The organism is Kitasatospora sp. NPDC001603 (assembly GCF_040298365.1).
Classification (GTDB): domain Bacteria; phylum Actinomycetota; class Actinomycetes; order Streptomycetales; family Streptomycetaceae; genus Kitasatospora.
This window is the reverse complement of sequence record NZ_JBEPAA010000028.1, coordinates 1-102,835: the sequence shown is the minus strand read 5'-3', so window position 1 is coordinate 102,835 and position 102,835 is coordinate 1. Positions and strand designations below refer to the sequence as shown.

At 73.6% G+C, this 102,835-nt stretch carries 91 protein-coding genes and 6 pseudogenes; 46 read left to right on the top strand and 51 right to left on the bottom strand.

The window, feature by feature from the left end:
- Positions 1-108: 108 nt before the first annotated feature.
- On the bottom strand, positions 109-504 hold the full coding sequence (locus tag ABT263_RS19390) for a GvpU-like protein (protein WP_329491749.1): 396 nt from the start codon (positions 502-504) through the stop codon (positions 109-111).
- Positions 505-698: 194 nt separating this feature from the next.
- Here ABT263_RS19390 and ABT263_RS19385 point away from each other — a divergent pair, with 194 nt between their 5' ends.
- From ABT263_RS19385 to ABT263_RS19375, 3 genes are all read left to right on the top strand, one after another.
- Complete coding sequence (locus ABT263_RS19385; protein WP_329491748.1) at positions 699-890, top strand: hypothetical protein; 192 nt, start codon at positions 699-701, stop codon at positions 888-890.
- Positions 891-1,017: 127 nt separating this feature from the next.
- The gene (locus tag ABT263_RS19380) at positions 1,018-1,218 is read left to right on the top strand and encodes a hypothetical protein (RefSeq protein WP_352291599.1); all 201 of its coding nucleotides are present in this window, start codon (positions 1,018-1,020) and stop codon (positions 1,216-1,218) included.
- Between the two features lie 829 nt (positions 1,219-2,047).
- Positions 2,048-2,500: an MMPL family transporter gene (locus ABT263_RS19375; RefSeq protein WP_352291597.1), complete on the top strand. Its 453-nt coding sequence runs from the start codon at positions 2,048-2,050 to the stop codon at positions 2,498-2,500.
- 306 nt (positions 2,501-2,806) lie between these two features.
- Here the strand turns inward: ABT263_RS19375 and ABT263_RS19370 are convergent, their stop codons facing one another.
- From ABT263_RS19370 to ABT263_RS19360, 3 genes and pseudogenes are all read right to left on the bottom strand, one after another.
- Positions 2,807-5,083 carry a catalase gene (locus tag ABT263_RS19370; RefSeq protein ID WP_352291595.1) on the bottom strand — a complete coding sequence of 759 codons (2,277 nt, stop codon included), beginning with the start codon at positions 5,081-5,083 and terminating at the stop codon, positions 2,807-2,809.
- A 330-nt stretch (positions 5,084-5,413) separates the two neighbouring features.
- Positions 5,414-7,332, bottom strand: a pseudogene (locus ABT263_RS19365) (molybdopterin oxidoreductase family protein).
- Between the two features lie 188 nt (positions 7,333-7,520).
- Positions 7,521-7,844, bottom strand: a complete 324-nt coding sequence (locus ABT263_RS19360; RefSeq protein ID WP_352291593.1) for a plasmid stabilization protein — start codon at positions 7,842-7,844, stop codon at positions 7,521-7,523.
- A 301-nt stretch (positions 7,845-8,145) separates the two neighbouring features.
- Between ABT263_RS19360 and ABT263_RS19355 the strand changes: the two genes are divergently transcribed.
- Positions 8,146-8,706 (top strand): hemerythrin domain-containing protein, encoded by a 561-nt coding sequence (locus tag ABT263_RS19355; protein ID WP_352291591.1) that lies wholly within the window; start codon positions 8,146-8,148, stop codon positions 8,704-8,706.
- 225 nt (positions 8,707-8,931) lie between these two features.
- Positions 8,932-9,441, top strand: a complete 510-nt coding sequence (locus ABT263_RS19350; RefSeq protein ID WP_352291589.1) for a hypothetical protein — start codon at positions 8,932-8,934, stop codon at positions 9,439-9,441.
- Between the two features lie 163 nt (positions 9,442-9,604).
- On the opposite strand, the gene ABT263_RS19345 is transcribed toward ABT263_RS19350, so the two are convergent.
- The gene (locus tag ABT263_RS19345) at positions 9,605-9,853 is read right to left on the bottom strand and encodes a hypothetical protein (protein WP_352291587.1); all 249 of its coding nucleotides are present in this window, start codon (positions 9,851-9,853) and stop codon (positions 9,605-9,607) included.
- Positions 9,828-10,517 (bottom strand): hypothetical protein, encoded by a 690-nt coding sequence (locus tag ABT263_RS19340; protein ID WP_352291585.1) that lies wholly within the window; start codon positions 10,515-10,517, stop codon positions 9,828-9,830. The genes ABT263_RS19345 and ABT263_RS19340 overlap by 26 nt, the downstream gene beginning before the upstream one ends.
- Positions 10,518-10,627: 110 nt before the next feature.
- On the opposite strand from ABT263_RS19340, the gene ABT263_RS19335 reads away from it, so the two are divergent.
- Both ABT263_RS19335 and ABT263_RS19330 read left to right on the top strand, forming a co-directional pair.
- Positions 10,628-11,062 (top strand): Hsp20/alpha crystallin family protein, encoded by a 435-nt coding sequence (locus ABT263_RS19335; RefSeq protein ID WP_352291583.1) that lies wholly within the window; start codon positions 10,628-10,630, stop codon positions 11,060-11,062.
- A 126-nt stretch (positions 11,063-11,188) separates the two neighbouring features.
- Positions 11,189-11,482: an STAS domain-containing protein gene (locus ABT263_RS19330; protein WP_352291581.1), complete on the top strand. Its 294-nt coding sequence runs from the start codon at positions 11,189-11,191 to the stop codon at positions 11,480-11,482.
- A gap of 157 nt (positions 11,483-11,639) precedes the next feature.
- On the opposite strand, the gene ABT263_RS19325 is transcribed toward ABT263_RS19330, so the two are convergent.
- Entirely contained in the window at positions 11,640-12,059 is a 420-nt protein-coding gene (locus ABT263_RS19325; RefSeq protein WP_352291579.1) for a hypothetical protein, read from the bottom strand.
- Positions 12,060-12,362: 303 nt separating this feature from the next.
- Positions 12,363-13,331 carry an LLM class F420-dependent oxidoreductase gene (locus ABT263_RS19320; protein WP_352291577.1) on the bottom strand — a complete coding sequence of 323 codons (969 nt, stop codon included), beginning with the start codon at positions 13,329-13,331 and terminating at the stop codon, positions 12,363-12,365.
- A gap of 758 nt (positions 13,332-14,089) precedes the next feature.
- Between ABT263_RS19320 and ABT263_RS19315 the strand changes: the two are divergent.
- A pseudogene (locus tag ABT263_RS19315) lies at positions 14,090-14,731 on the top strand (APC family permease); the annotation flags it as partial.
- Positions 14,732-14,804: 73 nt separating this feature from the next.
- Here ABT263_RS19315 and ABT263_RS19310 read toward each other — a convergent pair.
- The gene (locus ABT263_RS19310) at positions 14,805-16,310 is read right to left on the bottom strand and encodes a sensor histidine kinase (protein ID WP_502885821.1); all 1,506 of its coding nucleotides are present in this window, start codon (positions 16,308-16,310) and stop codon (positions 14,805-14,807) included.
- Positions 16,311-16,366: 56 nt separating this feature from the next.
- Positions 16,367-17,077, bottom strand: a complete 711-nt coding sequence (locus ABT263_RS19305) for a response regulator transcription factor (RefSeq protein ID WP_352291573.1) — start codon at positions 17,075-17,077, stop codon at positions 16,367-16,369.
- A gap of 275 nt (positions 17,078-17,352) precedes the next feature.
- Between ABT263_RS19305 and ABT263_RS19300 the strand changes: the two genes are divergently transcribed.
- From ABT263_RS19300 to ABT263_RS19280, 5 genes are all read left to right on the top strand, one after another.
- Positions 17,353-18,747, top strand: coding sequence for a ferredoxin reductase family protein (locus tag ABT263_RS19300; protein WP_352291571.1), 1,395 nt, complete (start codon positions 17,353-17,355; stop codon positions 18,745-18,747).
- 11 nt (positions 18,748-18,758) lie between these two features.
- Positions 18,759-19,262 carry an FMN-binding protein gene (locus ABT263_RS19295; RefSeq protein ID WP_352291569.1) on the top strand — a complete coding sequence of 168 codons (504 nt, stop codon included), beginning with the start codon at positions 18,759-18,761 and terminating at the stop codon, positions 19,260-19,262.
- Positions 19,262-20,008: an FAD:protein FMN transferase gene (locus ABT263_RS19290; protein WP_352291567.1), complete on the top strand. Its 747-nt coding sequence runs from the start codon at positions 19,262-19,264 to the stop codon at positions 20,006-20,008. Before ABT263_RS19295 ends, ABT263_RS19290 begins: the two co-directional genes overlap by 1 nt.
- 308 nt (positions 20,009-20,316) lie before the next feature.
- Positions 20,317-20,958 (top strand): dihydrofolate reductase family protein, encoded by a 642-nt coding sequence (locus ABT263_RS19285; protein WP_352291565.1) that lies wholly within the window; start codon positions 20,317-20,319, stop codon positions 20,956-20,958.
- Positions 20,959-20,970: 12 nt separating this feature from the next.
- Positions 20,971-21,882 carry an alpha/beta fold hydrolase gene (locus tag ABT263_RS19280; RefSeq protein ID WP_352291563.1) on the top strand — a complete coding sequence of 304 codons (912 nt, stop codon included), beginning with the start codon at positions 20,971-20,973 and terminating at the stop codon, positions 21,880-21,882.
- Between the two features lie 144 nt (positions 21,883-22,026).
- Here the strand turns inward: ABT263_RS19280 and ABT263_RS19275 are convergent, their stop codons facing one another.
- Complete coding sequence (locus ABT263_RS19275; RefSeq protein WP_352291605.1) at positions 22,027-23,193, bottom strand: GDSL-type esterase/lipase family protein; 1,167 nt, start codon at positions 23,191-23,193, stop codon at positions 22,027-22,029.
- A 202-nt stretch (positions 23,194-23,395) separates the two neighbouring features.
- A complete protein-coding gene (locus ABT263_RS19270; RefSeq protein ID WP_352291561.1) occupies positions 23,396-24,040 on the bottom strand; it encodes a hypothetical protein in 645 nt (214 codons plus the stop codon).
- Positions 24,041-24,439: 399 nt separating this feature from the next.
- On the opposite strand from ABT263_RS19270, the gene ABT263_RS19265 reads away from it, so the two are divergent.
- Positions 24,440-32,497 (top strand): DNRLRE domain-containing protein, encoded by an 8,058-nt coding sequence (locus tag ABT263_RS19265; protein WP_352291559.1) that lies wholly within the window; start codon positions 24,440-24,442, stop codon positions 32,495-32,497.
- Positions 32,498-32,608: 111 nt separating this feature from the next.
- Positions 32,609-33,070, top strand: a complete 462-nt coding sequence (locus tag ABT263_RS19260; protein WP_352291557.1) for a hypothetical protein — start codon at positions 32,609-32,611, stop codon at positions 33,068-33,070.
- A gap of 280 nt (positions 33,071-33,350) precedes the next feature.
- On the opposite strand, the gene ABT263_RS19255 is transcribed toward ABT263_RS19260, so the two are convergent.
- Both ABT263_RS19255 and ABT263_RS19250 read right to left on the bottom strand, forming a co-directional pair.
- A complete protein-coding gene (locus ABT263_RS19255) occupies positions 33,351-33,842 on the bottom strand; it encodes a heme-degrading domain-containing protein (protein WP_352291555.1) in 492 nt (163 codons plus the stop codon).
- Positions 33,839-34,933: a Gfo/Idh/MocA family oxidoreductase gene (locus tag ABT263_RS19250; protein ID WP_352291553.1), complete on the bottom strand. Its 1,095-nt coding sequence runs from the start codon at positions 34,931-34,933 to the stop codon at positions 33,839-33,841. Before ABT263_RS19250 ends, ABT263_RS19255 begins: the two co-directional genes overlap by 4 nt.
- A 70-nt stretch (positions 34,934-35,003) precedes the next feature.
- Between ABT263_RS19250 and ABT263_RS19245 the strand changes: the two genes are divergently transcribed.
- A complete protein-coding gene (locus ABT263_RS19245) occupies positions 35,004-36,140 on the top strand; it encodes an ROK family protein (RefSeq protein WP_352291552.1) in 1,137 nt (378 codons plus the stop codon).
- Positions 36,141-36,182: 42 nt separating this feature from the next.
- A complete protein-coding gene (locus tag ABT263_RS19240) occupies positions 36,183-36,611 on the top strand; it encodes an RICIN domain-containing protein (RefSeq protein WP_352291550.1) in 429 nt (142 codons plus the stop codon).
- Positions 36,612-36,892: 281 nt separating this feature from the next.
- Here ABT263_RS19240 and ABT263_RS19235 read toward each other — a convergent pair whose 3' ends face one another.
- The 3 genes from ABT263_RS19235 to ABT263_RS19225 form a co-directional block, all read right to left on the bottom strand.
- Entirely contained in the window at positions 36,893-37,834 is a 942-nt protein-coding gene (locus ABT263_RS19235) for an ADP-ribosylglycohydrolase family protein (RefSeq protein ID WP_352291548.1), read from the bottom strand.
- Positions 37,835-38,065: 231 nt separating this feature from the next.
- The gene (locus tag ABT263_RS19230) at positions 38,066-38,596 is read right to left on the bottom strand and encodes an HAD domain-containing protein (RefSeq protein WP_352291546.1); all 531 of its coding nucleotides are present in this window, start codon (positions 38,594-38,596) and stop codon (positions 38,066-38,068) included.
- Between the two features lie 163 nt (positions 38,597-38,759).
- On the bottom strand, positions 38,760-39,677 hold the full coding sequence (locus tag ABT263_RS19225; protein WP_352291544.1) for an alpha/beta fold hydrolase: 918 nt from the start codon (positions 39,675-39,677) through the stop codon (positions 38,760-38,762).
- 78 nt (positions 39,678-39,755) lie between these two features.
- Here ABT263_RS19225 and ABT263_RS19220 point away from each other — a divergent pair, with 78 nt between their 5' ends.
- The 3 genes and pseudogenes from ABT263_RS19220 to ABT263_RS19210 form a co-directional block, all read left to right on the top strand.
- The gene (locus ABT263_RS19220; RefSeq protein WP_502885818.1) at positions 39,756-40,478 is read left to right on the top strand and encodes a TetR/AcrR family transcriptional regulator; all 723 of its coding nucleotides are present in this window, start codon (positions 39,756-39,758) and stop codon (positions 40,476-40,478) included.
- Between the two features lie 189 nt (positions 40,479-40,667).
- Positions 40,668-41,225: a hypothetical protein gene (locus ABT263_RS19215; protein WP_352291540.1), complete on the top strand. Its 558-nt coding sequence runs from the start codon at positions 40,668-40,670 to the stop codon at positions 41,223-41,225.
- A gap of 516 nt (positions 41,226-41,741) precedes the next feature.
- Positions 41,742-42,086: pseudogene (locus ABT263_RS19210) on the top strand (DUF5959 family protein); the annotation flags it as partial.
- Between the two features lie 239 nt (positions 42,087-42,325).
- Here the strand turns inward: ABT263_RS19210 and ABT263_RS19205 are convergent.
- The 5 genes from ABT263_RS19205 to ABT263_RS19185 all read right to left on the bottom strand — a co-directional run bounded on the left by ABT263_RS19205 (position 42,326) and on the right by ABT263_RS19185 (position 46,962).
- Positions 42,326-43,612, bottom strand: coding sequence for an MFS transporter (locus tag ABT263_RS19205; RefSeq protein ID WP_352291538.1), 1,287 nt, complete (start codon positions 43,610-43,612; stop codon positions 42,326-42,328).
- Positions 43,609-44,148 (bottom strand): ArsR/SmtB family transcription factor, encoded by a 540-nt coding sequence (locus ABT263_RS19200; protein ID WP_352291537.1) that lies wholly within the window; start codon positions 44,146-44,148, stop codon positions 43,609-43,611. Before ABT263_RS19200 ends, ABT263_RS19205 begins: the two co-directional genes overlap by 4 nt.
- A gap of 571 nt (positions 44,149-44,719) precedes the next feature.
- On the bottom strand, positions 44,720-45,262 hold the full coding sequence (locus ABT263_RS19195; protein ID WP_352291535.1) for a Pycsar system effector family protein: 543 nt from the start codon (positions 45,260-45,262) through the stop codon (positions 44,720-44,722).
- A gap of 162 nt (positions 45,263-45,424) precedes the next feature.
- The gene (locus ABT263_RS19190; protein WP_352291533.1) at positions 45,425-46,021 is read right to left on the bottom strand and encodes an NADPH-dependent F420 reductase; all 597 of its coding nucleotides are present in this window, start codon (positions 46,019-46,021) and stop codon (positions 45,425-45,427) included.
- 119 nt (positions 46,022-46,140) lie between these two features.
- A complete protein-coding gene (locus ABT263_RS19185; RefSeq protein WP_352291532.1) occupies positions 46,141-46,962 on the bottom strand; it encodes a 3'(2'),5'-bisphosphate nucleotidase CysQ in 822 nt (273 codons plus the stop codon).
- 139 nt (positions 46,963-47,101) lie between these two features.
- Between ABT263_RS19185 and ABT263_RS19180 the strand changes: the two genes are divergently transcribed.
- From ABT263_RS19180 to ABT263_RS19170, 3 genes are all read left to right on the top strand, one after another.
- Positions 47,102-48,007: a LysR family transcriptional regulator gene (locus ABT263_RS19180; protein ID WP_352291531.1), complete on the top strand. Its 906-nt coding sequence runs from the start codon at positions 47,102-47,104 to the stop codon at positions 48,005-48,007.
- Between the two features lie 122 nt (positions 48,008-48,129).
- Complete coding sequence (locus ABT263_RS19175; protein WP_352291603.1) at positions 48,130-48,945, top strand: class I SAM-dependent methyltransferase; 816 nt, start codon at positions 48,130-48,132, stop codon at positions 48,943-48,945.
- A 366-nt stretch (positions 48,946-49,311) separates the two neighbouring features.
- On the top strand, positions 49,312-51,054 hold the full coding sequence (locus ABT263_RS19170) for an RICIN domain-containing protein (protein ID WP_352291530.1): 1,743 nt from the start codon (positions 49,312-49,314) through the stop codon (positions 51,052-51,054).
- Between the two features lie 340 nt (positions 51,055-51,394).
- Here the strand turns inward: ABT263_RS19170 and ABT263_RS19165 are convergent, their stop codons facing one another.
- The gene (locus ABT263_RS19165; protein WP_352291529.1) at positions 51,395-51,979 is read right to left on the bottom strand and encodes a TetR/AcrR family transcriptional regulator; all 585 of its coding nucleotides are present in this window, start codon (positions 51,977-51,979) and stop codon (positions 51,395-51,397) included.
- A 121-nt stretch (positions 51,980-52,100) separates the two neighbouring features.
- On the opposite strand from ABT263_RS19165, the gene ABT263_RS19160 reads away from it, so the two are divergent.
- The 7 genes from ABT263_RS19160 (at position 52,101) to ABT263_RS19130 (ending at position 58,351) form a co-directional block, all read left to right on the top strand.
- Positions 52,101-52,889, top strand: a complete 789-nt coding sequence (locus ABT263_RS19160) for an SDR family NAD(P)-dependent oxidoreductase (RefSeq protein WP_352291528.1) — start codon at positions 52,101-52,103, stop codon at positions 52,887-52,889.
- A 216-nt stretch (positions 52,890-53,105) separates the two neighbouring features.
- Entirely contained in the window at positions 53,106-53,339 is a 234-nt protein-coding gene (locus ABT263_RS19155; protein WP_352291527.1) for a hypothetical protein, read from the top strand.
- Between the two features lie 388 nt (positions 53,340-53,727).
- Positions 53,728-53,940, top strand: coding sequence for a hypothetical protein (locus ABT263_RS19150; RefSeq protein ID WP_352291526.1), 213 nt, complete (start codon positions 53,728-53,730; stop codon positions 53,938-53,940).
- Between the two features lie 125 nt (positions 53,941-54,065).
- A complete protein-coding gene (locus ABT263_RS19145) occupies positions 54,066-55,325 on the top strand; it encodes an MFS transporter (protein ID WP_352291525.1) in 1,260 nt (419 codons plus the stop codon).
- A gap of 251 nt (positions 55,326-55,576) precedes the next feature.
- Positions 55,577-56,185, top strand: a complete 609-nt coding sequence (locus ABT263_RS19140; protein WP_352291524.1) for a hypothetical protein — start codon at positions 55,577-55,579, stop codon at positions 56,183-56,185.
- Between the two features lie 810 nt (positions 56,186-56,995).
- Positions 56,996-57,187 (top strand): hypothetical protein, encoded by a 192-nt coding sequence (locus ABT263_RS19135; protein WP_352291523.1) that lies wholly within the window; start codon positions 56,996-56,998, stop codon positions 57,185-57,187.
- Between the two features lie 450 nt (positions 57,188-57,637).
- Complete coding sequence (locus ABT263_RS19130; protein WP_352291522.1) at positions 57,638-58,351, top strand: alpha/beta fold hydrolase; 714 nt, start codon at positions 57,638-57,640, stop codon at positions 58,349-58,351.
- A gap of 154 nt (positions 58,352-58,505) precedes the next feature.
- On the opposite strand, the gene ABT263_RS19125 is transcribed toward ABT263_RS19130, so the two are convergent.
- The 4 genes from ABT263_RS19125 to ABT263_RS19110 all read right to left on the bottom strand — a co-directional run bounded on the left by ABT263_RS19125 (position 58,506) and on the right by ABT263_RS19110 (position 62,123).
- Positions 58,506-59,243 carry an alpha/beta hydrolase gene (locus ABT263_RS19125; RefSeq protein WP_352291521.1) on the bottom strand — a complete coding sequence of 246 codons (738 nt, stop codon included), beginning with the start codon at positions 59,241-59,243 and terminating at the stop codon, positions 58,506-58,508.
- 359 nt (positions 59,244-59,602) lie between these two features.
- Positions 59,603-60,067 (bottom strand): hypothetical protein, encoded by a 465-nt coding sequence (locus ABT263_RS19120; RefSeq protein WP_352291520.1) that lies wholly within the window; start codon positions 60,065-60,067, stop codon positions 59,603-59,605.
- A 107-nt stretch (positions 60,068-60,174) separates the two neighbouring features.
- Positions 60,175-61,818 carry an alpha/beta hydrolase gene (locus ABT263_RS19115; protein ID WP_352291519.1) on the bottom strand — a complete coding sequence of 548 codons (1,644 nt, stop codon included), beginning with the start codon at positions 61,816-61,818 and terminating at the stop codon, positions 60,175-60,177.
- Positions 61,815-62,123, bottom strand: a complete 309-nt coding sequence (locus tag ABT263_RS19110; RefSeq protein ID WP_352291518.1) for a hypothetical protein — start codon at positions 62,121-62,123, stop codon at positions 61,815-61,817. The genes ABT263_RS19115 and ABT263_RS19110 overlap by 4 nt, the downstream gene beginning before the upstream one ends.
- 1,001 nt (positions 62,124-63,124) lie before the next feature.
- On the opposite strand from ABT263_RS19110, the gene ABT263_RS19105 reads away from it, so the two are divergent.
- Positions 63,125-63,907 (top strand): MEDS domain-containing protein, encoded by a 783-nt coding sequence (locus tag ABT263_RS19105; RefSeq protein WP_352291517.1) that lies wholly within the window; start codon positions 63,125-63,127, stop codon positions 63,905-63,907.
- Positions 63,904-64,869, top strand: coding sequence for an anti-sigma factor RsbA family regulatory protein (locus tag ABT263_RS19100; protein ID WP_352291516.1), 966 nt, complete (start codon positions 63,904-63,906; stop codon positions 64,867-64,869). The genes ABT263_RS19105 and ABT263_RS19100 overlap by 4 nt, the downstream gene beginning before the upstream one ends.
- Positions 64,870-64,974: 105 nt before the next feature.
- Here the strand turns inward: ABT263_RS19100 and ABT263_RS19095 are convergent, their stop codons facing one another.
- The 3 genes from ABT263_RS19095 to ABT263_RS19085 all read right to left on the bottom strand — a co-directional run bounded on the left by ABT263_RS19095 (position 64,975) and on the right by ABT263_RS19085 (position 66,327).
- Positions 64,975-65,427 carry an AraC family transcriptional regulator gene (locus tag ABT263_RS19095; RefSeq protein ID WP_352291515.1) on the bottom strand — a complete coding sequence of 151 codons (453 nt, stop codon included), beginning with the start codon at positions 65,425-65,427 and terminating at the stop codon, positions 64,975-64,977.
- A 115-nt stretch (positions 65,428-65,542) separates the two neighbouring features.
- Positions 65,543-65,815 (bottom strand): hypothetical protein, encoded by a 273-nt coding sequence (locus ABT263_RS19090; RefSeq protein WP_352291514.1) that lies wholly within the window; start codon positions 65,813-65,815, stop codon positions 65,543-65,545.
- A 140-nt stretch (positions 65,816-65,955) separates the two neighbouring features.
- A complete protein-coding gene (locus ABT263_RS19085; RefSeq protein ID WP_352291513.1) occupies positions 65,956-66,327 on the bottom strand; it encodes a winged helix-turn-helix transcriptional regulator in 372 nt (123 codons plus the stop codon).
- 92 nt (positions 66,328-66,419) lie between these two features.
- Between ABT263_RS19085 and ABT263_RS19080 the strand changes: the two genes are divergently transcribed.
- Positions 66,420-67,259, top strand: coding sequence for an SDR family oxidoreductase (locus tag ABT263_RS19080; RefSeq protein ID WP_352291512.1), 840 nt, complete (start codon positions 66,420-66,422; stop codon positions 67,257-67,259).
- A 96-nt stretch (positions 67,260-67,355) separates the two neighbouring features.
- Here ABT263_RS19080 and ABT263_RS19075 read toward each other — a convergent pair.
- The 3 genes and pseudogenes from ABT263_RS19075 to ABT263_RS19065 all read right to left on the bottom strand — a co-directional run.
- Positions 67,356-67,730 (bottom strand): annotated as a pseudogene (locus ABT263_RS19075) (sigma factor); the annotation flags it as partial.
- Between the two features lie 108 nt (positions 67,731-67,838).
- The gene (locus ABT263_RS19070) at positions 67,839-68,444 is read right to left on the bottom strand and encodes a DUF6461 domain-containing protein (RefSeq protein WP_352291511.1); all 606 of its coding nucleotides are present in this window, start codon (positions 68,442-68,444) and stop codon (positions 67,839-67,841) included.
- Between the two features lie 237 nt (positions 68,445-68,681).
- Complete coding sequence (locus ABT263_RS19065; RefSeq protein WP_352291510.1) at positions 68,682-69,407, bottom strand: TetR/AcrR family transcriptional regulator; 726 nt, start codon at positions 69,405-69,407, stop codon at positions 68,682-68,684.
- Positions 69,408-69,547: 140 nt separating this feature from the next.
- On the opposite strand from ABT263_RS19065, the gene ABT263_RS19060 reads away from it, so the two are divergent.
- The 3 genes from ABT263_RS19060 to ABT263_RS19050 all read left to right on the top strand — a co-directional run bounded on the left by ABT263_RS19060 (position 69,548) and on the right by ABT263_RS19050 (position 72,095).
- The gene (locus ABT263_RS19060; RefSeq protein WP_352291509.1) at positions 69,548-70,645 is read left to right on the top strand and encodes an alpha/beta fold hydrolase; all 1,098 of its coding nucleotides are present in this window, start codon (positions 69,548-69,550) and stop codon (positions 70,643-70,645) included.
- 70 nt (positions 70,646-70,715) lie between these two features.
- Positions 70,716-71,453, top strand: coding sequence for a VOC family protein (locus tag ABT263_RS19055; RefSeq protein ID WP_352291508.1), 738 nt, complete (start codon positions 70,716-70,718; stop codon positions 71,451-71,453).
- Positions 71,454-71,654: 201 nt separating this feature from the next.
- Positions 71,655-72,095, top strand: a complete 441-nt coding sequence (locus tag ABT263_RS19050) for a hypothetical protein (protein ID WP_329491668.1) — start codon at positions 71,655-71,657, stop codon at positions 72,093-72,095.
- Between the two features lie 278 nt (positions 72,096-72,373).
- Here ABT263_RS19050 and ABT263_RS19045 read toward each other — a convergent pair whose 3' ends face one another.
- Positions 72,374-73,324: an SDR family NAD(P)-dependent oxidoreductase gene (locus ABT263_RS19045; RefSeq protein ID WP_352291507.1), complete on the bottom strand. Its 951-nt coding sequence runs from the start codon at positions 73,322-73,324 to the stop codon at positions 72,374-72,376.
- A 234-nt stretch (positions 73,325-73,558) separates the two neighbouring features.
- Positions 73,559-74,173, bottom strand: a complete 615-nt coding sequence (gene thpR / locus ABT263_RS19040) for an RNA 2',3'-cyclic phosphodiesterase (protein ID WP_352291506.1) — start codon at positions 74,171-74,173, stop codon at positions 73,559-73,561.
- Positions 74,174-74,234: 61 nt separating this feature from the next.
- Between thpR and ABT263_RS19035 the strand changes: the two are divergent.
- From ABT263_RS19035 to gap, 3 genes and pseudogenes are all read left to right on the top strand, one after another.
- A pseudogene (locus ABT263_RS19035) lies at positions 74,235-74,402 on the top strand (DUF4232 domain-containing protein); the annotation flags it as partial.
- Between the two features lie 102 nt (positions 74,403-74,504).
- Complete coding sequence (locus ABT263_RS19030; RefSeq protein WP_329491663.1) at positions 74,505-75,464, top strand: GlxA family transcriptional regulator; 960 nt, start codon at positions 74,505-74,507, stop codon at positions 75,462-75,464.
- A gap of 453 nt (positions 75,465-75,917) precedes the next feature.
- A complete protein-coding gene (gap, locus tag ABT263_RS19025) occupies positions 75,918-76,916 on the top strand; it encodes a type I glyceraldehyde-3-phosphate dehydrogenase (RefSeq protein ID WP_329491662.1) in 999 nt (332 codons plus the stop codon).
- A gap of 187 nt (positions 76,917-77,103) precedes the next feature.
- Here gap and ABT263_RS19020 read toward each other — a convergent pair whose 3' ends face one another.
- Positions 77,104-77,883, bottom strand: coding sequence for an SDR family NAD(P)-dependent oxidoreductase (locus tag ABT263_RS19020; protein WP_352291505.1), 780 nt, complete (start codon positions 77,881-77,883; stop codon positions 77,104-77,106).
- Between the two features lie 687 nt (positions 77,884-78,570).
- Here ABT263_RS19020 and ABT263_RS19015 point away from each other — a divergent pair.
- Positions 78,571-79,425: a PRC and DUF2382 domain-containing protein gene (locus ABT263_RS19015; RefSeq protein WP_352291504.1), complete on the top strand. Its 855-nt coding sequence runs from the start codon at positions 78,571-78,573 to the stop codon at positions 79,423-79,425.
- A gap of 266 nt (positions 79,426-79,691) precedes the next feature.
- Here ABT263_RS19015 and ABT263_RS19010 read toward each other — a convergent pair whose 3' ends face one another.
- The 5 genes and pseudogenes from ABT263_RS19010 to ABT263_RS18990 all read right to left on the bottom strand — a co-directional run bounded on the left by ABT263_RS19010 (position 79,692) and on the right by ABT263_RS18990 (position 85,810).
- Positions 79,692-80,444 carry a DUF4232 domain-containing protein gene (locus ABT263_RS19010; RefSeq protein WP_352291503.1) on the bottom strand — a complete coding sequence of 251 codons (753 nt, stop codon included), beginning with the start codon at positions 80,442-80,444 and terminating at the stop codon, positions 79,692-79,694.
- Positions 80,445-80,709: 265 nt separating this feature from the next.
- Positions 80,710-82,287, bottom strand: a complete 1,578-nt coding sequence (locus tag ABT263_RS19005) for a TolB-like translocation protein (RefSeq protein WP_352291502.1) — start codon at positions 82,285-82,287, stop codon at positions 80,710-80,712.
- 265 nt (positions 82,288-82,552) lie between these two features.
- Positions 82,553-83,646 (bottom strand): annotated as a pseudogene (locus ABT263_RS19000) (NAD(P)-dependent alcohol dehydrogenase).
- Positions 83,643-85,046 carry an aldehyde dehydrogenase family protein gene (locus ABT263_RS18995; protein ID WP_502885820.1) on the bottom strand — a complete coding sequence of 468 codons (1,404 nt, stop codon included), beginning with the start codon at positions 85,044-85,046 and terminating at the stop codon, positions 83,643-83,645. The pseudogene ABT263_RS19000 and the gene ABT263_RS18995 overlap by 4 nt, the downstream one beginning before the upstream one ends.
- 11 nt (positions 85,047-85,057) lie before the next feature.
- On the bottom strand, positions 85,058-85,810 hold the full coding sequence (locus ABT263_RS18990) for a (5-formylfuran-3-yl)methyl phosphate synthase (protein ID WP_352291500.1): 753 nt from the start codon (positions 85,808-85,810) through the stop codon (positions 85,058-85,060).
- 603 nt (positions 85,811-86,413) lie between these two features.
- Between ABT263_RS18990 and ABT263_RS18985 the strand changes: the two genes are divergently transcribed.
- Entirely contained in the window at positions 86,414-86,713 is a 300-nt protein-coding gene (locus ABT263_RS18985) for a DUF4193 domain-containing protein (protein WP_329491654.1), read from the top strand.
- A 121-nt stretch (positions 86,714-86,834) separates the two neighbouring features.
- Here ABT263_RS18985 and ABT263_RS18980 read toward each other — a convergent pair whose 3' ends face one another.
- Together ABT263_RS18980 and ABT263_RS18975 are read right to left on the bottom strand one after the other, a co-directional pair.
- Entirely contained in the window at positions 86,835-87,236 is a 402-nt protein-coding gene (locus ABT263_RS18980) for a cytochrome P450 (RefSeq protein ID WP_502885819.1), read from the bottom strand.
- 150 nt (positions 87,237-87,386) lie between these two features.
- Entirely contained in the window at positions 87,387-88,706 is a 1,320-nt protein-coding gene (locus ABT263_RS18975; protein WP_352291499.1) for a M23 family metallopeptidase, read from the bottom strand.
- A gap of 458 nt (positions 88,707-89,164) precedes the next feature.
- On the opposite strand from ABT263_RS18975, the gene ABT263_RS18970 reads away from it, so the two are divergent.
- Positions 89,165-89,956 carry a hypothetical protein gene (locus ABT263_RS18970; protein ID WP_352291498.1) on the top strand — a complete coding sequence of 264 codons (792 nt, stop codon included), beginning with the start codon at positions 89,165-89,167 and terminating at the stop codon, positions 89,954-89,956.
- Positions 89,957-89,993: 37 nt separating this feature from the next.
- Here ABT263_RS18970 and ABT263_RS18965 read toward each other — a convergent pair whose 3' ends face one another.
- The 6 genes from ABT263_RS18965 to ABT263_RS18940 form a co-directional block, all read right to left on the bottom strand.
- On the bottom strand, positions 89,994-91,085 hold the full coding sequence (locus tag ABT263_RS18965) for a vWA domain-containing protein (RefSeq protein ID WP_352291497.1): 1,092 nt from the start codon (positions 91,083-91,085) through the stop codon (positions 89,994-89,996).
- 387 nt (positions 91,086-91,472) lie between these two features.
- Entirely contained in the window at positions 91,473-91,919 is a 447-nt protein-coding gene (locus tag ABT263_RS18960) for an anthrone oxygenase family protein (RefSeq protein WP_352291496.1), read from the bottom strand.
- Positions 91,920-92,193: 274 nt separating this feature from the next.
- The gene (locus ABT263_RS18955) at positions 92,194-92,934 is read right to left on the bottom strand and encodes a class I SAM-dependent methyltransferase (RefSeq protein ID WP_352291495.1); all 741 of its coding nucleotides are present in this window, start codon (positions 92,932-92,934) and stop codon (positions 92,194-92,196) included.
- Positions 92,935-93,222: 288 nt separating this feature from the next.
- Complete coding sequence (locus ABT263_RS18950; RefSeq protein ID WP_352291494.1) at positions 93,223-93,540, bottom strand: hypothetical protein; 318 nt, start codon at positions 93,538-93,540, stop codon at positions 93,223-93,225.
- 266 nt (positions 93,541-93,806) lie between these two features.
- Entirely contained in the window at positions 93,807-95,288 is a 1,482-nt protein-coding gene (locus tag ABT263_RS18945; protein WP_352291493.1) for a HAMP domain-containing sensor histidine kinase, read from the bottom strand.
- Positions 95,281-95,958, bottom strand: a complete 678-nt coding sequence (locus tag ABT263_RS18940) for a response regulator transcription factor (protein ID WP_329491643.1) — start codon at positions 95,956-95,958, stop codon at positions 95,281-95,283. Before ABT263_RS18940 ends, ABT263_RS18945 begins: the two co-directional genes overlap by 8 nt.
- Before the next feature lie 252 nt (positions 95,959-96,210).
- On the opposite strand from ABT263_RS18940, the gene ABT263_RS18935 reads away from it, so the two are divergent.
- The 4 genes from ABT263_RS18935 to ABT263_RS18920 all read left to right on the top strand — a co-directional run bounded on the left by ABT263_RS18935 (position 96,211) and on the right by ABT263_RS18920 (position 98,639).
- Positions 96,211-96,603: a hypothetical protein gene (locus tag ABT263_RS18935; protein ID WP_352291492.1), complete on the top strand. Its 393-nt coding sequence runs from the start codon at positions 96,211-96,213 to the stop codon at positions 96,601-96,603.
- 109 nt (positions 96,604-96,712) lie between these two features.
- On the top strand, positions 96,713-97,360 hold the full coding sequence (locus ABT263_RS18930) for a DedA family protein (protein WP_352291601.1): 648 nt from the start codon (positions 96,713-96,715) through the stop codon (positions 97,358-97,360).
- Positions 97,357-97,974 (top strand): phosphatase PAP2 family protein, encoded by a 618-nt coding sequence (locus tag ABT263_RS18925; protein WP_352291491.1) that lies wholly within the window; start codon positions 97,357-97,359, stop codon positions 97,972-97,974. The genes ABT263_RS18930 and ABT263_RS18925 overlap by 4 nt, the downstream gene beginning before the upstream one ends.
- A complete protein-coding gene (locus ABT263_RS18920; protein WP_352291490.1) occupies positions 97,971-98,639 on the top strand; it encodes a phosphatase PAP2 family protein in 669 nt (222 codons plus the stop codon). The genes ABT263_RS18925 and ABT263_RS18920 overlap by 4 nt, the downstream gene beginning before the upstream one ends.
- A gap of 363 nt (positions 98,640-99,002) precedes the next feature.
- On the opposite strand, the gene ABT263_RS18915 is transcribed toward ABT263_RS18920, so the two are convergent.
- Together ABT263_RS18915 and ABT263_RS18910 are read right to left on the bottom strand one after the other, a co-directional pair.
- Positions 99,003-100,241 (bottom strand): glycoside hydrolase family 16 protein, encoded by a 1,239-nt coding sequence (locus tag ABT263_RS18915; protein ID WP_352291489.1) that lies wholly within the window; start codon positions 100,239-100,241, stop codon positions 99,003-99,005.
- 379 nt (positions 100,242-100,620) lie between these two features.
- Positions 100,621-102,468, bottom strand: coding sequence for a phospholipid carrier-dependent glycosyltransferase (locus ABT263_RS18910; protein WP_352291488.1), 1,848 nt, complete (start codon positions 102,466-102,468; stop codon positions 100,621-100,623).
- Positions 102,469-102,835: the final 367 nt, after the last annotated feature.

The following is a 102,835-nucleotide window of genomic DNA, read 5'->3' as shown; positions in this document are numbered from 1 at the left end:
CGCGCACGCCCCCCGCGAGCTGCACCGCCCCGCCGACGCGCCCCCGCCCCCGGCCGGCGCCCCCGCCGCCCCCCCCCCCCCCCCCGCCGCGCCCGCCCCGGCCTGGTGTCACTGGTCGGAGTAGCTGAGGTCTCCCACCGTCCAACTGCTGATGTCGGCGATGGCGATGCGGTACATGCCGCCCGTGTGCGGCAGCCCGTAGCTGCCCTGCAGGATGCGGGCGACGTGCAGGTGCAGATGCGTCGGCCGCACCGCCGGCACCGCCGTGCCTTCGCCGGCCGCGTCACCAGCGCCGGCCGCAGGCGCCGCGAAGAGTGCGGCGAACGGCTTGAGGTGCTCCGAGCCGGCGAGGACTTCCGCCACCCGCTCGTTCCACAGGCTCTGCGGCGCGAGCCGGCCGGTGATGACCGCCCCAGGCACGACGACGGTCAGGGGCATTTGGTTGCTGTGCTCGGACTCCACCATCGCGGCGATGTCGACGAGCAGCCCATCAGGGTTCGACATGCCACCAGAGGATAGTGCCCGCCGCAGCGCGGCCGTGCGGGCACCCCCGGCCCGCCGTCCGCCGGCACCTCCACCGGGCGCGCCGGGTGCAGGGAGATTCCACTGCCTGTGATCGAAGCGTGGAAAAATGTGGTGCAGCCAGGGCAGATATCGGCGGCGGCCTGGCGCCTCCGCCGGACTACGGAGGGAGAAGCATGATCCTCAACTTGTCGGCCGTCGTGTTCTTCGGCGCGGTCCTCGCCGTGCTGATCCGTCAGCGCCGCGCGACCCCGGCCGCAGCGTGCGTCGCCGTCGCCTTCGGCTTCCTGCTCGCCTCCAGCTCGGCCGCGCCCGCCGTTCACGGCGCCCTGGCCGCCGCGCTCACCGCACTCGCGCCCGCTGGCTGAACGAGCCGCCCAACCCGGTACCCCGCAGCTCCGGGCCGCCGTGCGGCCGGTAGCCTCCCGCCCTGTCCGAGATGTCCCGGGCCCCCGAGAGGGCCTACGCCCCTGAGGGGCGCGAAGGAGGGTGGAAATGCAGCAGCCCGCACCGACCGTGGACGGTTCCGTCCTGAGCGGAATCGTGGAGGCGGTCCGCGACGGCGACGACCGGGTCCTGCGCCGACTGCTGGCGCGCCTGGCCGAGCAGGCGACCGCCGCCGACCTCTACGCCCTGCGAGACGCCCTCGAACCGAGCTCCGACGACTCCGCCCCCGGCCGGACGAGGCCGCAATAAGGTCCGGCCTCCAGACACGGAAACCTGTGCTGGTGAGAGTAGACATTGCACGGCAGTCTGTGTAGTGTTCCTGGCGTTGGGAGAGCAGGACAGCAGAACGGGCAGACACGAACTGCCCGGGCAGTACCGCAGTTCGCAGTACCAGCAGTGATGCAGGAGGCGTGCAGGTCGTCAGTACGCGGGACCCGGTCATGACAGAAGGGGTTCGCGGCGGAAGGCGGGTGACCTGCCAGGCGTCACGGGCCCGGTTGTGCGTGGGGCCCGCGGCGGTGGCGGTCGCGCACGCGCAGGACGCAACATCCAGCAGTTCGCAGTACCGGCAGTACGCACGATGCACACCAGAGGAGAAGGGAAGGGTTCACCCCGTCGGATCGCCCGCCACGGCACGCAATCGGAGCCAGGCGGTCACCGCAGTAGCCATCGTCATGGAACGTCATGGAAGAGGTGGTCTTCGGTCACGCATACGCGATCCCCGCGCAATGCCCCTCCCCCGGGCAACGCGGACACCGCAAGCCGGCCCGACAGCCGGCAGCAGTAGTGCAGTAGATGGAGCAGTGAATCCTCATATCCCTGGGCCCCGGCGCACACAGCGCCGGGGCCCTCGACCCGTTCACGGGACGGCAGGTGCCGGCGGAACGGGCCGCCCTCGCCACCGACCGGAGCACGGCGGACCACCTGAGCGCCGAGACCAGGCCTGACGACAACTACCCCACCCCGCGCTGCGGAGATCCTGGCCCCCCGCCGGGCTTCCCGATCAGCCTCGACGACGCCGCACTCGTCCCGCGGCCCGAGCCGAAACCGGTTCGGAGGGAGCGCACCGCTGCCCCTGTTGCTCACCATGGCCGGACTTGCCGCCTCGGCCGGCTCGCTGGTGCTGATCAGCCATCTGTTCCCGGTCTCCATCTGGGCGATGAACTTCGCCATGATGTTCGCCCTCGCCCTCGGCATCGACTACACCGTCTTCCTGCTCGCCTCCGCCAAGGAGCACTACGAGCGCACCGGCGACCCCAAGGAGGCGATGGTCGGCGCACTCGCCCACTCCGGCCGGGTGATCTTCGCGGCCGCCGGCGTCATGGTCGCGGTGTTCTTCACCTTCGCCCTGTCCGGCCCGCTCCCGCCCAAGGAGATGGGCATCGTCCTCGGCGTCGCCGTGCTGCTCGACGCGGCGCTGGTCCGGCTGGTGCTGCTGCCGGTGATCCTGCGGCTGACCGGCCGCGCTGCCTGGCACACCCCGGCCTGGCTTGACCGCGTGCTGCCGCAGATCTCCTTCTCCCACGGCTGACCAGTCCCGAGCGCCGGTGGCGGGAGCGCGGTTCACCGCTCCCGCCACCGGCGCACACCGCTGCGTCGGGCGGGCTCGCTCACACCGCCGGCGCGCCGCCTCCGGGGCGCCACGGCGCGGACGGAGCCGCTGGACCGCACCGCACGTCCCACCGAAGAGCCGGCGCCGGCCTTCCGCCGTGCTCACCCACCTCGGCCGACCACGTCGTTCTCGGGAGGGTACGGCGCCCCCGAAGTCCCCAGGCCGCGGTCGGCCGGAGTGATCGCTCCGGCCGGCCGCGGCCGGGGGGCCACGTGCGGGGCTGGCTCAGTGGGCGGAGGCCGGGAAGCGTTCCCAGACCCGGTGCGTTTCGAGTTGCTCCGCCAGGGCCGAGATCGCCTGCCCGCCGTCGGTCTCGCTGAACACGCCCGGCGCCTGCGGGTCGATGCCCGCCGCCGCCCACAGGGCGCGCGCGTCCGCGAGGCCGGCGATCGGCTTGGCGTGCCGGTAGGCCTCGTTGACCAGCAGGACGATGCGGGAGTCGATCGCCGGCTGCCCGCCCGCCACGGCGCCGGACTTGGCGTCACGTGCCCCGCGGTCGTCGGCGCCGGGCGGGGGTGCGTCCGCGACCAGGAGCGCGTCGAACTCGACGGACCGGGCGGCGGCGAAGGTCCGCTGCACGGGGAGGTCGTCGGCCAGCGGCGCTCCGGTCGGGGCGATGACCAGCGGCAGCAGTCCCGCGGCGGACGCGTCGTCCCGGAGCCGCCGCACCACGCCGGGGTCACTGCCGGAGCCGGTGACGATCCCGAGCACGCGGCCGGTCGCCGGCCAGCGCCGCCCCAGCTGGGACAGGGCCGGACTGGGGGCGATCTCGGCGTTGGCCGTGTCAGTGGTCGCCGGCACGGGCAGGCCGAGGCCGGCGGCCACCTCCCGGCACAGCTGCTCGTCGATCCGGGCCAGGACGGTCAGGACCCGTTCCTTGATCGCCTGCTCGTACACCTTCGACAGCTCGAAGGTGTAGGCCGCGATCACGTGCTCGCGCTCCACCGGGCTCAGGCTGAGCCAGAACAACCGGGGCTGGCTGAAGTGGTCGGCGAACGACGCGGGCGCCTCACGCACCTTGGTCGCGGCGGAGATCGGGGTCGGGTACTCGACGAACGCGTGCTCGCCCGCGCCGGCGAAGAACGGGCAGCCGCCGTCGAGCGAGTTCGGCTTGTACGGTGCGACGCCGCTGTGCACCGCGTCCTGGTGGAAGCCGTCGCGCAGCATGTCGTTGACCGGGGCGTGGGTGCGGTTGACCGGGATCTGCGCGAAGTTCGGTCCGCCGAGGCGGGTGATCTGCGTGTCGAGGTAGGAGAAGAGGCGGCCGGCGAGCAGCGCATCGTCGGTGAGGTCGATGCCGGGCACCAGGTGCCCGGGGTGGAAGGCGACCTGCTCGGTCTCGGCGAAGAAGTTCGTCGGGTTCGCGTGGAGGGTGAGCAGCCCGATCGGCTGCACCGGGGCGAGCTCCTCCGGGACGATCTTGGTGGGGTCGAGCAGGTCGATGCCGGCGAACGTCTGCTCGGGGGTGTCGGGGAAGGTCTGGATGCCGAGCTCCCACTGCGGGTGGTTGCCGGACTCGATGGCGTCGGCGAGGTCGCGGCGGTGGAAGTCCGGGTCCATGCCGCTGATCAGCTGGGCCTCCTCCCAGACCAGGGAGTGCACGCCGGCCATGGGCTTCCAGTGGAACTTCACCAGGGTGCTGGCGCCCTCGGCGTTGACGAGGCGGAAGGTGTGGACTCCGAAGCCCTCCATCGTCCGGTAGGAGCGCGGGATGCCGCGGTCGGACATGTTCCAGATGGTGTGGTGGGTGGCCTCGGTGTGCAGCGAGACGAAGTCCCAGAACGTGTCGTGGGCGCTCTGTGCCTGCGGGATCTCCCGGTCCGGGTGCGGCTTGGCGGCGTGCACCACGTCCGGGAACTTGATGGCGTCCTGGATGAAGAAGACGGGGATGTTGTTGCCGACCAGGTCGAAGACGCCCTGGCCGGTGTAGAACTTGGTCGCGAAGCCGCGGGTGTCGCGCACGGTGTCCGCCGACCCGCGCGAGCCCAGCACGGTGGAGAACCGTACGAACACCGGCGTCTCCACGCCTTCCGCCAGGAACGCGGCCCTGGTGACCGCGGCCGCTGTCCCGTAGCCCCGGAAGGTGCCGTGGGCTGCGGCGCCGCGGGCGTGCACCACCCGCTCGGGGATCCGCTCGTGGTCGAAGTGCATGATCTTCTCGCGCAGGTGATGGTCCTGCAGCAGCACCGGGCCGCGCGGCCCGGCCTTCAGCGAATGGTCGCCGTCCGGCAGTCGCACCCCCTGCGCGGTCGTCAGGTACCCGCCGTTCTGCGACAGGGCGTCTGCCGGCAGGCCGGTGTCGCGGCCGGTGGGCGACACCGGCAGGGGCCCCTGCTGGTCCCGCTTCGCGGGCAGCGGAGCCCTCGGTTCGAGCGGCTCCGCCACCTGAGGCGGTGTGCTGCCCGGCGCTCCGGGCACACCGCCCGGCGGCCGGCCGTCCTCGCGCACGGCCTCGGCTACGGCGTCGACGATCCTCTTCACGGGTCCCGGCTTGTCGTCCATCATGTCCTCCGGCATCGGGTCAGGTCCGGCACCCGCGGGCACGATCGCCGGACCGGCGCCACGCCCACGAGTGCTGTACGAACGACTATCCCGACCGGCGCCGACCCGCCCGGCACGACACACCCGCTCCCCCGAGGAACGGCCACCCCGCCGCCTCCGCTGTCGCTCCTCCTCGCGCCGGTCAGCGGTCTCCCGGGTGGTGGCGGGCTGTGCGGCCGGCACTCGTTCCCTCCCGTCGACCTCGTCCTGGAGGTGCGCCGGGCCCTCGGCCTTCCGGTAGGCGCCCGTCATCCTGACTTCACGGATGCCGGGGGCGTTCGGGGTGCAGGGTCAGCGGTGGTGTTCGGAGCGGGCCAGGCGGGCGGTGGCCGTCTTGAAGACCGGCTGCTTCGACGAGGGGTCGAGGCGGGTGGCGATGAGCTCGTTCGCGGCGCGGTCGCGGCGCGGCGGACTGTCGGCGTGGTCGGGGCCGTGGTCCCAGTAGCCGTAGTGGAACGGCAGGAAGAGCGGCCCCTCGCGGATCCCGGTGATCCGGACCCGGGCGGTGACGGAGCCACGGGCGGTGGTCAGGACGGCCCTGTCCCCGTCGGTGAGGCCGTGTCGGCAGGCGTCGGCCCGGGAGCATTCGACCCATATCTCGGGCGCGGCGCGCTGGAGTTCGGGAACACGGCCGGTCTTGGTGCGGATGTGGAAGTGGTAGATGGTGCGGCCGGTGGTCAGCCACAGCGGATAGGCGTCGTCGGGCGGTTCCGGGGGCGGCTCGTAGTCGGCGGCCCGGAGAAGTGCTTGGCCGTGCGGGTTCAGGGCCCGGTACTGGGCCTCGGTCGCGGGCTCGCCGGTGTCGAGGTCGCGGCCGTAGGTCTCACAGGTCTCCGGATGGGCCCAGAAGCGGCCCTCGGCGTAGAGCCTCGGCGTGCCGAAGGGGAGGGCGGGTGTCGCGGGCCACTGGGTGCCGCCGTGTTCGCGCAGCAGTTGGTAGCTGAGCCCGGTGTAGTCGCAGGGGCGGCCCTTGCTGCACTGCTGCCATGCGGCGAACGCCGACGGGGCGTCCTGCCAGGTGATCAGTGGACGGCCGGAGCGGGTGCGCAGGTCCATTCGGTGGGCGAAGCCGAGGAAGATGTCGAGGTCGGACCTGGCGAGGCCGGGTGGGTCGACGGCCTTCTCCGAGAGGTGGACGGTGCGGTCGGCGTTGGTGAAGGTGCCGGTCTTCTCGCCCCAGGTCGCGGCCGGCAGGACCACGTCGGCGAACTCGCCGGTCTCGGTGGGGAAGATGTCCTGCACCACGACGAACAGGTCGGGCCGGGCGAGGATCCGGCGGATCCTGGCGAGGTCGGGCAGGGACACCGCGGGGTTGGTGGCGCTGATCCACAGGAACTTCAGGGCGCCGGTCTCGGCGAGGCGGAACATCTCCAGCGCATGGGTGGGCGGGCCGCCGTGGTCCAGCACCGCGGGGTCGATGTTCCACAGCTCGGCGAGTTCGGCGACGTGGCGCGGATTCGCCCAGTTGCGGAAACCCGGCAGGTCGCCGTTGGCGCCGCACTCGCGGGTGTTCTCGGCGGTGGGCTGGCCGTTCATCGGAAGGGCGCCGGCGCCGGGGCGTCCGAGTTGTCCGCGCAGCAGGTGCAGGTTGTTGACCTGGACGGCGCTTGCCGTGGCCTGGTGCGATTGGTAGACGCCCTGGAGCACGGTAGAGACGAGCCGGTCGGTGCCCGCGATCAGCTCGGCGGCGCGGCGGATCTCGCCCGCGGGCAGTCCGCAGATGCCGGCCGCCCAATCGGTTTGCCGTCGCAGCCGAAGGACTCCTTGAGGGCCTCGCCCGCTGTGGCGGTGCACAGGCGGGTGTTGCCGTCCAGGTGGTTGGTGCCGATCCCGGCGCGGGCGAGGACGGTCAGCGTGTAGTACTCCTCCAGGAACAGCTGCCCCGAGGTGTAGAAGCCGACCGCGTCCGGCCCGTGGTCCTTCAGCACGGACCGGCAGCGCCCCGCGACGGTGTCCAGGGCGGTGTCCCAGTCCGTGGCGACGAGTCGGCCGCCGCGGCGGACCTGCGGCGCGGTGAGCCGGTCGGGCGAGGCGCTGGCCTGCCACCCGAACAGGTCCTTGATGTCGAGGCGGCCGTGGTTGACCCGGTCCCCGGCCCGGCCGCGGACACCGACGATCCTCCCGTCACGGACCGCGATGTCCATGGCGTCGCCGTTGGAGTGCAGAAGCGACGCGGAAGGCACCCAGCGCTGCACGTCGGCCTCGCTCAGCCCGGGGGCCAGTTGGAGGTCGACCCGGGCGGGCCACGGCGTGCCGGGGGCGTACGGGGTGCGGGGCCCCCAGGGATCGGCGGTCCGGTCCACGGTCGTGCTGCTTCCGTCGCCGACCCCGGTGGTCGGGAGGCGACTTCTGCGCGGTGGCGCTGGGGACCCTCAGGGGGCGCGCGGGTGGCGGTCGGTCAGTGGCCGAGAGCGCTGGCGAGTTCCTTCTTGGTCATCTTCGAGCGGCCGTGGATGTTGCGCTGCTTGGCCTCGTTGTACAGCTGTTCCTTCGTCGGCCCCTGGGAGCCGGAGTGCGAACGCTGGCCGCCGCGCCGGGAGGAGGAGGTGTCGTGGGTGGAGGAGCGGCTGGCCGTCTTCGACTCGCCGTGCCGGGCCCGTTCCTTGTTCACGGTCCGGGCCGCGATCTCCTCGGCCCGCTTCTTGCTCTCGCCGCGGTCCAGGGCACTGTCCTTGATGTGCTCGTACTGGCGTTCACGCTTCTTGCTCGATCCGGCAGGCATGACTCCTCCTTCTGACGGTGCTCCGCAGCGGCGTCTACCCCGAACGTAAGGGCCGACTCGCGGGCCCGCCCGTGCCCGTCCCGGCGGTGCGCCGTGCCGCGCTGCCCCCCGCGCCGGGCCCGGCCACGTGCCGGGGCCCCTCTCCGGCCTCGGGGACCGGGACCGGGGACCTGGCCGCGGTCGGCCCCCGTTCGGGTGAGGTGGCGTCGCCGTCGCCCACCGCACGCACCCGCCGGGGAACGACTGCCAGGTGGCCGGGACCAGCCCGGCCCGGACGGAACGAACGAGAGGCAGGCGTTTCATGGGACACGGCGGAAACGTGATCGACGAACTGATGGCCGACCACCGGGAGGTGGAGGAGATGTTCGCCCGGATCCAGGCGATGACGGGCGGCGGCCAGCAGCTGCGGGACGTGGTCGACGAGGTCACCATCGAGCTGGTGCGGCACTCCGTCGCCGAGGAGCAGTACCTCTACCCGGCGGTGCGCGAGCACGTCCAGGGCGGCGACCGGCTCGCGGACAAGGAGATCGCCGACCACGGCCGGGTCGAGGAACTCCTCAAGAAGCTGGAGGACACGAAGACGGACGACCCGCAGATGAGCCCCCTGCTGCGGCGGCTCATGGACGAGGTCGCGGCACACGTCCAGGACGAGGAGCACAACCTCTTCCCCATGCTGCGCCAAGCGTGTACGCCGGAGCAGCTGAACGACCTCGGTGACAAGATCCGCCGGGCCAAGTCCATGGCGCCGACCCGCCCCCACCCCGCCGCGCCCGACAGCCCCGCGGCCAGCAAGCTGCTCGCTCCCGGTGTCGGCCTGGTCGACCGGGCCCGCGACTTCGTCACCGGCCGCGGCAAGTCCTGATCCACCCCCGCGACCGGCCGGCGGTCCTGGCGTCGGGGCGGGGCCGTCGCACGGCCAGCCCTGCCCCGACGCCAGGATCGGGCCGGCGTGATGCCCGTCATGCCGCCCCCCTCAAAGAAGCGGCCTACACTGGGCGGCCACGAGCGGGGCAGCGCGGCTCCGCACCGGACGGCTCGCACCACCGGCACCGGACCAGGCGAGCACCTCCCCGAGGGACCGATCCCCGTGCCCGACCTGTCACCCGTCATAGCCTCCTGCACCCGCTGGCTCCTGAACGCCTACCCTCCCCCGGCCGGCGCCTTCAGCCGCGCACTCGCAGAGAGCCAGGCCCGGCAGGCGACCGCCCTGGCAGCCGCCCTGCGCTACCCCACCCCGATGGACGTCCAGCTCCTGGACCTGCTCGGCCCCGGCGGCGCCGACCGGCTCGACCGGCTCACTGGCCACGACCCCCGTCCGGACGACGCCGCGTGGCGGACCTGGGTGGACGAGACCGTGGTCAGCTGGGCCGCCTGCTTCCTCGCCGACCCCGCACTCGCCTCGCACGCCCACCAGACCCTCGCCACGACCGAGCACCACACCGGGGCGGGAGCCCTGCGACGCCTCACCGAGCCCGGCATCCGCGACACCGAGGCGGCCGTCCTGCTGCGCCACCCCGACCTCCTGGAGCCCGTCGCCGCCCTGCACCGGAGCCGGCTCGGGGAGCGGCTGAACGTCGAGGGCGCCCCGACGGCGTGATGCCGCCGGCCGGCCGAGCGTCCGACATCGGGGCCGCCTGGAGCTGGAGGCCACTGGCGCTGACCGCCGCCGGAGCGCGCCCGGCGGGACACGGACGCGGACCGTACGGCGGTCGCGGGCCGCGGACGGCTCCCGGCCGGGTCAGGCCTGCTGGCTGGCCGGGTCAGGCCTGCTGGTTGCTCGCCGGCGGCGTGGCCCGGGGGCTGCCTGCATCGGGGGCGGGCAGTGGCCAGTCGGGTCGGGCGAGCTGGTGGCGCAGGGTGTCGAGCCGGGCCAGGTGGGAGTCGAGGGCGGTGGTGACGGCGACCGTGGTGGCGGCCACTCGTGCTTCGAGGTCGTGAATCCGGTCCAGGAGCTCCTGCCAGCGCTCCTCGCCGGCGACGGGATCAGGCGCGGCGTTGGTCGCTGTCATCGCGGAGCTGGGCGGTGTGGTGGGTGAGGGCGTCGAGGCGGGTGGCGAGGTCGTCCTGGCCGGCGCCGAGGTGGGGGCGGACGGCGGCGAGGGGCTCGATGAGGTCGGCTGGGTCGGTGGCGCCGAGGGCGGCGGTCAGGGCGGCCTGGGCGGGGCGAGCGCCGGGGGCGAGCGCGGTCGCGGTGATCCGGGCGGCGAGGACCCGCAGCTCGGCGGCGTTGTCACGGGCCCAGGCGGTGACGGTGCGGTCGGCGGCTCGGCGGTCACGAACGGCCTTGACGCGTTCCGCGCCGGTACCGGCCTGCGTCGTGCGACCTGCGGCGGGCTTGAGGCGCAGGTAGCGGTTCTCGGCCGCCTGGCGGCTGGCGACGCCCATGGGGTGGGCGAGGTCGGCCCAGGTGGCACCGGCCTCCCGGGCGGTCCGCACCAGTCCGGCCTCCCAGCCGGCGAGCTCGGTACGCAGCTCCCGCAGCAGGACGAGTGCGGCCAGAGCGGGCTCGGGGCCGTCCTGCGCGTCAGGGGCGCCCGGGGGCTGCGGCCCGGGGTCGCGGGCGGTGCGGACGGCGTCGTCGATCGCGGCCAGCGCCGCCGCGGCCGCCAGGAACGAGGCGGGTCCGACCGGCCGGGGGCCGTCGGGGGCGGGTCTGCGGGGCTTCTCATTCATGACAGTCACTCTATAGGCGACGCGGAGACTTGTCATCGGATGGATGACGCGCTACAACGGTCTCAGAAGAAGCGCACTGGCACCCGTTCGATCAGTGGAGGTGTTTCGCGATGCTGCTGCGCACTGATCCGTTCCGCGAGCTGGACCGGCTGACCCAGCAGTTCCTGGGCAACACGGGAACCTGGTCGCGGCCGGCATCGATGCCGTTGGACGCCTACCGGGCCGGGGACGAGTACGTGATCTGCTTCGACCTGCCCGGGGTGGACCCGGAAGCCATCGACATCGACGTCGAACGGAACATGGTGACCGTCAAGGCCGAGCGTCGCCCCCGCCGCGAGAGCGAGGGCGTGAAGTGGGAGCTGTCCGAGCGCCCGCTCGGAGTGTTCTCCCGCCAGGTCATGCTGTCCGACACCCTCGACCCCGCCGGGATCACCGCCGACTACGACGCCGGCGTGCTGACCCTGAAGATCCCGGTCGCCGAGAGGGCCAAGCCCCGCAAGGTCTCGATCAGCCACAGCGGAAGCCGCACGCAGATCCAGGCCTGACCCGCCCCGATGCCGTTCCGCGCCGCCCCCGATCTCTCCCCCCTCGATCGACGGGGCGGCCGGAACACCCCCGACCGCAGGCCGGCCCCGCCCGGACCGGCCCGCCCGCAGCGACGCGGAAACGCCATGAACAGCCGGAGCAGCGAACCCTTCATCGTACGGGCGAACGGCGAGATCGACCTCGACACCGCCCCGGCCCTGCGCCATGCCCTGGCCACCGCGCTCGAGTCGCACCGGGAGGTCGTCCTCGACCTGTCGGAGGTGACGTTCATGGACTGCGCGGGCCTGGGCGCCCTCGTCCAGGCTTGCAACCAGGCCGACCGCGACGGCAGGCGCCTGATCGTGCGCGAGGCCGGGCGCTGCGTCGTCCGCCTGCTGAAGCTCACCGGTCTGCACCGGCGCCTGGCCGCGCTGCCCTGACCGCGCACCGGCTTTGGGGGTGGAGGGAGAACCGCGGTGGCTCTTCCCCGGGAGGCGTTCCTGGCGGAATCCGGGAACGCGGTGGTGACGACACCCCCCAGGAGGCCGAGCGGGCCGCCCGGATCGTCCTGACCCTGCTCGGCGCCCAGCCGGCCGGTCAGGTGGTAAGGCTGCCGCGGGTGAGCATGGCGGCGAGGAGGCGGGTGGCGGCCTCGGCGTCGGCGAGTTCGTCGCCGGTGGGGAGGACGGCGCCGAAGGCGCGGTTGCCGGGGGCGTCCAGGGCGCGCCAGTGAAGGACCGGTGCGAGGTGGCTGCTGGCGTCGGCGAGGAACCAGGCGAGGTGGCCATGGGTGCGGGCGATGGTCAGTGCCAGGGCCGCGAGAGCTTCGCGCAGTGCGGCGAGCCGCTCGATCCTCGACAGCGCCTGGTGGGTGTCGGCGGGGCCGATCGCGGCATCGAGGGCTGCGGCGGTCTTGCGGGCCAGAGCGGAGTCGGTCGCGGTGAGTTCCCAGGTCCCGTCGGTGAGCTGGAGTTCCGCCTCGTGGATGACGCGCTCGACCGCCGTGACCATGCTCATGACGGGAAGTGTATCGGCTGGGCCCGGCGCGCCGGTCGGCGGTGTCAGCGGAGGCGGGCTGGGCGTGCGGGCAGGTGGGCCGGCCTGGTCCGACCGGTCCTGCGAGCGGGCGGGCCGCCTCCCCGACGGTCTCCCTCCGGAAGGTGTCGGTTCTGTCCGTGTGCGCCGGCGCCTCCCCCGGGCCACGGCACGCCCGTCAGATCGACGATCGGCCCGGGAGGGCGGTCCGCGAGGGCGTCGTCGAGCCTGCTCCGACCGTCCTGTGCCCGGCGGAGCCCGCGGCGTGGCCGAGCCGACCAGGTTTCAGAACGCCTCACGCAAGGCCGGCAGCAGGGTGCCCTCGGCCCAGTCGAGGAACGCGGGCTGGCTGTCGCCGCCGACCTGTATGAGGGCCACCTCGTCGAACCCGGCGTCGACGAACGGCCGCACCGCCTCGACGAAGTCGTCGACCCGGTCACCGCACGGAACGGATTCGGCGACGTCCTCGGGGCGGACGAAGCGGCTCGCGGCGGCGAACCCCGCCGTCCCGGGCAGCTCGGCGTTGACCTTCCAACCGCCGCCGAACCAGCGGAACTGCTCGTGGGCCCGCCGGACGGCGGTGTCCCGGTCGGTGTCCCAGCACACCGGAAGCTGACCCACGGCCGGCTTTCCGGCCCCGCCGTGCTCGGCGAACCCGCTGATCAGCGCCTGGTCCGGCTCCACGGCGATCACCAGATCGGCCAGCCGGCCGGCAAGGTCGCAGGAGTCCGGCCCTGATACCGCCACCCCGATCGGCGGGGGCCGGTCGGGCAGATCCCACAGCTTGGCGCCCTCGACGTCGAAGTACCGGCCTCGCCGGGTGACGTACCCGCCGTCGAACAGTGCCCGGATGATCTGTACCGCCTCGTCGAGCATCGCCTGGCGCACCGGTACCGCAGGCCAGCCCCGCCCGATCACGTGCTCGTTGAGGTTCTCGCCGCTGCCCAGCCCGAGCCGGAAGCGGCCCTCGGACAGCAACTGCAACGTGGCGGCCTTCTGCGCCACCACCACGGGGTGGTAGCGGAACGTCGGGCACGTCACGTAGGTCATGAGCGGGATCCGGGAGGTGGCCTGCGCGGCGGCACCGAGCACCGCCCACGCGTACGGAGCGTGACCCTGCTCGTCCAGCCAGGGGAAGGAGTGGTCCGAGATCACCGAAAAGTCGAACCCGGACTGCTCGGCGCGCACCACGTCCGCGACCAGGTCACGCGGGCCGCGCTGCTCGGTCATCATCGTGTATCCGATTCTCACCATGACCCCGCGCCTGCCCGATCACCGTCATCCTCACACCGAGCTGCCCCATCCCATCCGGGGCCCCGGATGCCGGCAGCGGCAGCGGCCACCTGGCGGCGCCCGCCCGACGCGGGCCGTGGCTGCGCCGCTTCCGGGCGGACGCGAGGGAGGCACTCAAGGCGAATGCCAACCCGAGCTCTGGGCGCAGCGTGCGCCACGCCCAGCGCTCGGACGGCCGGGCTCCTCTCCTGGAGCACCCGGCAGGCACGGCGCGGCGCGGGACGGCCGGCGCAGTCCCGTCGGACGGAACTTGCCGGGCCGGGCCGGGCCGGGTGACGGTCGCGGAGGCGGCGCGGTACTGGCACAGCCGAGCCTGGCCCACACATCACCTTCACCTTCCGTGCTGTCACATTCGATGGTCGGCATCCGTCGGAGGTATGCAGGGAGCGACGATCCCGCCCCTGCCGAAGTACTCGAACCATCCACGGAGGAAACAGTCATGAGTATTCGTCAGACCGCTGCCCGAGTCGGCCTGGTGGCCGCCGGCCTCGCCGTCGTCGCCGGTGGCGCGGGCGTCGCCCACGCCGACATGGACCGCTACGCCCCGGGCTCGCACTCGTGGCGGACCGGCAGTGGCGCCGGCGCCCCCAACGCGATGGCCGCGGTGATGGACACCAGGGCGGACGGCAACCCCGTCTACACCCGGTACAACCGCAACTACCCGAGCACCGAGCTCTACTCGCTCTGGAACAAGTCCGGCGAGGGCACCACCAGCTACAGCCACGCTCGGGGAGGAGGTGCGCGATCCGCGACGGACCATCCCCCTGGCGGTCTCGCTCGCCCTCGGCATCACCCTGGTGGTGTACGCCCTCGTCGCGCTCGCCGTCCTCGCCGTCCTCGGCCCGGCCGGTCTGGCCCGCTCGGCGGCGCCGCTGGTCGACGCCGTCCGGGCCGCCGGCGCCCCGGGCCTGGCCCCGGTGGTGCGCGCGGGTGCGGCCGTGGCGGCGCTCGGCTCGCTGCTCGCGCTGATCCTCGGGGTCTCGCGCACCACCCTGGCGATGGCCCGCGACCACCACCTGCCGCACCGGCTGTCCGCCGTCCACCCGCGTTTCGGCGTGCCGCACCGCGCGGAGCTGGCCGTCGGCGCGGTGGTCGCCGTCCTGGCGGCCACCGCGGACGTGCGCGGCGCGATCGGCTTCTACTCCTTCGGCGTGCTCGCCTACTACGCCGTCGCCAACGCCTGCGCCTGGACCCTCACGCCCGCGGAGGGACGCCCACCCCGGGTCGTGCCGGTGGTCGGCGCGACGGGCTGCCTCGTCCTGGCCGCCGCCCTGCCGGCCGCCTCGGTGCTGTGGGGCGCCGCCGTGATCGCGCTGGGCGCCACCGTCTACGGCGCGCGCAGGCTGCTTCGCCGGGGCTGAACACGCCTCGGTGGCCGACCGCTGCACCGACGGCCGTGACGCGCGGGCCAGCCGGGCGCCGGCCGGCCGGGAGTCATGGTGACGACGATGCCGCCGCCCGGGCATCGGGGCAGCCGAGAGTCACCGTGACGACGGTGCCGCCGCCCGGGCGTGGGGACAGGGTCACCGTGCCGCCGTGGGCGGTGGCGACCGCCTCGGCGATGGCGAGGCCGAGTCCGGTGCCGCCGCTCGTGCGCGAGCGCGAGCTGTCGCCCCGGACGAACCGTTCGAAGACGTGCGGGGCGAGCTCGGGAGGGATTCCCGGGCCGTCGTCGGAGACGGTAATGCGGCGGGCTTCGACCCGCAGGACGACGGTGGTGCCTTCGGGGGTGTGGCGGTGGGCGTTCGAGAGCAGGTTCGTGACGACCTGGCGCAGCCGGTGCTCGTCCCCCGTCACGACGACCGGCTCGGGCGGCAGTTCGAGCCGCCAGTGGTGGCCGGGCGCCGCGACGCGCGCGTCCTGGGTGCAGTCGAGGGCGATGCGGGTGAGGTCGACCTCCTCCCGGGCGAGCGGCCGCCCCGCGTCGAGCCGGGCGAGCAGCAGCAGGTCCTCGACGATGGCTCCCATCCGGACGGACTCGGCATCGATGCGGCGCAGCGAGTGCGTCACCTCGGCCGGAGCGCTTCCCGGGTGGCCGAGGGCGAGTTCGGCGTGGCCCCGGATGGTGGCGAGCGGCGTCCGCAGTTCGTGGCCCGCGTCGGCGGCGAAGGCCCGCAGCCGGTTCTCGGACGCGTGGCGCTGGGCGAGGGAGTTTTCGACGTGGCCCAGCATCCGGTTGAAGGCGAGGGCGACCCGGCCGGTCTCGGTCCTCGGATCCGCCCCCGGTACCCGGTCGTCGAGGACGACCTCGCCCGCCGCGAGCGGGAGGGCGCTGATCCGCTCCGCCGTGTCGGCGATGCGGTTCATCGGGCGCAGCGAGAGCCTCACCCAGAGGGCGCCGGCCACGCCGGTGATGCCGAGGGCGATCGCGAAGGAGACCAGCTCCAGTGCGACGACGCGGTTCTCGGTCTCGTGCACCTGGTGCAGGGGGAGCCCGGTGATCAGGACGTCGCCGTCGCGCCCGGCGACGGCGCGGAGGCGGTAGGGGCCCGGGCCGGAGAGGCGCACCGAGCCGGGTGTTCCGCCCACCGGGAGCCGGGCGAGGTTCTGCCGGTCCCGCTGGGTGAGGGCGACGGTGTCGTCGGTGTCGGCCGGGGTGGTGCCCTCGGCGACCCCTTCGTCGTCGGCGTCGCCGTCGACCACGCCCGCGTTGGTGACCCGGCCGTTCACCAGGCGGGCGCCGAAGGTGCCGGGGCTCTGGGCGCGGGTGTCACCGCGTGGTTCCGGGCCGGCGCCGCCGTGTTCCAGGCTGGCGGCGTACCGTCCGCCCGCGTCGGCGAGGCGCTGGTCGAGCTGGTTCACCAGGTAGTGGTCGAGCGCGGTGGTGACGGCGAGGCCGACACCGGCGAAGGTGACGGCCAGCAGGGCCAGCAGGCCTGCGACCAGCCTGCTGCGGATGGTGCGCGGCACGAGGCGGCTCTCCACCAGCCGGCCCTTCACGGAGCGGCTCTCCGCCGAGCGATCCTTCAGGGAGCGGCCCTTCACCGAGCGGCCCTTCACGCGACCGGTGCTTTGATCAGGTAGCCGGCGCCCCGGACGGTGTGGATCATCGCCGGCCGGCCCGCGTCGACCTTCTTGCGCAGGTAGCTGATGTAGAGCTCCACGACGTGGGCCTGCCCGCCGAAGTCGTAGGACCAGACGGCATCCAGGATCTGGGCCTTGCTCAGCACCTGGCGCGGATGCTGCATCAGGTAGCGGAGCAGCTGGAACTCGGTCGGGGACAGCTCGACCGGGGTGCCGCCCCGGAGCACCTCCCTGGACTGCTCCACCAGGACGAGGTCACCCAGCACGAGGGCGCCCGCCGGCACCGCGGCCGCGGAGGTGTCCGCCGCCCGGGCCCGCCGCAGCAGCCGCCGCAGCCTGACCACGACCTCCTGCAGGCTGAAGGGCTTGGTGACGTAGTCGTCGCCGCCGGCTTCGATCCCCGCGATCCGGTCCTCGACGGCGTCGCGGGCGGTCAGGAACAGCACCCGTACCTGGGGCTGCTCGGCGTGGATGCGTGCCAGCACCGCCATGCCGTCCAGGCCGGGGAGCATCATGTCCAGCACGACGGCGTCGGGCTCCCAGCCGCGGCACTCCAGCACTGCCTCCTCCCCCGAGGCCGCCCCGCGCGACTCCCAGCCCTCGTGGCGCAGCGCGGCGCACAGCACCTCGACCAGGTCGGGTTCGTCGTCGACGACCAGGACACGCGGGGTGGGCACGGGCATGGCATCCAATCCGGTCGGCGCTCCCGGTCGCCGGGGGCGTGCGGTAGCTCTCCGCGCCATTGTGCCGTGCCAGGGTGAGAATCCGCTGAGACCGCGAACCGTCGATCATGGCCCTGAACTGGCAGAACTCTCTGCGGGAGGGTCGGTGGCGGCGGAACTCAGAGGGAACTGAGAGATACGGCTGACACGGTGGACCGGTCTCCGGATCACGGTCGTCCGCGCACCCTCCCGGGCCGCGCGCAGGACGTCGGAGCCGCGCAGAGAGGAACAGGACCATGGGTACCGCAGTCCAGCGACCGCGTCGCGCCGCGCCTGCCGGCCACCGTCGGCTCCAGCACACCTCACAGCGGCCGGTGCTCCCGCCGTGGCTGCTCGCCCGGCTCGTCCCGCCGGCCGTGGCCACCGGAGCGGGCGCCGTGCTCGCCCTGTGGTGGCAGGACACCTACGCGGTGACCGGTGCCGACCAGTGGCTCACCGGCGCGGGCCGGATCACCGGCCTGCTCGCCGGGTACGCCGCGCCGGTGCTGCTCCTGCTGATGGCCCGGATACCCGCCCTGGAGCGGGACGTCGGTGCGGACCGGCTGGCGCGCTGGCACGCGATCGGCGGGCGCTACCTGGTCGGTCTGGTCGCCGTCCACGTCCTCACCGTCGTCTGGGGGTCCGCGCTCACCGCGCACCGGGCCGTCGTCGGCGAAACCGTGCGGATGGTGCTCCACGACCCGGACATGCTCAAAGCCACCGCGGCCACCCTGCTCCTCCTCGGCACCGGCGCCGTCTCGGCCCGGGCGGCCCGCCGCAGGCTGGGCTACGAGACCTGGTACTACCTGCACCTGGCGACCTATCTCTCGGTCGCCCTCGGCTTCGCCCACCAGCTCACCAACGGCGCCGACCTCGGCCGGGGGCCCGCCCGCGCCGGCTGGTACGTGCTCTACGTCGCCACCTTCGCCGTGCTGGGCTGGTACCGGCTCGCCGTCCCGTTCCTCCGCGACCGCCGCCACCGGCTGCACGTCGCGGAGGTCCGTCCCGAGGGTCCCGGGGTGGTGTCCGTCTTCCTGACCGGTGAGCGGCTGGCCGAACTGCGCGCCGAACCGGGCCAGTTCTTCCGGCTCCAGTTCCTCGCCCCGGGACTGCGGTGGGCCGCGAACCCGTACTCGCTCTCCGCGCCGCCCACCGACCGGTTCCTGCGCTTCACCGTCAAGGGACTCGGCGGCCACAGCGCCGCCCTCGCCGGCCTCCGCCCGGGGACCCGGGTGCGCGCCGAGGGCCCGTACGGGGCCTTCACCGCCCGCCGGCGGACCCAGCGGCGTGTCCTGCTGATCGCCGGCGGCGTCGGCATCACCCCGCTGCGGACCCTGTTCGAGACCCTGCCGGCCGGGCCCGGTGAGCTGACCCTGCTCTACCGGGCCCGGGACTGCGAGGACCTGCTGTTCCGGCAGGAACTGGAGCGGATCGCCGGGACGCGCTCGGCCCGCCTGTCCTACCTCGTCGGCCGTGGTGACGAGACGGGCGACCCGCTCTCCGCGGCCGCGCTCGGCCGGCTGGTGCCGGGCCTGGCGCAGCACGACGTGTTCCTGTGCGGGCCGGCGGCCATGACCGGGGCGGTCACGCGCGAGCTGCGTGCCGCCGGTGTCCCCGCCCACCGCATCCACCACGAGTCGTTCGACCTCTGAAGGAGCCCGCCATGCGCCGCGCCGTTCTGGCCAGCACCGTCACCGCAGCCGGCGTCGTCCTGCTGCTCTCCCTCAAGCCGCACGGCTCCGCCTCCCCCGGGGCCGCCCCCGTCATCGGTTCCGATCCGGGCGGCACCGCGTCCGCCGCCCCGGTGACGCCCGGGGCGTCGTCGTCCGGGGGGTCGTCGTCCGGGGGGTCGTCGCCCTCGGCCGCCGCAGGAGCGGGTAACGCTTCCGGCACCCGGGTCGTCACCGGCAACGCCGTCGACACCCGCTACGGACCGGTCCAGGTGCGGATCACCCTCAGCGGTGGCCGGATCACCAAGGCCGAGGTGGTGCAGTACCCGTCGGAGAGCAGGCGCGACCTGGAGATCAACCAGTTCGCGCTGCCCCGGCTCAATCAGGAGGCCGTCTCCGCGCAGAGCGCGCGCGTCGACGCCGTCGCCGGCGCCACCTACACCAGCGAGGGCTACCAGCGGTCGTTGCAGAGCGCCCTCGACCAGGCGGGCGTCTGATGCTCAGACACGCCGAGCACGCCATGGGGACGGTCTTCTCCTTCGCCGTCCGCGACGCCGCGCCCGCCGACCTCGCCCCGGCCCTCGCCGAACTCCACCGGCTCGACCGGCTCTTCTCCCCCTACCGTCCGCTGAGCCAGATCAGCCGTCTCGCCCGCGGCGAGCTGACCCTCGCCCAGTGCGATCCGCTGGTGGCCGAGGCCCTCGACCACTGCGCCGCCGTGGCACGGGAGACCGCCGGCTACTTCTCGGCGCGGGCCGGCGGCTCCCTCGACCCGTCGGGCTGGGTCAAGGGCTGGGCGATCGAACGCGCCTCCCACCTGCTCACGGCCGCCGGGTTCCCGCACCACAGCGTGACCGGTGGCGGAGACGTCCAGACGGCCGGAGCCCCCGCGCCCGGCCGCTCGTGGCGCGTCGGCATCGCCGACCCGGCGGCCCCCGGCCGGCTGGCCGCCGTCGTCGAGGCGCGCGACCGCCTCGCGGTCGCCGGATCCGGTACGGCCGAGCGCGGCCAGCACATCCTGGATCCGCACACCGGGCGCCCGCCGCACGGCGCGCTGTCGGTCACCCTGATCGGCCAGGACATCGCGCTCACCGACGCGTTGGCGACGGCCGCCTTCGCCATGGGGCCAGCCGCCGCCCTGCACTGGGCCGAGCGACGCAGCGGCATCGAGGCCCTCGTGATCCTGTCCGACGGCACCCGCCTGGGCACCTCCGGCCTGACCACCCTGCTCGCCCCGGCCTGACCCGGGACGAGGCTTCGGCACGCCGCGTCGAACCGGGTGGCGGTGGCGCGGCGTTCCAGGGCTTCGGGCTCGACGGGTTCGACCCGCGGTGCGTCGTCCGCGCCGTCGAGCCGGCCGACCAGCAGTCGCGTCGCCAGGCTCGCCACCGCGTGCGGCCGAGGCGGGACGTCGGTGACCGGCCGTGCGAACGACACAGCGGCCCGGACCACCGGCGGATACGGAAACCGGGTTCCGGCGCGGCGATGAGTTTTCCGGCCCCGGCAGGTCTATATCTCGACCGGGATCACCGACTCATCGGGAGTACAGACATGGGACTCATCCACATCGAGCTGTTCGCGACCCTCGACCTCGTCGCGCAGGCGCCAGGCGGACCCGACGAGGACCCGGCGGGGTTCCCGTTCGGCGGCTGGCAGGCGCCCCTGCTGAACGAGGCCACCGGCGCGCAGATCGTCGCCGCGTACGAGGGCACCGACGCCCTGCTGCTCGGCCGGCGCACGTACGACATCTTCGCCTCCTACTGGCCGCACCAGAAGGACGGCGAGATCGCCGAGCTCTTCAACCGCGTCCCGAAGTACGTGGCCTCCCGGGGCACGCCCGACCTCCCGTGGGCCGGGTCCACCCGGCTCGGCCCGGACCTGGCCGGCGCGGTGCGCGAGATCCGCGAGCGGCACGAGCACGTGAAGGTCGTCGGGAGCCTGGACCTGGTGCAGACCCTCCTGCGGGAGAAGCTCTTCGACCGTCTCGACCTCTGGGTGCACCCGATCACGCTCGGCGTCGGGAAGAAGGTGTTCGACGGCGGCGCGGTGCCCACGAACCTCACCCTCCTCGAACCGCCGGTCGCCGGTCCGGAAGGCACCGTCTACCTGCGCTACGGGCTCGCCGACGGCACGCCCGCGACGGGCGACATGAGCGCGCCCGACCGCGGTCTCGGCCGCGACGAGTCCCGCTGACCCGATGACCCGATGACCATCGTCCATACCCACGGGATCGCCCTGGGCATCGAGTCGTTCGGCCGCGAGGACGCGCCACTCGTCCTGCTCGCGGGCGGAACGACGATGCTCTCCTGGCCCGACGCGCTGTGCGAACGCCTCGCCGCCGGCGGACGCCGCGTGGTGCGCTACGACCTGCGTGACAGCGGGGAGTCGACGACCGCGGATCCGCAGGCGCCCGGCTACACCCTGCGCGACCTCGCCGCCGACGCGGCGGCCCTCGCCGAGACGCTCGGCGGGGGCCCCGCCCACCTCGCGGGCATCGGCGTCAGCGGCATGGTCGCCCAGGTCGCCGTGCTCGACCACCCGGACAGTTTCTCGGCGCTCACGCTCGTCGGCACCCGTCCCGTCGCCCCCGGCCCGCCCGACGACGACCTCCCCGACCACGACCCCGCGACCATGCGCCGGCTGTTCGCACGCCCGATGCCCGACTGGACCGACCGCCGGGCCGTCGCCGAGTTCGCCGCCACCGGCGCCGAGATCCTCGGCGACGACCCCGCCGCCGCCCGCGCGACCGCCGCGCGCATCTGGGACCGCACCCCCGGCACCGCGCCCCCGGTCCAGACGGCCAACCAGTTGCGCATGACGTTCTCCAAGCTCGACTGCCGGCCCCGCTGGCGCGAGCGCCTGCCCGAGATCAGGATCCCCACCCTCGTCGTCCACGGCCGCCGCGACCCGTTCTTCCCCGTCGGCAACGGCGAGGCGATCGCGCGCGCGATCCCCCGGGCACGACTGCTCGTTCTCGAAGACGCCGCCACCGCGATGCCGGACGCGGCCCTCGGCGAGGTCAGCGAGGCGATGCTCGCGCTCGGACCGTGGACGGCCGGTGCTACGCGGCTCCCGCCTCCGGACGGGTCCGCGCCGCGCGGCGGCCGTCCAGGGTGAACGCCCCCAGCCACCACCGGTCCACCGCGCACCCGCCAGCCTCGGCGGCTCCGGCGCCACCGGGGTCGGCGGCTGCCCGGGAACGGCTCGAACGGCCCCGGGCTCCACGGGAACGGCTCCTCGGACGCCGCACCCCCGGCCGCCTCACTCGGCCGGCCGCGTGCGGGGGCGGGCGCGGAACGGGCCGTCGGCGGCGAAGGCGAGGGCGGCGAAGCGTTCGCCCATGCGGCGGTAGGCGGCGGCGGACGGGTGCAGCCCGTCGGGGAGGTCGTCCACGTCGGCCGGGCCGAGGAGGTCGCGTCCGTCGAGGTGGTGCAGGTGAGGGTCATGGGCCTGCCGGGCCGCGACGATCCTCGCCAGCTCGTCACGGACCACCCGCAGCGACAACGCTCCCCCGGCCAGGTCGGCCGGGTCCCCGAGCGCGGTGATCCTTCCGTCCGGGCCCACCGTGGTCGGGCCGGGACGATCCTCCAGCGCGGGGCAGCTCACCGGGGAGATCACCAACAGCGGAGTGTCGGGGTGGCCGTCCCGGATGGTGTCCAGGAATCCGTGCACCGCCGGGCCGAAGGTCCGCAGGCGGAAGGTGGCCAGGCCCACGATGTTGACGCCGGTCTTGAGGCTGATCAGGTCGGCTGGCAGGTCGCGGATCGTCCGGGCGACGTAGGGGTCCAGCATGGCGTTGCCCGGCTCGCTGAGGTTGGTCACCTCCACGCCCCCGATGGACGCCGCGACCACGGGCCAGGTGCCGGTGGGACCGTCGGCTTCGAGGCAGTGGCTGATGGAACTCCCGTGGTGCACCCACCGGGGCCGGCCGTCGGGAAGGGGTGCCAGGACCTCGCCGTCGGCGCGGAGCGCCACCAGTTCCGTGGGGGTCTGCTGCGGCAGCCACAGCTCGACGTCCTTCATCCCGGCCGGCAGTCCGGCGAAGCGCGCCGTCCCCGGCTTCCCCGGTATCAGCCGCTGCTCGGCCCCGGGGCCCGCCATCCGCATGACGTTGCCCAAGGGCGCCCGCTGCCGCCCGACCAGGACGCCGTCCACCGTCAGGTCCAGCATCCCGGTCGGCCGGGGCTCCGGGTAGCCGTCGAGCTGTCCCGTGGACGTGAGCACCTCGAACTCGAGCACCCGCGCCTCGGTGCGGAACACCAGCCGCACACCCGAGGGCATCACCGTTCCCCCGTAGACCGTCGGGTTCTGGTACTGCTCCTTGGTCCACGCCGGCAGCCGGCGCGGCATCACCCCGGCCGGCGTCCGTTCCAGGTCCAGCGCCCCCCGTACCTCGACCGGACCGCCCACCAGCGGATACTCCCGCATCGTCACTGTCACCGCTCCTCGACTCCGGCCCGTCCGGCCGGGCGGGTGCCCGGCCGGAGGCATCGGGCCCCACCACGAACCTAGTCACCGGAGCGGTGATGTGGTGTCGGCCGGGTGCGGGTCGTGCCGGTCCGCCGGTCGGATCCCGAGGGGGTACGTACCTGGATCGGCGCCGAGGACGGGGCGGGGCTGCGACGGGGGATCAGCCCGGCGGCGTCCCGCGGCACGCCGAGGTCGGGCGGGAGACGCTCGCCGCGAAGGGCAGCCCGGAGTGGTCCGGCACCGGGAAGGCGTTCGGCGTGCCGGTGCTGTCCTGGGCCGCCCAAGGCGTGCCGTGCGACCGGCGCGGGTACTGCCGGAACGGACGCTCCTCGGCGAAGAAAGGAAGTTGACCTCGTCCGGATCCGGTTGCGGATCGTACCTGCCGGAATTGACCAGCCGGCCGCCTGGCGATTCGATCCGGGGCGTCGAGGAATGCCGTTCGTTTCTCCGCCGCCGTAGCGGGCGGGATATTCGGCGGGTCAATCCGGATGTCGTCGTCACGATGATTCCGGAGCATGACCCGACCGCTCCCGGCCGACCCGTGATGACCGGACGGGGGTTTCCCGGCGAATCGTGCGCCGCCGAGGTGGTCCACGGTGTCGGCCGGATCGAACGGACGCGGGGGCGAGGGGACGTCGCCACCCCGGAACGCGACCCAGTGCGCGAGCCGGACCTCGCCCCGGTGCCCGACGACCTGCGGGAAGGACGTCCCGCCGGCCGCGGTCTGCCCGCCTTCGGCGCAGGTGGCCGCCGCCGGGACGACCGCGATGCCGCCGAAGGCGCCGTCCCCACGGCCTTCGGACATCGCATCCCGCCCCCGTGCTCGTCGCGTCCGAGCGGGAGTCGGCATCGCCCCCGGTCGGCCCGGAAATGACTATCCACAACATGATCGTCTGCCGTCAAATCATGATCGCCGACCCCCGCCGATCTGCGGGGGTGCGGGTCGGGCGTCGGCGAGCAAAGCGTCTCCTTTCCCGGCCAACTGACATGCAGTCAGCATTTCACGTAATATCGGGGCAAAGTGGGCATCGGTCGGCCAATCTTTGCCGATTCGATATCCGGATCCGCGGATTCCCGGTCAGCCGCTCTGCGATCTTGGTGTGGCACGACTTCTTTGCCATCACTATTCGTGGAGAAAACTCTCTTGCCATCGAGGAAGCAGGCCCCGCCCGTTTTTGGGGGCGGGGCCTTCACTACGCGCCGAATGCGGCGGACAGCCGTTCTGGCGGCGCTCGCGCTACTGGTGGAGACGGGGGTCGCGCTCGATGCGCTGACCGCCGACTCCGCCTACGCCGCACCCGCGACCGACCCCAAGGCCACGGCCACCGCACCCGTCAACGAGGCCCCCGACGCGGCCTCCGCCCTGCTCGCCGCCCGGCTGAACGGTCACCGGGTCGAGGTGACCGGCGCCCGGACCGCCACCACCACGCTCTGGGCCGACCCCGCGGGGACGCTGACCCAGGACACCGCGACCGGACCGGTCCGGGTCAAGGTCGGCGACGCCTGGGTCCCGGTCGACACCACGCTGGTGGAGACCCCGGACGGCAAGGTCGCGCCGAAGGTCCACCCGGAGGGCCTGACCTTCACCGGTGGCGACCCCGGCGTGCGCACCGGTGACGCCGTCGCCCCGCCCGCCGGCACGCCCGGGACCGGTATACCCGCCGCCGGCACGCCCGCCGCCGAAGCCCCCGCCACCGGCGCCCCCGCGCACGCGGCCGCGGCCGACGCCCGGGCCGGCCGCGACGAGGCCCGGCCGCAGCTGCCCACCGCGCCCGGCCCCGGCTCCGCCTTCGCCAAGCCCGCCGACTCGGCCCCCGCCGCTGCCGCCGCGCCCAACCCCGCCGCCGAGAAGCCCGCCGAGCGCGAGCTGGTCAAGATCGGCGCCGGCGAGCAGCAGGTGCAGCTCGGCTGGCTCGGCCGCCTGCCCAAGCCCAGGCTCGACGGCAGCCGGGCCACCTACGTCGACGCCCGCCCCGGAGTGGACCTCGTCCTGGAGGCCACCCGGACCGGCTTCGAGCAGTACCTGATCGTCAAGGACCGCTCGGCCGTCTCCCAGGCCGGCACCGTCGTGCTGCCGATCGACACCAGCGGCCTGGACGTCGACCGCAAGGACGACGGCTCGATCGAGCTGACCGAGCGTCCGTCCGGCAAGGTGCAGGCGAAGATCCCCGCCCCCGTGATGTGGGACGCGGCGGTCGACCCGCAGTCGCTGGAGCACAACCGCCGCGCGCCCGTCGCGATGGAGCTGCGCGGTGCCGGCGCGGAGGCCGAGCTGGTCTTCACCCCGGACGCCGGCTTCCTCGGCGACCCGGCGACCAGCTACCCGGTGACGATCGACCCGGCGCTCACCGTCGGCGCCTCCTTCGACACCTTCGTCCAGCAGGGCTGGACCACCGACCAGTCGTCCGCCACCGAGCTGAAGCTCGGCAACAACGGCAGCGGCCAGGTCGCCCGCTCCTTCCTGCACTTCCCCGAGGGTCCGTACCACGGCAAGCACATCCTCTCGGCGAAGCTGAACCTGTACAACACCCACTCGTGGTCCTGCGAGCCCTGGTCCTGGGAGGTCTGGGACACCGGCCTCGCCTCCACCGGCTCCCGGTGGACCAACCAGCCCAACTGGAACAAGCAGTGGGCGGTCAGCAACGCCACCAAGGGCAACGAGAACGCCGGCTGCGGCGACGCCTGGGTCGCCCAGGACGTCACCTCGCTGGTCACCGCCTGGTCCGACAACGGCTACACCAACAACGCCCTCGGCCTGCGCGCCTCCACCGAGACCAGCCCGTACTCGTGGAAGCGCTTCGACTCCTCCCAGGGCGGCCACCCGCCGTTCCTGTCGGTGACCTACAACACCGTCCCCGCGGCGCCGCCGGCGGTCGACGTGTTCCCGGCCCGCCAGGGCAACCCCCGCTTCACCTCCTCGGCCACCCCGACCTTCCAGGTCCTGGCCAGTGACCCGGACAGCGGCGGCAAGGTCGGCGCCGACTTCGACCTCTACCGCGCCGGCGTCCTCGTCAAGCGCGTCTACAAGGAGGTCCCGAACGGCAGCTACGCCCAGGTGAAGCCGGCCGACTTCGGCCTCGCCAAGCTCGACGAGGGCGTGCAGTACTCGATGGGCGCCCGGCTCTGGGACGGCACCGACAACTCGCCGTGGGCCCCGCAGGACGTGGTCGTCGTCGCCGACACCACCCGGCCGGGCGCGCCGTTCGTCACCTCCGCCGACTACCCCGCCGACGAGGTGTGGCACGGCGCCGCCGGCCAGACCGGACGGTTCACCCTCACCCCGCCGGCCGGCACCGACGACGTGGTCGGCTACGTCTACACCCTGGACGGCAAGGCACCGGTGACGGTCGACGCGACCGGTGCGACCACCGCGTCGATCACCCCGCCCACCGACGGCACGCACACCCTCAAGGTGCAGACCAAGGACCGGGCGGACAACCTCTCCGACCCGGCCGTCCACACCTTCCGGGTCGGCCGGGCCGGCGTCAGCTCCCCGGTCGACGGCTCCGAGACCGCCAAGCGCGTCAAGCTCGCGGTCGACGCCCAGACCCAGTACACCCGGGTCACCTGGCAGTACCGCCGCGGCCCCGGCGCCACCGAGTACGACATCCCGGCGGCCCACCTCACCAAGGCCGACAACACCCCGACCGCCGGCACCCGGCCGCGGCTCGCCGAACTCGGCGGCCACGCCAACTGGTCGGTGCTGGAGTCGCTGGGGCAGATCGGCGGCGTCGTACAGGTCCGCGCGCTGCTCTACACGGACAAGGACAGCGACCCGGCCTACCCGACGGCCTGGTCCACCTTCACCGCCGACGCCAACGCCGACGGCGCCACCGGCGTCGAGGTCGGCCCCGGCTCGGTCAACCTGCTCACCGGTGACTACTCGGTGGACGTCACCGACACCGACGAGTTCGGCATGACCACCACGCGTTCCTCCTCCTCCCGCGGCGCGACCCGCGGCTGGCAGGAACAGGGCGAGCGGCTGACCGCCAACCAGCAGCAGGTCTCCACCGACACCACCGGCTTCCTGGCCACCCCGGGCACCGCCCTGCGGGTCACCGACCGGGGGCAGGGCGGCTCGACCGAATCGCTGAAGGTCCTGCCGGACGCCAACCGCAGCGGTGACACCTACGCGCTGCTCGGCGGCTCGGGCGGCCTCCAGCTGGGCATGAAGCCCGGCCACACCTACCGGGTCAAGGCCTGGGTGTACGTGCCCTCCTCGACCGGGCTGACCGCGGGCCTCGACGACCGCGGCATGCGGATCGTGGCCGTCCACGGCAAGGCCGGCGCGCTGACCACGACCGTCTCCCGCAAGGCGCCGTACACCGACGCCTGGGCCGAGCTGACCACCGACGTCACGCTCGCCGCGGACGCCACCGAGGCGCAGATCCGGCTCTACAACGGGCACTCGGACAACGCCGACAAGCCGGTCTACTTCGACGGCATGTCGGTGCGCGAACTGGTCGCGCCGTTCGGCCCGCAGTGGGCCGGCGGGGCGCACGGCGAGTCCGCCGACTACGTGTCGCTGGCCTTCCCGAGCGCGGACGCCGCCGTCCTCAAGGGCGTCGACGACACCTCGCTCACCTTCGCGCGGGCGCAGGACGGCACGCTCTTCCCCGAACCGGGCGCCGAGCACCTCGTCCTGAAGGCGACCGGCGACACCTACACGCTGTCCGAACTGGACGGTTCCGCCACGGTGTTCGCCCGGCAGGCCGGCTCGGACGTGTACAGCGTCCAGTCCTCCACCGGGCCGGACGCCGGGTCCACCGCCCGCTACGTCTACGACTCCACCGACCGGCGCTCGCTCGTCAAGCGGGTGATCGCCCCGGTCGAGCCCGGTGTCGACGACGCGAACGGCTGCACCGTCGACCCGTTGCCGCGCGGCTGCGAGGTCACCGACTACGACTACGCGTCCGCCACCACCGCGACGGCCGGGGCCCCGGGCGACTTCACCGACCGGATCCGGTCCGTGAAGGTCTGGTCCTGGAACCCGGTGACCGCCAAGCAGGAGGCGGTCGAGGTCGCGCACTACGTCTACGACGAGCGCGGCCGCCTGGCCCAGGTCTGGGACCCGCGCCTGGCCCAGCCGCTGAAGACCGCCTACGACTACGACGACGCGGGGCGGGTCACCCGGATCACCCCCGCGGGCGAGCTGCCGTGGAACCTCGACTACGGCAGGGCCGCCGCGGACCAGGACCCGGGACGCCTGCTGAAGGTCCGTCGCGCGGCCCTGGCCAGGGGCAGCAAGGACCAGGTCAGCGGTGAGACCGCGAGCAAGGTCGTCTACGACGTGCCGCTGACGCGCGCCACGGGCGGTCCGTACGACCTCGGCGGCCCGGACGTGGCCGCCTGGGCCCAGACCGACGCGCCGACCGACGCCACCGCCGTCTACGGCCCCGAGGACGACCCGGGCACCGGCACCGCCACCGCGGCCAGGCCCGGACCGGACGGCTACCGGCCGGCCGTCGTCCACTACCTGAACGCCTCCGGCAACGAGGTCAACACGGCGACGCCGTCGACCACCCCCGGCGGCGACATCGACACCACCGAGTACGACCGCTACGGCCACGCCGTCCGCACCCTGGAGGCCACCAACCGCGCCATCGCGCTCGGCACCCACCCGGACACCGAACGCCTCGCGGCCGAACTGAACCTGCCCGCCGACTCCGCGTCCCGGGCCCGTCTGCTGGACTCCCGGACCCTCTACACGCCGGACGGCCTCGACGTCACCGAGACGCTCGGACCGGTCTACCGCGCCTCGCTCGCCGAGCAGGTCGACGGCCAGACCGTACCCGTCACCGTCACGGCCGAGGGCGAGAGCCTGGTCCAGCTGGGCGCCACCGACCCGGTGCGCGTCCAGACCCTGGCCACCTGCTGCGCCGGGGCCGGCTGGTCCGGCGGCGGCCAGGTGTTCCTCGCCGCCGACGCGGTCGGGGACAACGCCTCCTTCCGGATCTCGGTCCCCGAGGAGGGCACGTACCAGCTCGGCGCGCTGCTCACCAAGGCGGCCGACTACGGCATCGTCCAGCTGTCGATCGACGGCCAGAACGTCGGTGCCCCCTTCGACGGCTACAGCGCGGCGGTCACCACCACCCCGTTCGCCGCCGGTCCGACCGGCCGGCTCGCCCGCGGCGACCACGAGCTGCGGCTCACCGTCACCGGGAAGAACCCGGCGGCCGTCGCGCCCTCCTACCAGGCGGGTCTGGACCGGGTCACCCTGACCAAGACCACGCTCAACCCCACGCTCGCCGCCGGCACGCCGGTCGTGGCGCGGGACCACAACACCAACACCTACGACGAGGGCAAGCCCGACGGCAAGGCCTACCACCTGGTCACCACCAGCACCGACGGCGCCCGGATCGACGGCTACGCCGACGACGTCGAGCTGCGGGTCACCAGGACGGGCTACGACGCCCCGATCGGCGGCACCGCCGGCTGGACGCTGAAGGCGGCCACCTCGGTGACCACCGACGCGCTCGGCGCCAAGCTGACGGCGACCATCCGGTACGACGCCGCCGGCCGCGCCGTGGAGTCGCGCAAGCCGGGTTCGACGGGCGGCGACGCCGGGACGGTCAGGTCGGTGTTCTACACCGCCGGTGCCAACCCGGATGACCCCGCCTGCGCCAACCGCCCCGAGTGGGCGGGCAGCCCGTGCGCCACGCTGCCCGGCGGCGCGGTCACCGATGCCGACGGCACCCGGATGCCGACCACGCTGCCCGTCAAGCGGGTCACCCGGTACTCGCCGTTCGGCGAGCCCGAGGAGACCACCGAGACCAACGCGGGCAAGTCGCGCAGGACGGTCGTCGGTTACGACGGCGCCGACCGGATCACCTCGACCGAGATCACCTCGGACGAGGGCGTGGCGATGCCGAAGGTCACCACCGAGTACGACCCGGCCACGGGTGACGCGGTGCGGACCACGGCCGACGGCAAGTCGCTGACCCGGGTCATGGACCAGTTGGGCCGGCTGGTCTCCTACACGGACGCCGACGGCGGCACCACCACCACGGAGTTCGACGCCTTCGGCAAGCCGGTGAAGGTCGCCGACCCGACCGGGTCCACCACCTACACCTACGACCGCGCGAAGGAGCCGCGCGGCCTGGTCACCTCGGTCAACGACAGCACGGCCGGCGAGTTCACCGCCGCCTACGGTCCGGACGGCCAGCTGGTCGAACAGACCTACCCCGGCGGGATCGTCCGCAGGGACACCTTCAACGCGGTCGGCGAGGCCACCGGCCGCACCTACACCCGCTCCTCCGACAACGCCGTGGTCTGGGCCCAGACCAGCGACGTCTCCACCCAGGGCCAGGTGGCCAGGGACACCAGCTCCACCGCCACCCGCACCTACCGCTACGACCGGCTCGGCCGACTGGTGAAGGCCCAGCAGTCGACCACCACGACCGGCTGCGTGACCCGGCAGTACGCCTTCGACGCCCACTCCAACCGGCTGTCGAAGACCACCCTGCCCTCGGCCCTCGACGGCACCTGCGGCACGACCGGGGCCACCGTCGAGAACCACGGCTACGACTCCGCCGACCGGCTCACCGACCCCGGCTTCGGGTACGACGCCTTCGGGCGGACGGTGCGGACCGCGACCGGCGCGACCAACACCTACTGGGCCAACGACAAGGTCGCCGCCCAGGAGAAGGGGGACACCAGGCAGCAGTGGGCCCAGGACGCCGCCCACCGCCTCACCGCGTTCACCACGGCCAAGAAGCAGACCGACGGCTCGTGGGCCAACGCCACGTCCAAGCTCAACCACTACGGCGACGACTCCGACGAGGTCCGCTGGGTCGTCGAGGACACCACCCAGGGCACCGTGACCCGCAACGTCTCGGGCCCGGACACCGACCTGGTGGCCACCACGAGCCGGACCGGCGACGTCCAGCTCCAGCTGACCGACCTGTTCGGCTCCGTCGTGCTGACGACCGACCCGGCGCTCACCAAGCCGGTCGTGCTGGACTTCGACGAGTTCGGCATCCCGCAGGACGGCCAGGCCGCCGCGCGGTACGGCTGGCTGGGCGGCAAGCAGCGCTCCGCCGAGGCCCAGGACGGCGACATCCTCATGGGTGCCCGCCTCTACAGCCCGGCGCTCGGCCGCTTCCTCCAGGTCGACCCGGAGCCCGGCGGCAACGCCGGCGCGTACGACTACTGCACCGGCGACCCGGTCAACTGCACGGACCTCGACGGCCACTGGGGCATGCCCAAGTGGCTGAAGAAGACCGTGCACGTGGTGGCCAAGGTCGCCGAGGTCGCGTCGTACATCCCGGGCCCGATCGGCTCCGCCGCGGCCGCCGTCTCCGCCGTCTCGTACGCGGCGACCGGCAACTGGCGCAAGGCCGCCGAGATGAGCATCACCGCGGCGGCCGGCCTGGTCGGCGGCAACACGGCGGTCCGGGCCGGCTTCGCGGCCGCCCGCTACTCGCGGGGCGCGGCGCGCGTGCGGCGCGTCTCCTCCCGGGTCCGCTCGGTGTTCCGGCGGACCGGCTGCAATTCCTTCGACCCGGGCACCCCGGTGCTGATGGGCGACGGCGGGCAGCTGCCGATCGGTGAGGTCCAGGTCGGCGACCTGGTGCTCTCCACCGACCCGGCGACCGGTCAGACCCGGCCGGAGCCGGTGCTGTCGGTGATCTACGGGTACGGCACCAAGCACCTGGTCGACATCGAGACCGCGACGGCGGATCCGGCGACGGTGACGGCGAGCGCGACCGGGGACCCGGACACCGCGGCCGCGCTGCGGGTCACCGCCGAGCACCCGGTCTGGGTGAGCGGCAAGGGCTGGACCGACGCCGCGCAGGTGCGGGTCGGCGACTCCCTGGTGACGCCGGCCGGCACCCCGGTCCCGGTCACCCGGGTCACCGACCGGGGCGAGATCGCCGACCAGCTGGTCGTCAACCTCACCATCGGCGACCAGCACACCTACAGCGTGCGGGTCGGCGACGACTGGGTCGTCGCGCACAACAAGAACGCGTGCCACATCGACCTGCCGCACATCCTCGGCGGGCACGGCGCGAAGTCCCGCGTGGCGGGCAAGAGCCGGTTCCGCTCGCGCAACGTCCGCGAGGTCAAGTACCTGATCCACACCACGATCAAGAAGGGCAAGAGCCGGGCCAACACCGGTGGCCGCGACGGCCGGATCTACGAGCACGACTTCGGCCGAATCATCGGCCGGGACGGCAACGGCCGGCACACCACGCGGCTGCGCGTCGTCGTGAAGCAGCACAAGGGACGGAGGACGGCCAGGACGGCGCACCCGTACTGACCGGGGTCGCACCGACCGAACGGTCCCGACCGTGAGACCCGGATCGCCGGGGGCTGGAGCATCAGCCCCCGGCGATCCGCCGTCCCGCCCACCTGCGAGAATGCGAGCATCATGATCGAACTGTCCTTCTCCGCCGCCGACACCGGCGGCGCCGACCGCGGGCCCCGCGGCACCATGGACTTCGCCGCGGCGGACCTCTACGACCTCACCTGCGAGGCGTTTTGGGGCCCCTACACGTTCCGGGTCGAGGGCGCCGACTTCAGCGGCACCGGGCCCGTCCTGGACCTCGCGCTCGGCCTGTTCACCGCGGCCGGGGAGCTGGCGGGCGCCGGGCGCGCCCGCTACTCGGCCGCCGGGGGCGCCGGCGAGTACCGCTTCGAACGCCGGGGCGGCAAGGAGACCGTACGGATCCACCGGGAGCGGGACGGCAAGGGCAGCGCGGAGTACGCCGAGTTCGAGGCCGCCACCCGGGCCTTCCTCGGCGAGGTGGTGCGCGGCCTCTGCGACCGCTTCCCCGACCTGCGCCGCAACCCCGAGATCCGCCGCCTCCGGGAGGCCGCCGCCGGCGGGTGACGGGACGCCGGCGGGTGACGGGACGGGACGTCGGCGGGTGACGGGACGCCGGCGGGTGACGGGACGCCGGCCGGGCGCCTTACGGGCCGTGGTGCCGCGACGATCGCCGGAAACCGCCACCGGCACGCCGGGTCCTCCCCGCGCGGCACCACGATCAACGGCCTCAGGCCTCGGACTCGGTCGCCGGGTGAGCAGGCCGGCGGGGGCCGGATCCCCTCCAGGTCCAGGCAGGCCCCCGCCGCCCGCCGCCTCGCCGGGGCGATAGGCGTCCGGAGGCGGGTCAGACGGTTTCGAGGCGCCGGTCCAGGTGCCGTTCGAGGGCGGTGACGACCAGGCGGTGGTCCTCGGCCTGGGGGAGGCCGGAGACGGCCACCGTGCCGACCACCCCGACGCCCTGCACGTGGATCGGGAAGGCGCCGCCGTGGGCGGCGTAGGTGTCGGGGTCGAGCCGGGAGTCCTCCTCGAAGGTCCGGCCCTTGGCCGCGAAGCGCAGGCCGACCAGGTAGGAGGAGCAGCCGTAGCGGTCCACCGTGCGGGCCTTGCGCAGGATCCAGGCGTCGTTGTCGGCCGAACTGCCCGGCAGCGCGTAGTGGAAGAGCTGCTGGCCGTTGCGCCGGATGTCCACCACCACGGGCGCCTCCTCGGCGCGCGCCAGGCCGACCAGCAGGGTGCCGAGCAACCAGGCGTCGTCGTTGTCGAAGCGCGGCAGGCGCAGCCGCCGCTCCTCGTCCTCGACCCGCTGGATCAGGGCGGTGGCCTCGTCGGGGGTCATCGGGCGACCCTCTCGGTCAGGGTGACGGTGCGGCCCTCGGCGGCCGAGCGGCGGGCGGCCTCCAGGACGGTCAGCGCCGCGACGGCGTCGCGCGGGTCGACCGGCGCGGGCGCGCCCTCGCGCAGCGAGCGGACCCCCCCGGCGTAGAAGGCGGGGTAGTCGCCGGGGAGCGAGGGGTACCCGGCGGCGCCGTCGGGGGTACCGAGCAGGCCGTACCCCGAGGCGGGCACCTCGCCCCAGCCCGGGCCCGGGCGCTGTCCGGCGCGCAGCGCGTCCTCCTGCGGGTCCATGCCCTCCACGGTGTACGCGGAGCGGTCGCCCAGGACGCGCAGGCGCGGTCCGGGCCGGCCGGCCAGCGCGCTCATCCACAGGTGGGAGCGGACCCCGCCGGCGTGGGTCAGCGCCACGAAGGCGTCGTCGTCCACGGCGGCGCCGGCGCGGCGGACGTCCACCTCGGCGTACACCTGGACGGCCGGGCCGAAGAGGGTGAGCGCCTGGTCGATCAGGTGGCTGCCCAGGTCGTAGAGGATGCCGCCGGCGTCGACCGGGTCGGCGGACTCGCGCCAGCCCTCCTTCAGCTCCGGCCGCCAGCGCTCGAAGCGGGACTCGTAGCGGTGCACGGTGCCGAGCGCGCCGGTGTCGACCAGCTGCCGGACGGTGCGGAAGTCGGTGTCCCAGCGGCGGTTCTGGAAGACGGTGAGCAGCAGGCCGCGGGCCTCGGCGAGCTCGACCAGGCCGGCCGCCTCGGCCGCGGTGGCGGCGAGCGGCTTGTCCACCACGACGGGCAGCCCGGCCTCCAGGGCGGCCCGGGCGAGCGGCACGTGGCTGCGGTTGGGGGAGGCGACGACCAGCAGGTCGAGGGCGCCGGGAGCGGCCAGCAGCTGCTCGGCGCTGTCCACGACGCGGGCCTGCGGGTGGTCCTGGCGCAGCTGCTCGCGCCGCTCGGGCGCGGACGTGACCACGGCGTCCAGGCGGAGCCCGGGCGTGGCGGCGATCAGCGGGGCGTGGAAGGCCGCTCCGGCCAGGCCGTAGCCGACCAGTCCGACGCGGACGGCGGGGTGCCCGGGACCGGGGGTGCTCTCGAAGGTCATGCGAACCAGTTAAACAACGGTGTTTCCTAAGTGCAAGCCCCGCCCGCCCGGCCCCAGGCAGAATGAGCCCATGACGACGCCGCCCCCCGGCCCGGCCGGCCACCACCGACCGGCCGGCACCAACCTGGCCGGACTGCGCGACCACAACGCCGCCCTGGTCCTCGGCCTGCTCCGGGCCGCCCCGCAGGGCGGCAGCCGCGTCGAACTCGCCGCCCGGACCGGCCTCACCCCGCAGGCCATCGGCAAGATCACCGCCCGGCTGCTCGCCGAAGGCATGATCGTCGAAGCCGGCCAGGCGGCCTCCACCGGCGGCAAGCCCCGCACCCTGCTCCGGCTGCGCGCCGAAGCCGCCTGCGCCGTCGGCGTCCACCTGGAGCGCGACGAGCTCACCGTCCTGCTGGTCGACCTCGCGGGCCGCCACCACCACGTCCGCACCGAACCCGTCGAGCGCGGCCTCACCCCCGCCGACGCCGTCCGACTCGTCACCGCGCGGATCCACCGGGCCGCCGCCGACCTGCCGCCGGGCGCCCGCCTGCTCGGGGCCGGCATCGGCTGCCGCGGACCGCTCGACCACGCCGCCGGCGTCCTGCACTGGTTCACCCCGCTCGACGCCCGGGACTCCCCGGGCTGGGACCGCTACCCGCTGCGCGACGAACTCGCCGCCCGGCTGGACGGCCTGCCCGTCGTCGTCGACAAGGACACCAACACCGCCGCCCTGGCCGAGGCCCCGACCACCCCGCGACCCGGTGGCGGCCTCGCCTACGTCCACCTCTCCGCCGGCCTCGGCGCGGGCCTGCTCCTCGACGGGACCCTGCACCGCGGCACCCGCACCAACGCCGGCGAGTTCGGCCACCAGACCGTCCAGCTCGACGGACCGCCCTGCGACTGCGGCAACCGCGGCTGCCTGGAGGTGCTCTGCCTCGCCGAGCTGCGCCGCGGCGACCACGCCGCCGCGGCGCGACTGCTCGGCGTGGGCGTCGCCAACCTCGTCCGGCTGCTCGACATCGACCGGGTGGTGATCGGCGGGCGGGCCGTGCTGTCCGCCCCCGACGTCTACCTCGCCGGTGTCACCGCACAGCTCGAGTCCCGGATCCCGGACCCCGACTGGCAGCCCGTCCCGGTCTCCGTCAGCACCGCCGGCCGCCTGGCCGTCGCCGCCGGCGCCGCCGAACTCGTCCTCGGCCCCCTCTTCGGCCGCCGCACCTGACGGCCGGGTTCTGCGGCAGGAGGGATCGGGCAGGCGCCGGCGGTGAACACACCGACCTCACCTCCAGCCGGAGTTCGAGAACCTCACGTCGCCCGGCCAGTGGATGTACGAGACCGACCCCGCGTTCGACCCCGCCGGTGCCGTGCCGCCGTGGGGAATCAAGGGCGGCTGGGAGGTCGACCAGCGAGGCGACCTCGTTCGCTGGATGCCCAACCCCAACTACCGGCCCTCCCCCCCGAACCCTCGGCATGTACCAGCCCGAGAACGCCGCCGAAACCGCGCTGCAGCACCGCGACCTCGCAGCAGTGGAAGACCCGGAAGGTCACCGGCTCCACCTCGGTGAAGCTGGTCGCACGGCACAGCGGCAAGTGCCTCGACGTGACCAACCAGTCGACGGCGGACGGTACTTCGTTGGAGCAGTGGACCTGCAACACCGGTGACAACCAGCAGTGGCAGCGCACCACCGTCTGACCGCCTGCCCCGGTCGGCGCCGCCCGCCGGACACACCGTGGCCGGCGGACGCGGCAAAGCGATCCGGCGGGCCGCACGTCCTCCTGGTTCGGCGGCGCCGCCGCCCGGAAGCCGGATGGTCCTGGTGCGCGAAGGCTCCAGGGCCGTGCGGACGGCGTTGCCCCGGGGCGCGGCGGTGCCGACGTTCGACGGGTTCGGCGGTATCCGGGTGCCAGTCGTCCTCCGGCGCTCCTGGGCCCGGTCCCGGCGATCGCCGGGACCGGGCCCGAACCCACGCAGGGTCAGGCCCGGTCCTCCGACTCCGGCTCCGCCTCGGCGACCCAGGCGGGCAGCGGCTCGCGGCAGGCCAGCCAGGCCTGCGGCACGTCCGCCAGGCCGGTGCGGGCGGCGACGACGCCGCCGGTGATGGCGCAGGTGGTGTCCACGTCGCCCAGGCCCTCCGCCGTGGTCCAGAGGGCGTCGGCCAGGCTGTCCAGGTGATGCGCGGCGGACCACAGGGCGAACGGGACGGTGTCGCTCGCCCGGACCCGCTGCCCGTTGCCGAGCAGGTCGGCAGCGCGCCAGGGCTCGGTGACGGCGGGCAGCCCGGCGGCCCGGCGCAGCCCGTCGCGGACGGCGCCGGCCGGGGTGCGGTCCGCGACCTCGGCCAGCAGGTCCGCGCCGGCGGGCGCCGTCCCGGAGCGGCCGCGCGCGGCGAGGGCCGCTCCCACGGCCACGGCCACCGCGCCGGCCACGCCCTCCGGGTGCGCGTGGGTGACCTCGGCGGACAGCGCCGCCTGCTCGGCCGCCTCGTCCAGGTCGGCGCAGAACCAGGCGCCCAGCGGAGCCACCCGCATCGCCGCGCCGTTGCCGAGGCTGCCCTGGCCGTCGAACAGCGCCCGTGCGGCGGTACGCCAACTCGCCGGGTCCGCGCCGAGTTCGGGCAGCAGCACGTGCATGCCGTACCCGTACCCGCGCCCCTGGTCGGCCCGGTAGGTGGCCGCGAAGGCCTGGGCGAGCCGCTCCTGGTGGACCGCGTCGAAGGCGGTCAGGATCCCGTAGACCGACAGCGCCATCGCGGTGTCGTCGGTCCAGTGCCAGGGCCCCTCCTCCGGGGTGCGCCGGGCCCGGATCTGTTCGAACGCCTCCTCGGGCGAGCGGAAGAGGGGGAACCAGCGCTCCCCGAATCCGTCCCCCAGAGCCAAACCTTCCAACGAGTCGCGAGCAGCGGAGATGGTCGTCATCCCGGCATCCTGACAGCCTCCTCGGTCCTGCCGCAGCCGGTTTCCGAGCGGCGGCACCGCCGGCCGGTGCCTGCCGGGCCAAACCCGTCGCCGTCGCCGACGCGGTCCCGGCAGCACCGCGGCCTCGCCGCCTCGCCGCCTCGTGCCGACTTGACGGCCCAGTGGCCGAGCGACGCCCTGTCCCGTCCACGAGGGCCCGGACAGCACCGGCCGCCCGGCCGGGGGTCTGCCTCAGGTCTGGCGAAGCCAGTGGTCGAGCACGGCGTAGTCGACGTCGGTCAGGCCCCGACGGGGGTCGACGCGATGGAGAAGGGCCCGACCGCCGTGGTGCGCCGACATCCAGGCCCGATCGATGTCCGTGATCTCGTCGTCGACCCAGGCGAAGGGGCGACCGGCCGCCCAGTCGAGCAGGGCGCGGGTCTTCCAGTGCAGGCCGTCCCGCTCGTCCTGCTCGTCCTGGTCGGTCGGCTCGGGCCAGGTCACCACCGGCAGTTCCGGCAGGCCGATCAGCGGTGCGACGTACTCGTTCGCCTCGGCCATCCAGGTCGTGGCCCACACCAGATCGCACGGCAGCGCCGCCAAGCGGCGCCCGTGCGCGGGATCGATCCTGGCCAGGAGCGGATTCGCGTCGGCCCCCCGCAGTCCGGCAGCCGTCCGAAACGTCGGATAACCGTCCGGAAGCTCCTGCGCGGTGGCCCCGAACGGGATCAGCGGTCCGTCGACATCCAGGAAGAGCAGCGGACGCTGTGCAGAACTGGTCATCGCTGCACGGTAGCCCTGTGGCGCAGCGACCCGGTGGTCAGTCCGGGGCGCCGCCGACGGTGTCGCGGGCGGCGACCCGGCGCAGGTGCTCGTCGAAGACGCGGCGGGCCGACCGTTCGAGGCCTCCGCGGTGGCCGATGGCCGGACCTTCGTCGAAGCTCCCTCAGCTGCGCGCCGCCAGGTCGGCCAGGGCGCGGATCTCGCCGACGATGGTGCGCCAGACCGGTTCGGGCAGTTCGTGACCGACCTCCAGCAGCAGCAGCTTGCGAGCGTTCGGGATCCGGGAGGCGATCGCCGTCGCGGCGGCGGGCTTGATCAAGGGGTCGTCCGCGCCGTGCAGGACCAGTGTCGGCCGCTGGATGCGGCTGATCGGGCCGCCGTGCCACTGGGCGCCGATCTGGCGGCTCTGCGCCTGCTGGTCGTGGACGCCCGCGTCGGCGGTGCGCTCGGCGGCTTCCCTCGCGGCGTGCTCGTCGAAGGGGCGGGCCGGCGAAGCGAGCAGCCGGGAGACCTCGACACTGGCGGCGATCGCGCCCTCCCGGGTAGCGGGGAACTTCAGCTTGGCGAACTTCGCGAGGGTGCCCATCCGGATGAACCGCATGGTCCTCAGGCCCGCGACATCGCCGGGAACGGCGGACATGGTCGTCAGGGTCCGCACCCGGTCCGGGTGCCGCAGGGCCACGCGCTGGGCGATGGCGCCGCCGAGGGAGACGCCCAGCAGATGCGCGGATTCCCAGCCCAGCGCGTCCATGACGGCGATTGCGTCGTCCGCCATGTCCTCGGCCGCATAGGCCTCGCCGCGCTTGCGGAACAGCGCGGAGACGGGGTTCCTGGTGGCGGCGGGCGGCAGGTGGGTCGATTCGCCGCCGTCGCGCTGGTCGTAGCGGGCGACGGCGAAGCCCGCGTCGGCGAGCAGGTGGCACAGGCCGTCCGGGATCCAGAGCCGGTTGACGCCGAGGCCGGTCATCAGCAGCAGCGGCTCCCCGCCGGTCCCCTCGGTGAGCCGGTCGTACGCGAGCTTGACCGGCCCGTTCTCGGCGAAGCGGACCGGGGTCCACGGGTGCGCGGTGGACTCGGACATGGCGGCCTCCCAATAAAGTGCGATCGATGTTCGCAGTTTTAGTATAGGGGGCGCTCGCAGGCAGCAGTACGACAACGGATGAGAGCAGGTGCACGAGTGGCCCAGGAGCCCGTCATCGTCTGGACCCGGCCGGAGCGCGGCACACGCGGGCCCGCCGCCGTGCACACCCGTGCGGAGTTGGCCGAGGTTGCCGTCCGGCTGGCGGACCGCGGCGGCCTCGCGGCCGTGTCCATGCGCCAGGTCGGCGCGGAACTGGGCACCGGCCAGGCGTCGCTGTACCGCTACCTCGGCTCCCGCGACGACCTCCTCGACCTGATGACGGACGCGGTCGCGGGCGAGATCGACCTGAACGTCCCGCTGACCGGTGACCCGGCCGAGGACCTGGTCGCCCTCGCGGTCCGGGCGAAGGACGCGCGGCTGCGGCACCCCTGGCTCGTCGACGTCCCCCCGGAGCCGCTCCGGATCGGCCCGAACGGGATGGACTTCCTGGAGTACGCGCTCCAGGCGCTCGCCCCCGCCGGGCTGCCCGGCCGGACCAGTATGGAGATCGTCGCCCTGCTGAACGCCCTGACCGAGCAGTTCTCCCGCGCCGAGTTGCAGACCGACCGCGGACTCACAAGCCGCCAGGGGGCGCAGGCCGCGTACATCGGCGAGACGGCGGCCCGCGGCGGGTACCCGCACGTCGCAGCGGCCCTGGCTCAGCAGTCGGAAGCGGACCCGGCGGAGGACGGGCAACCGCGGTTCGAACGCATCATGCGGCGGGCACTCACCGGCCTCATCACGCAGGCGGCCGACTCCTGAGCTTGTCCTACCTTTCCGCCCAGGGACCCCGTCGGGCAGTCAGGAGCCCATGAGGCCACGGCGTTCGAGCGCACGGGCCGCTTGCGGAGCCGTCGCCGTGCCTGCCCCGCGCTTCCGAACGTTCGGCGACGCCACCGATCGGTCCCGGCGTAGGCTCTCCGATGATCACAGCAGTCACGAGAGGTGGACATGGGCCAGAAGATCATTCGGTTCTCGGACCTGACCGGCAAGCACGTCGAGAACGACGGCGACCTGGTGCGCGTCGTGGTGCGCCAGCACCCCGACCTGGAGGGCGGGCCAGTCGAGATCGAGGCGCTGGCTGAAGAGCTGGCCCCAGTGGAAGAGCTGGCGCTCGACCTGGTGACGATCGAGCTGCACTTCCCGGACGCCGAGGAGCCGGAGACGGTGGTCCTGGAGGCCGAAGCGTTCAACCGGCTTGCCTCGGCCGCTCCGATGGCCGACGTGCTGCGCGGCGCCAAGCGGGTGGCCCGGACCGTCCCGAGCCAGGCCGCGGTGCCGACGGGCGCCAGGGAGCGGGTCAACTACGCCAGCCTGGAGCACGCCGGTAGGCCGCACAAGGGCCGCACCACCGACGCCGAGAAGCAGCTCGTCCAGCAGCACCTGGACGAGATCAACGCGCGGCTGGTCGCCGAGGGCACCCGGACGATCGACCTGAGCAACGCCGAGCACGTGGCACGGTACGGCCTGGAGGCGCTGGCCCACGAGCGCGGCACAACGCTCGGCTGACCGGGGACCAACCCGCCGCCGGGGCCGGCACAACACCGGGTCTGTATCCGGTCCTGCTCGACCCCGTGGTGACCGGGCTCGGCCGCCGACGCAGCTCGCGCCCGCCTCGTCGGCGGCCGGGTCCGGACCGCTGGTCGGGCCGGCCCCGGCGGCCGTGCGGGTCGCGCAGTGCGACGCCGCGTCGTCGGCCCGGCCGGCAGCGCGCTCGGTCCGCGGGCGCGAGCGCCTCGCGAGTTCTGGGGCCACCCGGCCCGGGGGGCTTGTCGGCGGGGCGGACGGCTGGGCGGATCACCGTCGAAAGCGGTTGCCGGTGGTTTGGGAGAGCATCGGGCGATCAGATGCCTGCCGGTGGCGTGTTGGCAGGCGAGAGCGACTTCGGGTGTGTCGGTGCCATCCGGAATGATGCCCTTGTTCGAGCTCGAGTGAGAGGGCCGCAATGGGCGACGACAAACTGGACGATCTGATCCACCTTGCCGACCCGCCGGGGACGAGCGGTCATGTCGTCGCGTTGCGGGTGCTGAAGCGATCGGATCCGGGGGGGGTGAGCTCCTGGATTGTGAGTTCGTCGTGTCGACGGAGACCGTCACCGGCAGGTTCCCGGTGGGAGTCTCCTCCTTCGACCTGGACCGCTGGGAGGAGGCGCTCATCAGTCTCGCCGGGCACCGGTTCGTCTCGTGGCTGAACTCCGGCCGAACGGTCGAGCTGAGGATCAAGCCGCTCAGTCCCAGCGCGATCGGGGTGTCGATCAGCGACGCCCCGTCCTCGCAGGTGACGGTCAGCCTGCCAATGTCCCCTCCGGCCGGCTGGATCGCGGACCACCAAGCGCGCCTGGTGAAGGCCCGACAGGTCCTCGCGGGCTGACTGGCTCCTGGCCGGCCGTCAGCGGGCGGCGCGGCCTGCTGTTCGGCTCGGGTCCTGATGGCGGCCAGGCGGAAGGAATCTACGTCACCCCCGTACCGGGACCCGACCGGACGCTCACCCTCACCCTGTCCATCCGCGGCGACGGCGTCGGGTACGCCCCGATCTCCGCCCGGCCCACGGCTCAAGGCGGGCAGCAGCGCCGTCGTGCGCCCGACTGGCTCGACGGCCTCCGCGGCGTCCTACACGGCACCCTCGTGAACGAGCTGCCGGGATCCCGGGTGGGCCGGATCTTCGGCCGGGGCGGCGGCGCGCAGTGCCGCCTCGACCTGGCGGTTGCTGGTCAGGGTCGCGGTGACGGCGGTCATGGTGAGGAGGAGACCGGCGGCGGTGTAGAGCGGGGTGCGTACGTCGTAGGTGGTGGCCAGCCAGCCGCCGAGGAAGGCGCCGAACGGGGCGGCGCACATGGAGAGCATGCGGGAGGTCGAGGCGACCCGGCCCATCAGGTGGGCGGGGACGATCGTCTGCCGGAGGGAGGGGGCCAGCACCATCGTGGCGCCCATGCCCGCACCGCAGACGGCGAGCGCGAGGCCGGCGACGTACGGGTTCGGGGCGGCGGCGAGGGCCAGGACGGCAAGCCCTTCGAGGGCGGCCGTGCAGGTCAGCGCGGTGCCGGTGCCGAGCCGTCGGCCGAGGAAGGAGGCGATGCCCGCGCCGAGCAGACCGCCGGTGGCCTCCGCGGTGAGGAGCAGGCCGAAGCCGAAGGCGCCGATGCCGAGGCGGTCGTGCGCGAAGAGGGCGAGCACGGTCTCCACGGCGAGGAAGGCGATGTTCCCGACCGCCGGACGCAGCGCGAGCCCGAGCAGCAGCTGGTTCCGGAAGACGTACGAGGCGCCGTCCCGTGCCTGCCGCAGCAGCGACTCCCGGGCCTGCGGCACGGGCCGCGGCGCGGCGGGCAGCGAGCGTACGAGTAGGGCGGACAACGCGAACGACACCGCGTCGGCGAGCAGCGGAACCGCCCGTCCGAGCGCGAGCAGGGCGCTTCCCGCGGGCGGTCCCGCGAAGCCGGACGCGGCGGTCTGGGCGCCGCGCAGGCGGGAGTTGGCGCGCTCCAGGAGTGCGGGGTCGCGGCCGAGCAGGTCCGGCAGATAGGCGGTGGCGGCCGTGTCGAAGAAGAGTCCGCCGAGGCCGAGCAGGAAGGCGACCGCCGCGAGCAGGGGAACGCTGAGCAGGTCGAGCGCGGCCGCTGCCGCCGGTATCGTCAGGAGCACCGCACGCGCGGCGTCCGTCACCCACATCGTGCGCCGACGGTCCCAGCGGTCCACCAGCGCACCGCCGAGCACCCCGAACAGCAGCCACGGCAGCGTTCCGGCGGCAGTGACGACGGCGAGCGCCATCGGATCCCGCGTCAGCGTCAGCGCGAGCAGTGGCAGCGCGGCGTGCGTCACGCCGTCACCGAGCGAGGACACCGTCTGCGCGGTCCACAGTCGTCCGAACCCCGCCGGCAACTTCCGAAGGTCTGAGGTCACTTGGTGTCTCCTTCGGCCTGCACGCGGGTTGCCGGGTGGAACAGCGCGAAGACGAGCGACACGTCCGGCAGGGACGGATCGGACAGCTCCCGGTACTCGTCCGCCAGCGCTTGCAGCCGCGCCCCCAGCTCCGCGAACTGCTCGTCGGTGAGCCGAAGGTGCGCCATCCGCACGTGCCGCTCGCCGTCCGCCGGCGCCGCCTCCAGGTCCGCCACCGCATGCCGCATCAGCAGGTCCGGCCCGCCCTCGCCCGGATCCGGCAGCACGATCGACCGCGCGGCCATGGCGTAGTACCGCTCGGTGACCCCCCGGACCTTCCGCGTCCGTACCACCTTCACCAGGCCGGCCCGCTCCAGCAGCCGCACGTGGTAGCTGGAGCTCCCCTTCGCGAGGCCCACCCGGTCGGCGATCTGCGTGATCGTCGCGGGCTCGAAGCGGAGCACGGCCATGATCCGGTGCCGCGTGAGGCTGGAGACGGCGCGCAGCTGCTCGTCAGTGGTGACGTGGAACGTCTCGGGAAGATCATCGGTAGGCATGGGTCCAATGGTCAACGTTTCTTGACCATTGGTCAAGGGGTTTCGTCCGCGCGTCCGGGATCGGCTGTGCAGCACGTGGGGCCTTCGCTCCCGCCCTCCCCTCGCCGCCGCGGCGCTCGGGCTCCTTCGGCCCCGTCGCGGGCGCTCAACCAGCCCTCGCCGTCGACGACCGTCGGCCCCAGATCGAAAAGGCCTCCGTGGCCTTCACCTGCACCTTCAACAACCTGGGTGGTTCAACGAACCCCCGATCATCCCCTTCTGTCACAACTCCGGGTTGCGGGGAGGGAACTTGACCTCAAGCCGTTCGGACTCCAGGTCACCGATCCGCCGATGCGGAACGCGATCCGCGTCGGACACGCGCGAGTGTCCTCACCGGCAGACAGAAGCTCGACCACCGGCTCGATGCCCTCACCGAAGCCAGGCCGCCGGACGACGAGACCTCGCCGGACAGCGCGGTAGCCTTCCTTGCACGTGTGTCAGCCCTGGCCGGCAGTCGTGCGGACCGGCATATCGACCTGTGCTGCTGGTACTTCGCGCCCTGACCAGGCTGCCGAGCGGTCGCCGCGGGGCCTCAGGCCAGGGCGGTGACCAGTCGCGCCGCGGCCATGACGACCAGGAGGGCCGCGCCGGCCAGCAGGCACTGCGTCGCACGCTGCATCCTTCTCGCCCTGAGCTGGTGAACGCTGATGCAGCGCCACAGCTCCAGAACCGCGGAGTCGGCCGCCGCCTCGACGCCCTGAGCGGAGAAGCCGGACCGGAACTCCTCCGGAGAACCGAACGCACCCACGGTGTCGCCGTAGCCGAAGGCGATCGGAACCGGGAAGCCGGTCGGCCGCGACATTCCCGGGAGCCGACGGAACCCGGTGAGCACCGAAGCGGCCAGCGCCGCCGAACCCGCGCTCACCACCAGCGCGAGGAGGGCGGCAGCCCCGATCACCGGCGACACGTCCGACGACGTCGCTCCGGAAGCGAACACCACACCCGTGATCACGAGCGCGTCCGCGCTCAGGAGCGTGCCGGCCCGATTCACCAGACCGAGACGCAGTCCGTCCGCCCGCACGAGGTGCCACTGGGCGAGCTGCAGTCTCTCCTCGGCGCGTAACTCCTCGCTCACCGCTCTCCCCCGTCCCCCGTACCGCACCGCGCGGACATCCCCGCCGTGCAACAGACGCTTCCCGCAACACCGCGAGCCCAACCCACCGAACGGGTTGGCGGCACCGCACCGGGACACGGTGCGATGCGGTGCGGTGTGCTCGGGCGGTGCGCTGTGCTCGGCTCAGCGGGCTATCGAGATCGCGAAGGGGGAGAAGCCGTTGGAGCGGATCACGTGCGGTACGAACAGGATCGCGGCCTCCGTGGCGCGGGCGGTCCGGATGCCGCCGAGATCGGTGATCCACTCGTCGTGCCAGCCCAGGTCGTTGAGCAGTTCGCGGACGGTCTGCTTGGCTTGCGGGTCCTCGCCGGAGAGGAAGGCGTCGGGTGCCCGGGTGAGCATGGCCGGTGCGGTCATCACCGGGAAGAGCATGGTGTTGAGGGTCTTGACGACGTGCGTTTCGGGGAGCGCTTCCTGGAGTTGCTCGGCGAGGCTCGACCCGGGGTGGAGCAGTTCGCCCGGCAGCCCGTCCGGTCCGTCCGCGGTGGCGTTGGAGACGTCGACGAGGATCTTGCCCCGGAGTTCCTCGCGCAGGGCGGTGAGCCGCTCCAGCGAGCCGTCGCCCGGGGTGGCGTTGATGACGATCCGGGCCGTGCGGGCCGCGTCGGCGGCGGCGCCCGGCGTGCGGTCCGCCGCGGTCACCTCGTGTCCGGCCCGGGTGAGGGCGGTGGCCAGGTTGCCGCCGACGCGGCCGTTGCCGAGAACTGCGATCGTGGTCATGGGGAGGGGGTCCTTCCGTTCGTACGGGATCGTGGTGGTCGTGGTGCGGGGGTGGTCGCGGCGCGGGTGGTCGTGGCGCGGGTGGTCGTGGCGCGGGTGGTCGTGGCGCGGGGGTGCGCTCAGCGCGAGAGCGTGGTGACGGCCTGGGCGTGGACGCCGGGCGCGGCGGCCAGGAAGCTCTCGCTCAGCGGGGTCCAGGGGCGGCCCTGGGCGTCGGAGATCCGGCCGCCGGCCTCGGTGACGAGCAGCGACCCGGGCAGCAGGTCCGCCCGGGCGCCGGCGAACTGCCAGAAGGCGTCGATCCGGCCGGCGGCCACGTTCACCAGGTGCAGGGTCGCGGGCACGGCGGTGCGGACGACCAGCGCGTCGAAGAGCATCGCGGTGATGGAGGAGCCGACGCGCCGCACGACCTCCTCGTTCTCGTCCGGCCGGGCCTGGCTGGTGGCCACGATGCCCAGGCCGAGGTCCGCGGTCGGGGAGACGTGCAGCGGCCGGCCGTCGAGGTGCGCGCCCGCGCCGGCGAGCGCGGTGTAGGTCTCGCCGGTCAACGGCAGGTGGACCACGGTGAGCACCGGCCGGTTCTCGCGTACCAGGGTGGCGGTCACCGCCCAGTCCGGCAGGGCGTGCAGGTGGTTGACGTTGCCCTCGGCCGGGTCGACGACCCACCACTCGCCGGGCGGCAGCGCCCCGCCGTCCAGCTCGTCCTCCACCCACCCGGCCTCCGGGCGCAGCTGCGTGAGGCGGGGGCGCAGGATGTCGAGGGCCGTGTCGTCGTTGGCGGCGAGCGCGTGCATCAGCTCCTCGCGGGTCCGGTAGTGGACCACGGCACCGAAGCGTGCGAGCAGCGCGGAGCCGGCCTCGCGCACGGCGATCGCGACCTGGGCGAGCAGGTCGGCGTCGGCGGCGGCGACGGCGGTGGTGTTCTGAAGCATCGCGGACATGGCGGAACTTCCTTTCCCAGCGGGGGTGATGAGGGCCGGTCGGGCCGAGCGGTCCGTTGCGTCCCGCGCTCACATCTCGAAGGTAGACAGCCCAGCCATTAACTACAACTGCATGTCAAGCACGGCTAGGATTACTCCCATGCAACTGGATCTGAATCTGCTCGCCGCGCTCGACGCACTGCTGGAGGAGGGCAGCGTGGCCGGGGCGGCCGCGCGCCTGCACGTCACCGCCCCCGCGATGAGCCGGAGCCTGGGCCGGATCCGCCGTACGACCGGGGACCAGATCCTGGTACGCACCGGCCGCACGATGACCCCGACGCCGTACGCGATCGCCGTCCGGGAACAGGTGCACGAGCTGTTGCACCAGGTCCAGGGGGTGCTGGCGCCGAGCCGTGAACTCGACCTGACGACACTGGAGCGCACCTTCACCCTCCGCTGGCACGACTCCCTGGTCTCCGCGAGCGGCCCCGCCCTGCTCGCCGCCGTCCGCGCGCAGGCACCGGGCGTGCGCCTGCGCTTCCTCGCCGAATCGAGCGGCGACACCCCCGGGCTGCGACGCGGCGAGGTCGACCTGGAGGCGAACGCCAACCGCCCGGCCGCACCGGACATCCGTGCCGAGAACCTGGGCGCGACCCCCCTCGTCATCATCGTGCGGCACGGACACCCCCTCACCCGCGTCGAAGCCGTCACCGCACAGCACTACGCCGCCGCCGAACACATCACCGTCTCGCGACGCGGAAACCTCGCCAACGCCCTCGACGACGCCCTCGCCCGGCTCGGCCTCAGCCGCCGCGTCGTGGCGAGCGCGCCGACGGAAGCGGCCGCGCTGGAGTTCGCCCGCGGCTCCGACGTCCTGGTCAGCGTCCCGGAAGCCACCACACGCACCGCGGTCACCGAGCTCGGCCTGGTCGCCCTAGCCCTGCCCCTCGAACTTCCCTCGGCACCGGTCTACCTGTCGTGGCATCAGCGCCACGACAGCGACCACGCGCACGCCTGGCTGCGCGGGCTGGCACGGACCGCGCTGGCCGCCTGCGCCGCGCCGTAGCCGGCACGGTCCGGGCCGCTCCACCCGCATGAGCTACCTGGTTCCCTCCACCCGACCCCTTGGAGCCGGTCATCTAGGCTGGCGCGGTGACTGATGAGCGGGAGCGGGCGCAGCCGTCGGGAGTGTGGGCCACGGCGGTGGGGGTGGCCAGGGTGCGAGCGCTGGAGACCGCGCGGGAGAACGCGCTGTTCCGCGACCCACTGGCCCGGGCCTTCGCCGCCGCCGGCGGCCTGTGGCCCCCCTCGCCGCCGCTGCCCGACGACGAGGCCGCGCGGCGCCGCCGGCTGGCCGTGTCGTACTCCATCGTCATCAGGACGAAGTTCCTCGACGACCTGCTGCGGCAGGCCTGCGCGTCCGGGATCCGGCAGGTCGTGCTGCTCGGTGCCGGCATGGACAGCCGGGCCTTCCGGATGGACTGGCCCGAGGGCACCCGGCTGTTCGAGGTCGACACCGCCGCGCCACTGGACTTCAAGGCTTCGGTGCTGCGCCAGGAGCGGGCCGTCGCACGCTGCGATCGGATCACCGTCGCGGTGGATCTGCGCGAGGACTGGCCGGGCGCGCTGGCCGCCGCAGGGCACGATCCGGCCGCGCCGACGGTGTGGATCGCCGAGGGACTGCTGATCTACCTGCCCGAGGGCGCGGTGGAGCTGTTGCTGGACCGGATCGGCGCACGGTCGGCGGCGGGCAGCCGGATGGGGCTGACCTTGGGTTCGCGTGGCGTGATCGAGCGCTTCGGCGCGGACGCCGCGCCGGGGTCGGCGGCGTCCCTGTGGGTCTCGGAGATGCCCGACGACCCGGTGCGCTGGCTGGCCGGGCACGGCTGGGAGGCCGACTGCCACACGCTTCGCGAGTGCGGTACCGCCTACGGCCGCCCGATCAGCACCCCGCCGCGGCGCGAGGAACGACCCGGCGGACTGATCTCGGCGGTCCGCCGGTAGGGCGCCGCCGGGTCTTTCACCGCGGCTGAACCGCCGCGGAATCGCTGCCGGTTGGTGCCGAATCGCGGCCGATCGCGGCTGCCGTCGAACGAGTGCTTCGGCCTGCCGGGCGACAGGTCCGGCGGATACCGATGTGGCGCGCATCCGGTGAGGGTGTCACCGGATGCGCGCCGGTCACGTCCTGATGCGGCAACGCTCGGCGTGGATCCGCGGCGTGCGGTGCGCGAAGTACGGGCACGGAGAACCGTTCATCGACATGTCTTGAACGTGTACGAGACGTGGATCACATGAGGGAAGGTCACATTCCGCCCGGCCCGGTGTGCCCGGTAGGTGAGCATGGCATGGACACCTCATAGGAAGGCCGAGATGAAGCTCTCTTTCAGGCGCGCCGGACGACTCCTGTCCGTCCCGTTCACCGTCACCGCCCTGCTGGGCCCGGCCCTCGCCCTGGCCGCGACCCCGGCCGCGGCGACCTCCGCCAAGGCGGCCACCGCCGCGGCCGCGACGGACGCCTACACGTTCACCAACGGCGACGGCACCCTCAACGCCACGGGCAACAACGACGGGAACCAGATCTCCGTCACGCCGGACGGCACCAACTACCAGAACTTCCGCCTCATCAAGCTGGGAACCCCCGGCCAGTTCAACATCGCCAGTACGTCGTCCGGGAAGTGCGTCTACGCCACCCAGCCGGCCACCCAGAAGTCCTGCGGCCAGGACGGCGAACAGTGGCACTTCCGCCCGGTGGACGGCAAGCCCAACTCCTTCGGGATCGTCCGCCGCGACGACGCCAGCGGCACCGAGTGGTGCATGGACAACCGGGGCGGCCTGCACCTGTGGGGGATCCTGGCGCAGCCCAACGTCTGCAACGGCAGCGCGGCCCAGGAGTGGAGGGTGCCCGCGGCGAAGGCGGCCGAAGCCAGGAGCCTGGCGCTGGACTACTACGCCGACCTGTGTGCCAGGAAGACCGCCACCTGCTCGTGGACGGAGAAGTCCGAGGGGCAGCCCGAGGTCCTGCCCCGCCAGCCCGCCTCGTCGGTCTGGTACAACGACACCGCCGACAAGGTGACGCAGGTCTTCACCACGATCTACCACTCGGGCTGGTCGCAGTCGTTCGGTGTGGGCCTGTCCTCCTCGGTCGGGGTGTCCGTCCCGGTCCAGGCCATGGTCTCCACCCAGCTGCAGACGACCACGACCTACGAGTCCGACCAGTCGACCATCAACGGCATCGCGGTGACCGTTCCCGCCAAGAACTACGGATGGGTCGACTTCGCGGCCGTCGGCAAGAAGGTCACGGGAACGTGGACCTTCGACACCGACAACCAGCCGTGGACGACCGACGCGACCGTGACCGTCCCGGTCATCAACTCCACGGCCGGCTCCACGATGTACGTCGCCCACACCAGCCCGGACCAGCCGGGCACCACGAGCGTGACGAGCGCTGACGCGCCGGCGCTGACCATGGCCGCCAAGGCCTCGTTCACCCCGGACCTCCCCGACGGCACCACGGTGTCGCAGGACGGCCCGAACACGGTGAAGCTCGTCGACACCGCCACCGGGGCCAGGATCGGCACGATCAAGCCGAGTGCCGTCGTGGACACCAAAGGGACCACTCACCCGGTCAGTCTGACCGTCTCCGGCAACGTCATCACGCAGACCATCGAGAACGCTCCCGGCGACACCATCGACGGCTCCATGACCATGCCGTCCGTCAGCTACAACACCACCACCACCGCTCCGGCCGCCAAGACCGGCGGCCTCGCGACCGGCGGTGCCACGACCGCCGGTGTCACGACCGCCGGTGTCACGACCGCCGCCTTCACGACCACCTCCGCGAAGTCGACCGTGCGCCCCGCGTTCTGGCCGATTCCCGACCGCGAGCACCCGAAGAACTCGGACGAGTGGAACAAGTGCATGGCCAAGGAGCTGGGCAAGAGCATGGTGGAAGGCGCAGCCAAGGCCGCCCTGCTGGGTGCCCTGCGAGGCGGCCAGCTCGGCGCCGCCGCGGGCCCCGAGGGAGCGGCGGCGGGGGCCGCCCTGGGGATGCTGACCGGCACCGTCACCGGGCTGGGCAAGGCGTACTACGTCTGCGGTACCGACCCGGGCTGATCCGCACGTACACCACACGCGGATGCCACCTGCCGACCGACCTCGTCGGCGAGCAGCGGGCAGGCCGACACCGGGTCGGCTCTCGGAGACGACTTGGCGCCGCCCGTCGCCGTGGAGGCGCAGCCGCCCGAGTAGTACGGCCTACCGCCTGCCACGTCGACCCGCCGCCACCGGTCGACTCGTCGAAGTCCCCTTCAACCACAGCTGGTTGAAGGGGACTTCGCGCACCGAACCGCCCGGGTGGCGCTACGCCCACGGCGCGAAGGGACCGCCGGCTGTCGACGCGCGCTGGGATCGAGGCCGGACGGCCGCCCCTCCCGGCCGGCCCGAGCGGCGTGCTCTACGCGGGAGCCGTCCCGACCCCGTGCAGGAGGGTGTCGACCACGCGTGCGGCCAGCCGGTCCACGGCGCCGATGTCGACGGCCTTCCGCCCCTCTTCGGCCGCCTCGTGGATCAGGGCGTAGTAGACCCTGCGGGCCCACTCCAGGTCGGTGTCCGCGGACAGCAGGCCGGTCTCCTGCGCGCGACGGAAGAGCTGATCGCACTGGGCCAGGACGTCGGCCTGCACGCGCGCGGTCTCGGGGTCGGACGGAGCGCTCCGGCTCATCGCGAAGCTCCAACCGATCTTCACCTGAAGGACGTTGGCGGTCACCTGGTGCAGGGCGACCAGTGGCGGGGAGGTGAGCGGGCGGGCGGCCTCCACGGCCTGGTGGAACCGCTCGGTCGCCCAGGCCGCCAGCGCCTCGACCAGCGCCTCGCGGCTGGCGAAGCGCCGGTGCACGGTGGTGCGGGCCACCCCGGCCGCCGCCGCGATCTGCTCCATGGTCGCCGCCGGATCGGCGGCCAGGACGCGTTCGGCCGCCTCCAGGATCGCCCGCACCGTCCGCTCGGCATCGGCGCGCAGGGCGCGCCCTCTCGTCTCCATGGACCAGACAGTACATCGGGGACGCCGGTCACGACCTACTTGCATCATTAATGTTGCATCTATTAGCTTGATGGCGTCATTCAAGTCGCGACTCATACATCGCCCCGACAGGAGCACCTCCATGGACCTGCAGCTGACGAACACCACCGCCGTGGTCACCGGCGCGAGCCGCGGCATCGGACTGGCCACCGTCCGAGCGCTCACCGCCGAGGGCGTTCGCGTGGTGGCCGCCGCCCGCACCATCACCCCGGAGCTGAAGGAGACCGGCGCCCTAGCCATATCGGTGGACCTGCTGGCCCCCGACGCCCCCGCCCGGCTGATCGACCACGCCACCGCCGAACTCGGCGACCTCGACCTGCTCGTCAACAACGTCGGCGGCGGCGACGGCGGAGCGGGCCAGACCGGCGGCTTCCTCTCCTTCACCGACCAGCAGTGGCAACAGTCCTTCGACCTGAACTTCCTCGCCGCCGTACGGACCAGCCGGGCGGCACTGCCCAGCCTGCTGCGCCGCCGCGGCGCCCTGGTCAACATCTCCTCCAACGGCGCCCGGATGCCGCACGCCGGGCCGGTCCCCTACACCACCGCGAAGGCCGCCCTGACCGCCTTCGGCAAGGCACTGGCCGAGGAGTTCGGACCGCAGGGCGTGCGCGTCAACACCATCTCGCCGGGCCCGGTACGCACCGCGATGTGGGAGAGCCCGGACGGCTACGGCGCGGAGCTGGCCCGCTCCATGGGAGTCACCCAGGAACAGCTGCTGGCTGGGCTCCCGGCCGCGATGGGCATGACCACCGGCCGCCTGCTGGAACCCTCCGAGGTCGCCACGGCCGTCGCCTACCTCGCCTCGCCGCTGGCGGCCGGAATGTCCGGCGCCGACCTGCTGATCGACGGCGGATCCGTCAAGACCACCTGATCGGATTCGATCACGCCGATCCACCGGACTTGAAGCGACGGACGGCGCCGAGCGCGCCCTCGGCGCCGTCCGGGCGCTGACGGTCGTGCGCGGGTACTGCGCGGCCGACCCCGTGGATTTGGCACCGCGCCAGGGCCGCAGAAGAAGCCACCGCCGGAAGGCTTGACGCCGGCCGTGCGACGCGGTGCCATGAGTCCGGACGGAGGGGGGCACGCGGTGGCCGAGAAGGACAGCGACGCCGAGGGCCGGAGCGACCAGGAAGACGGCGACGGCGACCGGCTCAATCAACCGGACCGGCCAAAAGGCCCGTATCGCCCTGGCTTTGAGGACACCTTCTGGTTGGTGCTGCTCGGGCTGATCGTGGCGGTCCTCTTCCTGGTCGGCCTCCTGTCCTCATTGGGCGGTGACGCCGGACCGGCGAACCAGGACTGGAACTCCGGCTGGCACTGAGCAGAAGGGCCGCGAGGGTCACGGGCGCACCGGCCGCGCCCGACTCGCGGTCTCCCCAGTACGGCCGGCTCACAGGCGTCGATCCTCAGCACGGCAACGACGTGAGGTCGAGTCTTCCGTCCCGGACAGGTGATCCGCTGGTCGGCCGAGCATGAAGGTACGGCCTCGTACACAGCTCAGTCGCCAGGGCCGTACCGCCTCCCGTGTCACCGGGGGCCGTGCCGACCGCTTTCGGGGTGACTGGTCGAAGGACCTTCGGGAGTGACCCCGCGAACATGGTCGACAGCCGGCTGGGGGCGGCACCCCGACCGATCTCGGTGCGGCCAAGTCCGTCGCCTGTGCCACCGCCCGCCGGTGGATGCGGACGGAGCCCGCGAAGGCGGACAACGTGGGCGACATGCTGGAGAGCGATGCGAAATCAGCCGCTCTCGCCGGGCTCACCGGCATCCGGCTCGACCGCGGCATCGGCTTCGTCACCGGCGGGACCGTCACCCAGGGCAGACGAGGCGGCGCTCCGCGTCGAACGGCTCACCGACCTGCCCGAATTCCTCTCAAGGTGCACGAACACTTGATACCGGATCTCACTGGCCGCCATGCGTAGCCGTTGTCCAACCGAGCTCGGTGATCGTAAGTTCGCGTCTGCCGTCTCGGTCGGCGGTCGGCCGTCGGCCGTCGGCGTGAGCGGGTACGACCGACATGAACGATCCACGAGCCACGGGAGACAGCGTGCCGCGCTCCGAATCACTGCCCCGCACCGTCCGCCTGCTGTTGCTCGCCCGGGTCATCAACCAGCTCGGGGCCTTCTCGCTGCCCTTCCTCACCGCGCTGATCAGCACCGACCACGGCGCGAGCCTGACCACCGCCGGGCTGGTCAGCGCCGTTTTCGGGCTCGCGACGATCCCCTCACGGTTGGCCGGGGGCCACCTGGCCGACCGGATCGGACGACGCACGACGGTCGTCCTCGGGCTCTGCGGATGCGCCGTCGCCCAACTGGTGATCGCGGCCTCGGTGTCGCTCATCTGGGCGGTCGCCGGGGCGGTGCTGCTCGGGCTGGCCTTCGAGCTCTACGAGCCCCCGAGCCAGGCGATCGTCGGCGCGTCCGTGCCGGAGCGGCACCGGGTGCGCGCGTTCAGCCTGTTCAGCGCCGCACTCGCGGCGGGTGCCATGGGCGCCGGGCTGCTCGCCGCCCTGCTCGGCCGCTGGGACCTGCGCTGGCTCTTCGTCACCGACGCCGCCACCTGCCTGGCCTGCGCGTTGCTGATCGGGCTGGCCCTCCCCCGCGACCGCCCCGAACCGTCCGGAGCGGACCTGAACGGTAGCGCCGTCCGACCGCTGCGCGACCGAGCGCTGCTGAGCGTCCTGGCCACCGGTACCGCCTACGCCCTGGTCAACCAGCAGACCGTGGTCACCCTGCCGCTCGCCCTCGCACGGCAGGGCCTGCCGGCCGCCGACGCCGGGCTGCTGTTCACCGCCGCCGCTGCCACCACCGTGCTCGCCCAGCCGTTGATCCGGCTGCCCTTCACGACCCGGCTCACCACACCTGTCACCCTTGCCCTCGCCCATCTCCTCCTGGCCGCGGGCCTGACCGGCTTCGCCCTCACCCGCACCCTGCCGGCCCTGCTCGCCTTCGCTGCCGTGAAGAGCCTCGGGGACCTCCTGGTCATGGGCCGCGTCTACGCACTGGTCACCGACCTCGCGCCGCCCGGCGCAAGCGGCCGCTACCTGGCCGTCTTCGGCACCAGTTGGGGAATCGCCGCGACGCTCGCGCCCCTCCTCGGTACCCAGTTGCTCGCTCACGCGGGGACGACCGCGCTGTGGTCGGCCATGGCCGCGTTCTGCCTCCTGCTCGCCGCGCTGCACCTCCGGGTGACCCCCGAGTCGGCCCGGTCGGCCCGGTCGGCCCGGTCGGCCCGGTCGGCGCAGCGACGCGCACCGAAGGGACGGAGGCCCGCCGAGCCGGCGGCCGGGCGCGGTCCGCGGCGCTGACCGACGGCGGGCAAGGCGATCCACGGCCGCGGCAGGCCCGGGACGGCCGCCCGCGCCCGGCGCACCCCTACCCGGGGCCTCCCCAGTGACCGACGTCGTCGGTCACTGACGGATCGTCTGTTCCGTCAGTCATTCGACTGATGTGCACCGCGCTCGGGTCCGCCAGGGTCGAGGGCACCGGGTACGTCCCGGTGGCGGGCGCGCGGGCATGCCGCGGGGACCGTCGACGCACGTGAACGAGGAGTACCAGGATGGCAACCAGTCAGCGGTCCGTCGCACGGTGGAGGACGGTCGTGGTCACCGGGGCAGCGGCCCTCGCCGTCGCCGGCGGCGTCGCCGCACCGGCCGGCGCGGCGACGCTCCCCCCGGGTTCGGCGGCGGACCGTCCGGTCCCCGGGAACCAGGACCTGCGCGACGCCGTGCAGGCGGGGGAACCGGCGCACCCCCGGGACCACCCGGGCGGCCGCCCACTGCTCAGGCACCACTGGATCATCAAGGCCCAGTACGGCACCGTGTCCGCCCTCAACCGGGCGACCAACTTCGGCTGGCAGCGCAACTACAAGGACTGGACGGTCGCCATCGTCGGCAACGACATCCAGGGGAAGAGGGTCACCGTCTACACCAAGATCACCAACCTGTTCTACGGTGAAGGCGGCGTCATCGGCGCCCAGACGGCTCCGACACCGCAGGTGCTGATCGCCAAGAACACCATCAAGGCCCAGGACGTCAACATCGTCACCGAGATCGTGAACGTCCACTTCATCAGCCCCCAGTGGCAGGACGTCTTCAACGCCGACTGCCGCGCCCAGGAGAACCTCCGCGACGCGGTGAAGGCCCAGCTCGCCTGCACGATGGGCTGACCCCCATCCGGACCGGCCGGTCGGTCACAGCACCGACCGACCGGTCCGGTAAATCCTCTGCGGATATCTTGAGTTGAGCCTCAGCCCATACTCCCGAAGGCGCCGACCGGTTCCGCGGCTTTGACTTCGGAACCGGATCCGCCTCTTGGGAAGGCAGGCTGTGAAGTGACGGCCGCCTCAAGCCCGGAACGCGCAGACGCGGATGAGCGGAAGCCGGGATGGTTCCTGACCGCGGCACTGTGGTGGGGTGCCGCTCGCCGTCTTCGACTCGCTGATGTCTGGTCCTACTGGATCGCCCTGCCGCTCCCCCTGCTCGGGCCCGCCGTCGGTCCTGCGGTGAACGGGTGGGTGCTGACGGCCCGCGGTCGGTGGCGGTTGGCGCCCCTGGAGTGGGTGTTCCTGGCCGGCGCCCACTGCTCCTTCCTCGGCTCGGGGGCCCACCTCGTAGGCCTCCTGCCGCGATAGCCCACGGGCAGCCGTCAGTTCGGAGCCGGATTCCGACAGGGCAGCTCCCGACCCCGACCGCGACCCGGCCGGCGCCGCGAAACCGAGGCGACGGCGCGGCGGCCTGTGTGACAGCCTGAACGAATGGCTGACGAGCACTGGGTGAGGATCTTCACCGTCGAGAACGCGACCGGCATGCCGCACCCCGGACTGGCCCTCGCCGTTTGACTGCGCGACCACGGCATCGACTGGTCACCGGTCGACGAGCAGGACATCCGCTGCGACCTGACCTGCGGGCCCGATCGCGCGTCGGGCCGCTGGCGGGGCTTCGTGACCGTGTCGGTCCGGGCCGGTGCGCTACGCCCGTTGGGCCTGCACCCGGACCAGCCGACCGCCCGCGCCGCCCTGCCGCTCGCCCCCGACTGGTGGGGCTCCTGGACGCGCACCCGGAGACCGGCCGTCCGACGCTCGGAGGTCGCCGCCGCCCGGCGGCTGTGGTCCGCGCCCCACCGCTGGTCGCCCACCGGTCCGAGCGCCGCCGGGACCACCGGCGTGTAGCGCCGCCCCCGACGGTCGGCCCGGGGGCGCGTCGGCGTCGTGGCTCTCCCTCACCGGCGGCGGCCGCGAGCTCAGCGCCAGTTGGTGGTGCCTGCTGCCACTGACCAAGCGCTCGTCGTTCATGACCGACTCGACGCGGCCTGGGTCCCGCAGGTCGAGCGCATGCCGCGAGATCCCCGCAGCGTCGCCGGGCAACGCGGCGGACGTCGCGGCGGACGTCGCGGCGACCGCCCGGCAGACGCCGCCTGGCGGCCCGACTCAGGACCCGGGAACCCGCTGCCGCCGGCCTGTGCGTGACAGGACGGCCTTACCTCCCCGCGGGCATCCGGTCGGTGTAGCTTCGGTTCCCGGAGCGCCCCTTCGGGCAGGGGGAGACATCGCGTTCGGCTCGGGGAGCGACCCGCCCCCGGCGGCGCGACCTCCGGGGGCGCGCGTGGGAGAGGGGAAGGCATGAGCCACATGATCGACCCGACCGTTCCGCGGGCGCGGCGGATCGCTCGCCCCGATGCGATCCTGCGGGGGGAGGAAATCGGTGCGGGACCGACCTGTCTCCTGCTGCATGCCGGTGGCGAACGCCGTCAGGTGTGGGCACCGGTCAGCGAGGTGCTCGTCGACGCCGGGTTCCGCTGCGTGGCCTTCGACCAGCGGGGCCACGGCGACAGCGAGGGCCGTGCTCGAACGCTGACCGCGTGCGCGGCGGACGTCGCCGCGATGCTGTTCGCCGAACCGCCCGGGTGCGTGGTCGTCGGTGCCTCACTGGGCGGGCTCGCCGCCGTCGCCGCCCTCGGCGATCCGGCGGTGCGGGCCAGGGTGGCAGGGCTGGTACTGGTCGACGTCGTCCCCTGCCTCGAACCTGCCCGAGTCCGCCGCTTCCTCGCTGCCGGCGGCCTGGCCGGCACCCACACCGAGCTCGTCGAGGACATCCTCGCCCAGGTCCCCCGGCTACGGCAGATCACCGGCGCGCTCGACCTTCCCCTCCTGCTCGTCCACGGCGACACCGGCTCATCGGTCATCGCCGAGGACATCGACCAGTTGCTGCGCCTGGCCCCGCACACCACCGTCCGGTCCGTCCACGGTGCCGGACACCTCATCGCGCGGGAGCGACCCGTGGCGTTGGCCCGGGACATCATCGCCGTCACCGGCGCCTGGGCCAGCTTGGAGTAATGACGAAGGACATCGACGAGGCGTGGCGCCGCCGTGGGCCCCTGCCGGAGTTCAGCGAGGGCCCACGGTCCGGAGCGCTGTGGAGGGTCGGCCTCTGTCCGAGCGGCACACCGGCCGACCTCAGCGACCGCCTGTCACCGGTCCGACGCCGACCTCACTTCCTCAGGTGCCGGGCGAAGAACTGGACCGCGACGTCTCCCGCGAACTGCGGGACGCCGGTGTGTCCGCCCATGTTGGCGTGCAGGGACTTCTCCTGGGAGCCGAAGGCGTCGAAGAGGTCCAGAGCCGCCTGCCGGTCGTTCCCTTCGTCGTCCCACTGCAGCAGGACGTGCAGCGGGACGGTCACCTGCCGGGCCTCCTCGAACATGGCGCGAGGCACGAGACTACCGGCGAAGAGCCCGGCGGCCACGATGCGCGGCTCGACCACAGCGAGCCGGATGCCGATCGAGATCACACCCCCCGAGTACCCGACCGGACCGCCGATCTCGGGCAGCGCAAGGAGGGCGTCCAGGGCGGCCTGCCACTCCGGGACCGCCTTTTCGACCAGCGGGAGGACGAGGGCGTCGACGATCTCGTCGCTGACCGGCTCGCGCGCCTCCATCGCCCGGCGCAGGTCTGCGCGGGCCTGATCGACGGCGGCCAAACGGGGCCGGTCACCGCTTCCGGGGAGCTCGATCGTGGCCGTGGCGAAGCCCTCCGCCGCGGAGTGCCGGGCCCGGTCCACCAGCCGGGGGTACATCTTCCGCAGTCCGAGGGGCGGGTGGCCCAGCAGGATCAGCGGCAGCGGTGAGGACACGGCGGCGGGCGTCCACAGGATGCCCGGAATCTCACCGAGGGTGAATTCGCGTTCGAGGAGGCCTTCGTCGAGGCGCTGCTCGGAGGTGAAGCGCATGGTCGTGCCTTTCGGGAGTGCACTGAACGGCGCTCCCGGACGACCTGCCTATCGCCCGACCGTGACCCCGGAGGGGAGCACCCATGTCGATATTGCGTTCACGGGTACCACCTCCTCGATCTCTCGCACGGCCACCGGAAATGTAGCAGCGCACCCCGCGTCCACCAAACGGGTTTTCTCGCAGCCTCCGCACACAGCTCCTCCGGGCCGAGCAGCGCCTCGTTGACGCACCGGAACCCTCGACCGCCGACCCCGGGCTTCTGCAGGCCAGGGTCGCGGGAGCACCTCGCGATTGCGTTCCGCACGGCGCGGCGCCCACGTCGAGGAGGCGTTCACCGCGGCCGTCGCGACTGGGGAGGTTACGGGGTAAGCGTGTCCGGGACGGAGGGGGGTTTCAGGCACGGGGTGGTGACGCTCAGGACCATGCGGTTGTCCCCGGCGGTGCTGGAGACGTCGACGACGTACCTGCTGTCGGGATGGCGTGCGGTGACGGTCGAGTTCGCCTGGGTGGCGGGCGCCTCCTGATAGTCGGAGATCGTGAGCCCTTCCTTCGTGAGGAGGTCCCTGACCTTGCGGACCACGTCGTTGTGCTGGGTGTTGGGCACGTAGCTGTGGACTGCGTAGAAGAGTGTGTAGCGGTCGTCGGGTGCGGATTCTCCGTTGCGTCCGACACAGGGGCTGTAGAACGGGTCGGCCGGTTCGGCGTTGACCTGGATTCCGGCGGTCTGGGTCAGGTGCTCAGTGATCTGACGTGCCCAGGTGAGCGCTTCATCGCGGGACTTGACCGGTAGCGGGGCGTCTTTTCCGGTGCTGGGGTTCGCCATGCAGGCTCCAAGACTTGAGACTGTCAGGGTTGCTGCCACGACGCACTTCAGTGCCGTGGCGGACGAGCGGGTGCGCGGGTGGGGCATGGCTTCTCCGGGGCTGCGGCTCAGTGGGGGAACGAGCCCCAGAACGGGTCTTCCTTGGGGACAGTGGTGGGCTTCCGGCCGGCGATGATCTTGCCCTGGTTGATCAGGCTCTGCGAGCCGTCGTCCCAGTAGCCGCCGTGCCCGGAAGTGTCGATGTTGATGTTGTGCCCTCCGAATCCCACGATGTGGGGGCTGGGTCCCAGGGAGAACCCGCCGACGACCCTCGTGGCGTCGTCGGTGGCTTCTCCGATCCAGAGGTGGTCCGGATCGACGGTCAGCTGGTCCGCGGTCAGGACTCCCATGCCCGGGCTGCCGAGGGTCACGATGTCGTCGGCCCGCAGGCCGCCCTTCTCGCTGTCCGCGACGCCGACTGCGAAGCTGCCGTAGCTGTGGGCGATGTAGCTGAGATGGGTCTTCGGTTCGCCGTGCGCCACCCTGAGGCCGTCGGAGAAGCGGCGCATGTCGTCGGCGGCGTCGAGGCCGCGCATGGGGTTCGCCGCCGCCGGGATGCTCTCCGGCGTGTCGTAGCCGAGGTAGGAGATCACGGCGACGGTTTCGCCTTCCTTCGTGTACGCCCCGGCATTCCTCTGCAGCTTGCGTATGTGGTCGATCTGCCCGGGAACACCCGGCAGCTCGGTGTTGGTCCCGGGCACGAAGACAGAGGTGTGGGTGGCCTTGTCCGGGTTGCCGGTCGAGACGATGGCGCGTCCGTCCCCGCCGTAGGCCTCGGGGTCGATGCCGAGGAGGAACATCTGGTGTTCCTCGTCCTTCGCGTCGGCCTTGTCCTCCAGCTTCTTCTTGATCTCGCCCAGCGCCGCCTTGCGCTTGTCGTACGTCGTCTGGTCGAGGCCGAGTGAGGCTGGAGTGCCGGCCTGGAGGGCGTCGAGTTTCTGGTCCAGCACGAGCCGGTTGGCCTCGTCCCGGACGATGGCCGGCAGGCCGTCCAGACTCCCGATCCTGGCCGCGTTCAGGGCGAGGTAGGTCTCCTGCTGGCCGGGCGTGAGGCCCTTCCACCACTCGGCGTTCTTCTGCGGGTCCTTGCCGTCCGGGAGGTAGGCCTCGGCCAGGCCCAGGTCCTTCCTCACGTCCGCGGCGTCGGTGCGCGTCTCGGCGACGGCCCCGTCCACCCTCCGGCCGTCCAGGATCTCCCCGCTCAGGCGCCCGAGGGCGGCGTTGCCCTGGTCGCTCGCCGCCTGGGCGTCCTTGAGCGCCTGGTCGATCCGGCTCTGGTAGCCGGCCTTGAGGCTCATGAGGTTGCGGCGTGCGGTCTGGGCGTCCGGGTCGTTGCGCTCCTCCGGGAGTTCCGGCGCAAGGTCGACCCTTCCGTCGGCCGAGACCGTCAGGCCGGAGTCCTGCGCGCGGTGTACCGCGTTCGCCAGGTTCGTCTGTGCCTGGTAGATCCGGTCGGCGACCGTGTTCAGCGTCAGCGCGACCGCCTCCGCCTCCACCCGGACGACGTCCAGCTGCTGCTCGGTCCGCGCCATGAACGGGAACGCCGCCTCGGCGTCGGCGCCCTGCCAGTGCTGGTGAAGCGGCCCGTTCGCCTGGTTGCGATGACGCGAGCCCACGGTCTCCGCGGTGTGTGCCAGCGCCTTCCAGTTCTTCGCGACGTCGCGCAGCCCTTGTGGGTCGAACTTCACCAACAACTCGTACACGTTGCTCACTGCTTCGCCCCCTGCCGGGCCCAGGCACCGGCCACCGCCTGCTCGTTGTGGCTGTGAGCATCGGCATTCGCGTCGAGGTTGGTCCCCGTGGCCGCGATCCGCCGCTGGAGCGCCGCGAGCGGCGCGCTCCAACTGCTCCCCAACCGCCCCAGTCCGGCGGCGACCGACCAACCGGCGAGCTGGCCGCTCGTCGTCGTGGCCGAGGTCAGCGCGGCTTGGACCGGCGTGCCCAGTTCCTCCGCGAGCCCCCTCACCACCTGGGCCGACGCGTGCAGTTCCTGCGGAACGACGTTGACGTCGGCCACCGCAATCTCCCCCCAGAGTCAAAGCTCGATGCGGTACCCAGCCGCACCGAAATGCGACACCACCATACGCTGCGCAATCGCTCGAACACGCAAAAGGTGGGATTCTTTCGGCCGTTTGCTGCAGGAAGGCCCCGGGCCTCGACCACTCCCGCTCGTCCGCCCGATCAAGGTCTTCGGTACTGAGCAGGCGCTCCCACTCCGGTCACTGTCGGGGCCGGCTTCCGCCACCGAGCCACACTCCCGGCGGCGACGTGCGACCGGCGGACTCTCCCGCTGAGGGCGCAGCTCGCCCCTTCAGCGGGCCCCACGCACACCACTCCCGCGCGAGATCCGGTGCGAGAAGCAGACGGATCACGGTGCGGTCATCGGGGCCGATGCGGGTGTTCAAGTGCGGGGTTGCGGCGGTTGAACGGCGTCGGAGGGTGGCGACCCTCGCGGCGCCCGGTGGCCTGACCGTTGGGCGCCAGCGCGGGCGAAAATGTGCGGGTCGCGCGGACGGGCCACCGAGTGGGTCTTCCACTCCCCCGGGACGCCCCGCCGGAGCGGGACCGCCGCGATGTGCGGCCCGCCCGCCCGCGACCGGAACCGCCTCCGTGGGCAAGAGCCGCGGTCGTGCCTCCGGGGGTGCCTCGATCTCTCGTGCCCGGTCAACGCGGTGCCCAGGATCCGACACAGGCGCCGACAGGCCCACCCGGCATCGTCGTGATCATTCTCGAGGCATCAGCTATGGCACACCCCCTCTCACTGTTGCGAACGGCGATCGGACTCTCCCAGCCGCAATACGACCGTGGTGAGTCACCCATGCCCTCCATCGCGGACGGGGCGGGTCGTCCTCGCGGGACGAACTCCGACGTGGGAGGGTTGGTGTCGCCCCTGGTGGGCAGGCGTAGACCGCACTCCGGCCGCCCGAAACAGCCGGGCATCTGCCGGGAAACGTTATTCTCCTATCACTGCTGGCGGGGGTGACCTGGGAAGGGGGCGGGGTGAGAGCGGCGCGGGCTTTGGCGACACTGGACGAGGTCGGTCTCGGTGACCACGTCTGCTGGCGGATGGGCCCCGCTGCCACGTTCGCCGACGCGCGGGCCTATCTGGCGGACGGCGCCCTGTACGGGGACAAGGTCGTGGTCATCGGTTCCCACGGCACCGCCGGGATCGAGCGTGACGGCAGTCCTTCCACCTCGGTGGTCCTCGATCTGCCGGACGCAATGGACATGGACAGGATGCTTGCCGCGGTGCGCAGGGAAGTCCACACCGCGACCCGCGAGGGCTTCCGGTCCGTACGGGTCCTCACCGAGCGGATGCCCCCGACGGCCGCCTCCGGGGCGGAGGAACTACTGGCCGGGGAGCTCAAACTCGACGAGTTCGCTTCGGAGAGCGGCGCCATGGTGGTGTGCGCGTTCCGGCCGTCGCGGTGGGACCGGACTACCCTGGACGGTGTGGCGTGCATGCATCCTCACGAGGTGGGCACACGTGCTGCGCGTCCGTCCTTTCGGATGTTCAGCACGGGCGCCAACAGGTGGAGCGTGGACGGCGTGGTCGACTCTGAGGGCGCGGCCGCGTTCAATGCCGCGGTCCGCGCCGCGGTCAGGAATTCGCCGATGGTGAAGCTGGGGTTCAACGATCTTGAGCTCATCGACGCTGCCGGCATGCAGGCTCTGGTCGAAGCGGCCCGTCACCTGCCGGGCCGCCGGATCGTCGTGGAAGGCGCCAACGAGACCGTGCACCTCTGCTGGGAGCTGGCGGGTTACGCGGCCGCCGACCTGCCGGTGGTGATGGCGACATGACCGCGACCGTACCCCCGACGTCCGACCGGGGCGAGAGCCCGTTCCGCCACGAGCTGTACCCCTATCGCGGGGACGCGGAGTTCCTGTCCGGGACCCTGGGATTCATCCACGAGGCCTTGGAGGCCGACGAGGCGGTGGTCGTCGCGGTCCCCTCGGACAAGACCTCGCTGTTGCGCGGCGAACTCGTCGACGAGCCCGCCGTCACCTTCGTCGACACGACGACGGCCGGGCCCAATCCCGGTCGGCACATCGCGGCCTGGTCGGCCTGGATGACCGAGCGGGGTGAAGGCGGCAGGCCGGTACGGGCCATCGGTGAGACCGCCTGGCGCCATGCGCGCAGCACAGCGCACCTCTCGGAGCTGCGGTACCACGAGTGGCTGCTGAACCGGGCCTTCGCGCGCAGCGCCACCTGGTCGATGCTGTGCCCCTACGACGCCGCCGACGACGACGAGGACGCCCTGCGATCGCTGTCGCTCTGCCATCCGATGATCCGCCGGGGCGACCGGAATGCGGCCAACGAGGAGTATCTGAGCGCCGAGGAGTACGCCTTCGAGGAGCTGGCCGGCCCGTGCGATCCCTTCCAGGAACTGAGCTACACAGAGGGTGACATGGCCGCGATCCGCGCGAAGGTGACGCAGTGCGCGACCGACGCGGGTGTCCTGCGGGACCGGTTGCCGAAACTGGCCGTCGCCGTCACGGAGATCGCGACGAACAGCATCCGCCACGGGGGTGGCCACGGCACCCTGCGCACCTGGGCCCAGGACGCGACGTTCCTCTGCGAGTTCCGTGACTCCGGCTACATCTCCGACGTGATGGCCGGCCGCAGCCGCCCCACCGCGGAACAGATCGGCGGGCGCGGCCTGTGGCTCGCCCACCAGCTCTGCGACCTCGTCGAGATCCGCTCCAGCCGCGCCGGGGGAACCACCGTCCGCCTGCACATGGACGCCCCCCGGCAGCAGTAGTGGACCGCCGGAGGCGGGCGGGGCGGCGTTGGGGGCACTGCTTCGCCGACGCCACCGCCTGGCGAGCGCTGACCGGGCCCTTCCGCCGCTGTCCGGCCCCGGAACTCAGGTCACCGGGACACAGATCTCGCACAAGTGGTTCTCGACCATGCGGGGAGCAAATCGCTCAATAATCGGCCGTGCCGAATCGAAACGGAATCCGGCGTCCGCCAGCGCCGGGAGCAGACCGGCCCAGGCGCGCGCCAGGGCCTCGGCCGTATGGGCCACGGTGCGGACCGCGTACCGCCCGCCCGGCAGCCACGCCTCCTCGATTCCGGCCCCGCCGATCCCGGTGTCCCGCGGCACGACGAGGCAGACGTCGTACCTGCAGTCCTCCGGCGCGACCACCCCCGGGTCGTCCTGCGCGATCCCGAGGACGACCGAGCCGTCCCGGAGCAGACCGCTCGCGGCGGCCCACCCCTTGAGGCGTTCCATCTGCTCCTGGTTCCCGGCCCCGTACGGTCCCACACGCCTCATGCAGGCGACCTTGAATTCCGGAACTTCCTCCACCGAAAACATCCCACCACCCCGTCCCTCGGCCAATTCCGAGGCAACCGTAACAGGGTATGAAAATGCTTCTCGCCGGAATTCAACCGACGGCGGACAGCCCGGCGGGCGCACCGGACCGGCGCCGTCAAGGGCTGTCGCCCTGCCAGTCCCAGCGGCGCCGGTCCGCGGGGCGCCGGCGGTAGTGGGCGCGGCCGCCGGCACCGAACGCGCCGAGTTCGGTGGCCAGCGCCGCGCCGTGGTCGAGCCGCTCGGCGTCCCAGCCGGTGACGTCCAGGAGCAGCCCGTCGAGCGGGCCGCCGACCAGTTCCCGGTACTCGTGCCCGGGGCGCGGCCCGGGGTCCGGGTCGTCGTGGTCGGCCCCGTACACACGGCCGCGCAGCAGTGCCTCGTCGTCCATGCCGCCAGCATCCCAGCCGGGACCGACACCGGGCCGGACGGTGGTCCCGTGAACCGTCAGGCGTGACGGAACGGTCCCCCGGGCGAGGCAACGGTCTCCGCAACGAGGCGGCGGAGGCGGGCGGGTGACGGGACCGGGCGTTATTGCGCGCCGCGGGGAGGCAGCCGTTCGGTGATCCGGTCGAACAGGTCCGTCAGCGGCCCGCTGACCTCGCGGCCGAACTCGGTCAGCCCGTAGGTGACCTGAGGCGGTGTCGTCGGCTCCACCTCCCGCCAGACCAGGCTGTCCTGGACCAGGGCGCGCAGCGTCTGGGCGAGCATCTTCTCGCTGATGCCCTGGATGCTGTCGCGCAGCTCGTAGAACCGAAGGTCGTTGCTCCGCAGGGAGATCAGCACCCAGACGCCCCACCTGCTGGTCACGTGGTCGACCACGTCACGGGCGGGGCAGTCGGTGTGAAACACCTCATACCGGCGGCCTTCCCCGGCCTGCCTCAGCTGCGCGCCTTCCCTCATGTCCGGAGCTTACCTCCGGGTACGTTCTTACGAGAAGTAAGCCTCTTTCCTAACGTCAGTTGCCGCAGTGCACAACGAACCAGGAGCTGAACATGATCGTGGTGACCGGGGCTACCGGGAACGTGGGCCGACCGCTGACGCAGGCGCTGGCCGAGGCGGGCGAGCAGGTGACGGCGGTGTCGCGGCGCGCGGCGGCGGTACCGGCCGGAGTCCGGCACGTGGTGGCCGACCTGGCCGAGCCGACAAGCCTCGCGCCCGTGCTGGACGGGGCGAAGGCTCTGTTCCTCCTGCTGTCCGGCGACCTGCACGCCGCCGGGGCCAGGCCGGCCGACATCGTCGGCCAGGCCGCGGCCGCCGGGGTCCGCCGGGTCGTCCTGCTCTCCTCGCAGGGCGTGGCGACCAGGCCGCTCGATCCGTCACGGGTGGCGATGCGCGCGGTGGAGGACGCGCTGAGGGAGTCCGGCCCGGACTGGGCCGTCCTGCGTCCGGGCGGCTTCGCCTCCAACTCCTTGGCCTGGGCGGAGTCCGTGCGCACCGAGGGGACGGTCGCCGCACCCTTCGGCGACGTGGGGGTGCCGGTCGTCGACCCGGTGGACATCGCCGGGGTCGCGGCGGCCTGCCTGCTGGACGACCGGCACACCGGCCGGGTGTACGAGCTGACCGGACCGGAGGTGATCACGCCACGTCGGCAGGCGGCGGCGATCGCCGCCGTGCTCGGCTCCCCCCTGCGGTTCCACGAACTCACCCGCGAGGAGGCCAGGGCCACGATGACCCGGTTCGTCCCGGTGGAACTCGCCGACGACACCCTGGACATCATCTCCGCCCCGAACCCGGCCGAACTGCGGATCAGCCCGGACGTCGAACGAGTCCTCGGCCGTGCCCCGCACCCCTTCGCCGCGTGGGTCACCCGCAACATCGCCGCGTTCCGCTGAGGCTCGACCCACCCGCACTGCCCGCACCACCCGGGCGCCTCGCGCGGCAGCGACCGCACGAGGCGCCCGCCTCCGCCGGCCACCACCACACCGCCACAGCGCCACCGCCGCCCGCTCGGGCGGGGTCAACCGCTCCATCATCACCAGGACGGCCAGCGACACCGCGTCCCGCTGCTCCGCCGTCTCCATCGGCCCGAGCGCCCCGCCGTCGGTCCGGACCGGCTCCGGCAGCCACGGTCCGACGTACTCCTCGCGTCGGGCCCGCGCCGACGTCAGCCGGTTCAGACACAGGTTGGTGGTCACCTTGGCCAGCCACGGCCCCGGCGCGGCGATCCGTTCCCGCTCGGCCCCGTGCCACCTCAGGTAGGCGTCCTGCACGGCGTCCTCGGCCTCCGCCGCCGACCCGAGCAGCCGGTACGCCAACGAGAACAAGCGAGGCCGGTGTGCCTCGAACTCCTGAGCCTTCTCCATGGGAGCACACGCTAAATGATCACTCCCGGGAACCGGTACCTCGGCGGCGGACCGCCCGCGCGAGCGGAGCGGCGGAGGAGCCCGCGCCGGGCGACCGAACCGGGCGGATCACGCGACCCGGTCGGGACGCGGCCGGAGCTGGGCGCTGAGCACCGTCCCACCGGAGAGACCGGCGGGGTCGACACCCGCACCGAGCCCCTCGGCGAGACGGTAGAAGAGGCCGCGCATGCCCAGCGGTCCGGTCTCCCCAGTGTCCGGGCAGGCGCCCAGCGCCCGCAGTTCGGCGTCGAAGCGGTGGGGGTCCCGGCCGGTGCGGTGCCGGGGCTCGATGCCGAGGAGGGTGTGCAGACCGGTGACCAGCTGCCCGTCCTCCGCGTAGCGGAAGTCCACCAGGGGCTTCTCGTTGGCGTGCAGGGACAGCGCCACCGTCCCCGCCGAGAGCTCACCGAGCAGGCCGTCGTCCTCGACGCACAGCCAACTGCCGTGCTCCCAGACCCACGCCCACGCCCCGTACCGTCCGGCGGTCACCACATAGGCGTCGTCCTCGTAGAGGAGGTCGTCGAACTCGTCCCTGAACTCCTCCTGGGTGCGCTCGGCCAGCGTGTCGGGGTCCGCGCCCATCCGCTCCAGGAGCCCGCGCGCGGTGAGGTCACGGGCGAAGGTGACGCTCAGCAGCGGCAGGTCCGTCCCGTACATCCAGCTCAGGCCACTCATCCGTAGTCCCTCCGTGCAGCGGTCGGCTCTCACCGCGAGGCTAGACGGCGGGTACGACAGTCCGGCCCCTGCCGGGTCGGGGCACGGGCCGCACGCCGTGTCGTCCGGGTACCGCCCGGCCCCCTTCCTTGCCACTCTCGTCGGCCCTCCCACGGACAACGGACAGCGGACAACGGACAGCAGCGCCCACGCCCGACGTCGCCCGCCCCACCACCGTCGGGTGGGTCGGCGCGGCGGTCAGGCCCGGTCGACGAGGAGGGCGGTTCCGTCGAGGATGCGGTTCAGGCCGAAGTCCAGCGGGTCCTCGACCCGGGGGGCGAAGGCTCCGGCCGCGATGGCGGCGGCGAGGGCGGGGTAGCGGTGGGCGTGGCGGTCGAGGGTGTCGGCGGCGAGGCGGTTCCACTCCTGCTCCCCCTCCTCGTCACGGTCGACGAGTTGCTGGGCGAGGTTGCGGATGTGGCCGATGACCAGGAGGACGGTGTCGTGCTGCTGGGCGGCGGACAGTCCGGTCGGGGCCAGCACGGCCAGGGCGGCGTCGAGCCAGGCCAGTTGGTTGGGGCCCATGAGCTGGCGGCGCATGGCGGTGGCGGTCAGGATCCAGGGATGGCGGCGGTAGAGCGCCCAGCACTGGCGGGCCCACTCGGTGAGCCCGGGGCGCCAGCCGGCGGACCCGGCGACGGCCTCGGACGGTACGCCGAGGGCGGAGTCCACCATCAGGTCGACCAGTTCGGCCTTGCCGGGGAAGTACCGGTACAACGCCATGGTGGTGACGCCGAGTTCGGCGGCGACACGCTGCATGGAGACCGCGTCCAGGCCTTCGGCGTCGGCGACCTCGATGGCGCCGGCCACGATCCGCCCAGCGGTCAGTGACGGCTTCGGCCCGCGCCGGGGCTGGTCCTGCTCATTCCACAGCAGCGCCAGGCTCACCTTCGGGTCGCGCTTCTTCTCCCTGCCGGCGGCCATGCGGGCTCCTCACTGCGTGCGACCGGTCGACCGGCCGCTCCCTCTCGTCGGCGGCCGCCGCTTCTCGTTGACGACGCCTCAGAACTGTGTATAACATAAACTCAATTGCTTATTCGATACACAGTTAAGGAGAGCCAGCCATGCTCGACACCGTTCTCGTCGCCACCGCCGTCGCCACCGCCGTCGCCGCCACACCCGTCGCCCTCCTCCTCGGCCACCGCCGGATCAGGCAGGCCGCGAACGCCCGGCTGATGCGGATCACCGCCCCCGACGGCGTCGACGAGCAGGAGTTCGTCCGCATCGGCGGGATCGAGCAGTGGATCTCCATCCGAGGAGAGGACCTGGCCAACCCGGTGATCCTGGAGATCCACGGCGGGCCCGGCGCCTCCAACGCGATCTACGGGCCCCGTACCCGGGCCTGGGAGAAGCACTTCACGATCGTCCGCTGGGACATGCGCGGCACCGGCAAGACCCTCGGCCGCTCCGGCGCCGACCACCAGGGCGAACTCGGCTTCGCCCGGATGTACCAGGACGCCGTCGAGGTCACCGACTTCGTGCGCGCCCGGCTCGGCGTCGACCGGGTCGTCCTGGTCGCCAACTCCTTCGGCAGCGCCTTCGGACTGCGCCTGGCCCGCCAGTACCCCGACCGCTATTGCGCCTACGTCGGCACGGACCAGAAGATCCACGACGCCGACGGTGACGACGCCGACCACCTCGCCCTGCTGGCCCGGCTGCGCGCCGCGGGCAAGCGCAAGGAGCTCGCCGCCGTCGGGGCGATCGACCGTGACCGCCGGACGTGGACCGCCGAGCAGTACGGCACCTACGCGAAGATCGCCGCCACCACCGACCCGCTGACCTTCAGCACCATGAAGTCCGTGGTCATGAAGTCGCTCTGGTTCTCCCCGCTGCACTCGCTGAGCGAACTCGGCACCCTCGGCAAGGGGATGAAGCTCTCCGAGCAGATCCTCCCCGACACCGCCGGCTTCGACGACCGGGCCGACGGCACCTGCTTCGAGCTGCCGTTCTTCGTCTTCCAGGGCGACCAGGACGTGCTCAACCCGACCGACCGCGCCCGGTGCTTCCTCGACGACGTGCAGGCGCCGGTCAAGGAGTTCGCCCTGATCAGGGACGCCGGCCACTTCGCGTCCTTCCGCCACCCCGACCAGTTCCTGCACCTGATGCTCACCAAGGTCCGGCCGGTCGTCGCCACCGCCGGGCTCCACGCCGCGGGCCGGTGAGGCAGCCGGGGAGACGGGTCTTCCGCGCGCACTCGGGTGCGGGCCCGCGACAGCTTCTATGATCTTCGGCATGGCAACCCGACTTGTGCAGATCAACATGAAGGCCCGGGACGACTCCGCGCTCGGCCGGTTCTGGGCGGAGGCGCTCGGCTGGGGCCTCGACAGCGAGGGGCCCGGCGTGACCAACCTCGAACCCGTCGGCTTCAGCTACCCCGACCCCACGGCCGTCTGCATCGACCTCATTGCCCGGCCGGAACCCAAGACGGTCAAGAATCGGGTGCACCTCGACCTGGCCACCACCTCGACGGCCCATCAGACGGAGCTGGTCGCACGGCTGCGGGACCTCGGCGCGACGCTCGCCGACGTCGGCCAGGGCGACGTTCCCTGGACCGTCATGGCCGACCCGGAGGGCAACGAGTTCTGCGTCCTGGAACCCCGCCCGGTCTACCGGGACACCGGGCCGATCGCCGCGGTGGTGGTCGACTGCGCCGACCCGCGGGCGATGGCCCGGTTCTGGGGCGAGGCGATGGACTGGACGCTGCACGAGGTCACCGACGACTACGCGACCATGCGCTCCGCCGCAGGCGTCGGCCCCTACCTGGAGTTCATCCGCACCCCCGACACGAAGAGCGGGTGGAACCGCGTCCACCTCGACCTCCGCCCCTACCGCGGTGACGACCACGCGGCGGAGGCGGACCGGCTGCGCGCCCTGGGCGCCACCGACCCCGGTATCGACCAGTCCGAGATCCACTGGACGATCCTGGTCGACCCGGAAGGCAACGAGTTCTGTCTCCTCAGCCCCGGCTGACTCCGGCCGAGGCCCGACCGGCTCCGACCGGCCCGGAGAGCGCGGGCGTCCGCCGCACCCGGGTGGCGGACGCCGGCAGGACCGGGGACCGGCCGGCGCCGGGCCGGCGCGGCCTCGCCCGCGCGAGGGGCGGGCGCCGCTCCACCCGATCGCCGAGGCCCTGCTGCGCGGGGCGGCGGCGGGGCAGGCTAGTTTACTCTGGTGAGTCTCCTCGATGATGTGGCCGAGCACGACAGCTGGCGATGCTGGGTGTGCGACGAACCGGTCGACCCCGACAAGTCGGTGAACGACCCGCGCGGGCCCAGCGTTGACAGCCGGACCGCCGACCGGAAGGCCAAGGTCGCCGAGCGGCTCGCGCACCGCGGGTGCAACTCCCGCAAGGGCGCGGTCAAGGTCGTCATCGCCTGGCCGGACCGCCTGTACGTGGTCGAGCCCGCGCCGCTGATCGCCGTGGCCGCGAGGCTGGAGCGCAAGGGCGGCCGCGAGATGGTGGGCCGCTGCCCGACCAGGCAGGACGCCCAGGAAGCCGCGGACTGGCTGGTGGACCGGTTCTCCCGGCTGGTACCGGACCTGCCGGTGACCGCCCACATCGAGCCGGGCGGCGGCCAGTTCCTCGTCACCCTGGCCACCGGCCGGCGCTGACCGGGGATCACCGGCACGAGCGTCACAGGCCGAACCAGCGCCCGGGCGGGGCCCGTCCGGACGGTCCGGCGGCTCAGGCCGTCCGGGCCGCCTTGAGCACCTGGGCCGACGTGCCCACGCCGCCCTGCGAGTAGCCGGCGATCAACAGGCGCAGCGCCCGCTCGGTCGCCCCGTCCGCCGGGGTGAGCACCATCAGCCGCCGTCCCGGCTCCCGGGGCGGCGCCGACCACGACGGTGGCACGGAGCACCGGGAGCCGCTTCCACACCGGGAGCCGCGTCTAGAGGAGGCCCAGGTGGGGCTCGACGCCGGCCCCGTCGCAGCTGGCGTCCCACAGGCGCCCGGCGACGGCCGGATCGGTCATGTGGGCCCGCGCGGGCTCCAGCCGCGGCGCGCCGCGCAGGCCGAAGGCCCTGGGTCCCCACAGCTGCCCGCCCCGCACCCGCGGGTCCAGGACCGCCCGGACGATCGGCCACGCCCCGGCGTCCTTGCCCTGGAGCAGCAGCCCGGCGGGCACCGCGCGCAGCCGGGTGCCCCGGGACGCCGCGTGCACCCCCGGGCGGCTCGGGGTCAGGGAGTCCAGGGCGCCGCCAGGGTGGGCCACCACGCTGAGCAGGGTGCTGCCGCGGGCGCGCAGGCGCCGGTCCAGCTCGAAGGCGAAGGACATCTGCGCCAGCTTCGACCGGCCGTAGGTGCGCCCGGGGCGGTAGTCCCGGAGCGACTGGAGGTCGTCCGGGTCCAGCCGCTCGGAGCGCGCCGCGAAGCTCCCCACCGTGACGATCCGGGCGGCCGGCGCCGCAGCCAGCAGGGGCGCCAGCACCCGGGTCAGCGCGACGTGGCCGAGGTGGTTGACCCCGAACATCAGCTCGTGACCGTCCTCCGTCGTCCGCCGCGGCGGGTCGTCGAGCGCGACACCGGCGTTGTGGACCACCGCGTCGAGGCGGTCGAGCCCGAGGCCGTCCGCGACACCGCGCACGGACGCCAGGTCGGCGAGGTCCAGCGGAAGGTGGCGCAGCCGGGCACCGGGAACGCGCGACCGGATCGCCGCCATGGCGGCACCCGCCCTCCCCCGGTCCCGGCAGCCGAGCACCACGACGGCCCCGGTCGCGGCGAGCTGCTCCGCGACGAAGTAGCCGATCCCGGCGTTGCCTCCGGTGACCAGGAAGGACTTGCCGGCGGCGGACGGCAACCGGTGGACGTCCCACGGCGGGCTCAGGGGTGCGGGGGTCATGACGAGTGGCTCCTTCGACTGGGGGAGGTGTGCGGACGGCGGCGCCGACCTGACCCATCACACAGCGGCCGACTCACCGATCACTGATAGATCGCCGTCATCACCGACAACCCCCCGTCACCTCCCCGAACGCACCGCCGGGCACGGTGCCTCGGCCGGCGGTCGAGCACCGCTCGGAGGCGGCTGATCCCCCGGCCGCCCCCACCGCCCCCACCGCGGCCGCGAGGCCGTCGGTCACGACTCGCTGGGAGCGTCCTCGCCGCCGGTGCGGGCGGCGGCGAATCGCCATGCCTCGATGTCGCGGTAGCAGATCGGCCCGGGGCCGCGGCCGATGTTGCTGCCGACGAGGTGGAGGCGTTCGGTCCGCCAGGACCGGCCCACGAACCCGGCGAGTCCGGCCGCGGCCTGCGGCACGCTGGTGGGGTCGTCGCGGCGGGACCGTGCCAGCGTCAGATGGGGACGCAGGGGGCGTTCCGTGAACGCGATCCCGCAGGACCTGATCACGCTCCGGACGTCGGCGGCGAGCAGGTGCAGTCCGTCCAGGTCGCCGTCGATCCCGCTCCACAGCAGGCGCTGGTCGAAGTGGCCGCCGCCCCGCAGGCCCAGGCGCAGAGCCGGGCGGGACGCGGCCTGGCCGGCCAGTGCCGACCGCAGCAGCGGCACCGCCGTGGCGGGCAGTTCGCCGAGGAAGGCCAGGGTGATGTGCCAGTCCTCGATCCGGTTCCACCGCAGCCGCGGGTACCCGGCGTAGGCGGGTCGCAGGGCCCGGGCCAGTTCGTCCTTGGCATCGTCGGGCGGGGCCAGCGCCACGAAGACGCGCAGGGTCGAGGGCTCGGGTCGATCGTCCACGAGGGGGCAGGGTAGCCGAGGCCGGTCGGCCCGCGCGCGCCGGGGCGAGGGTGCGTGGCGGGACGGGCGCGGCTCGGGCGTTCGCGTCACCGGGCCGGTCGTGACCCCGCCTGACGAGACGAAGCCGGTCAGCCTCACCCTGCCGGGCACCGGCGCCCTGCCCGTCACGGACGGCGGCGGCTCCCCGGTGGAGGTCGGCCCGATCGGAAGCGCCGGCCAGGGCGACTGACGCACCCACCGGGCGCACCGCCGAAGGCCGTCCGGCCGGTGCGCCGCCGGCCGGCCCGCGTCCGGGGCCGACCGGGGTCACGGCTCCACGTAACCTCTTCCTGTGCCCGACTCCCGCCTGCTCCGCGTCGCCGTCCTCGTCCTGGAGGGCGCGAAACCGCTCGATGTCGGCATTCCCGCCCAGGTCTTCACGACCCGCGCGAGCATGCCGTACGAGGTGCGGGTGTGCGGGGCCGCGCCCGGTCCGGTGACCGGCGGCGACGGCCTGTCGTACCTCGTCGCCCACGGCCTCGACGCGCTGGCGTGGGCCGACATCGTCTTCGTCCCCGGGTACCGGTTCCCGGGCCGCGACGACCCGCCGCGGGCCGTCGTGGACGCGCTGATCGCCGCCCATCACCGGGGCGCGCGGCTCGCCGCCATCTCGACGGGCGCCTTCGCGCTCGCCGCCACGGGCCTGCTCGACGGCAAGCGCGCCACGACGCACTGGCACTACGCGCGGGCGCTCGCGGCGAAGCACCCGCTCGTCCAGGTCGACGAGAACGTCCTGTTCGTCGACGAGGGCAGCGTCCTGACGTCCGCCGGCGCGGCCTCGGGCATCGACCTGTGCCTGCACATCCTGCGCGGCGACCTCGGGGTGGCCGCGTCGAACCACGCGGCCCGGCGCCTGGTCGCCGCCCCCTACCGCAGCGGCGGCCAGGCGCAGTACGTGCCGCGCAGTGTGCCCGAGCCGCTCGGCGAGCGGTTCGCCGCCACCCGCGAGTGGGCGCTGCACCGGCTCGGCGAGCCCCTCACCCTCGAACTGCTCGCCCGGCACGCCGCGGTGTCACCGCGCACCTTCTCGCGGCGCTTCGTCGACGACACGGGGTACACACCGATGGAGTGGGTCATGCGGGCCCGCCTCGACCGGGCCCGTGAGCTGCTGGAACGCTCCGAGCGGCACATCGAGCAGATCGCCGCCGACGTCGGTCTGGGCACCGGTGCCAATCTGCGGCTGCACTTCCGTCGCATCCTCGGCACGACGCCGAGCGAGTACCGGCGCACCTTCACCGCCCAGCAGTCCTAGGAGCAGCGGCCGGGCCGTTCCACGCGGGGTGTTCCGGGTCTACGGCGCCCCGGCCGGGGGCGGGCCGGAGGCGCCGACGGCCTGGGCGCAACGCGTGGCGAGGTGCGCGAGCGCGCTCCCGAGTTCGGGCGGCCCGACGACCTCGAGGTCGGCGTCGAAGCTGCCCAGGGCGGCGGCCGGGCCGGTCCAGGCCCAGGATCCGAGGACGAGTCGCAGCGGTCGGGGCCGAGCGCTTCGACGATCCCGTCCCGGGCGAAGCCGGCGACGGTGGGGGCGGGAAGGCCGAGCACGACCTCGCCTCGTCGCCTTCCTGGACGACGGCCGGGGGGCCGGCTCGGGTCACCTTCGAGGACGGGTGGGCTGGCGTGATCCTTTTGAACCGTGGCAATCACGCCGCTGTCGTGAGCGGGCGCCGTACGCGAGATTTGGTGGTGAACCGAAGGGACACCACTCATGACGCGCATCGCCATCAACGGATTCGGCCGCATCGGACGCAATGTGCTGCGTGCGCTGCTGGAACGTGACAGCGACCTGGAAATCATCGCGGTCAACGACCTCACGGAGCCCGCCATCCTGGCGCGGCTGCTCGCCTACGACACGACGGCCGGCCGGCTCGGCCGCCCGGTGACCGTCGACGGGAACGCCCTCGTCGTCGACGGCCGCCGCATCACGGTGCTCGCCGAGCGTGAACCCGCGCAGCTGCCGTGGGCCGAGCTCGGCGTGGACATCGTGCTGGAGGCGACCGGTCGCTTCACCTCGGCCGGGGCCGCCCGCGCCCACCTCGCCGCCGGCGCGAAGAAGGTCCTGGTCAGCGCACCGTCGGACGGTGCCGATGTGACGCTGGCGTACGGGGTCAACACCGACGCCTACGACCCGGCCGCGCACACGATCGTCTCGAACGCCTCCTGCACGACCAACGCCCTCGCGCCACTGGCCGCGGTGCTCGACGACCTCGCCGGCATCGAGCACGGCTTCATGACGACGGTGCACGCCTACACGCAGGAGCAGAACCTGCAGGACGGCCCGCACCGCGACGCCCGCCGGGCCCGTGCCGCCGCCGTCAACATCGTGCCGACCACGACCGGCGCCGCCAAGGCGATCGGCCTCGTGCTGCCGAACCTCGACGGCAAGCTGTCGGGCGACTCGATCCGCGTGCCGGTGCCGGTGGGCTCGATCGTCGAGCTCAACACCACCGTCACCCGCGACGTGACGCGCGACGAGGTCCTCGCCGCGTACCGCGCCGCGGCGCAGGGGCCGCTCGCCGGCATCCTCGAGTACTCGGACGACCCGCTCGTGTCGTCCGACATCACGGGCAATCCGGCCTCGTCCATCTTCGACTCGGCCCTGACCCGCGTCGACGGCCGACACGTCAAGGTGGTCGCCTGGTACGACAACGAGTGGGGCTTCTCCAACCGCGTGATCGACACGCTCCAGCTCCTCGCCGCCAACTGACGGCGAGTCAGCCACCGCGAAACGCTCGACCGGGATCTCCCGGTCGAGCGTTCCGCACGCGCGCACCCGACAAGCAGCGGACGAACGGGCCGGCCCCGCTCAGTAGGTGAAGTGGGTCGAGTGCCCGGTGGATGTTCCGCCCGCCCGGTCCGGTGTCAACCCGTCGGCGGTCGTCGGGGGTTGCGGATCACCCCGCAGGGATCGGGCCGAGGTAGGTGCCGCCGGAGACGTCGAGGGTCTGGCCGGTCACCCAGCGGCTCCGCGGCCCCGCCAGGAAGCCCACCACATCGGCGACGTCCTCCGGTTCGCCGATCCGTCCGAGCGCGGTGATCGACTCCAGTCCGGCCACCGCCTCGGGAGCGCCCGTCCACCCGGCGGTCATGTCGGTCAGCACCACCCCGGGTTCGACCGTGTTCACGGTGATCCCGCGCCGGCCGAACTCGTTGGCGAGCGACGGGCCGAGAGCGGCCAGCGCCGCCTTGGTCACGGTGTAGCCGATCTGGAGGGGGCTCGCGATCCGGGTGGCCGCCGAACCCACGTTGACGATCCGGCCGCCGTCCCGCAGCAGGGGCAGCGCCCGCTGGATCACGAAGATCGGCGTGCGCACGTTGACCGCGAGCAGCCGGTCCAGCTCCTCCTCGGTGAGCTGCCCGATCGAACTGGCCGAGTGGACACCCGCGTTGTTGACCAGGATGTCCAGACCGTCGGCGCCGTGCTCGGCCAGCCCGGCGGTCAGTCCCTCGAACAGCCGGTCCACCGCGCCGCTTTCGCCGAACCCGGCCCGCACCGCGAACGCCACACCGCCGGCCTCGGCGATGAGCGCCACCGTCTCGTCGGCGGCCGCTCGGTTCGCACCGTAGTGGACCGCGACCAACGCCCCCTCGGCGGCGAGCCGTCGGGCGACGGCGCGCCCGATCCCGCGCGAGCCGCCCGTCACCAGGGCGGCCTTGCCGTCCAGTTCCCCCACGTCGTCTCCCCCCGTCGGCGTCCCGGCCGGAACCGGGGCCGGTCTCGAAGCAAGGTCCGGAGTTCCGCCCCCTCGAAGGGGCGAAGATGTCCGGGATCGGCTCGTGCCGACCGATGGGCCCACCCTCTGGACCGCACTGTACGGGAGGTTCGAGGACGAAGTCCGGGGAACGCGGAGGCCGGGCCACCCGGCGGCGGGGGGCGGGCTGTCCGCAGCGGTGGCTCCGGACGCACCGGCGATGGTGCCCCACGGGTCGGCCGGAGTCCCGGGCCGAGGTCCCGGGCCGGAGTCACGGGCCGAAGTCACGGGCCGAACCCGCAGGCCAGAGTCACGGCCTGAGACCCTCGGGCGGCCGGTCCCGAATCCACCCGACCAGGTCCTCCCCACCGGCTCCGGAGGGTGACCGGCACCGACCCCGGCGGTGGGCCGAACGGGTGAACCGCAGGCTTTCCCGCCGCCGACCACCCGCCACCCACCGTGTCGCCGCCAGCACGGGTACCCCCGTTCCCGGGGCCCGCTCGCCGACACCGGCAACGCTCCGTCGCCCCCACGGCCGCAGCCCCATCCAGGCGGTGGCGCAAGCGGGTTCATGAGGCCGGTGACGCTGAGCGAACGTCATGCGGGAGGCCGTTTCGGCCCGGCCCCGATGGCAAGGCGCTCCTCAGACCCATGGAGGAGGCGTAACTGATGATCACCGAACAGCAGATCCGTACCGTCCTCGACCACCCGGTCCACGATGCCGACGGCCACCGCATCGGCAAGGCCGACCACCTGTTCCTCGACGACACGACGGGCAAGCCGGAGTGGGTGAGCGTCAAGACCGGATGGTTCGGGACGAGCGAGTCGTTCGTCCCGATCCGCGATGCCCGGATCGTCGACGACCACCTCGAAGTGCCCTACCCGAAGGCCACCGTCAAGGACGCGCCCAACGTCGACGTCGACGGCGGCAACCACCTCTCCGCCCAGGAGGAGCACCGTCTGTACGACCACTACGGCATCGCCTGGGACAACGCCTGGCACGAGGCCAACCAGCCCGGCGACGGCGGGTGGGCCCACTCCGGGGACGGGACCGCGGCCACCGGCGCGGCAGGCGCTGCCGCCGCCACCGCGGGTACGGGCGCCCGGGCGGGCACCGCGGCCGACCAGGACGACGCGATGACCCGCTCCGAGGAACGGATGACCGTCGGGACCGAACGCCACGAGGCCGGCCGCGCCCGCCTGCGCAAGTACGTCGTGGAGGAGCAGCAGCAGCGGACCGTACCGGTGCGCCACGAGGAGGTCCGCGTCGAACGCGAGCCGATCACCGAGGCCAACCGGGACGCCGCACTCGCCGGTGAGCCCATCGGCGAAGCCGAGCACGAGGTCGTGCTGCACGAGGAACGGCCGGTGGTCCGGACCGAGGCCGTGCCGGTGGAACGGGTGCGGCTGACCACCGAGGAGCTCGTCGAGCAGGAGACCGTGACCGGCACGGTCCGCAAGGAGCGGATCGAGGCGGAGCTGCCCGAGGACCCGCCCGCGACGGGCAAGGACCGGCGCCGCTGAGCCACCCGCGCCGCTGAGCGCGGTACCGCCGTCCCGACGGGCACGTGAGCAGAACGCGCGGGCGGGCACGGCCGGGGTCCTGGTGACCCCGGCCGTGGGCGGCGGCCCGCCCCCCCCCCCCGGCGGGCCGGGCCCGCGCGCGCCCGGGCGCCGGGCCGGGGGTGCGGGGGCCCCCGGCGGCCCCCGCCTGCCCTCCCCCGAGCCGGGCCGAGCCGGGCCGAGCCGAGCCGGGCAGCCGGGCAGCCGGGCCGAACCGGGCGGGTCGGCTAGTTGGGGGCGGCGGCCATCGAGGTGACCGCCTCCGCCACGCTGGACCGGTAGATGCCCATCTGCGGGTTCAGGACCCGTGCGCCGTTGCCGAGCGGGAAGTTCCGGGTGTTGGCGAGCGGCATGTTGGTGTCGTCGTCGACCAGCACGTTGAGCTCGTTGATGCCGGGGACGGTGCCCGTGGTGGCACCGCTCGGGTCGAGGTCGATCACCGCGTAGGCGCTCTGGCCCGCCGGGACGGCGAACCGCGCCGTGCCGCTCGCGAGCACCGGCTTGATGTTCTTGCTCCGGTCGGCGGCGGTGGAGTTGCCCAGGTCGACCCCCGGGGTGGAGCTCAGGCTGCAGGCGGCCGTACCGCTGTTGCGTACCTCGATCACCCACTGGGTCGGGGCCCCGGCCCGGGCCGTCGCGTGGATCGCCAGGCTGTCGATGGCGCACGGGCGGGCGGCGGCGCCGGCACTCCCGCCGTCGGGCCGGGTGCCGCTCGACGGGCTCACCCCGGACGGCGTGTGCGACGCCGCTCCGGTGGCCGGCGCGCTCGTCCTGGGCGCACCGGTGGCACCGGGCACCGAGGGGGCACCGACGGCCGGCGCGCCCGTCGCGGAGGGCGCCACGGCCACCGCGGTGGTCGCGGGCGCCGTCGAGCCGCCGGCCGCTTCGGTGTTCTCGGGCCCGCAGGCGGTCAACGCGAGACCCGCCCCGGCGACGAGCACGACGGAGACGAGCAGCGGACGGCGGCGGCGGACGAACATGGTGGCTCCCCGATGGTGGCGCGTACTGAACGGTGTTCGGACACACCACAGGACGACCGGCCGACCGCGAATGGTGGCATGCGCAGCGTCACAATCATGAGGACAGGACGGCGACGGAACCGTGACATTCGGTCGGGTACAACGCAGTTGACAGGGCGCCACCTCTCGGCAACCCACCCTTCCGGTGGGGGCGGATCGGCCCGCCCCCACCGCACGGCCGCCGCCGTCCGCACTCCGAGGTCCGAGGTCCGAGCGGCGGCGCAGGTCAGTCGTCCCGGCCCTGCTCCTGTCCCTGGTCGCCGCCGTCGCCGTGGTGCCCGGTGGTGCGGGCGTAGACCTGGTAGTCGGTGTGTTCCGGGCCGCCGGGGCCGGTCAGCAGATTGCCGCTGGTCGAGCCGAACACCACCGTGTCGCCGCGGGCGTCCACGGCCGGGTCGACCGACGATCCGTTGCCGAGCGAGCCGTCCGGCGCGGTGGAGACCCGCTCGGTGCGGCCGGTGCGCAGATCGTGGCGGTAGACGTCCCAGCCCGCGTGCTGCGGGCCCGCCACCAGGTTGTCGGCGGCGGAGGAGTAGTACACCCAGCGGTTGTCGGCGGTGATCCGGCCGTGGTCGGAGGAGCCGACCGAGGCGGTGCCGGGAAGGCCACCGCTGATCTTCGTGACGGTGCCCTTCCCGAGGTCCCGGACGTACAGCACGGTGTGGTACCGGTGGCCGTTGGTCGACCCGCCGGGCTCGGGCAGGGCGTAGATCGCGCGCCGCCCGTCGGGGCTGATCGTCGCGTCGAAGCTCGCGTAGCCGAGCGTGCCGTCGGGGGCGAGGCTGGCGGCGGAGATCCGGCCGGACGCCACGTCGTACGTGTAGTAGACACCGGTCGTCGGCCGGGCCAGACCGGGCCGGGCGCCGCGGGGCAGGTCCGCGCCGCTGCCCGGGGCGAGTTCCACGTCGGCGGCGGGACCGGCGGCGCCGGCCGCGGGCGCGGGGGTTCGGTCGGCGGGGGTCTGGTCGGCGGGGGTTCGGTCGGCGGGGGTCTGGTCGGCGGGCAGCAGGTTGCCTGCCAGCGAGGTGAAGCCGACGGTGCGGCCGTCCGCGCTGATCGTCGGGTTGAGGGACATGCTGTCGCCCGGCTTGCCGTCCACGCCGCGGGTCACCAGGCGGGTCTTCCCCGTCCAGCGGTCGGTGACGTAGATGTTGTAGTCCCAGGTGTAGGGCCTGGCCAGCGAGGCGCCGTCGCCCTGGGGGGCCGGGACGAGGTCGGTCCGGCTGGAGACGAACGCCACGTAGCGGCCGTTCGCGCTGACCGAGGGCGCGTACGAGGCGTGGAACCGGTCGGTGTCGGTGCTGACCGGTCCGCCGCTGATCAGTTCGGTGCGGCCGGTGCGGCGGTCCCGGACGTACACCTCGGTGCGTCCAGGCACCGGCAGGCCGGGGACCACGTTCACCGCGTCGCTCTCGAAGGCGACGTAGCGGCCGTCGGCGTTGATCGCGGCGTAGTCGGTGAAGCCGTCCAGCGCGTTGTCGTCGTCGGACAGGTTGACCCGCTCGGTGCGGCCGGTCGCCAGGTCGCGGACGTAGGCGTCGCGTCCGCTCTTCGCGGGCTGGGAGACCAGGTTGGTCGCCCACGAGGTGAACAGCGCGTAGCGGCCGTCGGCACTGATCTGCCGGTTCCAGGACTGGTCGTCCGGCCCGGCGCCGTTCACCCCGACGCTGACCTGGACGGTGCCGCGCGCGGCCGGACGGGCCTGGGCGGGCACGGCGGTCACGGCGAGTACGGCCGCCGCCGCGAGGACGCTGCCGCCGCCGGCCAGCCACCGGTTGCTGGTGGTGCGGGTGGTGCGTGCCATGGGTCTGTCCCTTCCCCTGGTGATCGCCCGGCCGGGCTCCCTCCCGGCAGCGGGCTCCCGACGAGCCAATCGTCGGGAGGCACGGCGGTCAACGGTCCCGGGGGATCCCGGCGGAAGATACGCCAACGAACGTATCCCGCGCGGGGGCGCGAAGCGGTACGTACTCCGCGCGGCGGCACCTCTCCCCCTCGGCGGCGCGCATCCCGCGCGGGGTGGCGAGCCGGTGCGGAGCGGCGAGCCGGTGCGGAGGCGCCCGCTCGGCGGCTCACCCGGCCGGGATCAGCACGGGCTTGACCACGCGCCCCTCGTCACAGTCGCGCTCGGCCTCGTTGACCGCGGCGAGCGGATACGTCCGGATCAGCTGGTCGAAGGGGAACCGCCCGGCCTGCCACAGTGCGGTCAGCCTCGGCACCAGCAGCCCCGGCACCGCGTCACCTTCGCAGAGGTGGGAGATCCGCCGGCCCCGGTCCAGTGCCCCCGGTTCGATCGCCAGCGCGCCGCTCAGCCGGGCCACCAGTCCGAGGTGCCCGGTCGGGCGCAGCGCCAGGAGCGCGTCGTTGATCAACCGGACGGAGCCGGTGGTGTCCAGCGCGTACCGCGCGCCGCCGTCGGTCAGCCGCCGGATGCGGCCGGGCAGGTCGGCCGAGGTGGCGGGCAGCGGGACGGCGCCGAACCGTTCGGCGAGGGCGAGCCGTTCGGTGTACCGGTCGACGGCCACGGTGACCGCGCCGGCGGCGGTGGCCGCCATCACCGCGGCCAGGCCCACCGCTCCGGCGCCGAAGACCGCGACGGTGTCGCCGGGACCGGCCGCGAAGGTGTTCAGGACCGCTCCGGCGCCGGTCAGGAAGCCGCAGCCGAGCGGTCCGAGCAGTTCGATCGGCAGTGCGGGGTCGACCCGGACGGCGTTGCGGGCCAGGACCACCGCGTACTCGGCGAACGAGGACTGGCCGAACCACCGGGGGGCCAGTCCTCCCCCGGCCGCGTCGGTGAACCGCGCGGCGTGCTCCGTGCGCCCGCCGAAGAGGTTGAGCGCGGCGAAGGAGTCGCAGTAGGCGGGGGCCGCGCCCCGGCAGCTGCGGCAGTGGCCGCAGGAGTCGAAGCTCAGCACGACGTGGTCCCCGACGTGCAGGCCGGCGTCCGGGCCGGCCGTCTCCACCACGACTCCCGCCCCCTCGTGGCCGAGGACGGCCGGCAGCGGTGAGCGGCCCGCCGAACGCCGGACGGCGAGGTCCGTCCGGCACATCCCGCAGCCCGCGATCGCACCAGGACCTCGCCGTCGGCCGGCCCCGTCCCCAGGGCCACCTCCTCGACCGTGAACGGCCCCTGGTGGGAGCGCAGGACCGCGGCGCGGAACCTCACCCCTCCTCCGGGCGGTGCACGACGAACGGCCTGAGGTTCCCGTAGAGCCCCCACGGCCCGCCCGCGACGCCGACCCCGCTCTCCTTGATGCCCGCGAAGGGCTGGGCGAGGGAGAGCTCGGCGTGGTGGTTGATCCAGGCCGTCCCGCACTCCAGCCGGTCGGCCACCGCCTCGGCGCGGTCGAGGTCCGTCCCCCAGACCGAGCCGCCCAGGCCGAAGCCGGTGTCGTTGGCCGCCGCGACGGCCTCGTCGACGCTCCGGTAGGCCAGCACCGGCAGGACCGGTCCGAACTGCTCCTGCGTCACCACCGGGCTGTCCGGCGGGACATCGGCGAGGACCGTCGGGGCGAAGAAGTGGCCCGGCCGGTCCAGCCGGTGGCCGCCGGCGGCGGCCCGGGCGCCGTCCGCCAGGGCCCGGGCCGTGTAGTGCTCGACGCGGGCCAGTTGGGGGGCGTTGTTGAGCGGCCCCAGCTGGGTGCCCGGGTCGAGCCCGGGGCCGACGACGGCGGCCCTGGCGCGCTGCGCGAGGGCCTCGACCACCTGGTCGCGGAGCCGGGCGGGGGCGTAGACGCGCTTGACCGCCATGCACACCTGCCCGCAGTTGCGGAACGCCGCCCAGAACAGCCGGTCCGCGATCCGCTCGACGTCCACGTCCTCCAGCAGGATCGCGGCGTCGTTGCCGCCCAGTTCCAGGGTGACCCGGGCCAGCGAGGGCGCCGCGCCCGCCGCGACGGCCCGGCCGGTCGGGATCGACCCGGTGAAGCTCACGTGCCGGATCCCCGGGTGGGAGACGAGCCGGGCACCGAGCGGTTCGAGCCCGGTGACGATCGTCAGGACGCCCTCGGGGAGCGCGCCGGCGAGGACGGACCCCAGCAGCCGGGTGGCGAGGGGGGTGAACGGGGAGGGCTTGAGGACCACCGGGTTGCCCGCCGCGAGCGCGGGCGCGAACTTCGCCGCCGCGAGCTGGAGGGGGAAGTTCCACGGCACGATCGCCGCCACCGGCCCGAGCGACCGCCAGCGGACCTCGCTGCGGACCGGCCGACCGTCGTCGATCGGCCGGGGCACGGGGGCGAGCCCGGCGAAGTAGCGCAGTCGGGCCGCCGTGCGGGCGACCTCGGCGACCGACTCGGCGAGGGGTTTGCCCTGTTCGCGGGTGAGCAGCGGGGCCAGCTCGGCGCGGGCCGCCTCCACCGCGTCGGCCGCCGCGAGCAGCGCGCGGGTGCGGGCGGCCGGGTCGGCCCGCCAGCCGCGCCAGGCCTGGTGGGCCCGGCCGACGACGGTGTCGAGTTCCTCGGGCCGCTGGTCGGGAGCCTCGTCGAAAGCCTCGCCCGTCGCCGGGTCGAGGACGGCGAAGTGCTCGCCGCGCGGGCCCGGCGGGCGCCGGGGCACGGGTGTCGGCAGCATGCCGGCGGTCAGCTCTGCGGAACGGCGGCCGCGTGCTCGCGGGCGTGCCGGTCCATCTCGGCCCGGAAGGCGGCCACCAGCTGCGGCCGGATCCTGCCCACCGTGCGGTCGCCGCCCTCGCAGACCGCCCCGCGCACGCCGACGATGTCGGTGCCGATCCGGGTCAGCTCGCCGAGGTCGCCGAGTCGGACGCTGCCCGCGAGGGCCGCGAGCAGCCCGGCCTCGTGGGCGAGGCGGACGAACTCCGCGCACGCGTCCGGCGGGACGTGGTCGAACAGCCGGCTCCCGTCCTTGATCGCGGTGTCGAGCATGGCCGCGTCGGAGCCGGAGCGGAGGGCGATGTCGGGCAGGGCGAGCGGGTTGACGCAGCCGATCCGGTGGGCGTCCGCGTAGCCCGAGGCGACGACGAAGGCGTCCGGCCGGTAGTCCTTCACCGCCCGGACCACCCCGCGCATGACCTCGACGGCCTGGTCCGGGGTCGTGCACCCGTAGAGGCCGACCTTGATGTACGTGGCTCCGGAGACCGCCGCTCCGAGCGCCGCCTGCGCGACCGTCCCCGGCTTGTACGGGACGTCGCCGACGGTGGCGGAGACCGGCTTGTCCGCCGGGACGGCGTCGCGGATCTCCCGGATCACCCACGGGAAGTTCGCGCCGAGCGAGCCCTCGTCGGGCTTCTTGACGTCGACGATGTCGAGGTGCTCCGCGGCCTTCGCGCAGTCGAGGGCCTCCTCGACGCTGTCCGGGGAGATGAGAAGCAACACGGTGGGCCCCTTCCGCCGCAGGTCCGCCTGCCCGGGGGGGCAGGTGGGCGGAGTCGCCCGGATCACGTGCGGTCCGCTCATCATCGCGGCGGCCCGCGGACGTCGGTAGAGCGCACGGAGTGCGAACGGGTCGTGGGGACGGCGCGCCCGGCGCACCGTGCGCCGTCCGCGCCCTCCGCGCCGACGCGAGCCGGCCGTACCGCGTGAACCGGCCGGGCCGGGGCGTCCGGCCGGGCCGCCGGGGTGCGCCGGGCCGGGCGTCGCGGGCCCGGCGGTCGTGGTCGGGGGCGCGGCCGCCGTACAGTACCGGGACGACCCGCAGCTTCGTCACCGTCCTGGTGGCACGCGATCGCGGTCGGGGGTGCGGACGGCGGATCCCGGCGGACTTCATGGCATGATCAACACCCGCGTCGGACGCGAGTGGACGCCTGTTATCCCCGCCCCGCCCCCGACCGCCCCGACCGGCCGCACGCACCGCCGCCCCCACCAGGCCTCCGACCACCCGAGGGCCGGGCCGCCAGCCCTGCCCAGCGGACCACCGCGGCCGCCACCAGGCACGTCGCACACGGCGTAAACTTCAACCACGACGACAAGGGACCATCTGTGGCAACCGACTACGACGCCCCCCGCAAGACCGACGACGACGGGTCGCACGACAGCATCGAGGAGCTGAAGACCCGCCGCACCGACACCTCCTCCGGCGCCATCGACGCCGTCGACCAGCTCGAATCGACGGACGGTGTCCAGCTGCCCGGCGCGGACCTCTCGGGCGAGGAACTCACCGTCACCGTGCAGCCGATGCTGTCCGACGAGTTCACCTGCGTGAACTGCTTCCTGGTGCACCACCGCAGCCGCCTCTCGCGCATGAAGAACGGCCGCCCCCTCTGCGTCGACTGCGACTGACCGACGGCCGCCGGCCCGCGACCGCGGCTGAACGACGACCGCGAACGGCCGACGACGGCGACCGGGGCCGCGGTACCGCCGCCCCGGTCCGGTTCCGGCGGGCGACTGCCGGAACCGACCGTCACGCGGGGACCGGGGCCGGCACGATCCAGAGCTCGGCCGGGCCGTTGACCACGGCGGACCGCAGCCGCACGGGCGGCGGGCCCTCCGGAGCCAGGACGGCGTCCGGGTGGGAGCCGAAGAACCCGGACAGGGCCACTTCGGCCTCCAGGCGGGCCAGCGGGGCGCCGAGGCAGAAGTGCGGGCCGTGGCCGAAGGCCAGGTGGTCCTTGGCCGGGCGGGTCGGGTCGAAGTCGTCCGGCCGGTCCGGGTGGACCTCCGGGTCGCGGCCGGCCGCGCCGAAGGCCAGCAGGATCGGCTCACCCCGTCGGACGACGACGCCCTCGCCGAGGTCGATGTCCTCCAGCGCGTACCGCAGCGGAAGGTGCATCACCGGGCCCTCGTGACGCAGCGTCTCCTCGATGACGTCCCCGGCGGACGGTCCCGTCCGTACCCCGTGCGAGGCCTACCGGGCACCGGCCCGCGGACGTCGCCCCACGCCTTCGCCGCGGCGCTCCGGACAGCGCGGTGGCCCGCCACCCCGGGTACGGGGTGGCGGGCCACGGGCCGGCGGTCAGAAGTCGAGCACCTGGCGGTCGAGCGGGTACGCGGAGCGGTGCGGGCCGACGTAGGGCGAGGGGTCGATCGGCAGCACGCCGGTCGGCTGCAGCCCCAGGTTGTCGTCCCAGATCCGGGGCTCGACATGGCCGAGCACCCGGAACTCCCGGAAGGTGAACGGCGGGCTGTCGGTCGGGAAGAACTCCGCCGTGGTCATCACCTGGAAGTGCAGGTGCGGGGTGGTGGAGTTGCCGCTGTTGCCGATCAGCCCGAGGACCTGGCCGGGCTCGACGCAGTCGCCCGCCCGGACCCGGAGCGATCCCGGCTGGAGGTGGGCGTAGAGCAGGTACCGGCCGGGGGCGACCTCCAGGGTGATGTGGTTGCCCACGGTGTCCTCGATCGGCGGTACCGCGGGCGGGTACGGCGGCGGGTTGTCCGGGACGCCGTCCTGGACCTCCACCACCCGGCCGCCGGCAGCGGCGAGGACCGGCTGACGATAGGTCAGATAGCTGGTGAGCTGCCCCGGGTCGCCCTCCCAGGTCTGCCCGTCGCCGCCGACCCGGTACCAGTCGATCGCGAAGCGCTGCGGAACGTAGAACGCGCCGTTGATCGGGGCGAGTCCGCGCCGGTGGTGGGTGTTGTCACAGCACGACTCGCTGGCGTACCAGCTGCCCGGGCGGACCGGCGGCAGCAGGTCCGGCGGCGCCGTACGGGCGGTCCGGGTGGGCTGCACCGTCTCCTCGAAGGGCGAGGAGCCCGACGCGGACAGGACGGCCCCCACCAGGTGGTGCTCCACCACCTCGGGGACCGGCTCGCCCGGGGCGAGGGCCAGGTCGATCCAGAGCACCCACTGCTGCGAGCCCGGGATCACCGTCTCCGCCGGTGGCTCGGGCGGCGGCGCGGCACCGCGGCCGCCGTCGGCCGCCGGGTCGCGCGGGCGGTCGCCGACCGCGCCCGGCAGCGGGTCACCGACGGGATTGGCCGCCGCGCCCAGCGCCGACCCGCTCAGCGAGCCGACGACGCGCTTGGTGGCGGCGTCCTGGACGTCCACCCGGTCCAGCCGCACCGCGAGGCTGGTGGACAGCGCGTTGGTGGTGAGCAGTTCGTAGGAGAGGTGGACCTTCCCGTCCGAGGCGTCGAACGGCGCGGGCTCGGTCATCACCGCCGCGGTCAAGGGGGTGAACTGCGTGCCCGGTGCGAGGGCGGGCCGTCCGGCCGCGTGGCCGGGCGGGCCCGCCGCGGCCAGCACGACGGCTCCCAGGACGGCGGCGGCGAGGCGGCGCAGGAGGGGCCGGCCGCCGATGCGGCCGCCGGCTGCTGGGTCCGGGTCGGTCATGGGGTTCCCGGTTCGTCGTCGGAGCCGGTCCGTCCGAGACGGACGGCGGCGCGCCCCAACGGCTGGGGCGCATGCCCATGTAAGGCGATGACGGTCCGGCTCCGCCCGACGCCGGTGCCGACCCCTGGCGAAGACCACCCGTCCGGTCGACACCGGAGCCGAGGGGGCCGGATCCGGGTCGCCGCCTGCCGCTCGCCGGAGCGGCGAGCGGTGCGACCGCCATGGTCTGAGGACGGCAGGCGCGCGCGGAGGAATCCGCGCGCGCCTGCCCGGGAGCACCCTCTACGATCGTCGGGTCCGCCGGCCGGTACGCCATGGGTCCGGGGGCCGCCGGACCGTGGTCGAGGCAGAACGGGGGTGCCTTGGTGAGGTGGCGACGGCGCACGAGGACCGGCACGGGCCCCGAGCCCGTGGCGACGGCCGAGGCCGTGCCGCTCCCCGAGGAGCGTCCCGCGGCGGTGGCGGCACATCAGTGGAGCCATCGCTGGGGGCCCTGGGCCGAGCAGTGGGAGGACTGGCTGCGCCGCTCCCCCGTCGGGGTGGACCTGCTGGTGTGGTGGCGGGACGAGGGGGGCGACCTGCTCGCCCTCGTCGGGCCGCAGCGCTACCTCCAGCGGCTGGCCGAGCTGCTGTCCCGCGCCTCACCGCGGGACGTGGCGGCCCTGGGGATCGGGTGCACCCGCCGCATCGACCGGTCGTGCCGCGATCCGGGGACGTGCGGCCAGGACCGGGCCGGCGACGACCCGACCGCCGCACCCCGGCACCGCACGGGTCCGGTTCCGGGCGCCTGCAGCGGGTTCAAGGACTGCTGGAGCGCGTACGGGATCGGCGTCGAGTTCACCGCCGACGACCGGCACCGCGCCGTGCACCTCCAGGACCCGTCGGACCGCTCCAGGACGGACGTCTGGGTGGACGGCGTCCGGGTGGCGGACGGGATCACGCTGGACAGCTCGGGCTACTGGGTGGACGGACGGTACTACGTGGTGCAGGCCGAGGGCCCGCAGGACCACCCCGAGCAGGGCCACACGATGGGGCACCTCTGCTGCACCGTCCTGTCGCTGGTCGTCCACGACGCCGAGCTGGCCACCACGCGGATCCTCGTGCCCGGGGCCACCGAGGCGTGGACCGATCCCGAACTGGGCCGGGACGGCGACGCCTTGTACGTCTACCCGAGCCGCGGGGCCCGTGCGGCCGGGCGAGCGGACCGCGTCCTGCCCGTCGAGCCGCTGCCGCCCTCGCCGTCGCGCTGACCGTGGCGGAGGGGGCCGGCCGGACCGCGGGTGCCCGTCACAGCATGACGAGCAGCTTGGTGCCCGTCACCAACTTGCGGTTCACCGAGGTCGACTGGACGAACACGGTGTACGACGGGTTGTCACCCGGCTTCACCGTGGCCTCCGCCGACGGCAGGCCCAGGAGCCGGCGGGCCGCCGGACCGGAGAACACCCTGCCCGTCATCCGGCCGGTGGCCGGGTCCTTCTCGGCCACCGCGAGCTGCTTCGAGCCCTGGATCTTCTCCCGCTTGGACAACTCGTAGTAGGCGCAGCCGGTCTTGTAGGGGTGCCCGGCGCCGGTGACGAAGTCGCGGATCGGCATCGCATCGTCGACCGGGACCAGGATGTACTCGCCGGCGTCCAGGGCGTCGAGATTGGCCGTCACGTCGGCGGTGCTCAAGTCCTGGCCCATCGCGAACAGGTTCCTGGTGCCGCGCACACCCTGCTCGCGGCCCCGCAGGAAGCTCGTGGCGGCCGACTTGACCGTGCCGATCGCCTCCTCGACGCCCTTGCTGGAGTCCGCGTCCCAGATCGCGATGTTGCCCGCGGGGAAGCCGTACTCCTGAGCGGTGCGCTTGGCCAGCGAGTTCGGGACCAGGATCGCCGACGTCCAGTGGTCGGGGAGGTCGTCCATGGCCTTCTGGATGCGGCTCAGCCACGTGCTCAGCACCGTGCTGCCCCGGCCGCCGTTCATCTGGGTGTGCATCCGGCCGTTCTGCGAGAACCCGGAGGCGTTCTCCTCACCGTCGGTGACGACGACCTGGAGGAAGGAGTGCTCCCCGTACCCCTCCCAGATGTTCTTCAGGTCGTCGACGGACTTCACGGCCGCCTCGATCAGCGCCGTCGCACCGCCGTTGACCTTGTAGAGACCGCGCAGCGACGGCAGGTGCTTGACGTCCATGTCCCACACCAGGTTCTCCACCTCGTGGTCGAACGCGTAGAGGCTGATGCGGGTCTCGTGACCGAGCCGGTCGGACTCCTCCTGAAGGCCCTTCACGAATTCGTCCACCACGCGAACAAGCTGCGCCGCGTGCTGGCGCATCGAGCCGGAATTGTCGACCACCAGGGAAACGTGGTTGACCTTGTGCTTGATCCTGTTCGCAGACATTCTTCTACCCCTTGTCCCAACGCGCTCGCGACGCCTTCCGGCGCCCCCTCCAACGTTGGTTCCACCCTACGGTGAGGCACTGACAATCCGCCCTGACCTGGGGCTTCACCGCCCACTGACGCCCCGTCGGATTCGCCTGCCCGAGGACGGGAAACCGGAATGCGGCGGCGGGCACGGGTCGGACGAATCAGCGCTGGCCGCCCGGCGTTCACCCGAATTCGGAATACCGCACCCGCCACCGTCCGCCGCGGATCTCCTCGCCGTCGACCTCGCCCCGCTCCCGAACGCGGACCGCGACCCGGTCCAGCGGTCACCCGCCCGGTCCGGACGCGCAGAACGCCCGCCGGGACCAGGCCCGCCGGACGCTGCTGGAGGGGCGCCGGGCCCTCAGACGAGGGCGACGACCAGGAGGAGGAACGCGGTCACGATGACGGCCACCCGCAGGTAGTGGAGGCGGTCCCAGCGGCCGAGCTGCTCCCGCCAGTCCGCCGGGGCGTTCTCCGGTGTCCATTGCGCCGCCCGGGAGTTGATCGGCACGAGCAGGGCGACCGACATCACCACACTGAGGACGAGCAGCCCGGCGGCCGTGGCGACCAGCCCCGCCCCGGCGTCCCCCCAGGTCACGGCGGACCACGCCACGCCGAGCACCACCGACCCGATGTACCAGAACGGCATCACCCGCCCGAGCAGCCGGGCCCCCTCGCTGCGGGCGGCGAGTCCGCCGTTGTGCGGCAGCCCGTCGACGATCGGGTTGACGAAGACCGCCACCGCGAACTCCACACCCACCAGCAGGCCGACGACCACGACCGTGACGACGGCCAGTGCGTTCTGCATGTTCCCTCCCCAAGTTCGGACCTGGCGCCTTCTAGCGCCGCTAGGTCATGGGGCAATGCTAGAGGTGTCGACGCTCGAGTGTCTAGCGCCGCTAGAATCGAGGCTGGCACGGACCCGGGTACAAGCTCCGGCAGCGGCGCCCGTACCCGGGCGGGCACGGGGGCCTCGTAGGCGCGGCGGATCGTCCCGGCCGCCTTCTCCCCGGTACGTCGCCCCGACGTCCCCGGGGCTCCCGGTCCGGCGCGGGTGGCGCCGGACCGCTGCCACGACGTCCTCAGCCGCCCGCCGGACCGCCCCCGGCCGCCGCGACCACGTACCAGTGGGCCGGCAGCGCGACCCGGGAGCCGTCCGGGTGGTGTTCGCTCATCGCGAGGTCCGTCCCGCCCTCGTCGAGGATCTCCAACCCGGCGCCGCGCAGCAGCCCGGGCATCTCCCCCGGCGTGACCTCGGCCGGGCGCAGGTCGTGCTTGCGGACCTGGCGGAGCTTCTCCGGCGGGCCACCCGGCCGTTCGGCGACCTGCTGGAGCACCGTCTTCGCGGCGGCGGTCGGCTCGACCACGAAGCCCCGGCCGCGCCGGCCGAGCAGCAGGGCGACGGCGGCCGCGACCGGTGGCCGGTCCGCCGGTTCGCTCTGGTGGAGCACCGCCCGCAGGTAGACGTTGGCGTCGCCGAGCCGGTCACCGAGGCGCCGCACCCCCGCCAGGTCGGTGAGGTCGAGCTGCTCGAACTCGGCCACCGCGTCGCGGTCCGCCCGACGGGCGTGTGCCACGGCCGAGGCGGACAGGTCGACGCCCACCGCCCGGGGGAACCGGCCGGCCAGATACCGGGTCTGGGTGCCGTTGCCGCAGCCGAGGTCGACGATCGGCAGCGTGCGGTCGGCGTGGCTCGCGAACAGGGCGGTGTGCGGGGCCGCCGTCAGCGCCGGATCCGCGTCCCAGAACGGCTCGCCCGGCTCACCCGTGCTCTCCGCCCAGAACCCCTCCCACGCGCGTACGTAGCGCTCCGAATCACTCATCAGCTGGTCTCTCCCTGGGTCGTGGCAGCGGTGACAGCCTCCATACCGGCCCCTGCGGCGGCGGAAACCGGCCGACCGAAACCTTCACCCCCCGTTCGACCCCGTACCGGCGAAACCACCCGATCGGTGACTCCCGGGCGGGCGAAGGCGCCGGACGAAGACGGCGGCCGACGGGGCCGCCGCGTTCGGGACGTCCGTGTTTCACCGCTGCGGAACCGAACACCGACCGCCCCGCCGTCGTCCACGGGCGTAGGCGACAGCGGGGCGGAAGCCGGACCCCGGGGCGGATCAGCCGACGTCGATGCCGGTGACCGCCGGGGTGCCCATGCCCACCGCGTCCGTCTCGTACCCGGCGGCCGCGAAGGCCCGCCTGGTGAGGTCCAGGGCCGCCTCACCGGCAGCCGTGCGGTCGGCCGCCTCGACCTCCAGGCGCAGCACGAACGTCCCCTCCGGCTCGTCCAGGGTCAGCACATCGAGGTCGGGGACCTCCTCCGTACCGACCTCCTCGGGATCGGCGCCGCGCACGACGGCCAGCAGGGTACGGCGAGCGGAGTCGTCGACCGGTCGCTGGACTGTTCCGGGAATGGTGATCACATAGCTGCCCATGCCCTACGTGTCACCCGAGCCCGGCGTCGCAAACCTCGGCGGGGCCGTGCGCCCGCCGGATGTCCCCTCCCCGACGTTTCCTCCCAGCTCAGAGGCATGATCATCCACCCAGGTCGGCAGTCGGCAGGGCTCCCGGCGGTTCCGACCACCGGGGCGACCACGCGCCTCGCGCGCGCGGCCCCGAGGCTCGTCGCCCGCGCCGGCCGGGGATCGTCCGGTCGCGTCGCCGGCTGGAGGGGTCTGCCGCCGGTCGGCCTTCAGGGCGGCTACGCAGGCCGTCGTGCCCCGGGCTCCGGGCTCGCGTCGGGCAGCCGGGTGCGGAACGTGGTGGTGTCCGGTGTGTCGAGGACGGTGAGGGTGCCGCCGTGGACGGTGGCGATGTCGCGTGCGATGGACAGGCCGAGGCCGGAGCCGCCGTCGTCGCGGCTGCGGGCGTCGTCGAGGCGGGTGAACCGCTCGAAGATCCGCTCCCGGTCGGCGGGGTCGATCCGGGGGCCGTCGTTGCTCACGTCCAGAACGGCGTACCCGGTGGCGCTGTCCTCGAACAGGCGCACGGTGACGCGGTGTCGGGCGTGGCGCCGGGCGTTGTCGAGGAGGTTGGTCAGCAGGCGTCCGAGCCACAGGGCGTTGCCCGTGACGGTGATCTCGTCCGGGGCGTCGAGGACGACCGGGTGGGGCTCGGGTCCGTAGGCCCGCGCGGTGGTGCGGACGAGTTCGGTGAGGCGGACCGGCTCGTCGGGGTGGTGGTGGCCGCCGGCGTCGAGACGGGCCAGGAGCAGGAGGTCGGTGGCGAGCGACTGGAGCCGTTCGGTGTCCTGGAGCGCGCCGGCCACCAGGTCGGCGCGCACCTCGGCGTCGGGGTGGGTGAGCGCCACCTCCAGCTGGGTCCGCAGCACGGCGAGGGGGCTGCGGAGCTCGTGGGAGGCGTCGGCGATGAAGCGGCGCTGTCGGGTGCCGGCCGCCTCCAGGCGTTCGAGCATGGCGTTCATGGTGTCGGCGAGGCGGGCGATCTCGTCGTCACTGCGCGGGTCGGGAACGCGCCGGTCGAGGTCGCGGTCGCCGATGGCGGCCACCTCGGCGCGGATCGCCTCGACCGGCCGCAGGGCGCGGCCGGTCGCACGCCAGGTGAGGGCGCCGACGGTGAGCAGCAGGACGGTGCTCAGGGCGGCGAGGGCACCCGTGGTGAGGTCTTCGGCGGCGTCCGCGGTGCGCAGGGAGGCGCCGACATGGACGGTGGCGGGCCCGGTGGGGGTGGCGGCGGTGACCGTGGTGACGCGCTGGTGGTGCTCGTCGCCCAGGGCGCCGAGGTTGAAGGTGTCGTGGCCCTCCCGGTGGCCGGCCGGGGTGAGGGGCGGGTGGCCGGCCAGGTTCTGGCTGGCGGCGACCACCGTGCCGTTCGCGTCGACGACCTGGATGAAGTCGGTGCCGTGGTCGAGCGGCAGGGGGTTGCCGAGGTGCCCGTCGGTGGCGAGCCGGGCGACGGCCTGGGCCTGTTCGCGGGCGCCGGTCTCCACGGTGCGTTCCAGGTTGACGCGCAGCAGGAGGATGACCGCGGCCGAGGCGACGGCGAGGACGACGGCGACGCTGAGGCAGGCGGCGGCGGTGGTCCGGGTGCGGACCGAGCGCGGGGCCAGGCGGTCCAGGAGGGCCACCGTGCGGGGGTGGCCGAGGAGCCTGCCGAGGGCGGTGCGTGCCCGGCGGTGGGCGGCGGTCCGGCGGGGTGCGGGGCCGGCGGTCGGGTCAGCCACCGTCGGCCGCCAAGCGGTAGCCGGTGCCGCGGACCGTCTGCACCGAGGCCCTGCCGAAGGGGGTGTCGATCTTGCGGCGCAGCGCGCTGACGTGCACCTCGACGGTGTTGGGGTCGCTGTCGAGGGCGCTGTCCCAGACGGCGTCGAGGATCTCGCGCTTGGAGACGGCCTCGCCGGCCCGGCGGGCGAGGTGGTCCAGGACGGCGAACTCGCGGGGTGTGAGCGCGATGGCGGTGCCGGCCCGGGTGCAGGTGCGGGCGGCGGAGTCGACCACGAGGTCGCCCAGGACGGTGCGCCGGGGTGCGCGGCTGCCGATCCGGCGGGCGAGGGCCTTGAGGCGGGCGACGAGGACGACGAAGGAGAACGGCTTGGACAGGTAGTCGTCGGCTCCGGTGTCCAGGGCTTCGGCCTCGTCCCACTCGCCGTCCTTGGCGGTCAGCATCAGGATGCCGGCGTCGCTGCCGGCGGCCCGCAGCCGCGCGCACACCCGGTACCCGTTGAGACCGGGCAGCATGATGTCGAGCACGATCACGTCGTAGGCCTGGTCCATGGCCTTGGCCAGGCCCGAGAGGCCGTCGTGGGTGATGTCGACGGTGAACCCCTCGGCGGTCAGCCCGTGCTGCAGCGCCAGGGCCAGTCGGCGCTCGTCCTCCACCACCAGTACTCGCATGCCCCCAGGGTGGCAGGTCCGCCGGCCGGGCGGCTGAAGGAGCCTTCAGGTCTTCAGCTGTCCTTCAGCAACGCCCGGTCATGCTGGCCGTACCGTCCGGGCGCAGGTCCCGGGCCTTGTCACAGGATCGGGGTGGGCGCAGTGAGCGAGCCCAGAGGCGGGACGCGGTCGCCGCAGGAGACGGGCGGCGGGAGCGTCGGTGGGGCGCGGGGCCGGTGGCCGTGGCCGGGTGGCCGTCGGGCACGGTGGGCCGTGGCGGGTGCGGCGGCCGTCGTGGTGGTCGGCGGCGGGGCGGCCGCGGTGGCGGTCCACCACGACGGCGAACGACGCGACGGGCACTCGGCGACGGCCGCGCAGGGCGGCGGGCGCCACCACGGTCCCGAGGGCCGGGACGGTGTGCGCAAGGACCACCGCGGTGCGCAGGGCGCACCGGCGCCGCTGCCGTCACTGGACGCGGCCGACGCGGTGGTCAAGGCCACCTCCGGGGTCGCGGGCGGCAAGGTCGAGTCGCTGACCGCGGTCACCGAGCAGGGCGGCGGCCGGGGCTGGCAGGCCGTGGTCCTCGGCCCGGACGGTGTCCGGCACCTGGTGACCGTCGACGGGGCCACCGGCACGGTCACCGGCAACGCGGTCCTGGGCGGCTGATCCACCGGGTCGGCACGGCCGGGCCGCGCGCGGAGACACCGGAACCGCGCTCCGGCCGCGGCCGCCCCGAACGGCTCGAACAGCTCCCTCTGGAAAGGCGCAACCCGTGATGCTCTCCTCATCCGCCCTGCTGGCCGTCAATCCGCTGGACGCGAGTTCCCTTCTCGGCGCGTTCGGCGCCCTGGGCGTCGCCGTGGTCCTCTTCGCGGAGACCGGTCTGCTGATCGGCTTCTTCCTGCCGGGTGACTCCCTGCTGTTCACCGCGGGCCTGCTGTGCACCACCGGCTCGCACAGCGGACCGCACCTCGACCTGGCCCAGGTCCTGAGCGCGTCCGCCGTCGGGGCCCTCGCGGGTGCCCAGGTCGGCTACGTCATCGGGCGGCGCGGTGGCAGCGCGCTGCTCGCCCGCTCCCGCAACAGACGGCTGCACGAGGGAGCCCTGCGGGCCGAGGAACTCCTCACCCGCTACGGCCACGGCAGGGCCGTGGTCCTCGCCCGGTTCGTCCCCGTGGTCCGCACCGTGCTCAACCCGTTGGCCGGAGCCCTGGGGGTCGACCTCCGGACCTTCACGATCTGGCAGACCGTGGGTGGCCTCGTCTGGACCCTCGGTCTCGTCCTGGCGGGCTACGCGCTCGGCTCGTCGGTGCCCGATGTCGACCACTACCTCCTGCCGATCGTCGGCGTCGTCATCGCGGTCTCCCTGCTGCCCCTCGTGCTCGAAGTCCTCCGCTCGCGCCGCCGCCGGGAAGCCCGATGACGGCCGCCGCCACCGCGCTCGCCCTCGACGGCCGCCCGATCGACGCCGGCCTGTACCTGCGCGCCGACCACTGGGCCCAGCACCTTCCCGCTCCCGCCCGGGAGGTGATCACCGCGTTCTCCGCCTACGGGCTGGGACTCCTGGCCGTCCTGATGCTCTGGGCCTGGTGGCGCGCCCGCGCCGACGACGGCGCCGCCATGGCCCGGGCTCTCGGCGCGCCGCTGGTGGTCATCGCCGTGTTCGCCGCCGACACCGTCCTCAAAAGCCTGCTGCACGAGCCACGGCCGTGCCAGGTCCTCGACGCCGGCACCACGCTGGAGGCGTGCCCCGGCACCGGGGACTGGTCGCTGCCGAGCAACCACACCGTCATCGTGTTCGCCGGCGCCGCCGTACTGTGGCAGGTCAGCCGCCGCATCGGCGCGCTCGCGCTGCTCCTGGCCGTCGCGATGGGCGCCTCCCGGGTGCTGGTCGGCGTCCACTACCCGCACGATGTCGCGCTGGGCGCGCTGGTGGGCGTCTGCGCCGGATACGGGCTCGGCCTCCTGGCCGGGCGGGGCGGGGGCGTGGTGGACCGGGCCCGGTCGGGCGGCGCGCACCGATGGCTCACCGCGTGACCGGCCGCCGACGGCCCGCCGTCCTCGCCGGGAGCTGGGCGGCGTTCGCCGTACTGGCGGCCGTACTCGCCGCGCACGACTGGGCACCCTTCCCGTTCGAACGGACCGCCGTCGACTGGAGCGTCGCGCACCGCCCGCCCGTCGCCGAGACGGTGGCCCTCGCCGTCACCTCGCTCGGCACGGGCGTCGCGCCCTACCTCCTGGTGCTGGCCGCGGGCCTCGTCACCCTGCGCGCCTCCCCCGCCCCACGGTCCCGCCGTGCGACCGCCGGGACCGTGCTCGCCCCCGTGCTCTGCCTGGCCGCGGGCCAGTTGCTGCGCCAGGGCCTGATGCACGCCTTCGGCCGCCCCCGGCCGCCGCGGACCGACTGGGCGTTCACCGCCTCCGGATTCGCCTTCCCGTCCGGACACGCCTTCACCTCCGCGCTCTGCGCGGGCCTGCTCGCCCTCGCCGTCGCCCGCGCCCACCCCCGGGCGGCCCGGGCCGCCGTCGTGACCGCGGCCCTGTTCGCGGGCTCGATCGGCCTCAGCCGTATCTACCTCGGGGTGCACTGGCCCCTGGACGTCCTCGGCGCCTGGTTCCTCGCCGCCGGCTGCCTGGCCGCCGCCTCGATCGTCCCGCGTCCCCCGACGCGACCGAGGGCTCCCGTGCCCGAAGTCCCGTAGCGGCCGGCCCAGCCTGCGCACGGCTCGACGGGAAACCCCGCCGTGCCGCGGTCGCACAGCCCAGCCGCACCGCTCGGACGGCGACCGCCCCCGGCCCGGCCGGGTCGCCCGGTCCGGGCTCCTGATCCACCGAGGTCCCGCGCTTCCCCCGGAGCGCGGGGCCTCGGTCGCACCCGCGGGGAGCCGGTTTCCGGTTCCCCGCCTCGGTCGGCCACGGACGCGCACCTGGTCCGGCCCGGCCGACCGACGGCCGTTCGGCCCCGGAGGCCGAACGGGGATCCAACGACGCGGACGCTCCGGGAACGGCGTTGGCCCGACCTCGGGAGGTCGGGCCACCGTCGTACTGTGCCGCTGGACGGCAGGTCAGTGCTGCCAGACCCGCACGTAGTCGACCTGCATGTCGGCCGGGGTCGCCGACGGACCGCCGCCGGACCAGACGGCGTTGTTCAGGATCAGGTACTGCGGCGACGAGCTGATGCCGGTGGTGATCTGTCCGACCTGCTTGCCGTCGTAGAAGTAGGTCACCGAACCCGGCTTCCACTCGGCGCCGTAGGTGTGCCAGCCGCTGTAGTTGCCCGTGGCGCAGCCGCCGGGGCCGCCGGACGGCGAGTGGTAGTGGTAGCAGGCCTGGCCGCCCAGGCCCTCCATGACGTCCATCTCGCCGTCGGCCGGCCAGTTGTGACCGTCCGTCCAGAACGCCGGCCAGTTGGCGATCTGCGAGCCGGCGGCGGGCAGGTAGATCCGTGCCTCGAAGGCGCCGTAGGTGAACTCCGCCTTGCCGTTGGAGGAGAGCATGCCGGAGCTGTACGGGTAGGTCTTGCCGTTGACCACGGTCGGCTGCTGGGCGATGTTCAGGTGCAGCGAGCCGCCGCTGACGGTGGACTGCGACGGGGCGTAGGCCGCCAGCTCGATGTCGGGGTTGACCGGCTGCGTGGTGCAGGTCTGGCAGCCGAACCAGTTGGGCGTCCACGTGGCGCTGTCGACGGTGCTGCCGTTGAACTCGTCCGCGAACACCGGGCGCCAGCTGCCCGCGATGCCCAGCGGACCGCCGGTGGGGGTCGGCGTCGGCGTCGGGGTCGGGGTCGGGGTGGGCGTCGGGGTCGGGGTCGGCGTCGGCGTCGGCGTCGGCGTCGGCGTCGGCGTCACGGTGCCGCCGCTCGACGTGAAGCTGTGGACCGGCGTCAGGTTGTGCCAGCCGTCCGAGGCCTGGTAGGCGACGAAATAGGTGTACGAGCCGCTGGGGAAGGTCCGGCTCTTCGGCGTGACGGTGGTCTGCCGGGTGCCCAGCGTGGTGGCGACGGCCCCGGGGAAGTCGTAGTTGGCGCCGCTCGCCGAGCGCACCGCGATGGTCAGGCTCTGCAGTTTGAGCCGCTTGTTCGCGTGCACCTTGGCGGTGGCGGTGACGGGCGAGTCCGGCGCGGGCGAGGTCGGCGTGATGCCGAGCGAGTCGACGGTGACCGGGCTGGTGGCCGCCTCGGACTGCACCGCCCAGGTCGCGGTGCCGGCGGTCACGGCCGCGGCCGCGAGTCCGGCGACGGTCAGCCGCTTCCACGCCGTCGGCGCGCCGCGGCGGTGTCGGGCGTTGTTTCGCAGGGTTCTCATGCTGTGGCAGTACCTTTCCTGCCCCCCTGGAGAGCCGCGGGCCCCGTCCGCGGCAGGAGCGGAGGAGAGCCCGTCGAGGGTGGAGCTTGTGCGAACGGACGCGTCCTTCGCAAGCCGCGGACCCCCGGCCCACCCCGTCCAGGCACCTGGGGCGACGGCCTGCCCATCGGCGAACCAGCAGGTCAGAGCGGGCATGAGGGCCGCCTTCGGGAACACCTGTGAGGTGCGGCACAGGTGACCGGGGCCACACGGGGCGTCGCCCGGCCGGACCGCGCCGTCCGCCCGGCGGACCCCGTCGCCCGCCCGGCCGACCCGGTCACGCGGTCGGCCCGGCGGGCGACGGGCATGGGCGCCAGCAACGGCCGACGGGCGCCCGCGGTCAGGACTTGCGCCAGAGCGCCCAGCCCTGCGCCCGGTTCTCCTTCGCGACGTACCACTCGGCGGGGTGCTCCGGCCAGTAGCCGTCGGTGGCCTTGCCCTCCGGGGCCGCCGGGGTGACCAGGACGGTCGCCTCCGCGGGGACCGGCTGCCAGCGCGGGTCGCGGTACCAGACCCGGCCCCGGTAGACCTCGAAGGCCTGGGCGTTGCGCAGACCCCCGTCGAGGTCCCAGGCCAGGACCACGTTGTCCGTGGGCTTGATCCCGGAGGCCTTGGTGAAGCCGGTCGCCAGCGGCTTGCGGTAGTTCGCGTGCGGGTAGCTGACCTGTTCGGTGATGGTGGCGGTCGCGAAGCCGGCGAACAGCGCGAGCGCGAGTCCGATCGCCCAGAGCACCCGGCGCCCGCCCGCGGCCAGGAACAGGACCACCGCGCCCAGGACGACGAAGGCGGCGACGGACGAGCGCATGACGTTCAGCCGCATCCAGTCGGTGGCCAGGAAGGTGACGTCCGGCAGGGCCCAGCCGATGAACAGCTTGGTGGTCAGCGCCGAGCCCGCGGACCAGACGACCAGCTTGCCGAGGAGCACCGTGAGGCCGACCGTGGCGGCCGCCGTGACGGCGAGCCGGCGGCGGCCGAGCCTGGAGAGGACGGCGGCGCCGACGACGAAGGCCGCCGGGACCAGGAACGAGAGGTAGCGGGCGTAGACCCAGTCGTCGACCCGCCCGTCGTCCGGCAGGGCGGCGGCGGAGGCGAGCGCGGTGCCGACCAGCAGGGCCGCCAGCACGCCGCCGGCGATCCGGTCCGGGCGCGGGAAACGGCCACTGAAGAGCGCGAACAGGCAGACCACGACCGCCAGGCCGCCGATGCCCCAGGTGGAGACGATGAAGTACCAGAGCTGCCCGGCCACCCGGGTCAGCGTCATCCCGGTCTTGTCGGGGTCGGTGAGGCCCTTCCAGAGGTAGCCGCCGACGTCGCTCGGCTCGACGGTGAACTGGCGGTCGAGCCACCAGGACAGCGCCTTGACCCCCACCACGCCGACGCCCAGGGAGCCGAGGCCGACCAGCGTGGTGCGCCACGGGGCCCAGCGCAGCGCCAGGACGCCGACGAGGACCACCCCGGTGAGCGCCACCACCACGCCGCCGCGGTCGTGCACGGCCATCGAGTACGCGGCGGCCGCGCCCGTCCCGGCCGCGTACCAGGAGCGGTGCTTGACCGGGCCCTCGCTCAGCCAGCCGTGCAGGCAGAGCAGCCAGGCCAGGATCAGCACCGGCAGCACGGTGTCCGACATGACGAACTCGGAGTAGAAGATCACCGGCGGCAGCAGCGCGGTGGCCCCGGCGAAGACGTACGCCAGCAGCCGGCGCAGGCCCAGTCGGCGCAGCGCCAGGTAGGCCAGCGGGAAGACCAGCGCGTTCAGCAGCGCGTTGATCCCCATGATCAGGTGATAGGCGGTGACCGGGTCGTCGGCGATCCGGAACGCCGGGGAGACCAGCAGCGGGTAGCCGCCCGGGATCACCACACCGACCGGCATCTCGGTGGTCGGCCGGCCCGCCAGCACGCGGGCGAGGACCAGGTAGGAGTCCTCGTCAGGGTGCACCGAGGGGTAGCTCAGGTGCCGGACGAGCACCAGGCGGAAGAGGACCTCGACCGCGTATCCGGCCAGCAGGACCACCGGCCAGAACCAGCGCCGGCCGCGGGCCGCCTCGAACCGCAGCGCCACCAGGCCCAACAGGCCTGACAGGCCGTCGGCGGGACGGGCGGGCCCGGCGGTCTCCGTGGCACCGGCCCGGCCCTCGTCGGGGACGGCGGGCCGCGGCAGGGTCTGCGGCTGCGTGGAGCGTTGTGTCATGCAGCTACATATATAGGCTACCGACATATAATGTCCAGAAGAGCAACCCGCCGCGACGGCGGACCCCGGAGCACCGCACGCCGACGGGGCGTTCGGGTGCGCACCGACGGTCCGGGCGCTCCGGCACGGGTCGGCGGAGCGCCCGAGGACACCAGGAAGAACGAAACGGAGCCGCACTCCGGTTCAGCTCCGGCCCTTCGCAAGGCGGCGGCGAGGACGCCCCACCGGGGTGGCCCCCGCCGTCGCCGGGGCGCCGTCCGCGCGGAGGCGCTGACGGCGGCGAGGTCCAGGGCGTCCAGCACGGCCTTCACCGTGACGATCGAGTTGTCGCCGGGTATGGACAGCGCCAGCGCCTCCTCGTCCGGCG

Excerpts from the sequence above, each read along its gene's own strand:
- ABT263_RS19390 (WP_329491749.1), bottom strand. The coding sequence starts at position 504 with ATGTCGAACCCTGATGGGCTGCTCGTCGACATCGCCGCGATGGTGGAG.
- ABT263_RS19385 (WP_329491748.1), top strand. The coding sequence starts at position 699 with ATGATCCTCAACTTGTCGGCCGTCGTGTTCTTCGGCGCGGTCCTCGCC.
- ABT263_RS19380 (WP_352291599.1), top strand. The coding sequence starts at position 1,018 with ATGCAGCAGCCCGCACCGACCGTGGACGGTTCCGTCCTGAGCGGAATC.
- ABT263_RS19370 (WP_352291595.1), bottom strand. The coding sequence starts at position 5,083 with ATGGACGACAAGCCGGGACCCGTGAAGAGGATCGTCGACGCCGTAGCC.
- ABT263_RS19360 (WP_352291593.1), bottom strand. The coding sequence starts at position 7,844 with ATGCCTGCCGGATCGAGCAAGAAGCGTGAACGCCAGTACGAGCACATC.
- ABT263_RS19355 (WP_352291591.1), top strand. The coding sequence starts at position 8,146 with ATGGGACACGGCGGAAACGTGATCGACGAACTGATGGCCGACCACCGG.
- ABT263_RS19345 (WP_352291587.1), bottom strand. The coding sequence starts at position 9,853 with ATGACAGCGACCAACGCCGCGCCTGATCCCGTCGCCGGCGAGGAGCGC.
- ABT263_RS19340 (WP_352291585.1), bottom strand. The coding sequence starts at position 10,517 with ATGAATGAGAAGCCCCGCAGACCCGCCCCCGACGGCCCCCGGCCGGTC.
- ABT263_RS19335 (WP_352291583.1), top strand. The coding sequence starts at position 10,628 with ATGCTGCTGCGCACTGATCCGTTCCGCGAGCTGGACCGGCTGACCCAG.
- ABT263_RS19330 (WP_352291581.1), top strand. The coding sequence starts at position 11,189 with ATGAACAGCCGGAGCAGCGAACCCTTCATCGTACGGGCGAACGGCGAG.
- ABT263_RS19325 (WP_352291579.1), bottom strand. The coding sequence starts at position 12,059 with ATGAGCATGGTCACGGCGGTCGAGCGCGTCATCCACGAGGCGGAACTC.
- ABT263_RS19320 (WP_352291577.1), bottom strand. The coding sequence starts at position 13,331 with ATGGTGAGAATCGGATACACGATGATGACCGAGCAGCGCGGCCCGCGT.
- ABT263_RS19305 (WP_352291573.1), bottom strand. The coding sequence starts at position 17,077 with ATGCCCGTGCCCACCCCGCGTGTCCTGGTCGTCGACGACGAACCCGAC.
- ABT263_RS19300 (WP_352291571.1), top strand. The coding sequence starts at position 17,353 with ATGGGTACCGCAGTCCAGCGACCGCGTCGCGCCGCGCCTGCCGGCCAC.
- ABT263_RS19295 (WP_352291569.1), top strand. The coding sequence starts at position 18,759 with ATGCGCCGCGCCGTTCTGGCCAGCACCGTCACCGCAGCCGGCGTCGTC.
- ABT263_RS19290 (WP_352291567.1), top strand. The coding sequence starts at position 19,262 with ATGCTCAGACACGCCGAGCACGCCATGGGGACGGTCTTCTCCTTCGCC.
- ABT263_RS19285 (WP_352291565.1), top strand. The coding sequence starts at position 20,317 with ATGGGACTCATCCACATCGAGCTGTTCGCGACCCTCGACCTCGTCGCG.
- ABT263_RS19280 (WP_352291563.1), top strand. The coding sequence starts at position 20,971 with ATGACCATCGTCCATACCCACGGGATCGCCCTGGGCATCGAGTCGTTC.
- ABT263_RS19275 (WP_352291605.1), bottom strand. The coding sequence starts at position 23,193 with ATGCGGGAGTATCCGCTGGTGGGCGGTCCGGTCGAGGTACGGGGGGCG.
- ABT263_RS19270 (WP_352291561.1), bottom strand. The coding sequence starts at position 24,040 with ATGTCCGAAGGCCGTGGGGACGGCGCCTTCGGCGGCATCGCGGTCGTC.
- ABT263_RS19265 (WP_352291559.1), top strand. The coding sequence starts at position 24,440 with ATGCGGCGGACAGCCGTTCTGGCGGCGCTCGCGCTACTGGTGGAGACG.
- ABT263_RS19260 (WP_352291557.1), top strand. The coding sequence starts at position 32,609 with ATGATCGAACTGTCCTTCTCCGCCGCCGACACCGGCGGCGCCGACCGC.
- ABT263_RS19255 (WP_352291555.1), bottom strand. The coding sequence starts at position 33,842 with ATGACCCCCGACGAGGCCACCGCCCTGATCCAGCGGGTCGAGGACGAG.
- ABT263_RS19250 (WP_352291553.1), bottom strand. The coding sequence starts at position 34,933 with ATGACCTTCGAGAGCACCCCCGGTCCCGGGCACCCCGCCGTCCGCGTC.
- ABT263_RS19245 (WP_352291552.1), top strand. The coding sequence starts at position 35,004 with ATGACGACGCCGCCCCCCGGCCCGGCCGGCCACCACCGACCGGCCGGC.
- ABT263_RS19235 (WP_352291548.1), bottom strand. The coding sequence starts at position 37,834 with ATGACGACCATCTCCGCTGCTCGCGACTCGTTGGAAGGTTTGGCTCTG.
- ABT263_RS19230 (WP_352291546.1), bottom strand. The coding sequence starts at position 38,596 with ATGACCAGTTCTGCACAGCGTCCGCTGCTCTTCCTGGATGTCGACGGA.
- ABT263_RS19225 (WP_352291544.1), bottom strand. The coding sequence starts at position 39,677 with ATGTCCGAGTCCACCGCGCACCCGTGGACCCCGGTCCGCTTCGCCGAG.
- ABT263_RS19220 (WP_502885818.1), top strand. The coding sequence starts at position 39,756 with ATGAGAGCAGGTGCACGAGTGGCCCAGGAGCCCGTCATCGTCTGGACC.
- ABT263_RS19215 (WP_352291540.1), top strand. The coding sequence starts at position 40,668 with ATGGGCCAGAAGATCATTCGGTTCTCGGACCTGACCGGCAAGCACGTC.
- ABT263_RS19200 (WP_352291537.1), bottom strand. The coding sequence starts at position 44,148 with ATGCCTACCGATGATCTTCCCGAGACGTTCCACGTCACCACTGACGAG.
- ABT263_RS19190 (WP_352291533.1), bottom strand. The coding sequence starts at position 46,021 with ATGACCACGATCGCAGTTCTCGGCAACGGCCGCGTCGGCGGCAACCTG.
- ABT263_RS19185 (WP_352291532.1), bottom strand. The coding sequence starts at position 46,962 with ATGTCCGCGATGCTTCAGAACACCACCGCCGTCGCCGCCGCCGACGCC.
- ABT263_RS19180 (WP_352291531.1), top strand. The coding sequence starts at position 47,102 with ATGCAACTGGATCTGAATCTGCTCGCCGCGCTCGACGCACTGCTGGAG.
- ABT263_RS19170 (WP_352291530.1), top strand. The coding sequence starts at position 49,312 with ATGAAGCTCTCTTTCAGGCGCGCCGGACGACTCCTGTCCGTCCCGTTC.
- ABT263_RS19165 (WP_352291529.1), bottom strand. The coding sequence starts at position 51,979 with ATGGAGACGAGAGGGCGCGCCCTGCGCGCCGATGCCGAGCGGACGGTG.
- ABT263_RS19160 (WP_352291528.1), top strand. The coding sequence starts at position 52,101 with ATGGACCTGCAGCTGACGAACACCACCGCCGTGGTCACCGGCGCGAGC.
- ABT263_RS19140 (WP_352291524.1), top strand. The coding sequence starts at position 55,577 with ATGGCAACCAGTCAGCGGTCCGTCGCACGGTGGAGGACGGTCGTGGTC.
- ABT263_RS19130 (WP_352291522.1), top strand. The coding sequence starts at position 57,638 with ATGAGCCACATGATCGACCCGACCGTTCCGCGGGCGCGGCGGATCGCT.
- ABT263_RS19125 (WP_352291521.1), bottom strand. The coding sequence starts at position 59,243 with ATGCGCTTCACCTCCGAGCAGCGCCTCGACGAAGGCCTCCTCGAACGC.
- ABT263_RS19120 (WP_352291520.1), bottom strand. The coding sequence starts at position 60,067 with ATGGCGAACCCCAGCACCGGAAAAGACGCCCCGCTACCGGTCAAGTCC.
- ABT263_RS19100 (WP_352291516.1), top strand. The coding sequence starts at position 63,904 with ATGACCGCGACCGTACCCCCGACGTCCGACCGGGGCGAGAGCCCGTTC.
- ABT263_RS19095 (WP_352291515.1), bottom strand. The coding sequence starts at position 65,427 with ATGTTTTCGGTGGAGGAAGTTCCGGAATTCAAGGTCGCCTGCATGAGG.
- ABT263_RS19090 (WP_352291514.1), bottom strand. The coding sequence starts at position 65,815 with ATGGACGACGAGGCACTGCTGCGCGGCCGTGTGTACGGGGCCGACCAC.
- ABT263_RS19085 (WP_352291513.1), bottom strand. The coding sequence starts at position 66,327 with ATGAGGGAAGGCGCGCAGCTGAGGCAGGCCGGGGAAGGCCGCCGGTAT.
- ABT263_RS19080 (WP_352291512.1), top strand. The coding sequence starts at position 66,420 with ATGATCGTGGTGACCGGGGCTACCGGGAACGTGGGCCGACCGCTGACG.
- ABT263_RS19070 (WP_352291511.1), bottom strand. The coding sequence starts at position 68,444 with ATGAGTGGCCTGAGCTGGATGTACGGGACGGACCTGCCGCTGCTGAGC.
- ABT263_RS19065 (WP_352291510.1), bottom strand. The coding sequence starts at position 69,407 with ATGGCCGCCGGCAGGGAGAAGAAGCGCGACCCGAAGGTGAGCCTGGCG.
- ABT263_RS19060 (WP_352291509.1), top strand. The coding sequence starts at position 69,548 with ATGCTCGACACCGTTCTCGTCGCCACCGCCGTCGCCACCGCCGTCGCC.
- ABT263_RS19055 (WP_352291508.1), top strand. The coding sequence starts at position 70,716 with ATGGCAACCCGACTTGTGCAGATCAACATGAAGGCCCGGGACGACTCC.
- ABT263_RS19045 (WP_352291507.1), bottom strand. The coding sequence starts at position 73,324 with ATGACCCCCGCACCCCTGAGCCCGCCGTGGGACGTCCACCGGTTGCCG.
- gap (WP_329491662.1), top strand. The coding sequence starts at position 75,918 with ATGACGCGCATCGCCATCAACGGATTCGGCCGCATCGGACGCAATGTG.
- ABT263_RS19015 (WP_352291504.1), top strand. The coding sequence starts at position 78,571 with ATGATCACCGAACAGCAGATCCGTACCGTCCTCGACCACCCGGTCCAC.
- ABT263_RS19010 (WP_352291503.1), bottom strand. The coding sequence starts at position 80,444 with ATGTTCGTCCGCCGCCGCCGTCCGCTGCTCGTCTCCGTCGTGCTCGTC.
- ABT263_RS19005 (WP_352291502.1), bottom strand. The coding sequence starts at position 82,287 with ATGGCACGCACCACCCGCACCACCAGCAACCGGTGGCTGGCCGGCGGC.
- ABT263_RS18975 (WP_352291499.1), bottom strand. The coding sequence starts at position 88,706 with ATGACCGACCCGGACCCAGCAGCCGGCGGCCGCATCGGCGGCCGGCCC.
- ABT263_RS18965 (WP_352291497.1), bottom strand. The coding sequence starts at position 91,085 with ATGTCTGCGAACAGGATCAAGCACAAGGTCAACCACGTTTCCCTGGTG.
- ABT263_RS18960 (WP_352291496.1), bottom strand. The coding sequence starts at position 91,919 with ATGCAGAACGCACTGGCCGTCGTCACGGTCGTGGTCGTCGGCCTGCTG.
- ABT263_RS18955 (WP_352291495.1), bottom strand. The coding sequence starts at position 92,934 with ATGAGTGATTCGGAGCGCTACGTACGCGCGTGGGAGGGGTTCTGGGCG.
- ABT263_RS18950 (WP_352291494.1), bottom strand. The coding sequence starts at position 93,540 with ATGGGCAGCTATGTGATCACCATTCCCGGAACAGTCCAGCGACCGGTC.
- ABT263_RS18940 (WP_329491643.1), bottom strand. The coding sequence starts at position 95,958 with ATGCGAGTACTGGTGGTGGAGGACGAGCGCCGACTGGCCCTGGCGCTG.
- ABT263_RS18930 (WP_352291601.1), top strand. The coding sequence starts at position 96,713 with ATGCTCTCCTCATCCGCCCTGCTGGCCGTCAATCCGCTGGACGCGAGT.
- ABT263_RS18925 (WP_352291491.1), top strand. The coding sequence starts at position 97,357 with ATGACGGCCGCCGCCACCGCGCTCGCCCTCGACGGCCGCCCGATCGAC.
- ABT263_RS18915 (WP_352291489.1), bottom strand. The coding sequence starts at position 100,241 with ATGAGAACCCTGCGAAACAACGCCCGACACCGCCGCGGCGCGCCGACG.
- ABT263_RS18910 (WP_352291488.1), bottom strand. The coding sequence starts at position 102,468 with ATGACACAACGCTCCACGCAGCCGCAGACCCTGCCGCGGCCCGCCGTC.